General features: G+C 36.2%; 117 protein-coding genes, 2 pseudogenes and 1 riboswitch (1 of these 120 running past the window's edge). Of the genes and pseudogenes, 91 read left to right on the forward strand and 28 right to left on the reverse strand.

Annotated features, from left to right (window positions below; genetic code table 11):
* The first annotated feature begins 836 nt into the window (after nt 1–836).
* The 4 genes from BGM26_RS04470 to BGM26_RS04480 all read left to right on the forward strand — a co-directional run bounded on the left by BGM26_RS04470 (nt 837) and on the right by BGM26_RS04480 (nt 3,408).
* The gene (locus tag BGM26_RS04470; protein WP_254119010.1) at nt 837–1,196 is read left to right on the forward strand and encodes a dihydrofolate reductase family protein; all 360 of its coding nucleotides are present in this window, start codon (nt 837–839) and stop codon (nt 1,194–1,196) included.
* A 31-nt stretch (nt 1,197–1,227) separates the two neighbouring features.
* Nucleotides 1,228–1,362: a dihydrofolate reductase family protein gene (locus tag BGM26_RS21385; RefSeq protein WP_367949267.1), complete on the forward strand. Its 135-nt coding sequence runs from the start codon at nt 1,228–1,230 to the stop codon at nt 1,360–1,362.
* 424 nt (nt 1,363–1,786) lie between these two features.
* Nucleotides 1,787–2,080, forward strand: a complete 294-nt coding sequence (locus BGM26_RS04475) for an RNA polymerase alpha subunit C-terminal domain-containing protein (protein WP_217038518.1) — start codon at nt 1,787–1,789, stop codon at nt 2,078–2,080.
* Nucleotides 2,081–2,457: 377 nt separating this feature from the next.
* Nucleotides 2,458–3,408 (forward strand): ribose-phosphate diphosphokinase, encoded by a 951-nt coding sequence (locus BGM26_RS04480; RefSeq protein ID WP_217038519.1) that lies wholly within the window; start codon nt 2,458–2,460, stop codon nt 3,406–3,408.
* A 399-nt stretch (nt 3,409–3,807) separates the two neighbouring features.
* Here the strand turns inward: BGM26_RS04480 and uvsE are convergent, their stop codons facing one another.
* Nucleotides 3,808–4,761 carry a UV DNA damage repair endonuclease UvsE gene (gene uvsE, locus BGM26_RS04485; RefSeq protein ID WP_217038520.1) on the reverse strand — a complete coding sequence of 318 codons (954 nt, stop codon included), beginning with the start codon at nt 4,759–4,761 and terminating at the stop codon, nt 3,808–3,810.
* Between the two features lie 229 nt (nt 4,762–4,990).
* On the opposite strand from uvsE, the gene BGM26_RS21635 reads away from it, so the two are divergent.
* The 3 genes from BGM26_RS21635 (at nt 4,991) to BGM26_RS04495 (ending at nt 7,534) form a co-directional block, all read left to right on the forward strand.
* On the forward strand, nt 4,991–5,113 hold the full coding sequence (locus BGM26_RS21635; RefSeq protein ID WP_302053251.1) for a hypothetical protein: 123 nt from the start codon (nt 4,991–4,993) through the stop codon (nt 5,111–5,113).
* 56 nt (nt 5,114–5,169) lie between these two features.
* On the forward strand, nt 5,170–5,349 hold the full coding sequence (locus BGM26_RS04490; RefSeq protein ID WP_217038521.1) for a hypothetical protein: 180 nt from the start codon (nt 5,170–5,172) through the stop codon (nt 5,347–5,349).
* A 445-nt stretch (nt 5,350–5,794) separates the two neighbouring features.
* Nucleotides 5,795–7,534, forward strand: coding sequence for an L-lactate permease (locus BGM26_RS04495; protein WP_217038522.1), 1,740 nt, complete (start codon nt 5,795–5,797; stop codon nt 7,532–7,534).
* Nucleotides 7,535–7,679: 145 nt separating this feature from the next.
* Here BGM26_RS04495 and BGM26_RS04500 read toward each other — a convergent pair whose 3' ends face one another.
* Nucleotides 7,680–8,459, reverse strand: a complete 780-nt coding sequence (locus tag BGM26_RS04500) for an NERD domain-containing protein (protein WP_217038523.1) — start codon at nt 8,457–8,459, stop codon at nt 7,680–7,682.
* A gap of 282 nt (nt 8,460–8,741) precedes the next feature.
* Here BGM26_RS04500 and BGM26_RS04505 point away from each other — a divergent pair, with 282 nt between their 5' ends.
* From BGM26_RS04505 to BGM26_RS04580, 17 genes and pseudogenes are all read left to right on the forward strand, one after another.
* Nucleotides 8,742–9,059, forward strand: a complete 318-nt coding sequence (locus tag BGM26_RS04505) for a (deoxy)nucleoside triphosphate pyrophosphohydrolase (RefSeq protein WP_217038524.1) — start codon at nt 8,742–8,744, stop codon at nt 9,057–9,059.
* Nucleotides 8,954–9,175, forward strand: a pseudogene (locus BGM26_RS21390) (ATP-binding protein); the annotation flags it as partial. The gene BGM26_RS04505 and the pseudogene BGM26_RS21390, both read left to right, overlap by 106 nt.
* A gap of 7 nt (nt 9,176–9,182) precedes the next feature.
* Nucleotides 9,183–9,395, forward strand: coding sequence for a hypothetical protein (locus BGM26_RS04510; RefSeq protein WP_217038525.1), 213 nt, complete (start codon nt 9,183–9,185; stop codon nt 9,393–9,395).
* Nucleotides 9,396–9,787: 392 nt separating this feature from the next.
* On the forward strand, nt 9,788–10,153 hold the full coding sequence (locus BGM26_RS04515) for a hypothetical protein (RefSeq protein WP_254119012.1): 366 nt from the start codon (nt 9,788–9,790) through the stop codon (nt 10,151–10,153).
* A gap of 464 nt (nt 10,154–10,617) precedes the next feature.
* Nucleotides 10,618–10,869, forward strand: a complete 252-nt coding sequence (locus BGM26_RS04520) for a hypothetical protein (RefSeq protein ID WP_254119014.1) — start codon at nt 10,618–10,620, stop codon at nt 10,867–10,869.
* A gap of 204 nt (nt 10,870–11,073) precedes the next feature.
* Complete coding sequence (locus BGM26_RS04525; RefSeq protein WP_217038526.1) at nt 11,074–11,844, forward strand: toll/interleukin-1 receptor domain-containing protein; 771 nt, start codon at nt 11,074–11,076, stop codon at nt 11,842–11,844.
* 58 nt (nt 11,845–11,902) lie between these two features.
* Nucleotides 11,903–12,757: a macro domain-containing protein gene (locus tag BGM26_RS04530; protein WP_217038527.1), complete on the forward strand. Its 855-nt coding sequence runs from the start codon at nt 11,903–11,905 to the stop codon at nt 12,755–12,757.
* A complete protein-coding gene (locus BGM26_RS04535) occupies nt 12,747–13,307 on the forward strand; it encodes a TIR domain-containing protein (RefSeq protein WP_217038528.1) in 561 nt (186 codons plus the stop codon). The genes BGM26_RS04530 and BGM26_RS04535 overlap by 11 nt, the downstream gene beginning before the upstream one ends.
* 278 nt (nt 13,308–13,585) lie before the next feature.
* Nucleotides 13,586–14,257: a hypothetical protein gene (locus tag BGM26_RS04540; protein WP_217038529.1), complete on the forward strand. Its 672-nt coding sequence runs from the start codon at nt 13,586–13,588 to the stop codon at nt 14,255–14,257.
* Nucleotides 14,258–14,323: 66 nt separating this feature from the next.
* Nucleotides 14,324–15,106: a hypothetical protein gene (locus BGM26_RS04545; protein WP_217038530.1), complete on the forward strand. Its 783-nt coding sequence runs from the start codon at nt 14,324–14,326 to the stop codon at nt 15,104–15,106.
* Nucleotides 15,093–15,683, forward strand: a complete 591-nt coding sequence (locus BGM26_RS04550) for a hypothetical protein (protein ID WP_217038531.1) — start codon at nt 15,093–15,095, stop codon at nt 15,681–15,683. The genes BGM26_RS04545 and BGM26_RS04550 overlap by 14 nt, the downstream gene beginning before the upstream one ends.
* A 187-nt stretch (nt 15,684–15,870) precedes the next feature.
* Nucleotides 15,871–16,845, forward strand: a complete 975-nt coding sequence (locus BGM26_RS04555; protein WP_217038532.1) for a hypothetical protein — start codon at nt 15,871–15,873, stop codon at nt 16,843–16,845.
* Nucleotides 16,846–17,002: 157 nt separating this feature from the next.
* Entirely contained in the window at nt 17,003–17,797 is a 795-nt protein-coding gene (locus BGM26_RS04560) for a hypothetical protein (RefSeq protein WP_217038533.1), read from the forward strand.
* Between the two features lie 1,379 nt (nt 17,798–19,176).
* Entirely contained in the window at nt 19,177–20,406 is a 1,230-nt protein-coding gene (avs1a, locus tag BGM26_RS04565) for an AVAST type 1 anti-phage system MBL fold metallo-hydrolase Avs1a (protein ID WP_217038534.1), read from the forward strand.
* A 14-nt stretch (nt 20,407–20,420) separates the two neighbouring features.
* Nucleotides 20,421–21,509, forward strand: coding sequence for a hypothetical protein (locus BGM26_RS04570; protein WP_217038535.1), 1,089 nt, complete (start codon nt 20,421–20,423; stop codon nt 21,507–21,509).
* The gene (locus BGM26_RS04575; protein ID WP_217038536.1) at nt 21,502–21,984 is read left to right on the forward strand and encodes an ABC-three component system middle component 2; all 483 of its coding nucleotides are present in this window, start codon (nt 21,502–21,504) and stop codon (nt 21,982–21,984) included. Before BGM26_RS04570 ends, BGM26_RS04575 begins: the two co-directional genes overlap by 8 nt.
* The gene (locus tag BGM26_RS04580) at nt 21,984–23,930 is read left to right on the forward strand and encodes an AAA family ATPase (RefSeq protein WP_217038537.1); all 1,947 of its coding nucleotides are present in this window, start codon (nt 21,984–21,986) and stop codon (nt 23,928–23,930) included. Before BGM26_RS04575 ends, BGM26_RS04580 begins: the two co-directional genes overlap by 1 nt.
* 181 nt (nt 23,931–24,111) lie before the next feature.
* Here BGM26_RS04580 and BGM26_RS04585 read toward each other — a convergent pair whose 3' ends face one another.
* Complete coding sequence (locus tag BGM26_RS04585; RefSeq protein WP_217038538.1) at nt 24,112–24,408, reverse strand: hypothetical protein; 297 nt, start codon at nt 24,406–24,408, stop codon at nt 24,112–24,114.
* Nucleotides 24,409–24,502: 94 nt separating this feature from the next.
* On the opposite strand from BGM26_RS04585, the gene BGM26_RS04590 reads away from it, so the two are divergent.
* The 4 genes and pseudogenes from BGM26_RS04590 to BGM26_RS04605 all read left to right on the forward strand — a co-directional run bounded on the left by BGM26_RS04590 (nt 24,503) and on the right by BGM26_RS04605 (nt 27,389).
* Entirely contained in the window at nt 24,503–24,871 is a 369-nt protein-coding gene (locus BGM26_RS04590; RefSeq protein WP_254119016.1) for a hypothetical protein, read from the forward strand.
* A gap of 534 nt (nt 24,872–25,405) precedes the next feature.
* A pseudogene (locus tag BGM26_RS21795) lies at nt 25,406–25,561 on the forward strand (DUF4062 domain-containing protein); the annotation flags it as partial.
* 464 nt (nt 25,562–26,025) lie between these two features.
* Nucleotides 26,026–26,349, forward strand: coding sequence for a nucleoside triphosphate pyrophosphohydrolase (locus BGM26_RS04600; RefSeq protein ID WP_217038540.1), 324 nt, complete (start codon nt 26,026–26,028; stop codon nt 26,347–26,349).
* 35 nt (nt 26,350–26,384) lie between these two features.
* Nucleotides 26,385–27,389, forward strand: a complete 1,005-nt coding sequence (locus tag BGM26_RS04605) for an HNH endonuclease (protein ID WP_217038541.1) — start codon at nt 26,385–26,387, stop codon at nt 27,387–27,389.
* 293 nt (nt 27,390–27,682) lie between these two features.
* On the opposite strand, the gene BGM26_RS04610 is transcribed toward BGM26_RS04605, so the two are convergent.
* On the reverse strand, nt 27,683–28,465 hold the full coding sequence (locus BGM26_RS04610) for a hypothetical protein (RefSeq protein ID WP_217038542.1): 783 nt from the start codon (nt 28,463–28,465) through the stop codon (nt 27,683–27,685).
* 491 nt (nt 28,466–28,956) lie between these two features.
* On the opposite strand from BGM26_RS04610, the gene thrC reads away from it, so the two are divergent.
* The 3 genes from thrC to gerQ all read left to right on the forward strand — a co-directional run bounded on the left by thrC (nt 28,957) and on the right by gerQ (nt 31,873).
* Nucleotides 28,957–30,357 carry a threonine synthase gene (gene thrC / locus BGM26_RS04615; protein WP_217038543.1) on the forward strand — a complete coding sequence of 467 codons (1,401 nt, stop codon included), beginning with the start codon at nt 28,957–28,959 and terminating at the stop codon, nt 30,355–30,357.
* 608 nt (nt 30,358–30,965) lie between these two features.
* Nucleotides 30,966–31,388, forward strand: coding sequence for a cell wall hydrolase (locus BGM26_RS04620; protein ID WP_302053215.1), 423 nt, complete (start codon nt 30,966–30,968; stop codon nt 31,386–31,388).
* A gap of 23 nt (nt 31,389–31,411) precedes the next feature.
* Complete coding sequence (gerQ, locus tag BGM26_RS04625) at nt 31,412–31,873, forward strand: spore coat protein GerQ (protein WP_217038545.1); 462 nt, start codon at nt 31,412–31,414, stop codon at nt 31,871–31,873.
* Nucleotides 31,874–32,718: 845 nt separating this feature from the next.
* Here the strand turns inward: gerQ and BGM26_RS04630 are convergent.
* The 3 genes from BGM26_RS04630 to BGM26_RS04640 form a co-directional block, all read right to left on the reverse strand.
* Nucleotides 32,719–33,516: a carbon-nitrogen hydrolase family protein gene (locus BGM26_RS04630; protein WP_217038546.1), complete on the reverse strand. Its 798-nt coding sequence runs from the start codon at nt 33,514–33,516 to the stop codon at nt 32,719–32,721.
* Between the two features lie 3 nt (nt 33,517–33,519).
* Nucleotides 33,520–34,890, reverse strand: a complete 1,371-nt coding sequence (locus BGM26_RS04635) for a purine-cytosine permease family protein (protein ID WP_254119018.1) — start codon at nt 34,888–34,890, stop codon at nt 33,520–33,522.
* Between the two features lie 397 nt (nt 34,891–35,287).
* Complete coding sequence (locus BGM26_RS04640) at nt 35,288–35,824, reverse strand: ECF transporter S component (RefSeq protein ID WP_217038547.1); 537 nt, start codon at nt 35,822–35,824, stop codon at nt 35,288–35,290.
* A 259-nt stretch (nt 35,825–36,083) separates the two neighbouring features.
* On the opposite strand from BGM26_RS04640, the gene BGM26_RS04645 reads away from it, so the two are divergent.
* The 10 genes from BGM26_RS04645 to BGM26_RS04690 all read left to right on the forward strand — a co-directional run bounded on the left by BGM26_RS04645 (nt 36,084) and on the right by BGM26_RS04690 (nt 49,033).
* Nucleotides 36,084–37,808 (forward strand): sulfate adenylyltransferase, encoded by a 1,725-nt coding sequence (locus BGM26_RS04645; protein WP_217038548.1) that lies wholly within the window; start codon nt 36,084–36,086, stop codon nt 37,806–37,808.
* A gap of 414 nt (nt 37,809–38,222) precedes the next feature.
* The gene (locus BGM26_RS04650; protein ID WP_217038549.1) at nt 38,223–38,843 is read left to right on the forward strand and encodes a M15 family metallopeptidase; all 621 of its coding nucleotides are present in this window, start codon (nt 38,223–38,225) and stop codon (nt 38,841–38,843) included.
* A gap of 376 nt (nt 38,844–39,219) precedes the next feature.
* Complete coding sequence (locus tag BGM26_RS04655; protein ID WP_217038550.1) at nt 39,220–40,812, forward strand: ABC transporter substrate-binding protein; 1,593 nt, start codon at nt 39,220–39,222, stop codon at nt 40,810–40,812.
* 190 nt (nt 40,813–41,002) lie between these two features.
* A complete protein-coding gene (locus BGM26_RS04660; protein WP_217038551.1) occupies nt 41,003–42,007 on the forward strand; it encodes an ABC transporter permease in 1,005 nt (334 codons plus the stop codon).
* Between the two features lie 18 nt (nt 42,008–42,025).
* The gene (locus BGM26_RS04665) at nt 42,026–42,904 is read left to right on the forward strand and encodes an ABC transporter permease (RefSeq protein ID WP_217038552.1); all 879 of its coding nucleotides are present in this window, start codon (nt 42,026–42,028) and stop codon (nt 42,902–42,904) included.
* 12 nt (nt 42,905–42,916) lie between these two features.
* Nucleotides 42,917–43,873, forward strand: a complete 957-nt coding sequence (locus BGM26_RS04670) for an ABC transporter ATP-binding protein (protein ID WP_217038553.1) — start codon at nt 42,917–42,919, stop codon at nt 43,871–43,873.
* Nucleotides 43,874–43,877: 4 nt separating this feature from the next.
* The gene (locus tag BGM26_RS04675; RefSeq protein ID WP_217038554.1) at nt 43,878–44,810 is read left to right on the forward strand and encodes an oligopeptide/dipeptide ABC transporter ATP-binding protein; all 933 of its coding nucleotides are present in this window, start codon (nt 43,878–43,880) and stop codon (nt 44,808–44,810) included.
* Between the two features lie 512 nt (nt 44,811–45,322).
* Entirely contained in the window at nt 45,323–46,084 is a 762-nt protein-coding gene (locus tag BGM26_RS04680) for an SDR family NAD(P)-dependent oxidoreductase (protein ID WP_217038555.1), read from the forward strand.
* 89 nt (nt 46,085–46,173) lie between these two features.
* Entirely contained in the window at nt 46,174–46,809 is a 636-nt protein-coding gene (locus BGM26_RS04685; RefSeq protein WP_367949268.1) for a metal-dependent hydrolase, read from the forward strand.
* An 877-nt stretch (nt 46,810–47,686) separates the two neighbouring features.
* Entirely contained in the window at nt 47,687–49,033 is a 1,347-nt protein-coding gene (locus BGM26_RS04690) for a gluconate:H+ symporter (protein ID WP_217038557.1), read from the forward strand.
* A gap of 304 nt (nt 49,034–49,337) precedes the next feature.
* Here BGM26_RS04690 and BGM26_RS04695 read toward each other — a convergent pair whose 3' ends face one another.
* The gene (locus BGM26_RS04695) at nt 49,338–50,165 is read right to left on the reverse strand and encodes an HAD family hydrolase (protein WP_217038558.1); all 828 of its coding nucleotides are present in this window, start codon (nt 50,163–50,165) and stop codon (nt 49,338–49,340) included.
* A 320-nt stretch (nt 50,166–50,485) separates the two neighbouring features.
* Between BGM26_RS04695 and larE the strand changes: the two genes are divergently transcribed.
* From larE to BGM26_RS04735, 8 genes are all read left to right on the forward strand, one after another.
* Complete coding sequence (gene larE, locus BGM26_RS04700; RefSeq protein WP_217038559.1) at nt 50,486–51,295, forward strand: ATP-dependent sacrificial sulfur transferase LarE; 810 nt, start codon at nt 50,486–50,488, stop codon at nt 51,293–51,295.
* A gap of 84 nt (nt 51,296–51,379) precedes the next feature.
* A complete protein-coding gene (locus tag BGM26_RS04705; RefSeq protein ID WP_217038560.1) occupies nt 51,380–53,152 on the forward strand; it encodes a sigma-54-dependent Fis family transcriptional regulator in 1,773 nt (590 codons plus the stop codon).
* A gap of 287 nt (nt 53,153–53,439) precedes the next feature.
* Nucleotides 53,440–54,759, forward strand: a complete 1,320-nt coding sequence (locus tag BGM26_RS04710; RefSeq protein WP_217038561.1) for a four-carbon acid sugar kinase family protein — start codon at nt 53,440–53,442, stop codon at nt 54,757–54,759.
* A 120-nt stretch (nt 54,760–54,879) separates the two neighbouring features.
* Complete coding sequence (gene pdxA / locus BGM26_RS04715; protein WP_217038562.1) at nt 54,880–55,878, forward strand: 4-hydroxythreonine-4-phosphate dehydrogenase PdxA; 999 nt, start codon at nt 54,880–54,882, stop codon at nt 55,876–55,878.
* Between the two features lie 161 nt (nt 55,879–56,039).
* Nucleotides 56,040–57,290 (forward strand): nickel pincer cofactor-dependent isomerase, group 22, encoded by a 1,251-nt coding sequence (locus BGM26_RS04720; RefSeq protein WP_217038563.1) that lies wholly within the window; start codon nt 56,040–56,042, stop codon nt 57,288–57,290.
* Between the two features lie 479 nt (nt 57,291–57,769).
* Nucleotides 57,770–58,159, forward strand: coding sequence for a hypothetical protein (locus tag BGM26_RS04725; RefSeq protein WP_217038564.1), 390 nt, complete (start codon nt 57,770–57,772; stop codon nt 58,157–58,159).
* A 554-nt stretch (nt 58,160–58,713) separates the two neighbouring features.
* Nucleotides 58,714–59,217, forward strand: a complete 504-nt coding sequence (locus tag BGM26_RS04730; RefSeq protein ID WP_217038565.1) for a hypothetical protein — start codon at nt 58,714–58,716, stop codon at nt 59,215–59,217.
* A gap of 328 nt (nt 59,218–59,545) precedes the next feature.
* The gene (locus BGM26_RS04735) at nt 59,546–60,028 is read left to right on the forward strand and encodes an SRPBCC family protein (protein WP_217038566.1); all 483 of its coding nucleotides are present in this window, start codon (nt 59,546–59,548) and stop codon (nt 60,026–60,028) included.
* A gap of 144 nt (nt 60,029–60,172) precedes the next feature.
* Here the strand turns inward: BGM26_RS04735 and BGM26_RS04740 are convergent, their stop codons facing one another.
* Both BGM26_RS04740 and BGM26_RS04745 read right to left on the reverse strand, forming a co-directional pair.
* Nucleotides 60,173–60,838 carry a hypothetical protein gene (locus BGM26_RS04740; protein ID WP_217038567.1) on the reverse strand — a complete coding sequence of 222 codons (666 nt, stop codon included), beginning with the start codon at nt 60,836–60,838 and terminating at the stop codon, nt 60,173–60,175.
* Between the two features lie 144 nt (nt 60,839–60,982).
* Nucleotides 60,983–61,435, reverse strand: a complete 453-nt coding sequence (locus BGM26_RS04745; RefSeq protein WP_254119020.1) for a hypothetical protein — start codon at nt 61,433–61,435, stop codon at nt 60,983–60,985.
* 789 nt (nt 61,436–62,224) lie between these two features.
* Here BGM26_RS04745 and BGM26_RS04750 point away from each other — a divergent pair.
* Complete coding sequence (locus BGM26_RS04750) at nt 62,225–62,605, forward strand: coiled-coil domain-containing protein (protein ID WP_217038568.1); 381 nt, start codon at nt 62,225–62,227, stop codon at nt 62,603–62,605.
* Nucleotides 62,606–62,815: 210 nt separating this feature from the next.
* On the opposite strand, the gene BGM26_RS04755 is transcribed toward BGM26_RS04750, so the two are convergent.
* Nucleotides 62,816–63,022 (reverse strand): hypothetical protein, encoded by a 207-nt coding sequence (locus BGM26_RS04755; protein WP_217038569.1) that lies wholly within the window; start codon nt 63,020–63,022, stop codon nt 62,816–62,818.
* A gap of 215 nt (nt 63,023–63,237) precedes the next feature.
* Here BGM26_RS04755 and BGM26_RS04760 point away from each other — a divergent pair, with 215 nt between their 5' ends.
* The 3 genes from BGM26_RS04760 (at nt 63,238) to BGM26_RS04770 (ending at nt 65,892) form a co-directional block, all read left to right on the forward strand.
* Nucleotides 63,238–63,378: a hypothetical protein gene (locus tag BGM26_RS04760; RefSeq protein ID WP_217038570.1), complete on the forward strand. Its 141-nt coding sequence runs from the start codon at nt 63,238–63,240 to the stop codon at nt 63,376–63,378.
* A gap of 338 nt (nt 63,379–63,716) precedes the next feature.
* Nucleotides 63,717–64,694, forward strand: a complete 978-nt coding sequence (locus tag BGM26_RS04765; RefSeq protein ID WP_217040653.1) for a ring-cleaving dioxygenase — start codon at nt 63,717–63,719, stop codon at nt 64,692–64,694.
* A gap of 259 nt (nt 64,695–64,953) precedes the next feature.
* A complete protein-coding gene (locus BGM26_RS04770) occupies nt 64,954–65,892 on the forward strand; it encodes a DMT family transporter (protein WP_217038571.1) in 939 nt (312 codons plus the stop codon).
* Between the two features lie 192 nt (nt 65,893–66,084).
* On the opposite strand, the gene BGM26_RS04775 is transcribed toward BGM26_RS04770, so the two are convergent.
* The gene (locus BGM26_RS04775) at nt 66,085–66,261 is read right to left on the reverse strand and encodes a DUF3934 family protein (RefSeq protein ID WP_217038572.1); all 177 of its coding nucleotides are present in this window, start codon (nt 66,259–66,261) and stop codon (nt 66,085–66,087) included.
* Between the two features lie 220 nt (nt 66,262–66,481).
* On the opposite strand from BGM26_RS04775, the gene BGM26_RS04780 reads away from it, so the two are divergent.
* The 3 genes from BGM26_RS04780 (at nt 66,482) to BGM26_RS04790 (ending at nt 70,192) form a co-directional block, all read left to right on the forward strand.
* Nucleotides 66,482–67,495: a phosphotransferase enzyme family protein gene (locus BGM26_RS04780; RefSeq protein ID WP_217038573.1), complete on the forward strand. Its 1,014-nt coding sequence runs from the start codon at nt 66,482–66,484 to the stop codon at nt 67,493–67,495.
* Between the two features lie 408 nt (nt 67,496–67,903).
* Nucleotides 67,904–69,073: an MFS transporter gene (locus BGM26_RS04785; RefSeq protein ID WP_217038574.1), complete on the forward strand. Its 1,170-nt coding sequence runs from the start codon at nt 67,904–67,906 to the stop codon at nt 69,071–69,073.
* 429 nt (nt 69,074–69,502) lie between these two features.
* Complete coding sequence (locus BGM26_RS04790; RefSeq protein WP_217038575.1) at nt 69,503–70,192, forward strand: phosphoribosylaminoimidazolesuccinocarboxamide synthase; 690 nt, start codon at nt 69,503–69,505, stop codon at nt 70,190–70,192.
* 166 nt (nt 70,193–70,358) lie between these two features.
* Here the strand turns inward: BGM26_RS04790 and BGM26_RS04795 are convergent, their stop codons facing one another.
* The 3 genes from BGM26_RS04795 to BGM26_RS04805 form a co-directional block, all read right to left on the reverse strand.
* The gene (locus BGM26_RS04795) at nt 70,359–70,619 is read right to left on the reverse strand and encodes a zinc ribbon domain-containing protein (protein WP_217038576.1); all 261 of its coding nucleotides are present in this window, start codon (nt 70,617–70,619) and stop codon (nt 70,359–70,361) included.
* Nucleotides 70,620–70,689: 70 nt separating this feature from the next.
* Nucleotides 70,690–71,034, reverse strand: coding sequence for an ArsR/SmtB family transcription factor (locus tag BGM26_RS04800; protein ID WP_217038577.1), 345 nt, complete (start codon nt 71,032–71,034; stop codon nt 70,690–70,692).
* A 32-nt stretch (nt 71,035–71,066) separates the two neighbouring features.
* The gene (locus BGM26_RS04805) at nt 71,067–72,827 is read right to left on the reverse strand and encodes a SulP family inorganic anion transporter (protein ID WP_217038578.1); all 1,761 of its coding nucleotides are present in this window, start codon (nt 72,825–72,827) and stop codon (nt 71,067–71,069) included.
* Nucleotides 72,828–73,046: 219 nt separating this feature from the next.
* Between BGM26_RS04805 and BGM26_RS04810 the strand changes: the two genes are divergently transcribed.
* Together BGM26_RS04810 and BGM26_RS04815 are read left to right on the forward strand one after the other, a co-directional pair.
* The gene (locus tag BGM26_RS04810; protein WP_217038579.1) at nt 73,047–73,883 is read left to right on the forward strand and encodes a DMT family transporter; all 837 of its coding nucleotides are present in this window, start codon (nt 73,047–73,049) and stop codon (nt 73,881–73,883) included.
* 508 nt (nt 73,884–74,391) lie between these two features.
* Nucleotides 74,392–75,357: a nuclease-related domain-containing protein gene (locus BGM26_RS04815; RefSeq protein WP_217038580.1), complete on the forward strand. Its 966-nt coding sequence runs from the start codon at nt 74,392–74,394 to the stop codon at nt 75,355–75,357.
* Between the two features lie 194 nt (nt 75,358–75,551).
* Here BGM26_RS04815 and trhA read toward each other — a convergent pair whose 3' ends face one another.
* Nucleotides 75,552–76,199 carry a PAQR family membrane homeostasis protein TrhA gene (gene trhA, locus BGM26_RS04820; protein WP_217038581.1) on the reverse strand — a complete coding sequence of 216 codons (648 nt, stop codon included), beginning with the start codon at nt 76,197–76,199 and terminating at the stop codon, nt 75,552–75,554.
* Between the two features lie 142 nt (nt 76,200–76,341).
* Between trhA and BGM26_RS04825 the strand changes: the two genes are divergently transcribed.
* Nucleotides 76,342–76,920, forward strand: a complete 579-nt coding sequence (locus tag BGM26_RS04825; protein WP_217038582.1) for a DUF1836 domain-containing protein — start codon at nt 76,342–76,344, stop codon at nt 76,918–76,920.
* A gap of 80 nt (nt 76,921–77,000) precedes the next feature.
* Here the strand turns inward: BGM26_RS04825 and BGM26_RS04830 are convergent, their stop codons facing one another.
* Nucleotides 77,001–78,032: an LLM class flavin-dependent oxidoreductase gene (locus tag BGM26_RS04830; RefSeq protein WP_254119022.1), complete on the reverse strand. Its 1,032-nt coding sequence runs from the start codon at nt 78,030–78,032 to the stop codon at nt 77,001–77,003.
* A gap of 447 nt (nt 78,033–78,479) precedes the next feature.
* Complete coding sequence (locus BGM26_RS04835) at nt 78,480–79,316, reverse strand: undecaprenyl-diphosphate phosphatase (protein ID WP_217038584.1); 837 nt, start codon at nt 79,314–79,316, stop codon at nt 78,480–78,482.
* Nucleotides 79,317–79,690: 374 nt separating this feature from the next.
* Here BGM26_RS04835 and BGM26_RS04840 point away from each other — a divergent pair, with 374 nt between their 5' ends.
* The 10 genes from BGM26_RS04840 (at nt 79,691) to BGM26_RS04885 (ending at nt 88,741) form a co-directional block, all read left to right on the forward strand.
* Nucleotides 79,691–80,764, forward strand: a complete 1,074-nt coding sequence (locus tag BGM26_RS04840; protein WP_217038585.1) for a multicopper oxidase domain-containing protein — start codon at nt 79,691–79,693, stop codon at nt 80,762–80,764.
* A 137-nt stretch (nt 80,765–80,901) separates the two neighbouring features.
* On the forward strand, nt 80,902–82,263 hold the full coding sequence (locus BGM26_RS04845; protein ID WP_217038586.1) for a right-handed parallel beta-helix repeat-containing protein: 1,362 nt from the start codon (nt 80,902–80,904) through the stop codon (nt 82,261–82,263).
* Nucleotides 82,253–82,726 (forward strand): nitrous oxide reductase accessory protein NosL, encoded by a 474-nt coding sequence (locus tag BGM26_RS04850; RefSeq protein WP_217038587.1) that lies wholly within the window; start codon nt 82,253–82,255, stop codon nt 82,724–82,726. The genes BGM26_RS04845 and BGM26_RS04850 overlap by 11 nt, the downstream gene beginning before the upstream one ends.
* Nucleotides 82,727–82,963: 237 nt before the next feature.
* On the forward strand, nt 82,964–83,917 hold the full coding sequence (locus tag BGM26_RS04855; RefSeq protein ID WP_217038588.1) for an ABC transporter permease: 954 nt from the start codon (nt 82,964–82,966) through the stop codon (nt 83,915–83,917).
* 1 nt (nt 83,918) lies between these two features.
* Nucleotides 83,919–84,635 carry an ABC transporter ATP-binding protein gene (locus tag BGM26_RS04860; RefSeq protein WP_217038589.1) on the forward strand — a complete coding sequence of 239 codons (717 nt, stop codon included), beginning with the start codon at nt 83,919–83,921 and terminating at the stop codon, nt 84,633–84,635.
* Nucleotides 84,636–84,826: 191 nt separating this feature from the next.
* Nucleotides 84,827–84,992: riboswitch (M-box (ykoK) riboswitch) on the forward strand.
* Nucleotides 84,993–85,261: 269 nt separating this feature from the next.
* Nucleotides 85,262–85,894: a sporulation membrane protein YtaF gene (gene ytaF, locus BGM26_RS04865; protein WP_254119401.1), complete on the forward strand. Its 633-nt coding sequence runs from the start codon at nt 85,262–85,264 to the stop codon at nt 85,892–85,894.
* A 284-nt stretch (nt 85,895–86,178) separates the two neighbouring features.
* Nucleotides 86,179–86,838, forward strand: coding sequence for a DUF1232 domain-containing protein (locus BGM26_RS04870; protein WP_217038591.1), 660 nt, complete (start codon nt 86,179–86,181; stop codon nt 86,836–86,838).
* 111 nt (nt 86,839–86,949) lie between these two features.
* Nucleotides 86,950–87,906, forward strand: a complete 957-nt coding sequence (locus BGM26_RS04875) for an LCP family protein (RefSeq protein ID WP_217038592.1) — start codon at nt 86,950–86,952, stop codon at nt 87,904–87,906.
* Between the two features lie 350 nt (nt 87,907–88,256).
* Entirely contained in the window at nt 88,257–88,517 is a 261-nt protein-coding gene (locus tag BGM26_RS04880) for a CGCGG family putative rSAM-modified RiPP protein (protein ID WP_217038593.1), read from the forward strand.
* Nucleotides 88,502–88,741: a hypothetical protein gene (locus BGM26_RS04885; protein ID WP_217038594.1), complete on the forward strand. Its 240-nt coding sequence runs from the start codon at nt 88,502–88,504 to the stop codon at nt 88,739–88,741. The genes BGM26_RS04880 and BGM26_RS04885 overlap by 16 nt, the downstream gene beginning before the upstream one ends.
* 30 nt (nt 88,742–88,771) lie before the next feature.
* Here BGM26_RS04885 and BGM26_RS04890 read toward each other — a convergent pair whose 3' ends face one another.
* The 3 genes from BGM26_RS04890 to BGM26_RS04900 form a co-directional block, all read right to left on the reverse strand.
* On the reverse strand, nt 88,772–89,971 hold the full coding sequence (locus BGM26_RS04890; protein ID WP_217038595.1) for a CAP domain-containing protein: 1,200 nt from the start codon (nt 89,969–89,971) through the stop codon (nt 88,772–88,774).
* A 316-nt stretch (nt 89,972–90,287) separates the two neighbouring features.
* Complete coding sequence (locus BGM26_RS04895; protein WP_217038596.1) at nt 90,288–91,220, reverse strand: MerR family transcriptional regulator; 933 nt, start codon at nt 91,218–91,220, stop codon at nt 90,288–90,290.
* Nucleotides 91,221–91,812: 592 nt separating this feature from the next.
* Nucleotides 91,813–92,208: an Hsp20/alpha crystallin family protein gene (locus tag BGM26_RS04900; RefSeq protein ID WP_217038597.1), complete on the reverse strand. Its 396-nt coding sequence runs from the start codon at nt 92,206–92,208 to the stop codon at nt 91,813–91,815.
* A gap of 89 nt (nt 92,209–92,297) precedes the next feature.
* On the opposite strand from BGM26_RS04900, the gene selA reads away from it, so the two are divergent.
* A complete protein-coding gene (gene selA / locus BGM26_RS04905) occupies nt 92,298–93,701 on the forward strand; it encodes an L-seryl-tRNA(Sec) selenium transferase (protein ID WP_217038598.1) in 1,404 nt (467 codons plus the stop codon).
* A 45-nt stretch (nt 93,702–93,746) separates the two neighbouring features.
* Here selA and BGM26_RS04910 read toward each other — a convergent pair whose 3' ends face one another.
* Nucleotides 93,747–93,890 carry a small acid-soluble spore protein P gene (locus tag BGM26_RS04910; protein WP_217038599.1) on the reverse strand — a complete coding sequence of 48 codons (144 nt, stop codon included), beginning with the start codon at nt 93,888–93,890 and terminating at the stop codon, nt 93,747–93,749.
* A 109-nt stretch (nt 93,891–93,999) separates the two neighbouring features.
* On the opposite strand from BGM26_RS04910, the gene BGM26_RS04915 reads away from it, so the two are divergent.
* The gene (locus BGM26_RS04915; protein ID WP_217038600.1) at nt 94,000–94,260 is read left to right on the forward strand and encodes a hypothetical protein; all 261 of its coding nucleotides are present in this window, start codon (nt 94,000–94,002) and stop codon (nt 94,258–94,260) included.
* 80 nt (nt 94,261–94,340) lie between these two features.
* Here BGM26_RS04915 and sspO read toward each other — a convergent pair whose 3' ends face one another.
* Nucleotides 94,341–94,490 carry a small acid-soluble spore protein O gene (gene sspO / locus BGM26_RS04920; protein ID WP_217038601.1) on the reverse strand — a complete coding sequence of 50 codons (150 nt, stop codon included), beginning with the start codon at nt 94,488–94,490 and terminating at the stop codon, nt 94,341–94,343.
* Nucleotides 94,491–95,011: 521 nt separating this feature from the next.
* Here sspO and acnA point away from each other — a divergent pair.
* The 8 genes from acnA (at nt 95,012) to BGM26_RS04960 (ending at nt 100,672) form a co-directional block, all read left to right on the forward strand.
* Nucleotides 95,012–97,720 (forward strand): aconitate hydratase AcnA, encoded by a 2,709-nt coding sequence (acnA, locus tag BGM26_RS04925; RefSeq protein ID WP_217038602.1) that lies wholly within the window; start codon nt 95,012–95,014, stop codon nt 97,718–97,720.
* 241 nt (nt 97,721–97,961) lie between these two features.
* Entirely contained in the window at nt 97,962–98,378 is a 417-nt protein-coding gene (locus tag BGM26_RS04930; RefSeq protein WP_217038603.1) for a prolipoprotein diacylglyceryl transferase, read from the forward strand.
* Between the two features lie 40 nt (nt 98,379–98,418).
* Complete coding sequence (locus BGM26_RS04935) at nt 98,419–98,931, forward strand: peroxiredoxin family protein (protein ID WP_217038604.1); 513 nt, start codon at nt 98,419–98,421, stop codon at nt 98,929–98,931.
* Between the two features lie 198 nt (nt 98,932–99,129).
* Nucleotides 99,130–99,261, forward strand: coding sequence for an FbpB family small basic protein (locus tag BGM26_RS04940; protein WP_217038605.1), 132 nt, complete (start codon nt 99,130–99,132; stop codon nt 99,259–99,261).
* A gap of 74 nt (nt 99,262–99,335) precedes the next feature.
* Nucleotides 99,336–99,479: an acid-soluble spore protein N gene (locus BGM26_RS04945; RefSeq protein WP_217038606.1), complete on the forward strand. Its 144-nt coding sequence runs from the start codon at nt 99,336–99,338 to the stop codon at nt 99,477–99,479.
* A 178-nt stretch (nt 99,480–99,657) separates the two neighbouring features.
* Nucleotides 99,658–99,909 carry a small acid-soluble spore protein Tlp gene (gene tlp, locus BGM26_RS04950; RefSeq protein ID WP_217038607.1) on the forward strand — a complete coding sequence of 84 codons (252 nt, stop codon included), beginning with the start codon at nt 99,658–99,660 and terminating at the stop codon, nt 99,907–99,909.
* Nucleotides 99,910–100,192: 283 nt separating this feature from the next.
* The gene (locus tag BGM26_RS04955) at nt 100,193–100,339 is read left to right on the forward strand and encodes a hypothetical protein (protein WP_217038608.1); all 147 of its coding nucleotides are present in this window, start codon (nt 100,193–100,195) and stop codon (nt 100,337–100,339) included.
* The gene (locus BGM26_RS04960; RefSeq protein ID WP_217038609.1) at nt 100,340–100,672 is read left to right on the forward strand and encodes a DUF3889 domain-containing protein; all 333 of its coding nucleotides are present in this window, start codon (nt 100,340–100,342) and stop codon (nt 100,670–100,672) included.
* Between the two features lie 162 nt (nt 100,673–100,834).
* Here BGM26_RS04960 and BGM26_RS04965 read toward each other — a convergent pair whose 3' ends face one another.
* Both BGM26_RS04965 and sda read right to left on the reverse strand, forming a co-directional pair.
* The gene (locus BGM26_RS04965) at nt 100,835–101,014 is read right to left on the reverse strand and encodes an H-type small acid-soluble spore protein (RefSeq protein ID WP_217038610.1); all 180 of its coding nucleotides are present in this window, start codon (nt 101,012–101,014) and stop codon (nt 100,835–100,837) included.
* 256 nt (nt 101,015–101,270) lie between these two features.
* On the reverse strand, nt 101,271–101,402 hold the full coding sequence (gene sda / locus BGM26_RS04970) for a sporulation histidine kinase inhibitor Sda (protein ID WP_217038611.1): 132 nt from the start codon (nt 101,400–101,402) through the stop codon (nt 101,271–101,273).
* Between the two features lie 281 nt (nt 101,403–101,683).
* On the opposite strand from sda, the gene BGM26_RS04975 reads away from it, so the two are divergent.
* The gene (locus BGM26_RS04975) at nt 101,684–103,336 is read left to right on the forward strand and encodes an AMP-binding protein (protein WP_217038612.1); all 1,653 of its coding nucleotides are present in this window, start codon (nt 101,684–101,686) and stop codon (nt 103,334–103,336) included.
* Between the two features lie 438 nt (nt 103,337–103,774).
* Nucleotides 103,775–103,978 (forward strand): DUF6501 family protein, encoded by a 204-nt coding sequence (locus BGM26_RS04980; protein ID WP_217038613.1) that lies wholly within the window; start codon nt 103,775–103,777, stop codon nt 103,976–103,978.
* A gap of 170 nt (nt 103,979–104,148) precedes the next feature.
* Here the strand turns inward: BGM26_RS04980 and BGM26_RS04985 are convergent, their stop codons facing one another.
* A complete protein-coding gene (locus BGM26_RS04985; protein WP_217038614.1) occupies nt 104,149–104,832 on the reverse strand; it encodes a YhcN/YlaJ family sporulation lipoprotein in 684 nt (227 codons plus the stop codon).
* 148 nt (nt 104,833–104,980) lie between these two features.
* Here BGM26_RS04985 and crcB (BGM26_RS04990) point away from each other — a divergent pair, with 148 nt between their 5' ends.
* Complete coding sequence (crcB, locus tag BGM26_RS04990) at nt 104,981–105,361, forward strand: fluoride efflux transporter CrcB (RefSeq protein WP_217038615.1); 381 nt, start codon at nt 104,981–104,983, stop codon at nt 105,359–105,361.
* Complete coding sequence (crcB, locus tag BGM26_RS04995; RefSeq protein ID WP_217038616.1) at nt 105,358–105,714, forward strand: fluoride efflux transporter CrcB; 357 nt, start codon at nt 105,358–105,360, stop codon at nt 105,712–105,714. The genes crcB (BGM26_RS04990) and crcB (BGM26_RS04995) overlap by 4 nt, the downstream gene beginning before the upstream one ends.
* 42 nt (nt 105,715–105,756) lie before the next feature.
* Here the strand turns inward: crcB (BGM26_RS04995) and yidC are convergent, their stop codons facing one another.
* Together yidC and BGM26_RS05005 are read right to left on the reverse strand one after the other, a co-directional pair.
* Nucleotides 105,757–106,542 carry a membrane protein insertase YidC gene (gene yidC / locus BGM26_RS05000; protein ID WP_217038617.1) on the reverse strand — a complete coding sequence of 262 codons (786 nt, stop codon included), beginning with the start codon at nt 106,540–106,542 and terminating at the stop codon, nt 105,757–105,759.
* 24 nt (nt 106,543–106,566) lie between these two features.
* Nucleotides 106,567–106,932, reverse strand: coding sequence for a hypothetical protein (locus BGM26_RS05005; RefSeq protein ID WP_217038618.1), 366 nt, complete (start codon nt 106,930–106,932; stop codon nt 106,567–106,569).
* 295 nt (nt 106,933–107,227) lie between these two features.
* Here BGM26_RS05005 and BGM26_RS05010 point away from each other — a divergent pair, with 295 nt between their 5' ends.
* The 8 genes from BGM26_RS05010 to BGM26_RS05045 form a co-directional block, all read left to right on the forward strand.
* On the forward strand, nt 107,228–108,121 hold the full coding sequence (locus tag BGM26_RS05010; RefSeq protein ID WP_217038619.1) for a lysylphosphatidylglycerol synthase domain-containing protein: 894 nt from the start codon (nt 107,228–107,230) through the stop codon (nt 108,119–108,121).
* A gap of 258 nt (nt 108,122–108,379) precedes the next feature.
* On the forward strand, nt 108,380–109,861 hold the full coding sequence (locus BGM26_RS05015) for a nicotinate phosphoribosyltransferase (protein WP_217038620.1): 1,482 nt from the start codon (nt 108,380–108,382) through the stop codon (nt 109,859–109,861).
* A gap of 53 nt (nt 109,862–109,914) precedes the next feature.
* Complete coding sequence (gene nadE, locus BGM26_RS05020; RefSeq protein WP_217038621.1) at nt 109,915–110,739, forward strand: ammonia-dependent NAD(+) synthetase; 825 nt, start codon at nt 109,915–109,917, stop codon at nt 110,737–110,739.
* 471 nt (nt 110,740–111,210) lie between these two features.
* Nucleotides 111,211–112,191: an NADPH:quinone reductase gene (locus tag BGM26_RS05025; RefSeq protein WP_217038622.1), complete on the forward strand. Its 981-nt coding sequence runs from the start codon at nt 111,211–111,213 to the stop codon at nt 112,189–112,191.
* A 413-nt stretch (nt 112,192–112,604) separates the two neighbouring features.
* Nucleotides 112,605–113,066, forward strand: coding sequence for a cupin domain-containing protein (locus BGM26_RS05030; protein ID WP_217038623.1), 462 nt, complete (start codon nt 112,605–112,607; stop codon nt 113,064–113,066).
* A complete protein-coding gene (locus BGM26_RS05035) occupies nt 113,067–114,029 on the forward strand; it encodes a branched-chain amino acid transaminase (RefSeq protein WP_217038624.1) in 963 nt (320 codons plus the stop codon).
* A gap of 378 nt (nt 114,030–114,407) precedes the next feature.
* Complete coding sequence (locus tag BGM26_RS05040; protein WP_217038625.1) at nt 114,408–114,947, forward strand: sigma-70 family RNA polymerase sigma factor; 540 nt, start codon at nt 114,408–114,410, stop codon at nt 114,945–114,947.
* Nucleotides 114,947–115,343, forward strand: the 5' portion of a protein-coding gene (locus tag BGM26_RS05045; protein WP_217038626.1) for a PadR family transcriptional regulator. The gene runs 26 nt beyond the window's last position; 397 of the gene's 423 nt are visible here — the first part of the coding sequence; its start codon is at nt 114,947–114,949; the stop codon falls past the right edge of the window. Before BGM26_RS05040 ends, BGM26_RS05045 begins: the two co-directional genes overlap by 1 nt.

Below are 115,343 nucleotides of genomic sequence, written 5' to 3' on the forward strand. Positions count from 1 at the left end.
AGTGTTGCCAAGAGTGAATAAAATGACTCATCTTTTTTACACAATTATACGGACTTAATCCTCTATTGTACCGCTAGTGATAAAAAATCATGCTCAAAGGCAAATAGAACCGCTCAATTGGACCGCTAGTGTTGAAAAATCAAGTTCAAGGTCAAATAGAACCGCTCAATTGGACCGCTAGTGTTGAAAAATCAAGTTCAAGGTCCAATAGAACCGCTCAATTGGACCGATAGTGATGAAAAATCAAGTTCAAGGGCAACTAGAACCGCGCAATTGGACCACTAATGATGAAAAATTATGTTCAAAGTCAAATACAACCGCTCTATTGGACTGCTAGCTCTTTAAGTCTCCTAAATAAATTTAATAGCTCCATCCCAATTTCAATTTATTTAGTTATATCAAGTATCATTTCTATTTCATGTATCATTTTAGTAAAAGAAACAAAAGGTAAATCACTTACTTTTAAGAAAGAACAGTAAATATTTTCGTCAGCCATAGATATTCGTTTCAGTAAGGCTGATGCCAATCGGCAAATACCATAGCTTCATAAAAGTTGATATAAAAGTCCTTGAAAAATATATCAGTAATTATGAAGTAACAATACTTGTTTGTTATCATTAAAGCAGCCTTTCTTTTGGAGAGGCGCTTTTTTGTTTATAATGTGGAAGCAGCCCTGTGAAAAATGAAATTTAGTTAGGTATTGTCTTTTGTGATTTTTTACCAGAGTGAAGATATATCTGAATTCTCAAATACAAGTCATCTACTTTTATGCACCACTTGTGAAACAAAACATAAAACGAACAATCTACTAATTGTAAAGAGTGGTGGAAAATAAAATGAAGAGAAAAATAATATTAAATTTAGCAGTAAGTATTGATGGATATATAGCATCAGAAGATGGTGGATTTGACTGGATAGTTGGAGATGGTGATGAGAAACTAGATACTCAAAACAAATGGGACTATACTGAGTTTTTAAGTAATATTGATGTAGTGGTAATGGGCAGAAAATGTTATGATCAAAATTTTCATAATGATTTTAAGGATAAGAAAGTTTATGTAGCAACTTCAAAAGATTTAAAAGACCATGACAATATTCATTTTGTAACTGGTGACATATGCAAAGTAATAGAGGATGAAAGACTAAACGAGGGTAAAGACATATTTCCTATTTGGTGGGGGCGGCCTAGTCGATAATTTTATTAAAGCTGACATTGTTGATGAATATGTGATTGGCATAATTCCCACTATATTAGGAAAAGGAAGACCTTTATTCTTAGGAAATAATCCTAAAATAGATTTACATTTACAGGAATATGTTGCAGATAAGGGTATTATGGTATTAAGATATTCAAAAAGATAACTGTATTAAAAATGTTATTGAAATTAATATCATAAAAATAATAATAATTTTTTGAGACTATACGGAAAATGTATGTTTTGTATATTGAGAAAAGATCAGCCTTTTTGAAATTAATTACAAATTTATTGCGGAAGAAATCACTTTGATTGATCTTTTTTATCAAAATGATTTCTTTTAATTTGTCTTAAAATAAAGGCTTATGTAATATTCCAAAGCTACAATTGGCCATTCAAAGAAAATCCCAACAGCCAGGATGAGTGAAAAAAAAGCGTTAATCACCTTGGTATTCAAAAATTGCAATCCATTGAGGAGCTTAAAAAAGAATAATTCATCCCTAGATGTCACTTGGATTTGATATTTTGGAGGTATCACTTGGTAGAAATGTTGAGAGAAAATAATTACAAAAGAAAAGGAGAATTTTAAAATGACAACTTCAGAAAAAAATTTAAGGACATGCAACAAAGGACACAAGTATTATAAAAGTAGTGATTGTCCAACATGTCCGATTTGTGAGCAAGAACGCAAACCTGATCATGGATTTCTTTCACTACTATCGGCACCAGCAAGACGAGCATTGGAACACAATGGAATAAAATCTTTGCATCAGCTATCAACATATAGTGAAAAAGAGATTTTGCAATTTCACGGGATGGGGCCAGCTTCTTTACCTAAACTTAGGTCTGCTTTAAAGGAAAATGGGTTATCATTCAGAATCTAAACACCATGAATTAATACACTTACAGAAAAAGTGTGCTTATGATTACGTGAGTATGATTATATTTGAATATTTGTGTAAGTGATTTGGGGGTTAAGGAAATGGTGAATCTCGGAAAAATCATTCAAATCTTCACGCCAGATGATTCACCGACAAGTGTAAATCCTGCCTTTTAACCAAAAAAATAATCCTCCATGAGTAATGGCTCAGGTGGATTTTCCTGCCTAAATAGGCGATTCTTTTGTGTTAATCGTCTATTGCTGAATCGGACATGTTAGCAGCATGTCCGGTTTTTTTTATTTATGTTGTACTTTTTCTTTTTATAACTGATAATTGAGAAAAAGTTCAATTTCTTTATTATCGAGCATGGAGGAAAAAAGATGTCCTACAATCTAAAAGAAAATTTCAAACTGTTTACCCTAAATTCGAATCGACAGTTAGCCGAAGAGATGGCAAAGCTTTTAGGCTGTGAACTTGGGAAAAGCTCAGTTACACAATTCAGTGACGGAGAGATTCAAATTCGTATTGAAGAGAGCGTCCGAGGAAGTGAGGTTTTTTTAGTTCAATCGACTTCAGAGCCAACGAATGAACATATAATGGAGCTCCTCATTATGATTGATGCCTTAAAACGAGCTTCTGCTAAAATGATCAATGTTGTGATGCCTTACTATAGTTATGCTCGTCAAGATCGAAAAGCGCGGTCTCGGGAGCCGATTACAGCGAGACTCATTGCCAATCTTTTAGAGAGGGCTGGAGCAACAAGGATCCTGACAATCGACTTTCATTCCCCACAAGTACAAGGCTTTTTTGACATACCTGTGGACCATCTAACCGGGATTCCAATCCTCGCAGACTATTTTAAGAAAACAGAAATAGAGGATCTTGTCATTGTAGCACCGCATAATGGGGGAGTTGTTAGGGCAAGAAAGATGGCTAATTTACTGAATGTACCACTTGCCCTCATTGATCGCCGGCGTCCGGAACATGATGAAACTGAAATTATGCACATCATTGGGAATACTGAGGGGAAAAACGCTATTATTATTGATGATCTAATCGACACAGCCGGAACCATTACAACTGGTGCTAAAGCTTTAATGGAGAATGGGGCAAAAGCGGTATACGCCTGCTGCACCCACGCTGTTTTATCGGCTCGTGCTTTGGATCGAATCAAGTCTTCACCTATTAGAGAATTAGTGATAACGAATACAATTAAGGTCCCTGAAGAAAAAAGAATAGATACAATTACATTATTATCAGTTGCCCCATTACTTGTAGAAGCTATTGATCGCATTCACAATGAAAAAGCTGTGAGTCCATTATTTGAATAACGAAAATTAATGTAGATTACACCTATGATTTTGCAGATGATGAGGGTGTATTCACTTGCGGGAAACCTGCTTAAGCATTTGAAGAATGAATTACAGAAATTACAAAAGAATGTATTGATAAGGATGATTATGCCGTTTTTGTAATAGATGCCCATAGAAGGAAACCCATTTCATCCAGAAACGAACTTGTTTCCGCCCTATAATTTAGTGATACAAAAGGATAAAATAGGATATGCATTTATTTATCTGTAAAAACTGGCGAACAAAACCAAGGCTGTTCGCCAATTTTTACGAATTTCCAAAATAAATTAGTAATTTAAGATATTGACTATTGAGGTTTGTCTTCTAGCACTTTGTACAATGTGGGATGCATCCCCTTATTATATTTCGCAACTGAAATTACCATTCTATTGAAGAACTCGTAATACGTTTAATCCCCCTTAAAGCTGCTACTTCTTCTATTAGTCTTTGCATGGCAAGGTTTTTCTGTTTGGCTTCTATCATGATGTCAAAGTCCTGATTTAGCTCTTTTGCCATTTTCAGAAAGGGGAGTACAAAATGTAAGGAGACAAAATCGGCGTGTGAACGATAGGCTTGGTCCGATTTTGGTGAAGATAGGTGAACTTTAGGTACAGTATTAATAGTTTTCCATGTGTTAAATATTCGTTGTAAATAGAGTTCGAGATCGACCTGTCCTTTATTTGCCATGAAGTGATGATAATCGAGAATCATTGGGATGTTTTCCTTTTCACAAGTATTGAGTGTTTCTTGGACATCGTATGTTTTATCATCATTTTCCAGTGTCATTTGCTTCTTTATTTCCTCTGGTAATTTTTTTAGATTCTGATGGAATCGATTTAACGTCTTATTTTTATCGCCATAGCTTCCGCCAATATGAATATTTATTAAACCAGTTTTGAGAGCATTCATAGTATCCAGCATTTTATAATGATATTCCATATCCTTCACTGCATTTATGGTCACTTCGTCTCTTGGACTCGTGAAAAGGGTATATTGGGATGGATGAAAGCTTACTCGAAGTCTAAACTGATTTACTATATGTCCTAATTCTCCCCATTCTTTTTTAAATGGCGTGATAAAATCCCACATTACTTCCGGATGCGTTGCTAATGGAACGATTGCGCTTGAAAACCGATATAGCTCGATTTCGTGCGCAATATTATAATATAGAATTCTTTTTGTGTGATATAAATTTTGTGCAGTAATGGATTTAAGTTTTTCCAATCGTTCGTTTTTGGGTAATGCTGAATATCGTGCAAAAGTTAAAGTCTTTGAAGGGCTTGCATCCCATAATCCTACTGCATTTGCGACATAGCCGAAACGTATCTTCATCTTTTTTCCTTTAATATTGAGTATTTTGTAGAAAATCTATCAAATTCTTTATAATTACTATCATTATCATTAACAAAAAAATTTATGATATACAGAAAATTTCTGTTTTATTTCCATTTTAAAAGTATAAAAACATTCCTAATTAATCCAACCCTAGCCTAATATATGTAAAATCATTACGCCTTTTGTAGTATAATAGAAGAAAACCTCAGATTGTGGAGTGGTACAATTGGCTTTTACAATTCCTGAAACGATTCGTTCGACTGCGACGGCAGGTGAGAGGCTGCTTTTCCGAACGTTGAAGAGCTATTTGCCGGATGATTATATTGTGTATTATAGGTGGGTATATTAGAGTTAGCTAACGGTAGTTAAAAAAAGAACTCTTTAATTTACATCAGGGGTAAAATTATGAAGAAATATAGGTTGAAAAGTGAATTTAAAGGCAACAAAAAAGGAACTGGATTTTATGTTGTAGCAGAATCGGAGTTTATCGGTGTAAAAGAATTTGTATTAAGAACCCAAGATTTAAAACACAGGATCGTCATTACAGAAGATGAACTGAATAAGAATTTTATTTTAATAAAATAGTTCTGTTTTTTCGTCCTTTTGTTTTACTTTTTTTCATATTGAAGTCTTGATCAACATAGACAACATGTTTTTCATTAAATTGTCTTTGTGATGTCAAACCTGCAGTAGCAAGAAAACAATTCTAAGTTCGGCTCGATTCTGTGTGAGCTAATTCTGTTATTAAGATTCCATAGCAGAATCCCCAATAATCTTACTGACAAAATATTAATTCCTCCTGTTTCATCTCAGTGAAAAAAATGTATTAACGAAAATAGGTATAATTAACTGGTAATAAACTTTGTTCTAGAAAAGCCTACCGAATATAGTGCTGTTGATTTTGACGGAATGATCGGAAGATGAAATTCGGAAATGATAGGAACAGGGAGTTGAATATATTTTCATAATTTGTACTAACTACCTATTTCCCTCATATACTTTAAATAATTTGCTATAAGGGGGGATTAATATGGAATTTCATCAAGTGTATGACCCTATGGGGAATGCGTTTCTCTCAACTTTTTTGGCAGCCATTCCAATACTGACCTTGTTGTATTTTCTTGCTTTTCATCCTCATAGGGATAAGTTGGGTAAAACTCATTATGGTATTGCAGCGCCAAAGGCTGCGCTTATTGCTGGGGTAGTCACTATTATTACGGCCATTTGGCTTGTTGGTATGCCTGTTTCTAGTACGTTAGCTGCTTTTGGTTATGGTTCTTTCTTCGGCATGATGCCGATCGGCTGGATTGTTGTTGCAGCCATGTTTTTGTATACGATTACATTGGTTACTGGTCAATTTGAAATTGTAAAATCAACCGTTGTTTCGTTATCTTCTGACAGACGTATCCAAACACTTCTTATTGCTTTTTCCTTTGGCGCTTTTATCGAAGGTGCTGCGGGGTTTGGTACTCCAGTCGCGATCGCTGGAGCATTGATGGTCGGTCTTGGATTTCGACCAATGGCGGCAGCTGTGCTCTGTTTGATTGCTAATACGGCACCTGTTGCCTTTGGGGCAGTCGGGACGCCAATCATTACATTGGCTAATGTCACTGGACTTCCGGAGCTAGCTTTATCAGCAATGGCAGGGCGTCAACTTCCGTTTTTCTCCATTCTAGTGCCCTTTTGGCTTGTCGCGACGATGGTGTTCATGCATAAAGGAAAATGGAAACAGGTCATGGAAATCTGGCCGGCTATTTTGGTTACTGGTGCCACATTCGCATTAGCACAGTTTTATGTTTCCAACTTTATTGGTCCGATGTTAGTTGATATTTTGGCAGGAATTATTTCTATTATTGCCCTAATTTTACTTCTTAAAGTATGGCAACCAAAGAATAAATTCTATCTGCCTGGTGAAGAGGAATCAATGAAGTCCCTGGAGCAGCAGAAATCAAAGTATACAACAAGACAAGTAGTAAAGGCTTGGACGCCGTGGGCCTTTTTAACTCTTTTTGTTTTCATGTGGGGTCTGCCTCAATGGAAAGCCATTTTAAACTCATTAACCCTTTTTGGCATTAAATCATTATATGCGATTCCTGTTCCCTTTTTGGACCAGTTAGTTTTCCGTAGTCCACCTCTTGCAAAGGAGTTAGTACCCGAAGCAGCTATTTATTCCTTTAATTGGCTTTCAGCAGCAGGGACCGGAGTGTTTTTTGCCGCATTATTAAGCGGCTTGTTCCTAAAAATGAGCAAAGACCAATGGAAGCTTTCGTTCATACGAACTGCCCAAAGAATGAAAACGCCATTAATTACAATTGCTTTAGTACTAGGCTTAGGATATACAACGCGATATTCCGGATTGGATGCCATCCTTGGTCTTGCTTTTACCAAAACTGGGGTATTCTACCCATTCTTTGCAGCAATGATCGGCTGGCTTGGGGTCTTCTTAACAGGTAGTGATACATCATCCAATGCCCTTTTCGGGAGTATGCAGAAAATTACTGCAGGGCAGTTGGGCCTAGATCCGGTGCTTATTGCTGCATCGAACTCAACTGGGGGAGTCATGGGGAAAATGATTGATGCCCAAAGTATTGTCGTTGCGACTGCCGCATGTTATGAAAATCGTGTTGAAGGGGCTAATGCTGTCGGTCCAATATTCCGAGCGGTCATCTTCCATAGTATTGCCTTAGCCGCCTTGATGGGAATTTTAGTCATGTTGCAGGCATATGTCTTCCCGTGGATGATTCCAGCGTATACACTATTAATATTATAAAAAAATCTAGTAATATATTATGAGGGCAATGTCCCTTTAAAGCAAAAAGGTATAATACCTCATAAACTGAGGGGATTATACCTTTTTTGCTATATAAATTGAGGAAAACGATTTAAATTGTTCGAAAAAAGTAAATGATAAATGCTTAAGATTTAGTTAAAGCTGTAAACCTGCACTTCGGATAATTACTGCAGCCTTTAAATGTTCCATGTTTACCTTTTCTATCTACCAGTAAGTTTCCGCACCTAGGACATTCATTATTCTTTGCTTTTTGTCTCTTTCCCTTGAGTTGATCTTTGACTTGGGAAACGTGCTGCTTTGCCCTTTGTTTCTGTTCTTTCCTATCAGTCACTTCTAAGGTGGCTAGCTTTCTCTGTATCTGGATGATTTTAAAAGGATTTATATCATTTTCCTCTTTGTAGTTTTGTATGGTAGAGATAAGGTGCTTTCTATTGATTACAGATGCTTTATTAAAAGAATCTGTAAACTTTAGAGTAGCCTCATTACTAAATACAATTATGGACTGAAGCGAAATTTGTTCAGTAAGTTCTTCTCCTAAAAAATGCTTCAAGGCCTTGATATGCCCGTAGTTTTGCCAAATCGGATTATACAATCTTTCCTGCCGTTTATAAATGACTTGTTTCCAATACTGACTGTTTTCTTTTCCAATAATCCAACCGGTATAGTTTTTCGTTTCGATGACAAAGATTCCTTTAGGGGAAAGAACAAGATGATCAATTTGTGAAGTTTTCCCATTCTCAGTAGGAATATATAGATCATTTAATATGGTATATGTAGCTGGATCTAAAGCACTAAGCGTTTTAATAACCTGTTTTTCTCCCGCGAGTCCTTTCAAACTGGCAAAGTTCAACCTAAACCACACTAATAGACTAACCATTAACAATACTAAAAATATTGAAAGCAAAGTTTTCCCTTCTTTCATCTAATATTGAATAAATTAGGAAAGTGAAATATAGGGATATTATACCAGAAGAAATCGAATAATTTAGTTAATAGTAGTAAAAAAGTTATATTTTGTTAAAATTAATAAATGAGGGAATATTAGAAGTGGAATTTTAAAAGATCGAAGTGTTGGTAACAAATCTAATAATAAAGATGTTAATTGAAAAACTTGAAATAATGGACTATTAGTATCTACTAAGTATAAAAATCGGGTATCAAATAATTTCCATTTGTGGAGGAAACCATGAAAAAGGCAATTTATGTAGTTGGAGCAGTGATCATTCAAAACGATAAAATCTTATGTGCTCAAAGAGGTCAATCGAAAGTATTACCCCTTAAATGGGAATTTCCAGGTGGGAAAATAGAACAAGGAGAAACACCCCAAGAAGCACTACGACGAGAAATTAATGAAGAATTGCATTGTAAAATTGATATTGGTGAGCAAATTGATTATACATATCAACAGATGAAGCAGCAATTCTACTGGAAATTACAGAAGCTCGTCACAAAGTTGGTTCGACTATTTTTTGTTCACAGATCGATCCTAATGGGTGGCATATAAAACTAGGAAATGAAACTATTGCGGAGGCTATTTTAGACCGCATTATTCATGACTCCTACCAGATTCTACTAGACGGAGATGTTTCTATGCGTGAGCGTCACGGGTTAGGGAGTTAATTATAATATGACCACATTGACAAGAAAGGAAATTCGGAAAGTTGAAGAATACTATTATTGGATAGGTTACAAAAGCTGGTATCCTTTTCCCGAGGAACTAAAAGAAAAGCTTATGAGTGTTTATGGGGTGGAGCCTTTTCCCCATATCTGGACTGAGCAAGATATTTATGAAGGATCTAGAAAATTAATCTTCAATTATTTCAGTAACAAATCTATGTAATTATAAAAATTAAAAGTCCTACAAGATTGATAAAATCTTAATCTGTAGGACTTTTTTTACATTGGTAAACATATTGGCGTAGCTTGGTAAACCCCTTGTCAAACAGTGGTAAAAAACATGGCAAGGGTGGTAAAATCTAATGGCCGTAATCACCATTAAAAGTAACTACTCATAAGGACTATAATTGGATTAAAAATTTAATTATCTAATACTTTGAACTTAATATGACTGGATTAAGATGAAATTCATAATCTTAAAGTAGAAAAATCAATTCAAAATCGGAATTAATTTGGATATTAGTTGTAACCAATTCCATTAAATTTTCTCTTAAAGACCATTAGAATTCATCATGCCCGAAGATATAATGATTTAAAAAATCGAAGGAAAACATGATGAAACTATACGAAGTAATGGAAGAATTAAACACAGGAAAAACAATTGGTGAGTTAGCAACCAATTTGGGTATTCGAGAAAGTGATTTAGAAAGAAAATTAAGAAATGCGGCTATAGTGTTTGATGAAGATAAAAAGGTTTGGGTATATATGGGGGGTTCAGCAGAAAAATCGTTAAGTAGAAATGTAAATAAGAAAATTCGTACTTTAGAGGCCGATAAACCTTATGTTAATTATGAAAAAGATCAGGAACCGAAGGAAACCGTCGTTATCGAAAAAGATTATGAATACAAATTGTACAAAGATTATTTAAATGTTGATCCTTCATTCTTAATGGAGAAAAAGACATTCTTCTTATCGAATTGAGATATACAAAACAATAAAACGTGAAAGTACAAAAAAATCACTTAAAATTAATGTATTGTTAAATATATTGCTCTTAAAAGGATTGGAACATTATAATATAGACTTTGTTGATAATAATGAAAAAGAAGATATGAGTGACTAAAAAGGAAGAAGATTTTTGATTTCTAAGTGTTTGAAAAAGTAAGATGATGCTTTTGCAGACCCATTTGGGTTTTTCATAAGTTTAGTAGACTTTTAAATTTTAGGGGAAAATTTAATAAAATGGGTTAAAAAGAGTTAATGTGTTAGATAGAATAATAATAGATGATAAATTTTATTTACTTTTTCTTTCACAAAATAATTTAATAGAAGGACCTTTTGGTCGAATAATCAGTGAAAAATCATCGGTAGGATGTGTGACGAAAATAAACGTGACATTCTTATCGATGTTTTTTTTTATAAAGAATCTAGATGGAGGGAAACTAATGAATCAAATGGAAATGTATTATGTAGTAAGAAGAACAAATGAGAAGAACGAACAATTTACAGTGATAAATGCAATATCACTGGATGAAGCAAATGCAATCTTTGAAATTCGCCATAAAGCCGATATGGAAGCAATGAAAGAAGGAGAGGCATATTTTATCTTTGAAGCTGATGAAGCTCTGAAGTTTGATGAATATAATCAGGCGGTATTCCCATCCGGCAGAATGGCTATCATTCATAAAATATGTTAATAATGAAAATGACTCTTGATAGTTATTCTATCAGGAGTCATTTTTATTTATTTCGATTTACAATAATTTAAATTTAAAATATTTAGTTATTGGATTTTGTTTACAATTATCAAATATTAGATTATGTTATAAGTGTGATAGATTTACTAGTAGTATTTGGGTACTATGTATTATTTTGTTACATTATTAATGGAGGTGTCAAGCATGTATGCTGGCTTTAATTTGAATATAAATGATGAGTTAGTTCATTATAAATCAATTGGAAATACGATATACAATACTCAAAAGCAAACAGTTAAAGATGGGATAAGTAAATTTATCCTTGATGATGGTACTATAAACGGAACTGACATGCAAAACAGCTGGTTTCCACAAATTCAGGCGGATATTTTTATTTCTCACTCTCATAACGATAAAGAAAAAGCAATTGCACTGGCTGGCTGGTTAAAACATACGTTTGACTTAGATGTCTTTATTGATTCTTCGGTATGGGGAAGTGCGGATGAACTTTTAAAAAAAATAGATGATCAATATTGTAAAAATAATGATAGTTCAACATATAGCTATGAAAAACGAAACTTTTCTACAAGTCATGTTCACACTATGTTATCTACAGCGTTGATGATGATGATTGATCAAACAGAGTGCCTGCTTTTTTTAAACACCCCAGAATCTATTAATACTTCTTCTGTAGTTAATAATACAAAATCTCCGTGGATTTATTATGAAATTGGCGTTTCAAAGTTTGTTAGAAAGCGTGAACCGAATAGACCAAAGGGCATGATTAAAAAAGGAATATTTGAAAATGCTCAAGACCTTACTATCCAGTATAAATTAGATATAGACCATCTATACGATTTAAACCAAGCTAACCTTCTTGATTGGCAGAGACTATTCGCACAACATAAGGGAAACCATCCGTTAGATTTACTGTATGGTATGAAAAGGCTACTGCTAGAATATTCAGTGTCTTAATGTGAAGGGTTCTTTCTAGAACCCCTTTGGTGATATTGGGAGTATAGGAGATTAAAAGATGAGATTTTATAAGAAGGTAAAGGTCCGCTTTTTTGACAGGACTTTATTAAAAGATTGGTTAGCAGTTCTATCGCCAATAAGTGTTATCATAACATGTATTTCAATAGCGATAAGTATTCCTGATAACTACAAATCATGGGTTTTTATCTCAATCCTCGTTCTTTTCGCCTTGATTTACGTAATCCTATGGGTTAGAGCAAATTTATTAACTGAAACGAAACTAAACATAAATAATTCTACCGTAACGATTAAAGTGGGAGACATTTTTGAGGAGTCTGGATTAAAAGTAATAGCTTTTAATGAATACTTTGATACACAAGTTGATAATCAAATTATCTCTGATAAAACTTTAAATGGCATCTATCTAAGACGTAAGGTAAAAGATATACAGGCTTTGGATCGATTAATAGAACAAGATGAACGTTTAAATTCAGATGGAATTAAAATAGACAGTAATAAAACTAGAAGACGAGGAAAGAAGGATAGATATAAGTTAGGTACTATTTTTCAACATGAGGAATACTTACTAACCGCTTTTTCAAAGTTTGATAATGAAAATAGAGCTAACTTGCATATGAATGATTATATAAACCTTTTATTAAACTTTTGGAATGAAATAGATATTGTTTATAATGGTAGATCCATTGTTATCCCGCTATTAGGGTCAGGATTAACAAGGTTTAAAAATTATGAAATGATTACAGATCAAGAGCTTTTAGAATTGTTAATTTGGTCTTTCAAAGTAAGCAAAATAAAATTCACTTATCCGTCTACAGTATCCATTATCATTCATGAATCTAAAAAGGATAAGATTAATTTCTATAAATTAAAGGAGCAAGCAAATGGCTTATAGAAATGGAACTTATGTTGCATTTGACGGAAATGGAACAACAAATCCAACTAAAGGTGATATGAAATATTTCGGACTTTTACGAAGTTGGAATACTTCTAGTAAAACGGATTTCACTTTCAGTGATAGTCACAAAAAGACATTCCAAGTTAAGGATACTAGTTTAAAAAGAACGTTGCAGGCAAGACTTTTAGAACGAATGAGAAATTCTAAAAACATGTTATTAATAATATCAGAAGACACAAACTGGGATCGTGGAATGTTGAATTTTGAGATTGAAAAAGCTATTGATTTTTATAAAATTCCAATCATTGTTGCGTATACAGGGTATGAATACATTTTGAATCCTCAAGCTCTATCTCAAAAGTGGCCAAAAGCACTTCATGAAAGAATAATAAATCGAACAGCAAAAAGCATTCATATTCCTTTTAAACAAAAATGCATTGCATCTGCTATTTCTCAGTTCAGTGTAAATAATAAAGTGGATCAATTAACTTCACCACTTGATTATTATAGTGAGGAAGCCTATAAGCAATGGGGTTATATTTATTGAAGTCCCCTTAATTCATAAAAGTTTATAAAATCATTGCTGCGGAGTCTCGCTTATGAGTTCTGCAGCTTTTTATTTTAAATCAAACTAATTACTAAGGAAAAAGCATAAATTTCGGTACATATTGTAATTCAGAATTATATATTTTTCTTTTTTTAGGGGTTATTAAACTATATAAGACATTTTGTGTTGTTCCTTTTGACTAAAGGATTGGTTATAAAGGGGAAAGTGTATTAAATTTTTGGTGAATGTGAATTGCAAAAGAAAAGGAGCGATAACAATTGCAAATACCATACCTTGTTGAAATGGACTATAAAGAGTTAATAAAAGAAATAATTGAAAAAAGCTACAATATACTTTTAGCACAGATTTCCAAAGGAAGAATTATCATTGATAATGAAGCATCGTTTCAACTACAGTTTTCTTATATTTTAAAAGTCATAGGTGAATTGCATCAATTTTCTCCTGATGATTTATTTTCCATAAGATTAGAAACTCCTTTCTTATCGGAAGTTGAGCTGGCTAAGAGTAAGTCAAAAAGGGCAAAAATCGATATAACTGTAACAATGGAGAATCGTTTACAAAAAGAGACCAAAGTATCTTGTACGATAGAGTTAAAATACTTTCAATGGGCAAATCATCGAGAACCCAATAATCGCTACGACGCTTTTAATGATCTTCTAAATCTAGAGGAATATGTTTACTCCAATCAATATAATTTTGGGGTTTTTATTATAGGTACCGATCACTTACATTATGTAAATCAAGATAACTACTCTGAGAATACTAGGGACTTTGATATGAGAGATGGCAAGACCTATAAGGCTGGTTCGTTACTAGAATATAAAACTATGAACCCCTATGGTCCCGCAATACAATTAAAGAATGACTATGTATTTAGTTGGGAAAACATAAATCAAAAATACTTTTTAAAGCTACTAATTGAACAGTGAACATCAAAAATTTTAGGAACAAAAATTCGTTGAATAAATTATCTGCTTTATGTTAGGGGAATTCAAATGATAGCTGATATACGAGGGAAAATCAGTCGTTTAGGTTCAAATTTAACGGAACGGTTAGAGGATAATTTGACTGGAAATGTGTTTGGTGTATTAAGATACATGCCCTTTTCTCCAATAATGGGTGAAATACTTGTTAATGCGGTGTATCCAAAATCTATTGGTGAAGATATTCGAGATATCCAATATGGATTTTGGGCTGACAAGGTGCAATTTTGGCCCTATGATCGTGAAGGGGAAATAGATGCACTGATTGAATTTGAAAATATGATTATAGGGATTGAAGTGAAATATACAAGTGGACTATCCTCTGATGATGATATTTCAAATAACGAAGATGTCGAATTCAAGAATAAAGAAGAGATGAAGAAAAGTATCAATCAAATTGCTAGAGAATCTCGCATTATTTCACAAAAAGGGAACAACAAAAAGAAGGTTCTTCTTTTTGTTGCTGATCGCGAATCTTGCAAAGAAGTTTATACGGATATTCTAAAACGAAACATTATAGAGAGTGAAGTAGCATTTGGGTACATCTCTTGGCAAGACTTTTTACTTCAGTTAAAAAAGTTAAAGGTAACAGATCCATATCACCAAGTTATTATTAATGATGTAATTGCACTGCTTACGCGAAAAGGGTTTGAAGACTTTACTAATATGAATATTGAGGTTCCACAGCCAATCAATGTTGAACAGTATTTCCAATTTAATATAAAGAGTAAATTAAAAATTAGTTTTCAAACAGATATATCAATTAAGGGGGGATTATATTATGAGTTCAGCTGAAAATATACGCAATGCTTTCCATGTCGTTTATAAATCATATGAAAATATTCAAAAGTTAATAGATTACTGTAAAACAATCGGTCTGGAAAAGAGTAATTACATTAGTATGGTGGATAAATTTTTACGTTATAAATCAGATAATAATCTATCAGGATGGTTTATTCACAATTTTATAATGTTATTTCAAGATAAAAATGATGCTGAGTTAGACAATGGCTGGCGAAATGGACCAATTTATGTAATGGAGATTGAACTGTATAATCCGGAATCCGAATTTGAAAATATAGTAGATCTTCCTTGTATTCGTCTTTCAAAATTTGAATATGATAATTTAGAAAAATGGGAGTCAGGTTGCTCTCCATCTAATCATTGGAGATTTTATTATCCACTTCGCAGAAATGACATTATGAATATTCAAGAAAATGGGGACTATTTACACATCACTACCAGAGATCAGGAAGCGAGTAATCGTCATTATTGGGGTGTGAAGAAAATAACTAGTAAACGTATTCCACTTATTGAGATCACCGCAGATAATGTTGTAGAAAAGGTATTTGGAACGTTTGATAATTTATAAAATTTGGATAGAATTATCGGTGCTGCTAAAATGGAGTTCAATCATAAGAAGTTACGATTTGGGGAATTGAAGATTAAATTTTAAAAATATATTATCATTGTCAATTTACCTGAGACCGAGACGTTATTGTAAATGGCAAAAGAAACAATTGATGGATTAAAAAGAGGAAGACTAATTCGGAGGATATATGGATAAAAATCGGTATGTTTTTAACTATTATAGTCAAAAGGAAAATAATATTACGAAGGCGTTTCTAAATGTTTTAGAACATTCCGTACCGAAATTGACAGAAAAGTTTATAAGAACCTTACTGCATTTTGATACTAACACGTTTGAATTTAAATATAAATACCAAGTAGTAAGTGGTGAATATAACCTTCATAATAAAGAAGCGAAAAATTTCATTATAGGAATATCAGATACTGAAGAAATTAAAACTATAGAAGAAAATGCCTTATCTAGTGTCCCCGATGGAGGTATTTTTCCAAAAGGAAAAGGCGATTTTAACATAATAATCGAATCTAAAGTAGGGAAAAATTCTTTTTTAACTGAAGGACAGTTGCAGAGACATATAAATTTAGTAAGACACTCAGAAGACATAAATCTAGAATTTTTACTTTGGGATCATATAAGAGAATTTTTTAAAATGTTTAAAGAGACTACTACCGATAGATTAACCATATTTTTAATAGACCATTTTGAAAATCTTTGTATTACTAATGATATAGGTACTAATACTGTTGATAACGATTATTGGTTTTATCAATTTGGTGACTTAGAATATATTGCTAGACAACTAGATCATACTATTATGAATGAAATAAATTATAAAGTATATTATCAGAATACTAGAAACAATGGCATAGGTTATCACCAACATTATAATCGTAGTAAAGAGGGATTTGCAAAACTTCATGTTGGTGGCGATGTCAAATGCCTAATATTAAGATATGGTAGTGGTAAAGATGATTTTGGTATTAAGCTACAGGAAAGAGTTTATAAAGCATACAATTTAAAAGACAGGAGAAACAAATCAAACAGTATTGCCCAACCAAATGAGTTATGGATGCATTTTGATTGGATTGCCCATAATCAAATTGAGTATAGAAAATTGATAGAACTAATTGAGCTGTCTTATGAGAGAAAATATAAGATAAAATAATAACCCGGAATTAAACATGTTATTTGTTAGAGACAAACGCAATTTAAGTGATGGAAGTTATTTGTCATTAAGATGTTACAACATAAATCTTATGGGCTGTAAGTTATAATAACGCCCTAATTCGATTTCAAATTATTAGATAATGGAGGGGAATTTATTGGCTTGGGAACCCGATTGGAATGAAGAAAATATTGGATATCCGAAACCAGAAGAATTTGAAAATATGACTCAAGAAGAATTTGAAGAACATTGCGAATTACTGGACCTTGCCCCTACGCAATATGAATATGCTCGTCTAGACGCTTTGTCTAATAATTTTAACTACATAAGTACAGTTTTAGAGAAGATAGATATGGAAGGTTGGCCAACAGTTGCGGTAGACAGGGATTTAGAGTTAGGTTGGTTAGAATGGGGTAAACCATTAAAGATGCAGAGGAAAGATTATGAAACTCTATATAAAAGCTGTACTCATTGGTCAAACATGTGTGAAAGTCCAATTGAGTGTATGCTATACGATGAAGTAAAGAAAATTGACCTAAATCCGGAAATTAATTTAACTCTAGGGGATTTGCTTTTTAAATGCAAAAGAGATATTGCAGGAAGGTTTACTGAAGGTGCAGGGGAGCGTTATGATCAGATTTACATGATTATGGATGGAAACCACCTAGTTCCTATTCTAATTGTAGAGTGTGATGGGGAAGCAAATCACACGAAAGTGGAAGATATAAAGAAGGATGCAATGAAAGAACATAACCTTTGCAGTCACTTTCCACACGTGCCTGTTCTTCGATTCACGGGTACAGAAATTAAAAGTTCTGGAAAAAAGTGTGCCTCTTTAATTAAGAGTACTTTTGAATTTCTTTGTTCAATATATCCACAATTAAAAGCCAATCCTGACATGGTTAAACAAATTAGGGATAATGCAGTACAAAGATTGGTTAAAATAATATAATGCATTTTTTTAGGAATCCATTGTTGAACTACTGTGTTAGAATGATATTTTCTTCACTTACTGTGGTGAAGCATGGCTGCATGAATAGCTATAGTGTGCGTTTAGTTCAATAAATATTAGGCTATTTAGAATTCTATGTAACTTGAAATCAATCACTTGCATTCAAGGTTTTGCTTTTCTAATGCCTCGGATCAAATTGCAAAATTTTTTAAGGCATTTTTTCTTCTATGGTTTGTTACATAAAGACTTCACGCATGTTGTGTGTAGAAACAAAAGAAGCAGGTTAAAGTAATCACCTGCAAATTATTTTACACGAATTTTACACATAGCTATTGCCAAACCTTATCAAATCAATACTTTAAAGGATAAATCGACCCCGGCCACCGGTATCAGAAAGCTTATAAAGAAAGGCTTCAACAGAAATGTTGAAGTCTTTTTTGTGTTTTTTCAACACGACATAAATAATCGAAAATCGTGTGCGGTGAATCGTGTGCGTAGGAGGCTGTTTATGAAAGACGTGGAGAACTAACGGAGGATGAATTAAGAATTATTAAGAAGAAAATTTCTGATGATGAAGCTTTTGAAAAGTTTTATAAGGACTGCTATCTAAGAAATTTACGACCTGCTACCATCAATTACTATAAAAATGTATTTCATGCAGCAAGACTAAAGATTAATAAGCAGTTAGTAGATTGTGAACAGAAAGATATTGAAGATTTAATTTTGCAGAGTAAAGAATTAATGAAGATTACAACGATTAATACTCGTTTACGCGTATTTCGAGCGTTTTACAACTTCCTATTGATAGAAAGGGGATGGTGATATGCAAAGAAATGAAAAGTTAAACTATTTAATGTTACTAAGAAATGATATTGGCGAAGAACAATTTAAGTTTGCAGCAGCAAACAATTCTTGCTAAAGAATATTCAGAGTTGCTTCAATGGAGTAGCATCAAGAGAAGTAGAATGAATGTGTTAGATCGTATTAATCTAATGTTAAGAAGCATGGGGTGTGACGAGGTAAGCTATGGTTTTATTCGTCAATTCATCTAAGACTTAGTTGATGATGAATGAAGTTATTGTTGAAGTAGTAAGTTTTTGTTGAAGTAGATGAAGGTGAAGTGAGAGTGGTGGTGAGTGGGTTTGTCTCGGACTGTCTCGTCTTCGTCCGGGTTTCGCCCTACCTTTTTTGAAAAAAAGCAAACGAGCTTAGAAATAACGTGGGAGGATACACTTTTAGTGGCGGTACCAAAACTCCAAATGAGAGTTGAAATCCTGCAAAAGAATCTATAAAAGAATAAAATATTTTGTTTTTTCTTTTAATCTATGTATACAGAATTTACCTTATGCTAGAATAAGGGTAAAAAGTAGGGAAGAACATTGTCGGAAATTAGAATTGAAAGTTTTCCAGCCCAAGAAGGTGACTGCTTTTTGGTGAGTATAGGAAAGGAAAAAAATAAAACCCATATACTAATTGATGGAGGATATTCCGAGACTTACCATGATTATCTTAAATCAAGGCTCGAAGAACTGAATAAAGTTGGGGAATATTTAAATTTAGTGGTTGTTACTCATATAGATTCAGACCATATAGAAGGGATAATTGAATTATTAACTGAAAATAAATCAGCCGAAAGTCCCCAAGTTATTAGAATAGATGAAATTTGGCACAACAGTTATAGACATCTCAATTTTGAAAAGAATCAGACTGTATTAAACCCAGATGAAAAATCAATACTTTTTGATATGATAAATAGAGGTAAAATAAGCCATCGAGATAATAAGGCTGACCAGCAAAATCAAAGTAAGGAAATAAGTGCAAGAGATGGTTCTACTCTAGCAGGATTAATATATCATGGAAAATATAATTGGAATAGTTCGATGGGTTCTTCAGCAATCAAATGTAATACACCCGATATTATAAGTTTAACTCCTGACATAAAAGTTCGAATTCTCTCGCCAAGTTTGGAGAGTTTAAATAAGTTAAAAAAGATGTGGGTTAAGGAACTAAAGAAAGACAAATACGATTTTAAGTTAAATGATGATGGACTATTTGATGATGCTTATGAATTTTTTTTATTGAATAAAGATATTTATGAAGATATTGAAGAGGATAAAGACGTCTCACACAAAAATCAGAACCTCAAATTAGAGTCTCTTTTAAAGATAAAAACAAAAAAAGACACATCAGTGGCCAATGGGTCCTCAATTTCTTTTATAGTCGAATATAAAAATAAAAAGTTACTATTCCTAGCAGATTCCCACCCTCAAGATATATATAAGGAAATCGAGAGGTTAAAAAAAGAGTGTAAATATAATACTTACTTTGATTTTATTAAGGTTTCCCATCACGGGAGTAATAGAAACACTAGTCCTGAATTACTTACTCTGATTGATTCACCTATTTATTTTTTTTCAACAAATGGCCAGAAACACAATCATCCTCATCCTGAAACAATTGCCAGGATTATTTCCAGAAGTGGACAGAAAAGGTGCCTAATGTTCAACTACCCTTTGGAGAGTGAGCTATTTATTGATGATTTAAAGAAAGAATATTCTTTTGAGGTTGATTTTGGTAATGGCGAAACATTTAAAGCAATAGACTTATAGAGGTGTAACAAATAATGGCTAATTTTGTAAGGTTAGAAAAGGCAGTATGTAAATTAACATGTGGGGAAATAAAAGATTGTGAAAAAGCAACCGCTTTTCTTATCTCGCCTAATAAGGCAATAACAGCAAGACATGCTATTGAAGATTACTACGATGAAAATAAACAAATTTTTCTTGAATTTTGTAACATTACTAGTAAACCCATTTTCCGAAAAGCGAAGCCTCTTGATATACCTCCAAATATAAATAGTCCTATTGTTATTCTGGAGCTTGACGAATGCGTAGAAACCGATGTTTATTTATCCTTTTGTGACTACGAGATAGAAAAAGATGATAGATATGAAACATTTGGCTATCCGGTTGTTAAATGGCAAATGGGTCAATGGATAAACAGTGAAGTTTCTAGACGGGTTACCCAACAAATGGCAAGACCATTTGATTGGGATATAGATCTAAACCATTCATCAAATATAAAAGATTTTGGAGGTTTATCCGGAGCCCCTTTATTTATAAAAAAACAGTTAGTAGGAGTTTTACTTACAGAATCTAAAGCTGGGGGAAAGGCTATATCTTTAGGTTGTATTAGTATTGAAAGGCTAAAAGACGTTTTACAACATTTCGATATTCCAATTAAGGAGTTTAGTCATGACTTCATAATGGATGAAATATATGAGTTGGACGATGATAGTAACTTTTCTGAGTCAATTTTTATAGCTAAGTTGGAATCGGCTCAAATCTTTGATCACGAAGATTATCAACAAGAATTTTTCAATGCTGAGATTGCAAAGACTTCAATAGAAAGTAGAAACATATCTACTGAAGTAAAAAGTTTTTCTATGTTGCAGAATAATATTAAAAGTATTTGGCGAACTCAACATCTATCCTATAATGATGATTTTGATGGAAGAGAATTGTTAACGAAAGTCTATACAAGAGTTGAAGACTTAAATGAAGGTACACTTAAAAGTACTCCCGAATTACCCCTTTTGGTAAAAAAAGGGATCCTCCATCAACTTTCGGATGAATGTAAAGTTGGATGGACTAAAAACTATAAAGATAGGTTGAAAAGCTATCTAGAAGAGAGGGAGCGTATAGATGGGTGAGTTGAATTTAGTTAATAGGGATTTAATATTAAATTCAACTAGAATATTAATATTAATTTCAAAATTTGAAACAAAAAAAACATTTAAATTAAATTTATATAAAATTATGCTTTACGATTTTTATATGAAATTCCCTCAAACAATGCTATCTAAAGAAGTAAGAAATAATAACTCAAAAGATTTTAATGAGTTTTATTCCTATTTTCATTGGCAGCCAGATAGAGATGAATATAATTTATATCTTCGTTATTTAATTGGTAAAAAGTTAATTGATAAAATTATCATTGGTACTGACTTATGTTACCGAATTAATGAAAAAGGTATTAATGTATTAAAAAGGTTAGAAAGTAGTTATTCTTATGAATTAAAGAGTATTGCAGATTATATAAAGAAAGAAATTTCAAAATTAAGTGATTCAATAATAGAAAGTCAGATTGTTAATGAATCGTTAAAAAGTAATAAGGATGATTACTGATGAGTAAAAGAATATTTTTGGAAAAACTTATACTAATAGGATTTAGGAAAAACTATGAAATAGAATTTAAAAGGGGTTTAAATTTTATTTCTGGGCCTATGTCAACTGGGAAATCATCAATTGCTGAAATGATTAATTATGCTTTTGGAAGTGAGAAACATAATGCCTATATTGAGATAAGGAACAGCTGTAAGGAAGTAGAGTTACAATTTGTTATTGGGGATCGTAAATTTAAAATAGTTAGGCCATTATTTGATTTTAATAGACCTGTTAAATTATTTAGATGGATAGAAGAAAAAAGTTCTTTCAGTGAAGATTTTGAGCTTTTGCCAATAGATAGCCCAGCAAATGAAGCTTCACTATCAGCTTTCTTGTTAAATGAAATTGGTCTTGCTGATATTACAGTTGCAAATCAAACTTTCAGTTATAGAGACTTGTTCAAGTATTGTTATGTAAGACAATCAACTATAGACTCTGAAAATTTATTGAAGGAAAAGGACTGGGGTTCAAGCATAAAGAGACGCCCTACATTTGAAATAATATTTAATATTTATAATGATTTGTTAGGTAATCTTAGACAAAAGTTAAAAGAAAAGGGTCAGTATATTAATATTCTAGTTAAAAAAAGAGATGGTGTTTATGAATTTTTAAAAGAGATAAAAATATCGGATGTAGATGAAATCTTAAAGGAAAAGGAAAGGCTTAACCAACTTCTAGGTGAAAAGAATAAAAAATTAGTTGAGATAAAAGCTTCAGGAAAGTACGATGATGAACTTACTTTAAGTTTAGAAGAAGGAATAGCAAAACTTAAGGAAAAAATTATCAACTATGAATTGGAAATACAAGATAAAATTAAATATATAGAAAAACTAATATTACTTAGAAATCAATACTCGAGTGAAGTTCAAAAAATTGAATTTATCTTAGAAGGTGCTCTGGTACTGAATAAAATTGACTTTGAGATTTGCCCTTCGTGTCTTAATGCAATCGAAGAAAAAAAAGGTTGCAACTTATGTGGTAGTGAACTAAGGGATCTTTCGGAATCAGAGATTAGGATATATAAAAGTGAACTTTTTAGAATAAAGAGAAAATTTAATGCTTTAACTAGTTTTATTGAATCACAGGAATTCTCCTTAAGTGATCTAAAAAAGATTAGAAGGGAAAAGAATGAAGAATTACATAGAAAGCAAAGAGAACTCGACAGATTAAGGAATAACTATATTAGTCCATTTATTGAACAAATTGAACAAATAAATTTTGAAATCGGTAATATTTACAAAAGCTTGGAACAATTAGAGAATGATTTAAAAGTAAAAAGTCATTTTTCTAAACTAAACGAAAAAATATTAGAGGAAGAGAATTTATTCGATGGATTAAAAAAGGAAATTGAAAACTTACAACTTGAAACTATCACTAAAGACGAAGTTATCAAAGATCTGTCTGTTTTATTAAGTAACATTCTAAAGGAGTTCAATTTTCCAAAATTAAGTGAAGCCTATATTAAAGATTCTAACTATTTACCTTATGTTCGTGGTGTGAAGTATGATGAGTTAGGTAGTGGTGGAGCAATTACAATGACAACAATGGCTTACTTTCTTTCTATTGCCTTATTAAAGACAAATAGCAAAAATCATCCTGGATTTTTAATTATTGACTCCCCAAGAAAGAATCTTGGTGCAGATGCTAAGAATAATGATGAATTTAAAGATGAGGAAATATTTAATTCAATAATTAAGTATTTTATTTCAATAACAAATAATTCTACTAATAGTGGTGGTAAAGATAAAGAAGAAGACGTAGTAGAAATAATTAATGATTTGCAGTTGATCGTTATAAACAATGGTTATCCAGATTTCTTAAATCAAAACGACCTCATTAAAATATTTGATGGAAAAGGAACAAAGGATCTTCCTTATGGATTAATAGATGATATTGAAAATCCATAAAATGCTCTTTAAAGTTTGGAATATAATAAAATATCAATTTTATTTCACAAAAAATCACCTCGATTTAGGAATCGAGGTGATTTTTATTATTCTGTATTGCGACGAGTAATAGGAATATATTACTGGCATAAGTTAATTTTCTCTGAGAGCCCCTCAGAAACATAGCTTTTCCTCATTATGTTTATTCCCAGTCTTCTTCTACTCTCGGAAGATTTTGATTGTTGTAAAATTCATAAAACATCTCCGTCAAGAATTTATGCCTTTCATCATTAGACATCCATTTATCAAGATTTTTCACGATCTCCATCATTTCTTCGGCAGTATGCTTTTGTTCATGAAGCTGCTCTTCCTTCGCTTCCATTTCTTTATTGATATGATTTAAGTACATATCATGTAATCCAATTTTTCTAGATAGAAATTGAAGGTCCTTTTTTATATTCAAAATTTCTTGTTCTAAGATTTCCTCAGCAGTTTGCATTTTAAAAACTCCTTTCTTTTGTCTTCTTTAAAAATATTTTACCACACCTTTTTACAAATGATTTAGAGCAGATACAAAGAATAAAGAGGTGATTATGGTGCTACCAAATAAAAAACAATTAGTTCAACATTTATCTGATAAAATGACCAATCAAGATATAGCTAAGATTTATGGGACTACTTTTCAGAAAATAATTCAACTTATAAAAAAATATCATATAAACCCAAATGAACTTAGAAAAGTAAACAACTATATTGTATATGAGCATTGGAATAAAGGTGAAGTTGTTTATGTCGGAAGTGGAGTCTGGTATCGTTGCAGAAGATATACAAATAGAAGAAACTCTGAACATAGAAGATTGATGCAAGAAGGGAAGATCCTTTATAAAATTTTGGCTGAGTTTGAAATTGAGGAAGAAGCAAGACAATATGAAGCTAACTTGATAAAAAATATAAACAAATAGGTCAAGCAAAATTCAATAAACAAACTAGTTAATGCTTGACGATAATACAAACCAAAGGCATAATTGTCAGTAATCGTGTTAATCGGAAAAATAAAAAAATTCATCAACTGTTGTTGTTCCTAACATAATAAGCAGATAGGATATTTTTGGGACTCAAAATCGTGTTCCTTTATGAAAAATAATATGATCTATTAACAGACAGGAAAAGTATTTATCCTGTCTGTTTTTTGCCTCTTAAATACGGTGAGGCGTATCATAAATAGAAAAAAGTTTTGAAAAAGTTTAATTGCAAATTATTGTTTATAAGGAAAAAAACGCAAATGTTTAAATGCTAAAATATTACTAGATAAGTTAAGTAATAAGGTTTTGGATAAAAGGGGGAAGAAAGTATTGGCTAGTCCAAAGGTATTTATTAGTTCTACTTGCTATGATTTATAATATATATTGGAAAATATAAAATACTTTGTAAGAACACTAGGATATGAGCCTATTCTAAGTGAAGATGGAGATGTGTATTAAAATCCACAATCACACACTCATGATACTTGTTTGGATGAAGTCCCAAATTGTCAAATATTTGTTTTAATAATTGGTGGGCGGTATGGAGGTAAATTTAATGGTGCCCAAAATTCAATAACAAATGCAGAATATAAGGAAGCCATAAAACAGAAAAAAATTCAATTACTTTAGTAGAACAGGGTGAAATCAGCTCATAATTGTTTATTATTGAAATGAGGAGAAAGTTATTTTCCTCTTTTAAGATTTATCTAATTAGATGACTGATTCTGTTACTTTAAAGGGAAAATGGCCAAAATAGAAACAGTATATAATGTATAATATGGTAATATCAGAAATAAATAGTTTTGAAGAGAGATACGTTGGTGTCCCTTATTAATATGGGAAATAGGAGAGCTTGTATAATTAATTTTTTTAATATTAAAGTAGATTATTTTCAGCAGGACTAAATTGATTTTGCTATATAAGATTGACATGGTAGAGGTCACTCAAAATATTTTTTTCTAAAGTCCTAAAATCTTCTCGTGATTTCAGGACTTTTTTACATTTAATGTCGTATTCAGATAATTAATATTTATTAATTATTAACCAACCTAATTTGCTATAATGGTTTTATTAATATCTGGAGGGTTATTTGTATGCCTGTTTACAACAAACTAGTCCGCGACCGCATCCCAGAAATTATCGAGAACACCGGAAAGCAATTTTCTACCAGAATCCTAGACGGCAACGAATACATAAATGAACTGAAGAATAAGAGTTTTGAAGAGCTAAAAGAATACATGAACACAACAAGCAACGAAGATGCCATTGAAGAATTGGCAGATGTATTAGAAATTATTCATGCACTTGCCAATTATCACGGTGCATCCTTTGATAAAGTAGAGGAAGTTCGAAAGGAGAAGGCGGAGAAGCGAGGGCAATTTCGTGAAAAAATATTTCTGATTGAGGTTGAAGATTAATATGAGGTTTTACTTGCTTAGAGAACAGGTGAGCTATGAGTCATAAACTGCAGGTTGGGGAAATGAAGGCTGCATATTTAACAGATAAAGAAATATGGGGGCATTTTAATTTTATTTTTTCTGCTAAATCACGAAATTCAACGACATACAAATTCGTTCTGATTAAATCGTTGATTGAGAACCTCTATAATGTGAATGAAAAGCTTGAATTGAATTACGATATTCTGTTCAATAGCTTTTCTCAGATATATTGGAATCTAGTTGTTCATCATGATCTCCATCAGATTAATATGGTCGGTAAGAAAGCAGAAGTTCAGAGAATTCTTTTGGATGCGCAATCAAAGTATCAAATTCCGGATACATTTGTGTTTGATAAACTTTCAGATGAATTGCAAATATTTTTAGTCAATAAGGTAAAAAGGAAATGTAAGCTTAATGTGATGGGAGCCATTTACGGTGATACAGCTGGCACCATATATGATTTTGATAATGAACGGGAATATATTCGCTTTAATTCTGCTTTTTACTCTTTTATGCAGCGGTTTCAGCGTGTGCTAAGGTATATGTCAAATTATCATTTAGCCTTATTTTTGGAAAAGTTCAATGAACAGGGAGATACTACAAAGCTTTTATTGAAAGTTGAGAATGTATCGAAGCGTTCTTCTTTAGATCCATTTTATCAGGTCTTGTCATCTTTTTATGATGGAACATGCTTTTATTGTAAAAAAAGTATTAAAAAGAAGGACCAGGCACATGTCGATCATTTTATTCCATGGAGTTTTGTTCAAGCAGATCAGCTCTGGAATTTAGTCATTGCGTGTTCTACTTGCAATCTTTCAAAAAACGACAAACTAGCGATGGATTTCTTTTTAGAAGCGTTAATGGATCGCAATAGTAGTTTCCTAGCATCACCTTCACTGAAAAATAGAGAGGACATGAAGGTTTACACTAGTAAAAAGTTACAGGACCTTTATGAATATTCAATAGACAATGGTTATACAGATATATGGAAACCTAGGAAAAAAATCTGCCACCCTTAAATTGATGAAATATCGGTAGAAATGCCATATTGTGCAGGCAAAACATTACTGGTATAGATAAAAATTAAAGATAGCTCGGTCCATACGTCCTGGATCGAGTTTTTTCATGGTTGAAATATTACTTCAATCAATGTTCATACACAAAACATTAACGTAATTCCTCAAGGAAATTCGCTAATTGGGTCATACGCTGTTAGCTATGGAAAAGTAGTGAAATAATCTGATTTTTGATAAAAAGGGCTCAATTATTTGGCTTAATAGGCTGATAATACGCAATTCCCCTTATTTACCAATCATAGTTCATTCCTAATAAACCCCATCTCAAATAGCTCCTCAAAGTAAAGCTCTTCAAATTTTTTCTCCAAAATGCCATAAAAATAGGCGATCGCATTTTTAGGTGCGTTTTTTGTTTTTATTTTGCGAATCAATTGCTTAAATGACCGGATGGAAATGGCGAGGGTCTGATCCGTTTCTTTTTCCCGGTTATTTCTATATGCCGCTACTTTCGTCATTCTCCAAAATTCTTCAATCGTTTTTGCTTCCGAAAAAAAGCACTTTACGATTTCAACAAAGGGTTGGGGTACTCGATCATTTGTAAATGTGTAATCAAGGTCCGCTTCTTTACGTTTAATATTCTTTTTAATTTTAGTTTTAGAAAGATTGATAGTTTTATTAGGGTGGTTCAATTGTTCCTTTTTAGGTGGTTCACATTTAGGAAAACGATTGAATACATAAAGATTGCTAGATTGAGAACCGTTTTTTCTTTCTGTTTCATGGACAGTAAAAATCCCAAGTGCTGCTGCTTTCACGATCATTCTTTTAAAAGTAGAGCGGGAAATGCCATTGTTATCGTATTCTTCATGAATCGCTTTTAAGATAGTGCCAATTTTCGCATTACAGACTCCGGGTATTTTGGCAGAAAAACGGACCAGCCGTTTCAAACCGACTAGCTCACCTTTTGAAAATTCATGCTTATATACCGCCATCCACATCTCCATATGGCGATTAAACTCTTGAAGATCTGCAAACGAAGAAAAGTGTTCAAATTGATCAATCCTGCCTGATTTTAAATTCATTTAATTGCACCACCCTTTCACACTTCATATAGTGATGAAGGGCTGAAAAGGACAGTATGAAAAGCCGATATTGGTTACAGAATTGTGACACGCAAAACAGAATGGAAATTCAAAGGAATATACTTCTTAAATGAGCTCATTCAACCAGTGAATAATCTAAAATCATACCAATAAGTCGAATTAAAGACGATTGATAATTTCATGGCCTATTTAGTTATGGAAATATAGTGAAAATTAGGTGAATATAGTAAAATAGTAAAATAGTAAAATAGTAAAATAGTAAAATCCCTTAGGAACTACTGAGGTACACTATGAAGCAATGGACCGCTGTTAACATCCTAAAACAAGAGATTCCAAAAGACGTTTTTTCCGTACTTTGAAGCACAGTCATAAAAAAAATTGAATATTTCAGCAAATACTTCGATTCCATATTGACTCACAGCTAATTCTAGGTAACGATAGTAATAAATCTTTATTTTCTGGAGGATATGATGAAATATATTAGTACACGCGGGAATGTAAGTAAAATTGGTTTTATTGAAACAGTCTTAATGGGACTGGCAACAGATGGAGGTCTTTTAGTTCCGGAAAAAATCCCGCAAGTTACTGCGGAAAAGCTGCAGGCAATGGCACAGATGACTTATCAGGAATTGGCATACGAAATCATTTCCTATTATGTTGATGGGGAAATTCCGGAAAATGAACTTAAGGAATTAATCGGGAAAAGCTATGGAACCTTCCGCCACCCTGAGGTAACGCCTGTTCAAAAGGTAAAGGATAACCTTTATGTATTAGAACTGTTCCATGGTCCTACTTTTGCTTTTAAAGATGTGGCTCTACAGTTTTTAGGGAATTTGTATTCCTATATCGCAAAGAAGACAGGTGTCACGATCAATATTGTTGGGGCTACTTCAGGGGATACAGGGGCATCCGCCATTGAGGGCGTAAGAGGAAAAGAAGGGATCCGAATTTGTATTTTGCACCCTCATGGGAAAGTAAGTAAGGTACAAGAGCTGCAAATGACGACAGTTCATGACGAAAGCGTTTTGAATTTAGCGATAAAAGGAACATTTGATGATGGCCAGAGAATTATTAAGGAATTATTCGCTGATTTGGAATTCAAAGAGAAATATCATTTGCGTGCGATTAACTCGATTAACTTTGCCCGGATTTTAGCTCAAACTGTTTATTATTTCTATGCGTATTTCCAGGTGGCAAAAGACAAAGACATTAAGAGCCTGAACTTTAGTGTGCCGACTGGAAATTTTGGGGACATCTTTGCCGGTTATTTGGCGAAGAGAATGGGTCTTCCTGTCGGGAAGCTCATTGTCGCAACAAATGAAAATAATATTTTAGAACATTTTATCAAGGATGGCGTGTACCAGCTTGGTGAGTTCTGCAGCACATATAGTCCGTCCATGGATATTCAAGTAGCCAGTAACTTCGAGCGATATCTGTACTACTTGCTTGATGAAAATCCAAGCGCAGTATCTGTTTTAATGGATCAATTCAAGTCAGAAGGAAAAATGGTTGTGAATGCTGAGCTGCTTCGACAGGTAAAAGCAGATTTTTCGGCACACGGGGTGCAGGGAGAAGAATGCCTGCAAACCATCAGCAAATATTATGCTGAAACCAATTATTTACTTGATCCGCATACTTCCTGCGGAGTCGCTGCATCTGAAGCATGTAATGACCCAAATGAGGTATGTGTCACACTTGCAACCGCACATCCGGTAAAATTCAATGAATCCATTGCACTTTGTCATATTGAGCAGCCATTCCCAGAACAGATTCGTCAATTGTTTGAAAAGCCACAATATCTGGAAGTCATCGAGGCCGAAAATAATGAAATCGTTCGTAAATTAGAGAAGCATTTTAGTTCTTCCGTTTAATTAAATGTGAAATAAACCCTTTAACAGACTAAATACCTAATGTAAGAGAAATCAATTGTAGGAAACCTTAAGATTACAGGACTTTTACATGAAATGAAACTCCAAGATTATTCAACCGCACGGTGATTCCTCACTTGTGCGGCTTTTTCGTTATACGGAGACAATTGTAAATCCGCTTTCGAAATTTATGCTAAGCAGAATAGATAATTCAGGGGTTATTTCTATTCATATGTTTAGGTTTATCTTATGTTTTGAAAAATATTTTTTTTATGTTCATGAATCAACGTAGCTAGTCTTTCTTATGGTTTATATTTCAGCAAGAGTGCTAATGGCCTCTAAAATAATTTTTTTTAGAACAAGTCATTAAGATAGAAAACTGTAGTAAATCGAGATTCATAATCTATGGATTTATAAACATTTTTATATTTTGAGCGGCTGCTTTTGTATTTGTAGTTAGAACAGCGGATGGAAATAAAATAATTGGGCTGATAGGCAAGGTACCAAAACCAGCTTCAGGCAATAAGTTACTTGTAGAAGCCGAAAGTGGTGAGAAAATGGGTAGACCAATAAAACATACTTCACGTGACGTGGAGGAGTTATCGAGGCTCATGCTAGCGGAAGCGCTCAGCGAAGGCGTTCAAGGGATGAACATGGTAGGAACGGTTGTGGCCAATCGAGTCGAGGCTGACTGTCCTCCTGACTTCAAAGGGTTGCGTAATATCAGACATGCGATCTATCAAACCATACCTGGAACTGGTATTCCTCACTTCGAGCCTGTCTTAAATGGAACATTGTATACACAACGTCCCAAAGAAGCTGACCTCCAGAGGGCTAGGAGTTTGTTACAGGGTTATAGGGAACCTCGTTCAAGAATGAGTTTGTGGTTTTTTAACCCTAGTCCGGGGAAAAAGTACCGAGCTCCTTGTACCGAAACGATGCCAAGATCCCCTATGACGAAGTTCGATTTTGCGCACAGGAACCATTGCTTCTATGTCGCGGTTCAAGGCTATTGCCCAGAGTTTTATAGATAAATTAAAGAGGAGCTGATCTTCTCATGACTTACGAAGACTCTACTTATTATCCAACGAATTATTATCATGGTTATTATCCAGCTTACATGATGCGGAGCAACGGCGCACAACCTGCTGGCTCTCTGATGGCTATGCATTCTGGACCCTCGTATGCCGTTCCGACGGTACCAATGGGGACTGCACAGCAACTTCTGGGAGGCGCGATCGAAGAATCATTTATCGAAAATATTTTACGCATCAACAAAGGTAAGGTTGGTACATTCTACTTTACTTACCAAGGTAACAACAGATGGAATGCGATGGTATACCACGGCCGCGTAGAAACGGCTGGTCGTGACCACATCATCATCAGCGACCCGTCCAGCGGCAAACGCTACTTACTGATGATGGCAAATCTCGACTGGGTAGAATTCGAGGAGAAAATTAACTATCCTTACCCGAAAATCAGTCCGGATGTCCAGGCGTCCCTGACAACATCGGACTGAGTTAGTAGAACACTTAAAACCCGCTTACTTCTTTTTGGAAAATGAGCGGTTTTTTTAGTTCGGACCAATATAGATTGCAAATTCGGCAATAAATTGAAGCGAACTGTTTCGCTGGTGCTATTAACACATTTGAAGATAATACATATGATAAATTCGGTCATGCTTGGTTTCACGAGAAGAGTCAGAGAATCTCTACCGGTATAAAAACAGCTTCACTAAAGGGGGGGAAAGACTCAAATCCTCCTTATGGCTACTTTTTTAAGGAAAATAAATTAGATTCAAGAAATGATGCAACAATAGAACCTGTGAGGAAAATTTTTTCATTATATATGCAAGGAGTCGGATTTGGAACCATCGTAAGAAAAATGGATGAAGGTCATTAGAGTTTACAACTACAGACTTATTGGTAGGGTATAGAATCTTATCTTCTAGAGATGGCTCAATGTTAAACTTCAATTCAGGAATAGGAAGTATGAAAATATCTCCGAAAGATAAAACTTTATTCTCATCAGAATTAAGAAAGCGCATGCCCAATGTAAATATCAAAGAAAGCTATTATGCTAAACCGTAAATGTTCAGCGTTTTTTTCGTTACTAATATATTAACAAGGAAGAAGGGACTAAAACTAATACGGTTTTATAGTCTCTTCTTCTTTGCTGGTATTTTTGAAGAGAATCACCATAATAAACATTACTGCCCATTAGCTTTATAACATTTTTTTAGAGGAACGAGGCATAAAGACATTAAAGTCTCGCTATGAATTCATCTAATCACCCGACAAAAGTGCAAGAGACCGAATAAGGACTGGAGACTTCTTTATCATTAAATATCATTTGCCCTTAATTTTAATAAACATCTGTCCGTCTTTCCTGAAGCATTGTATAAAATGTATCCTTTAATTCTTTTCGCCACGCATCATTCAAATCTGCAGCAATTATCACCTCTGCACCATCTTTAGCTGAGGCAATGACTGTTCCATCAGGAGCATAGATAGCTGACTCCCCAAAGAATGAGAGATTTTCCGATGGACCTATGTGATTAGTGGCAGCTACATAGACTGTATTATCTATTGCCCTTGCCATGCCGAATGTCGTAAATGAAGAGGAAAACGGGTTTTCCCACGCACTTGGTGCTACAAGGATATTTGCACCTTGTAAGGCTAATTGACGGGCAAGTTCCGGGAAGGCGAGATCCCAGCAAATCATTAACCCAATTTTCCCAATTTCCGTATCGGCTAAAATTATTTCTGAACCCGGACTGAAGATATCTCTTTCAAGTGGTGTAAGATGAATTTTACGATAGTTTGCAAGCGCAATTCCGTTTGGATCGATCAGTTTAATGGAGTTGTAGATTTGACCAGATTGATCGAGTTCCACATAGCCATACACGACATATAGATTATTCTCTCCGGCAACTTTACTCATAAACTGAAAAATAGACCCATTCATATCCTCAGCCATCTCTTTTAACGATGAAGTGAGAAAGTAACCTGTTGCAGAAAGTTCAGGGAATACGATCAGCCTGGCTGATGGATTCTCCTTTTTACACTGTTTGATCATATTTTCCATACGGCTTAAGTTATAAGGGATATCCCCATTCTTAAAAGATGCTTGAGCAACACTGATTTGAATATTTTTCTCCATTATTTATGCCTCCAGTTTTGTGGTTTCCCGTCCCGTATTCTGTTCTACCGATGCTTGCTTTGAAAACACCATCAAAACCCAATAAGAAACGCCTGAAATAACAAAAGTAAGAATTGTAGAACCGATGCTTATTGGATGAACATAAGTGAAATAATAGGCAAAGATTGCTCCTGCAAAAAAAGAAATAAAGGCAGCGTAGTTTACGCCATTTCGATATTGATATATCCCTTTAGTATCGAATGCGATGTCATCAGCATCGTAATGCCCTTTTTTAATAATAAAGTAATCTACGAGGACAATCGCAAATACAGGTATAAATAATGTTGCGACTAATAAAACAAAGTTAAAAAAGTTATTCATTAAGGCTTCTTTTAACAAGGCGCCAGTTGTACACAAAATGCCCAAAATAAGAGTCGGCTTCCAAAATCCAAGCTTAGGGAAAACATTCATAAATGACATTGTCGCACTATAAAGAGCCATTACATTTGTTGTTACTACTGAGAAAAACACGACAATTGAAGCAATAAAACCAAATCCGTACGATGACAATAAAATAATGATGTCATATGTGCGTTCCATATTTGACAGAATACTAAATCCACTTACAACAGCACCAAGTCCCATTGCTATAAGTGCAGCTGTAAGGTACCCAAGGTAAGTTCCCCACATGCCGCTTTTTTCAGATTTACAATTTCGATTATAGTCACAAACGGATGACATCCATGAAAAGGCAGTTGCAACGACAATATCAAATGCAATAATACCTGTAATGGCAGGGTTTTCACTTGCCTTCATATTGATCAAGGAGGCGGCGTCACCTGTTGTGAATAGCTTGATAAAAACAATGGCTGAAAGAATAAGCATCACTATCGAGAACAAACTTTCAATTCTTTCAACACCACGGTGCCCATAGATGGTAATGGAAACGACTAGCACTTCTGTTATGATGACGAAGAGATTGATATTGCTATAGCCGGTCATATAATTTACCGCGTAATTAAGACTTAAACCAGCCATATAAGCTTGGATCCAACTCCAGCCAATTAGAATGATTGTATTAACAATAGCGGGGAGAACAGCTCCCTTTTGGCCGAATGCCCCCCTTGTAATGACCATTGTTGAAAGACCTGTCCGTATACCGATATTTCCTGTTAGCGCGAGAGGAATACCTCCGATAGCGGAGCCAATAAGTATGGCTAATATGGTAGCTTTGAATGAAATATCCGGAACAAACATCATTCCTGTCATTACTGTTGTAATGACGACATTCGCTGAAAGCCATAAAGCAAAAGTCGTAAAAAAAGTCATACTCCTATTATTTCTTGCCGTTGGAGAAATATTATCATGCCCAAAATGATTTACAAGTTCACTCAATGAACACCACTCCTTAATTTTAATAATATTCAGTCTATTTTACTGATAGCAAGGTAACGAATCTTTTGGTTGATACATAATGAACCTCCTAATTTTTTTTACAATATTTATATTAAAAGCAAGATTTGTGCCACCTTATAAATAAAGAATATTCAAACAAATTAAGGCTTAGTTAATTCATAAATGAATTAAACAGACTAGGATTGATTTATATTTGAATTGTGATTCATTATTGCATTAATTCAATGCTTTTTATAAAATAAGCTGTACGCCCATTATTTGAATAAAGTCTAGTTCAACATATTTCGTAATGAAAAAGAGCTGCATAGACGCAGCTCTTTACTGTATATTCTATGTATTTCCTTTTGGAGTATCGCTTTATCCGGAACTATCCCTGCTACAATTGATTGAATTGCCCAGTTCTTTTTAAGCGTCCCACTATTGGCACTACAATTATCCCTGCAATTACTACCTGCATAACGTTTCCAGGGATAGAGCCGAATGGAAGTATCCAGTTACTGTAAATAATCACTTCGGCAAAATAGTAGCCCACGATTTTTATTATTAATGCAACAATAACTGCCAGTGTGTTTACAACTACCCTTTTGCCGGGTACCTTTTCGGATATGAGGCCGGCTAAAAAGCCCATTGTACCTACGATAATGAATGTAAACGGTGCCCAGGCAGCCCAACCAGAGAGAAGATCGAAGAAGCCCATTCCGAAGGCTCCTGCTACGGCCCCGGTCTTTTTGCCGTAAACCAAGGCTGCAATAAATAGAGGCACGTTCCCCAGATGGATTAGGCCTCCATTGCCCATTATTGGGAGCTTTATGTTGATGAACATTGTAGCTACAAGGGTAAGTGCAATGAAAAGTGCATTGATTACTAATGTTTTTGTTTTCGTTGATTCTGTCTGTAAGACTGTTGAATTCATAGGATTGCCTCTTTCATTTTTTATATATTATCATACTGCTAATTGGATATTTAATAAATAGATATCTTACTATTTAATAAAAGAGAAGTATGGAAATATAGCATGTGACGGAGGTGTAGGTCTATAGTCTTGCTTGGAATATGGAATCTGTCCGAACTAATTCCATCACTTTCCCTATTAATTATCTAAATTTTACAAAAATAGAAGGATATTAGGAATATCTATAGAATAGTAAGATATATTTAGGGAGGGATATATGATGAATCAAAATATTGATGTATTGGATGAGAAGAAAATAGCGAGTTACCCACAACAACCGCATGGTGGGAAATTAGTTAATCGTGTTCTTGCGGGTAAAGAACGTGATGAAGCGATGGAAAGGGCGAAGCAGTTACCTATGATTATGGTTGATTTGGAGGCGGTCATTACACTTGAAATGATAGCAACAGGGGTATTATCTCCTAATGAAGGTTTTATGGTTGAGGAGGATTACAAGTCTGTTCTTTTGGATGGCCGATTAAAAAATGGATTGGTTTGGCCAGTGCCGCTCAGTTTTGCACCAATTGGCGACATGAATAAACAGATTATTCAGTCATTGTCAATTGGGGATGAAGTAGCCCTTGTGGATGGAACGAGAGAGCCAGTCGCCATTCTTAAATTGGATGATATCTTTCATTACGATCGGGACTTCCGTGCAACGCAACTTTTCGGTACGAATGACCGCAACCATCCTGGTGTAGATTCCATTTATCGACGGATGGGTGATACTGCATTAGGTGGCCCAATCCAATTGCTTCGCCGGGTACATTGGGGGCCATTTGAAAAAATAAGAATGGAGCCAAAAGAAACGTGGAAACTATTTTACGAGGAGAAGAAGTTTAAATCAGTTGGAGGATTTATCACTGGAGCAAACCCTTTACACCGTGGACATGAGTATATACATAGAAATGCATTAGAAGAGTTGGATGGTTTGTTTGTTCAGCCACTAGTAGAACTTGCAAAACGTGAATATACTCGTCATGAGTTTCGTATGTTGTCCTACCGTAGTGTTTTGGATACATATTACCCGAAAGAAAGAACAATTCTTGCACCATTAAGGGTTACATATATCTTCGCTGGCCCTCGTGAAGCGGTACTTCATGCCTTAATTATGAAAAACTATGGTTGTACTCATGCGCTAATTGGACGAGATCATGCGGGTGTTGGTGACTATTATGATAAATATGCTAGTCATACCATTTTTGATGAGTTTACAGCAGATGAACTAGGAATTGATATCCGACTTTTCCATGAAGTATTTTATTGTACTCGATGTGATAGTCTTGCAAGCGACCAAACGTGTCCTCATGATGTGAAGTATCGAATTAATATTTCTGGTACAGGTATTAGGGAATTATTGCGTTACGGTGTATTGCCTCCGAAGGAAATTGTTAGACCAGAATCAGCCCGGATTGCGATGCAAGGGGTTCAGCCAAAGGGTGTAGACGAGAATAACCAAGCCATAGCTCCAGTTGGCAAAACGATTAAAAGTATCTTCCCATATTATTTAAATAGATCTAGAATAGGCGGACCAAAGCGAAAAACGCCTCTTGAGTTAGAACAACTAACAATCGAAGATCTGGAAGCAGCTATTATGGATGTTCGATCGAATGCTGATCAGATTTATGATGGAATATTTAAAGAGTTTAGTTTTGTTTCTGACACACTTCGTTCCGCCCAGCCTGATTGGGTAGCTGCTGCTCGTGAATCTATCTATAAACAACAAGAAATGGTTGTTGAGTATTTAGAAGAAAAAGTGGATAAAGCACCAGACGAAGCATCAGATGAATTTATGTATCAAGATAAGGGTGAAGCAGAGCGCGAATTAGAAGTTGCACGGAAAATATTCGACGATATTCCGTCTTCACTCCGTGCTGAGGAGCTGCAATACCGAATTTGGAACCCACTACCATATAAACGCTATCGAGGAAGTGACGAAGAGTAGTATAAAAAAGGCTAGGATAAGGACTTGCCAAATTTTTTGCGAGAAGCTTTTTCATGGTTTGTGCCGTTTGGGTGTTTGACATAGGACACGTTTCACGGGAATCTATAAAAATGATCTCATTTTAACCGCTCATAAATGTTGTTTGTTCAACGTTTCTGAGTGGTTTTTTTGTTAGAGCAGAGTACTTTCTCTACGTCCAATCAACTTCATAAAAAACATTTTTTAAAATAACAATCTTTTAGAACCTTAAATAAAGACTATTTTTCTAGATTTTCTGTAAAAAAGGAAATTTAACCAATAAATCGGACATATATATGATGTGATATTTAAAATATTTAAATTAATTTTCATATTTGGAAAGTAGGGATGTAAAATTATAACTTTATCAATGAAATAATTCTGAGGTGAAAAAAATTGTTAGTTCCAGTTTCAAAGGCAACTGAGAAAATACATATCTATCCTTATTATTATCTTCAGGGTTTTCCAGTTACCAAAAATGAGTGTTATTTAAGAGAAACGGTATTGGATAAGTTGATTGAAGCGACTAAACTTTTACCGGAAGGGCTCTCTTTTGTCATTATTGATGGTTGGCGTTCATATGAGACACAGCTTGCGATTTATGAGCAAACGAAGTGTGACCTGGAGAAACAAGGCTTCCATGGATTGAAATTAAAACAGGAATTATCAAAATATGTTGCTACACCTACAAAAGATATAACACAACCATCCCCGCATTTAACCGGTGGAGCCGTCGATCTAACAATTGCAGATCAAAACGGCTGGATTCCGATGGGAAGTGAATTTGACGAATTTAATGAAAGGTCCCAACTGGATTGGTTTGAAAAAAAGGCTGATTTGTCATTTGAAGAGACGGAATTTTTAAATAATAGGAGAATGTTAAAAAAGATCATGTTGGAAGTTGGCTTCATTTCAAACGCTGACGAGTGGTGGCATTATGAATTTGGGACAAAAACATGGGCACAGAGCAGGGGAGAAAATAATTATTTCAACGGTATTCTTAAATTAGGGCTATAAGTGATTATTGTATATGCCGTAAGTGTGCATGTGAACGGGTTTTTTCGGGACGATTAACTAAGTGAACGTGTTTGCATAAGGCGGAATTAATATCCACAATTTTATTTAAAAAGGCTATTTACGTAAAGTTTGTTGCTTTAATAATGTGATTTTTATTTAATAATCTGAGTTGATTGGAGCGGAGGGCACTTGACTCCAGCGGGAGATAGAGGGAACGGGAGACCCCACAGGCGGTAACGCCGAGGAGGCTCCCGTCCCTCCCCGCGGAAAGCAAGTGCCCGCAGCGGAAATCAACGGGCAAACTTTATAGGCTAAAACAACAATATATGCGAAAACAGCCTTTAAAAAAGACTAAATTAAAAAGTGAGGGATAAGAATGAAGAAAAAGTTAATGTTCCTTATATTTAGTGTACTTTTAGTTTTGGCAGGTTGTGTCCAAAACTCAAATGCACCCTCCACAGCAGAAAAAGAAGGTTCGGAATCAATTAAAGAAAGCAGCACAGAAAAACAAGTTTTAACGGTTGCCATGACTGCTGACCAAGGTACATTGGACCCTGCAGTTACAATGGACAATTCAGCCTGGAAAATTACGTATCCAACCTATGAGAGATTAGTAGAGTATGACGGTGGGTCAACAGAAGTAAAACCAGGTTTAGCAAAGGAATGGAATGTAAGTGAAGACGGACTAACGTGGACATTCACATTAAATGAAGGTCATAAATTTTCCGATGGAAAAGAGGTTAATGCAGAAGCAGTAAAAGCAAGCTTTGAACGGACATTAAAAATTGGAAATGGTCCTGCCGAAGTTTATGGTGTCATTTCAGAGATCAAGGTAGAGTCCCCTTATGTTGTAACCTTTGTGTTAAAAGAAAATTTTCCACCTTTTTTATCAACATTAGCAGCAAACTATGGAGGAATTGTTAATCCTAAAGTAACAGAACATGAAAAAGATGGAGATTTAGGCCAAAATTATTTAGCAACCCATACAATGGGAAGTGGCTCCTATGAATTAACTGAGTGGAAACAAGGGGAGTATATTAAACTTTCAGTTAATAAAGAGGCGAAGGTTCAACCTAGTATTGAGGAAGTGTATTTTAGAATTGTAGCAGATGGCGCAACACAGCGTTTGCAATTGGAAAAAGGAGAGATTGACATCGCTGAGGGAATTCCAACTGAACAAATTGAATCTGTACGTTCAATGGATCATGTTGAGTTATTACAAAACCCAAGCTTGCTCGTAGACTATGTATATGTAAATTCTACTAAAGGAAATGAAGCATTGAAAGATCCTAGAGTAAGACGGGCATTGAGCTACGGAATTGATTACGAATCGATGATTGACGTTGTTCACCAAGGGTTTGCCACTCCTATGAGAGGACCAGTTCCAGATGGTTTATGGGGGCATAATCCGAATGCCTTCCAATACAAACTAGATAACGAAAAAGCAAAGCAATTATTGGCAGAAGCGGGAGCAGCAGATTTAACATTGACTTTATTGTATTCAGATAATAAAACATGGTGGGAAACTGAAGCTTTAACGATTCAGGCAAACTTAAAAGAAATAGGTATAATCGTTGAATTAAACAAGGTTGCTTATGCTACTTCTCGGGAGATGATGGATAAGGGTGAATTTGATTTAGCACTTGGCGTGTGGAGCCCTGACTTTGGGGATCCATATATGTTTATGAATTATTGGTATGACTCTGTAAACTTCGGTCTAGCTGGAAACCGTGCTTTTTATAAAAATGAAGAGGTTGATCAATTATTAAAGCAAGCAGCAACATCTAATGACCAAAAAGAAAGAGAATCGCTTTATTTTGAAATCCAAGATATTGTGATTGAGGAAGCACCGTACATTTTGCTGTTTCAAAAGGATTTTGTCCTGCCGGTAAGCAAATCGGTACAAGGCTTTGTATACAATCCAATGCTAGAAGGGATATATAATTTGGCAGAAATGAGTAAGCAATAATTGAAAAAACATTCTCGTAAAAGCTAACGCTTTTTCTCGTGTGATGACTATTACAGATGACTTACTTGTCCTGACCGTCATTGAGCCTGTATGGGCAGTTGATCTCCCCACTTCCTCTTTATTGTTTCATTCGTACTTCAAAGTGGGAATCATACTGCCCGTTATTTTGCAATAAGACCGGGGGATTGCCATGGCAAAGATGATTTTTAAAAGGTTATTGTTACTTGTTTTTGTTGTATTTGGTGTAACATTTATAACCTTTATACTTTCAAATATTATTCCTGGAGATCCGGCTAGTATGATGGCTGGGCAGCGGGCTAATGAAGAAACTTTAGAGCAAGTAAGAAAGCAATTAGGCTTGGATCAGCCCATTCTGACTCAATATACGAAATACATGCAAGGATTGCTAAGCGGGGATCTGGGTACATCGATACGTACGCAAAAGCCAGTATTGGATGATTTACTAGTATTTTTCCCAGCTACATTGGAATTAGCAATATTGGCCTTTATCACTGCAATCTTAATTGGGATTCCTTTAGGGATTTTAGCTGCGGTTAAGAGGAATACCTTCTGGGATCATTCAAGCAGAATTTTTACTATCAGTGGCATTTCAACACCCGTTTTCTGGAGCGGTTTAGTTGTAATCTTCGTCTTCTATGGATTATTAGGCTGGTTTCCAGCAAACGGCAGAATTGATATGAATATTAATCCGCCTACACATGTTACAGGTTTTTATCTGTTAGATAGTTTATTAAGTGGGGATTGGGTTGCGTTTCAAAGCAGCCTTCGCCATATTATTCTTCCAGCACTTGTCCTGTCTTTTGCCCAATTGGCTATTATTACACGTCAGGTTAGGGCAAGTATGTTAGAGGTAATAGAAAAGGAATATTTCCGCACAGCCATTGCAAATGGAATTAATGGGCCTTATCTCTTTATTAAGTATGGTTTACGAAACGCCTTAATCCCAACAATCACAATAATCGGAGTCTCGTTTGGTGCATTACTTGGAGGGGCGGTCGTTACGGAAACTATATTTGGCTGGCCTGGAATGGGGAGATATGTGGTTCAATCCATTTCTTATTTAGACTTTCCGGCAATGATGGGATTTACTGTATTTATCTCGATTGGTTATGTGCTTATAAACCTAATTGTTGATATTTCTTATTATTTTCTGAACCCTCAAATAAAAGAATGATAGAAAGGAGGAAGTGAGTTGGAACCAGAACCGCAAACGAATGTACAACCATTACCTTTTGCAAAAAGAAGTGCCCTTTTATACAAGTTACAGAAAAACAAGCTGACGCTAGTAGGCGGGATTCTTTTAGGTGTAATCATTCTTTCAGCTATATTAGCACCATTATTAACTTCATACAATCCGAATGTAATAGATGCAGCGAATAAGTTTCAAGCCCCATCATGGTCCCATTGGTTTGGCACAGATGAAGTGGGAAGAGATATTTTTACTAGAATTTTATTTGGAGCTAGAATATCGCTCGGATTAGGTATACTGGCCATTTTAATAGCTGCTTTAATTGGATTGATAATTGGAACGATTTCTGGCTATTTTGGCGGGGTCATTGATCAAGCCATTATGAGGATGATGGATATGATATTGGCTTTTCCTACCCTCATTCTTGCAATGGCCTTAGCATCTGCATTAGGACCAAGTATTCAAAATGCCATGATTGCTATTGCAATAATTAAAATTCCTGTCTATGTACGTTTGGCCAGAAGTGAAACATTAAGTTTACGGGAGTCATTGTTTGTAAAATCTGCGCAAACATTTGGAATCCATCCGTTTCGGATCATTCGGAAACATATTATGCCAAATTCAGTTTCTCCTGTTATCATTCAAGGGACATTGGATGTAGGCGATGCCATTTTATTAATTGCGACTTTAGGTTTTTTAGGTTTAGGAGCACAGCCACCTGCACCTGAATGGGGAGCAATGATAAGCATCGGCTGGAAGTACTTGCTTGATTTTTGGTGGTATCCAACTTTTCCGTGTTTATTCCTTTTTTTATCTGCAGGAGCATTAAATTTAATTGGGGATGGGATCCGAGATGTATTGGATCCGAAATCAAGCAGATAGGAGGGCGGTGTCATGTTAGAAATAAAAAACTTGCATGTGAACTTTCAAACCTTTAGAGGGACAATTGAAGCATTAAAAAATATAAATCTTTCTGTTGAGGAAAAGGAAATTGTTGGCATAGTGGGAGAATCCGGGTCAGGAAAATCAATCACTGCTCTATCTATTTTAGGTCTGCTAGAAAATAACGCACAAATATCAGATGGAGAAATCTCCTATCGGGGAAAAAATCTATTAACCTTATCAAAAAAAGAGTTTCAAAAGATAAGAGGGAAAAAGATTGCAATGGTGTTCCAAGAGCCTATGACAGCACTTCATCCAACGATGAAGGTTGGACAGCAATTATCTGAGGTTATCCGAAGACATAGAAAAGTGAGCAAAAAAGAGTCGGTACAATTAATGATAAATGCCTTAAAAGATGTACATATTCACAATTCCGAGCATGTAGCTAAACAGTATCCCTTTGAATTAAGTGGAGGAATGCGTCAAAGAATTGTTATTGCCTTAGCAATGGCAGCTCCTCCTGATTTGCTAATCGCAGATGAACCGACAACAGCCTTAGATGTAACAATTCAGCATGAAATTTTGCAGCTTATGAAAGAATTAAATAACAAAAAGGGGACATCGATTCTGTTTATTACGCATGATTTAGGTGTAGTTTCCCAAATATGTGATCGAACGGTTGTCATGTATGCGGGAGAAGTAATTGAGTCCGGCAAGACTAAGGAGGTTTTATTCTCACCACAACATCCATATACAAAGGCCCTTATTGAGGCTTTACCGGATGGAAAGGATGCGTATGAACCATTAAGAGCGATTCATGGGGAGGTGCCAAACTTAATGGAACGGCCGATAGGATGTGCGTTTGCTTCTAGATGTCAGTATGTAATGGATATTTGTCGGTCAAAGCAGCCAGAATTAACATATTGGCAAAATCAACGTGACGTAGCTTGTTGGCTAGAAAGGGATTGATTCTATGCAAGCAATTATCGAAATGACACATGTGCAAAAGCATTATCATAAAGGTAAATTAACTGTAAAAGCACTGGATAATATGTCCATTTCTATATTTGAAGGAGAAGTGTTAGGCCTTGTAGGTGAATCTGGATCTGGTAAAAGTACGTTTGGTAAGTTGATCATTGGACTTGAATCTCCTACAGCGGGAGAAATCCTTTATCATGGCAATCCTTTATGGAAAAGAAATAAATATATACGCCGAAAGCCTGGGGAATTACAAACCGTTTTTCAAGACCCGCAATCCTCACTAGACCCTAGAATGACGATAAAAGAAATCATTCTTGAACCACTCTATGCACTAGATAAAATTGAAAGAAAGAAGAAAGGGTCATATGATAATTTATTGAATTTAATAAAACGAGTAGGGTTAAAGGAAGAGTATCTAGACCGATATCCACATGAATTTAGCGGCGGCCAGCGTCAAAGAATTGCGATTGCCAGAGCCCTCATAACAGATCCGTCATTTATTGTACTGGACGAACCCACTTCAGCCTTAGACGTATCTGTTCAGGCGCAGGTTCTCAATCTATTAAAAGAATTAAAGGAAGAACGAGGCTTAACCTACTTATTTATTTCACACAACATGTCCGTCATTAAATTTATGTGCAGCCAAGTGGCTGTACTTTATAAAGGTAATATTGTAGAAATGGGTCAAACTGATCAACTATTTAATAATCCACGTCACCCCTATACAAAAATTCTATTATCATCATTGCCCAGTCTCTTTGAAAATCATCAACAAAGCATGGAGGGCTTCGCTGAATCCATACAGCCAGAAAATCAAACAAGCTGCGTGTTTTATGAAAAATGTCCAAAGCGAACAGAAAAATGCTTAATAAGCCCTGTTTTCGAGGTAAAGGATCAAAATCATCTAGCTGCATGTCATTATTAAAGGGTAAATACAGAGATGATAAAAGACCATCAGTGGGGGATGATAAACTTACTACAATTGTGTAAAGATGAGAATGGATTTTTTGGAATGTATAATAGAAGAGGGGAAAGTTGAAACAGAAAATGGAAGGCGGAATGTGTGCAGGAGGTTGAATCCCAAATTTTCGTATTGTTTCGTTTGCCGGGCGGATGAGATTCTTACGTTTGGCTAATCACTTGCGGCTTAGAAAAACAGAGAAATTGTTTCAAATTGTAGATGCTTTGAAAAAAGATTGAAATTTAGTTCACTTAGAAGGCAAGTACCAATTTCAGCTGAAATTTCCATATATTTATCTTACAATAAAACATACGTTCTTGATTGTGTGTTAATATGGTAAACTAAAAGAGCAATAGGACGGTCATCGTTCTTGGATGAACTAGGGAAGTTGAAATAATCGGAAATCATGTGTTTCATTGCTTGAAGTCGATGTGTAATGGATGAACATACCATTTTTCCGTAGGAGGAGTTTTTTTATGGATTTACAATTACAAGGGAAAAATGTACTTATTACAGGTGGTTCTAAAGGGATAGGGAAAGCAATTGCAAAAGCATTCATTTCAGAGGGAGCGAATGTTTCTATTGCTGCCCGTAGTATCGAATTTTTAGAAAAGGCTAAAGAAGAACTTGGCGGCAATGTATCTATTTTCCAGGCTGATATTTTAAAAGCGGTTGAACGGGAAAAATTGATCCAATCTGTTATTGAACAACAAGGATCGATTGATGTCCTAATCAATAATGCAGGCGGTAGCAATGGAGGAGCTGCAACAGAAACGGAGATGGATCTATTTTATGAAGCAATGGATCTAAATTATTTTTCGGCTGTTCATTTAAGTAAATTAGCTGTAGACCACATGAAGCAATCCCGCTGCGGCTCGATTATTAATATAACGTCTATTTTCGGAAGAGAAAGCGGCGGGAAAGTTACATATAATAATGCCAAATCAGCTCTTATTAGTTTCACAAAGTCTTTGGCAGACGAAGTGATCCCTTATGGCATTCGCGTTAACAGCATTGCTCCCGGAAGTATTTTGCATAAAACAGGAAATTGGAAAAAACGCCTCGAGGAGGACCCTGAAGGCATAAAAGCGTTTGTTAAAAATGAAATTCCGGCAGGGCGTTTCGGTACACCTGAAGAAGTGGCCAATGTCGTTTCTTTCCTGGCTTCTGATAAAGCATCTTGGGTTGTGGGAGCTAGTATTAATGTAGATGGCGGACAATCTAGGATGAATTTTTAACGTGGATTTGAAACAATTATAGGTTCAACTAACAGATCGTCTAAGAAATTTTAGCAGGAAAATATGAAATGTTATAAATTTAGAAACAGGTGAAAGATTTGAACGGAACATCACATACAGTCATCGGAGCAACAGCAGGATTCATTACAGCAAATATCTTTCAATCTGATCCAACTGCAACAATTTTTCTAGTAGGGGCAGGAGCAATTTCAGGTCTAATGCCTGATTTAGATATTGATGGGAAGCTTAGAAACAAAATCACAGTTTCTCATAAAATTATTCGAGGCGTTGCCCGGTTTATTGCGGTTTTAATGATTTTGTATAGCTTTTTTACTGGAACAGGAATGGATAAATGGATAGGTATTGGAGCAGGAGTTACCATCATTTTCATTTCGTCTTTAATCACTCAAAAACGAATGCTAACTGTTACAGGTATAGGGGTCCTTATCGGAGGTCTATCATTAGCCGAAAATTGGTTATGGTTGTTGGGTATTTATATTATTGTAGCTTCATTTGTTCCTCATAGAAGCTATACACATTCCCTATTAGGGACTCTTTTTTTCGCAATCATAGCGTTTCAATTAGAAGAATCACTTGGGCTTGATGGAGTATTTATTACTTGTATATTGGGCTATTTGAGCCATTTAGTTGCAGACATGAAGTTGCTGCCAGTTAACAAACGGGGAATAAAATTCTTCTTGCCACTTTCGAAAAAGGAATTTTAAATGATTAATAGAAAATGATAGTATCCCAATAAAATAAATCTCTCTTATTTCTTTTCCTTCGGTTAAGTGATTGGCTATTTAATATCGTATCACCAGTTTTAGACGTATAAGTGGTACATTATGCATGAGAACGAGTAATTTTTGGTATTTGACTTTTTATTTTTCATAGTGGATACACCATGCCTGCCCTCGGTGCGTTACCAGTTAACGCACCGGGGGCAGGCGTTTTTTAATTCACCATTATTTTCAACAGAATTTTTCTTTTTTAAGTAGAATTGTCATTTAAATTCCAGTTTTATCAAATTATCATCCAATGTGGCTTATGTCTTTTAAATTGGTTTAAATTCCCATCTACTAGTGATAAATATAACAGTGCGTGTGGTAAATGATGGTAAAAAAGCTACTTATCGAAAAATGAAATGAAATAGAATCATATGATTTGCAAATAATATGTAACAAAGGTTGAAAAAACAAACGAAAATAAAACAAATTGTCCACTTGACAAGATTTAACGAAGGGTATAAAATTTTTAAAGTTCACATGTGATGCGATTATCAACAGTTATAAGAGAAATATTTATTTTAGGTATTAAAAAGAAAGGGTATGTTGCAATATTATCCAATTACCATGATTAAGGACGTATTACCGCAAAGAAAATAGACTTTCATTGATATAGTTCTATTAAAAATGAAGTTAAAAGGGAAATAATGGATTAATGGCTATTATAATTTTTTTTGTAAGCACTTGCAGGTGTGATGGAAGAGTTAACAGTTTTAGTCAATTGTAAGGTTGCAGGTATATACATCATGTGTAAGAGAAGCAAATTGCAACATTTAAATATATATAAACTATCAGGCTTTACATGAGGAGGACTATTATGCCGTTATTAATTATTGCAATAGGGGTAGTATTATTACTTATATTGATTATGGGCTTGAAATTAAACACATTTATTTCCTTAATCATTGTGTCAATCGTTGTAGCTTTATCACTAGGGCTGCCAATGAGTGATGTTGTAAAATCTATTGAAAGCGGTTTAGGTGGAACACTTGGTCATATTGGTTTAATTTTTGGATTAGGTGCCATGCTCGGTAGGTTAATTGCTGATGCAGGTGGAGCCAATCGTATTGCTACAACCTTAATTGATAAATTTGGGGCAAAAAGAATTGAATGGGCTATTTTATTTGCTTCATTTATTGTAGGGATCGCATTATTCCTTGAAGTAACAATTGTATTATTAGTTCCAATTATTTTCTCAATCGCAAAAGAATTAAAAGTTTCTATTGTAAAATTAGGTCTGCCAATGGTTACTGCTGCCTTAGCGGCACATGCTTTCTTGCCTCCACATCCGGGCCCAATAGCTGTCGCTGCAGAATATCATGCAAATGTTGGTTTAGTTTTAATTTATGGAATTATTGTCGCAATCCCGACTGTTATTATTGCTGGTATTTGGTATCCTAAGCTTGCCCGAAAAATTGTGCCAAGTGCATTTACAAGAGAAGGCAGTGAATCTTTCGGTATCCAGAAGAAATTCAAATTAGAAGAAACACCTAGCTTTGGTATCAGCGTATTTACAGCATTATTTCCTGTTATTTTAATGGCTTTAGGTGCAATTGTTGATATGACTCAACCGGCTTTAGGATTTAAAGACAGTTGGTTTACCGTATTTATTCGTTTTATCGGGAACTCTTCGATAGCTATGCTGCTTTCCGTATTGCTTGCAATTTACACAATGGGATTAAGAAGAAAAATTCCTGTGAAGAATTTGATGGAATCGTGTTCTTCAGCAGTTAATGCATTGGGAATGCTACTTTTAATTATTGGTGGCGGCGGTGCGTTAAAACAAGTACTTATTGATGGTGGCGTTGGTGATTATGTTTCTAAAATATTTGAAGGTACTTCGATGTCACCAATTCTATTTGCTTGGATTGTCGCAGCATTATTACGTGTCTGCTTAGGATCTGGAACTGTTGCAACGTTAACAACACCAGGGCTAGTTCTTCCGTTACTTTCAACCATGCACGGTGTTAACTTAGAACTAGTCGTACTTGCAACTGGAGCTGGAAGTGCAATTGCATCACATGTTAATGATGCTGGATTCTGGATGGTTAAAGAGTCTTTAGGTATGAGCTTGAAAGAAGCATTTGGAACATATACCGTACTTTCCACTATTGTTTCTGTATCTGGATTAGTATTTATTCTATTATTAAATGCAATTCTTTAATATATTTCAGTCTGCAAAAGAAACCATTTTATATGCTCTATAAAATGGTTTCTTTTTTTGTTGTTTACAAATTGTTATGGTGAATCGTATTACAAGGTAAATTACTCCACTTCATTATTTAGATTCAGTGTTTTTCAATGATTTCATTATATTCTCTGTAATATCAATAACAATCTTTTGGGTTATGAGCGCATCAACTGCCACTAAAAATATAACGTAGTGGAGTAACCCTGTTCTCCTACGTACAATTTTGGGAATACAAAAAGAGCCCATCGTATCCAGAGGGCTCTCATATATACATTCTTTAATTGTGGGACACAGCCTCTTTTTCACCTGTTAATTTTAGTTGCTGCCGCATGGCATAGGAAAACCCATCTTCATCATTTGTCTTTGTGACAATATCTGCATGTTTTTGAATAGCGAGAGGGGCATTTCCCATTGCAATCGATGTGGTTGCTACCTCGAATTGGGCGAGATCATTCCCTCCATCTCCTATCGCAATAATCTCTTCGAATGGTAAATTCATCATTTGCTGGTATCGCAATAAAGCTTTCCCTTTATGGGCTTCACTAGAAGTAATTTCTAGATTATTAGGAAAAGAAGAAGCCATGGAAATTTCAAACTTATTTGCTAAGGCCAATTTTACTTGCTCGATTTTTTCCAATTGATCGTGATAAACCAATGCAATTAATTTATAGATTTTCAGATTGTCTTGGCCTAGAATTTCATCATAATTGTACTCATTAAAAAGGGAAGTGAGTTCATCTTTGCTTTTATCATGCAGTGGTGGCAAAGTTGAAGGAAAGCCGCCGTAATTGGTATAGACAAGTATGCCTACACCCAATTCTTTTAAAATCGAGAATATTTTCTTGTAAGTAGGAACAGAAATCGTTGCTTCATAAAGAACCTCTCTTGTTTTAGAATATAAAACAGAGCCGTTAATACAAAAAATTGGAAGCTCCATTTTTTGTATCGCTTTTAGTTTGATCACATCTGCAAACGCACGACCTGTGTTCAAAATAATACAGTGTCCTTGTACTTGCAATTCCTTTAAGGTTTTTGAGTTTTCTTCAGATATCTCTTGTTGAGAGTTTAATAACGTCCCATCTAAATCAATCGAAATACATTTCATTGGATTCTTATATTTCCTTTCAATGTTTTAAGGTTCGTTGAAACAAAACTTAATGTAATTTTAGCTGATTCGTTTACATACTACTATATTTATAGAAATTAAAACACAATTTAACGATAATATATTTTGAAATCGCTTTAATAACTACTTTTACTTTCATATAAATTCGCTTATAATTGATTGGTGTTGCAAAATGCACAAATGCCTTTTCGGTTTTCGGATCGAAAAAAACTCTATAATAATCGGTTGCTCTTGCGACAGTATAAATTAATGAATAATTCATGAAAAATATTGAAAATATAGTGATAGGTGGAATTAAGATGAATGAAAAGTATGAACGGCTGAAAGAAATCTTGAAAGAGATGGAAAATGTAGTTGTTGCTTTTTCAGGCGGTGTCGATAGTACGTTGCTATTAAAGGTTGCGGTTGATATTTTAGGGGTAGAAAATGTCTTAGCTGTTACGGCAGATTCCGAAACGTATCCTTCAAGTGAGTTAGAAGAAGCTAAGAAGTTAGCTAAAATGATTGGAGCAACACACCAAGTGATTGAAACCTCTGAATTGAATATACCAGGCTATGCAGAAAATGACCAGAACCGTTGTTATTTCTGTAAAAATGGGTTGTTTGAACAAATCGTTCCGATCATGCATCAGAAGGAATTTCAAAACGTTGTATATGGTTTGATTGCTGATGACATGAGTGAACATCGTCCTGGTGTACGTGCAGCAAAAGAACATGGTGTCCGGGGGCCGCTTCAAGAAGCGAATCTTTATAAAGAAGAAATTCGTGAGCTTTCAAAACAATTAAACTTGCCTACTTGGGAAAAGCCATCGTTCGCTTGTTTATCTTCACGCATCGCTTATGGTGAAAAAATTACGCAAGAAAAATTAACAAAGGTTGAAAAGTCTGAGGCATATTTAAAGGGGCTAGGCATTAAACAAGTGCGCGTTCGAACTCATCAAGAGATTGCTAGGATCGAAGTAGAGCAAGAAGATATGCAGCTAATTTTAACAAACCATAAAGATATTATGGAAAACCTTCAACGATTTGGATATAAATATGTCACCCTTGATCTTCATGGCTATATGAGCGGCAGCATGAATAAAGTGTTGCCAACAAGTGTTAACTAAAGGTAAGTTGTATATATATTAAATGGATAAGTTATTACTAATAATAAGTCGTGTTGATTTTTGCAACAGAGGGTGAAGGGGAAAATGATTAAAGCATTGGTAATTGTTCCTTATGAGGGACTATATGAAATGATGAAAGAGATCGATCAAGAAGTTGAAGATATTCAATTACACATCGAAATAGGTAATTTACATGAAGGAGTAGCTATTGCAAAGAATGCTGAAAATAACGGCTATCATGTCATAATCAGCCGTGGTGGTACAGCCTCATTGATTCAGGAGGCTGTATCTATTCCGGTGATTGACATTCCGGTGTCTGGCTATGATGTATTGCGTATTTTAACACTAGTTAAAGGATTTTCAAGTAAAGCTGCTATCGTTGGATTCTCGAATATTACACAAGGTGCTGCCACGATATGTAAGCTTCTTGATTTTGACATTAAAACATTAACGATTACAAAAGAGATTGAGGTTAAAGAAAAATTAACGAATTTAAAAAAACTTGGCTATGAAGTGGTCATTGGAGATGTAGTTACAGTTCAAGCTGCGAAGCAATTAGGTCTAACAGGAGTCCTAATTACATCTGGAAGGGAAGCTATTCTTGATGCATTAGAAGAAACGAGAAGGTCATATCGTTTATTCTCGCGCTTGCAACAGAATGTTTCTTTATTTCAATCTATTCTCGATTGTAACGAACAAGCAATCGTTGTTTTTAATAGAGAAGAGAAAATTGTTTATGAGAATGAACGTTTCAATAAAGAATTTCATTGGATGAACTTAGAGAATTCGACTGATGTAATAAACTTGATTCAAGAAACAGCCTTAACAGGTGAAAAGCAAACAAAAACGCTTCACATCAATGAGTCATTTTGGAAAATAACCGCATGTCCGATAGAAGATGCTATTGTTTTATACGTTGAAAACAGCCTTCCTAATCAAGTTCTTGTACAGGATGGGAACATGAACTTGAATGCAATTGAATTTCATACAGTTACTTCTTATATCCCTATTTCAGGAAAAAGTGAACAGATTCAGAAGGTACTAAAGGAAATAGATCAATTTAGTAAAAGTGAAGAACCTGTGTGGATTATGGGGGAAGAGGGCAATGGAAAAGAACTAGCGGCCCACTCTATATATTTTAAAAGGAAAACAATGAGTGAAACATTGATCACATTGCATTGTGACTTATTAAGTGAAGAACAACTGAAAGGTTTAATGAACGAAGCCTTTTTTCAAAAATACGCCAATGGGGTTATTTACTTAAAAAACATTGATAAATTAAACTCCTATCTGCAAAATGAATTATATCATATACTCAAGAATGAAAATGAAAAAAAGGTGCAATGGTTGGTGTCTTCTAATGAAACCATTGAAGAAAAGGTTAAAAATGGCACATTTCATCGAGATTTATTTCATACATTAGCGCAATTGAAAATTCATATCCCACCATTGAGAGAACGTAGAAATGATATTGAGGATTTGGTTCATGTATTTATTTCTGAATTACATCCAAAATACGGAAATGAAGTAGTTGGGATTCGACAGGATGCACTAGAGGAACTAACCAATTATGATTGGCCAGGAAATGTAGAACAACTTAAACAAGTAATCGAGCAATTATTTTTACAATCACATTCTTATTTTATCGAGAAGAAAGAAGTTGAAACAGTTTTTTATCAATTAGAGCAGCAAGAGAAGAAGAATGATGCATTAATACCAATCGATATAACTGGCACATTAGAAGAAATCGAAAAACAAGTAATAACAAAAGTCCTTGAAGAGGAAGGATTGAATCAATCAAAAGCAGCTAAACGGTTAGGGATAAACCGCTCTACATTGTGGCGCAAGCTAAAATAACAGCTTGCGTTTTTTTGTGCACAAAACGGTATGGATTGATGCAAATAGAAACATAATAATAATTTATTAAAAAATCTTTATAAATATATTGCTAAATGCAACGCTTTTGTATTATGATTATTGCTGTAAGCGTTTGTAGTGTTCGGAAGTAAAACGATATATAAATGTTGCAGAATTAACATCAAATACAAAAACTTATTATGCAATATAGAATAGGCGATATAAGCCGAATTAAAAAGACGCAATCAATATAAACTATTATTACGTTAAAGGGGGTCGGGGGTTAGGTGAAACTAGCAATTATAGCAGATGATTTAACAGGCGCAAGTGATTCCGCTGTCCAATTTGCGAAACAAGGGTTAAATACGACAGTGCTATTTTCAAATACACAATTACAGTCAACGCATTTAAGTGCAGATGTCATTGTCTTAAATTCCGATAGCCGTGCATTAAATTCTGAAAAGGCCTACGAAGTAGTTTTTAATATATCAAACCAACTGAACAACTTAAACATTTCAAATGTGTTTAAGAAGGTAGATTCAACGATGCGGGGAAATATTGGCCCGGAAATTGATGCGGTAATGGATGTATTTAAGATTAATACATCGTTTGTTGTACCGGCTTTTCCGAAAAGCAATAGAACGACAATAAATGGAATACATTATGTCGATGGTGTGCCTCTTGAGGAAACCGAAATTGCACATGATCCCGCCTGCCCAGTAAAAGAAAGTCATCTACCTACCTTGTTGCAAGAGCAAAGTAAGCGGAAAGTTGAATTAATTTCAATTTCTGATGTGCAAAAAGGAAAAAGCCATTTATATGAAAAAATGAACACGTTGGCTTCAACTGCACAATCAAAAATTATTATCATTGATGCAACAACTGATAAAGAACTAAAAACAATCGTCGAAGCTGCTCAATTATTAAATGAGAAGTTCCTTTGGGTTGGCTCAGCTGGAATTGCATCACATCTTTCCAGCACAGGCAATTCTGAAGAATCGTTACGTAAGGTGCAGGTAGGTGAAAGACTTCCGGTGTTAGTTGTAGCTGGAAGTGTAAAGTCCATCACTCATCGACAAATTCAAGAGCTTAAAGAAAAACATAACGCTGAAGAAATTGTTATTTCCCCAGAAGAATTCTTTTATGAAGATAGAAGAAAACTTGAAATGGAACGCATTGTTAAAGCAGGTCAAGCCTTACTTGAAAAAGGTGATTTAGTGGTATCTACCAATCGTGAGCAAGAGACGATAAATAGAGTTAAGGATCTCCAACAATCTCTAGGTTTATCGAACTTTGATGTAGGCCATACAATTGCTGAAGCGATGGGAGAAATCGCTGGTCAATTAATTGAAAGTAAGCGTATTTGCGGTGCTGTTTTAACAGGTGGAGATATTGCAGCTGCAACATGTAAAGTATTAAACGGTGAAGGAATACAAGTCATTGGTGAAGTCGAAGCGGGTATTCCTTATGGGAAATTGTTCGGCGGTTTATATGATGGTTTACCGCTTGTTACGAAAGCCGGTGCATTTGGAACTGAACAAGCACTTGCAAAAGCGCTTCAAACAATTACTGAACTAAATGCCCACGAAAATACTTGTAATTCATAAAATGAACTGAAATTGAAGCTTTTATACTAATATGAGCTGTAGAAAATGGTACGACCGCTTTTACAGAATAAGTGTTAAATTAAGCGGACAAAATAAGATGTGAAACGGGAGGAAATAATTATGGCTATCAAAAAACCAATAATTGCTATTACAATGGGGGATCCCTCAGGAGTCGGCCCTGAAATTATTGTTAAATCTTTGAATGATAAAAACATTTATGAAAATTGCCGTCCATTTGTCATTGGCGACCTTAAAATTCTTAAAAGAGCTTTAGAAGTAACAAATATAGATCTTCAACTAAATGGCATTTCAAATCCTGAAGATGCAAAGTGCCAATATGGAACAATCGATATTATCGATTTAGATCTAGTTCCAGAAGATTTACCGTGGGGCCAAGTTTCTCCTGTAGCTGGTAATGCAGCATTTCGCTATTTAGAAAAGGCAATTAACTATGCCAATGAAGAAAAAATCCAAGGAATTTGTACAGCTCCTTTAAATAAAGAAGCGCTCCATAAAGCAGGCCATATTTACCCTGGACACACTGAAATATTAGCAGAATTAACAAATACAAAAGATTTTGCGATGATGTTATCAGCTCCTGGTTTAAGAGTTATCCATGTGACCACACATATTGGTATTATTGATGCAATTAAGAAAATCAACGTTGATCGTCAATATACAGTTATTAAACTTGCACATGAGACATTACAAAAAGCAGGAATTAAATCTCCTCGAATCGCAGTTTGTGGGATTAACCCTCATGCTGGAGAAAATGGTCTTTTTGGAAATGGTGAAGAAGAAGAAAAAATTATTCCTGCTGTAGAAAAAGCTCAGGCAGAAGGAATTAATGTACAAGGGCCACTTCCAGCAGATACATTATTCTTTAGAGCAAAACGTGGTGACTTTGACATTGTTGTTGCACAATATCATGATCAAGGACATGGACCAATTAAAGTTTTAGGTCTTGAAGCTGGTGTTAATATTACTGTCGGCCTTCCAACGATTCGTACAAGCGTTGACCATGGAACTGCTTTTGATATCGCTGGGAAAAATATTGCGGACGAGCTATCTTTAAAAGAAGCGATTCGTATGGCGATTGAATTAGCTCCTGAGAAATAAACTGAAACATCCATCAGTGGAGAATTCTACCCGTTAATGCGGGAAAAAATAATGATATCTAAGCAAGGGATCAATGAAAGATCTCTTGCTGCCTTTTTATATTAAGTTTTATTTAAAAAAATCAAACCTTTATTTGTATAGTTTGAATGGAGTGTAGGATGATGACTTTTCCGAAGTTTGCAAAAATAAGACAAAAATTTCAAGTAAACAGTTTAGAAAATATCCCTGCTACGATTACAGACCAATTTCAGCATGTGAATGCAGATGAAAAAATTAAGCCTGGAATGGAAATTGCGATCACCGTTGGAAGCCGGGGGATTGCTAATATTCCATTAATCGTCAAAAGTGTTGCTGATGAAATCAAAAAAAGAGGCGCAATCCCATTTATAATCCCAGCAATGGGAAGTCACGGTGGAGCGACAGCAGAAGGGCAAATTGAAGTATTAGAAGGTTTAGGAGTTACAGAGGAATCAACAGGGTGTGAAATCCGTTCATCTATGGATGTTGTTGAGATTGGTAAAACATCAGCGGGTATTCCTGTTTATCTTGATAAACATGCTTATCATGCAGATGGAATTATCATTATGGGCCGCGTTAAACCTCACACTGATTTTAAGAAGGAAATCGAGAGCGGTGTTTTGAAGATGGCATCCATTGGAATCGGGAAGCATAAACAAGCACTTGCATTACATACATATGGGATTGAAGGAATCCGTGATATGATGCCTGATGTAGGAAAAGTAGTGTTTAAGCAACCAAATACATTGTTTGGAGTAGCTATTGTTGAAAACGCACATGAAGAAACTGCAATCATTGAAGCTATCGAATCAGATCGAGTTGAGGAACGTGAAAAAGAATTATTGGTAGAAGCATTTAAATTGATGCCTAGCTTACCGATAGATGAACTGGATATTTTAGTAGTGGATGAAATCGGCAAGAATTTCAGTGGCACAGGGATGGATACGAATATTATTGGTCGTATTCGTGTATTAGGAGTAAAAGAACCGAAAAAACCAAATGTGAAATATATTATTGCGTCGAATTTAAGTGAAGCTTGCCATGGTAATGCGCTCGGAATTGGCTTGGCTGATTTAACAACTAAGCGTCTCTTTGACAAAATTGATTATAAAGCAATGAATGAAAATGTTGTCACAAGTACATTTTTAGATCGAGCTAAAATTCCGATTGTTCTTGATAATGACCAGGAAGCACTGAAAGCAGCTCTACGTGCTAATTGGGGTGTTGCTTCCGAAGAGGCAAGAATTGCCAGGATTCCAAATACTCTTCATATTGGGGAATTATTTGTATCTGAAGTCATTTTTAATGAGTTGAAAGATAAAGAAAATATCGAAGTAATAGAGGATCTGCACGAAATGAAGTTTGATGAAGACGGTTATTTTTGGCCGATGTAACAGGCACCTTTTTGAGGATAATCTTTTAAGATATAGCAAACATTAAAAAACGGCTAACGGTTTCCGATAAGAGAGAGAAACAATACAATTAGGGTATCAATTAACAGACTAATTCGCATAGCGAGGTAGTCTGTTTTTTTATTGTTATATCAATTCAACAAGGACAATAGTTGTTGTCCGCCATAAAATTGATATGCTAAAATTACTGCTAAATCATATGTTAAAATGTTGGATATTTGACTTTTGAAATAAAGGACATTTTGTATTAGAGGAAATTTAAGTGAGTAAATTTCACAATGTATTTAACTAGACCAAAAAACGAATAAAATAATATTTTGTTATCGCTATTATTCCGATTAAATCGGATAATTAGATATATATAAAGATATTGTTCGTTTTTTAATTCAAAAAAGCCTTTATGAAATTCATTCAAGTAACAAATAATTGAACAAGTACGTCTTATTATATGGGGTATCAAAATGAATAACCTCATATTAAGCCTAATGCTGATGGTATCTTTGTTCTATTTATCAGGTTGTGTTGATTCGGAAACCAAAACCTCGGCTTCGAGACATCCAGACGCAGAAGAAGTATTGCGTCTGGATGAAAATGCAAATATTTTTCAATGGGAAGGGTTAATTTATAAAACTGATATTGATTGGGTAAACGAATTAGAACTTTCCAAGAAAGAATTGGTTGGCGCGATTACAGAATTATTTACAAATCAAGACACTAAATCATTTAAAAATGGTATGGCGAACAAATTACCAATAGGTACAAAAATTTATTCTACAAACGAAAGTGAAGGCATTTTTATTGTTGAATACAAGGGTGAAGAAAAGTATTATTTATCCCTAGTTGAGGGGTAAAAGGGGTAAAAGGGGTTAAGGTTAGTATAAAAACACCACCCCATAATTCCGATGCTGTTTTTGATATTTAGTGTACCTATTAAATTTACTGCTATTTACCTTGTTATTTTAACTAATTTTATTGATTTTCTCTCCCAATAATCCATTCGGTACGTTGTTGCTGTAGCCCATTATGATAATTCTTACTGCTGCATTGATATCTGTTTTACTAATCACCTTTACATATAAGTCTTTTAAGAATCATCAGGTTTAGGCAAATGAGACTGAATAAATTATAATGATCAAAACAATGGGTATTAGATTGTCGTATGGAATATCTCAAGTTAGATATCCTAGCTCACGGGATAATTAAACGCTCCTATTGGACCGAGATGAGTCGATTTCCTGGTTCGTGGGCCTATTAAGCGATTCTATTGGACCGAGATGAGGGGATTTCCAAGCTCGTAGGCCTATAAAACGCTTCTATTGGACCAATATAAGTTTCAATGAGTAAAAAGGGGAATAGTTATATTTTCGATATGTTTAAATGGCGATAAGCATCTGGAGGGAGTTGGATGAAAGAATTAAGTTTGTTATTGACAGAGTTATTTTGTCTACTATTATTAACAGCCTGTAATAATAAAGAGCCACTAATAGAAATTGAAATGAAAGTTTCTCCGATAAGTGATGAGGCATACGGTGTAGTTGGTGGCACTAAAGTTTTGATTGAACCAAAGCAAGAGGACTTTAAAATACTTGACTTTAAGTTTAATATGGAACACACAGATGTTGTGACAAATCGGCAAATTGAGATGTTTGAGGATTGGAAAAAAACGCTTGATAGCATAGATGAAATTCAGCGTTATTGGAATGGAAGTGCTTCAGAAAAAGATAATGCATCTGAAAATTTTGCGGAATATAAACAAGAAATTGTTTTTTACGCAAAAGGATTATCTGACGAGGATATAAAAAAAGCGTTTAAAGATGCTAAGATTACAGTGGCATGGACAGACAATAATAATGAACAAAAAGAAAAGCAATACAATATAACTGATTTAATAGAGTTTGGTTCCGAATAAATGGGTTTTTATTCCATTACTGAGTTGTTTTACTTCAATAAAGAGTAAAGCCTTTTTCTTCTTCAAGTGATGAAGCAGGTTAATCAAAAAAGGTGAAAACGGAATTGGGAGCGAAATGTAAATGAAGGATGGGGAGAAAACCATCACTTTTTGGTTAATTGCACCTGTTTTCTAATTAGCAATTCTAAGCGGTTAGTGATATATACATTGGATCGTATCCCTATGTATAGACAAACTCTTGCACAGTATGTTATTAAATTGGAAATAGCCTATTATGTATTAGAAAAAGCTAGTGCCTAATTCATTTATTTTAAAGGAGGAAAACATCATGATAGCAAAGATTGAAAAAGTTGAAAGCGGCTATAAAGCAACCTTTGAGCGTCTTTTTATGCACCCCGTTGAAAAAGTATGGAAGATGCTTACAGACAATGAACAATTAGCAAAATGGTTTTCCGAACTACGGGTCGATGAACTTCGTAAAGGCGGTTTTATTAAGTTTGATATGCAGGATGGCACCTTTGTGGATATGGAAATTATCGATCTCAACGTATTTTCAGTATTGGAATATACATGGGGTGAAGATATTGTTCGTTTTGAGCTAGAACAAGAATCAGATGGCTGTAAATTAATTTTGATAGAAAAGATCAAGGAAATGACAAATCATACCCCAAAAGACCTTGCAGGATGGCATGTATGTCTTGATGTCATTAATAAACTACTTGACGGCAAGACTATAGGTTCACGAGAAGAAGAGTGGAAAAAATGGTACGAGCAATATGTGCCCGCTGTTAAAAAAGCATCTGAAAATTAATTAACGGGTTCGGTTGATGGGGAGAAAAGTGCTAAAAACAATGTATTTAACAACATAATTAGCATATGTTTTAACAGTGAATTAGCAATATAAATAGCAAGTAAAAACGCTCAGAACTATTCTGAGCGTTTTTTCCATAATATTTTACCAACCTACTAATTTAGAATAACCATTCACAAGTAGTGGGGTCCATACGAGGAAATACAAGGCAGTTCCCAGTAGCCCTAGTATTACGATGGATGTCAACATAGTGAACACATTTATTCGTCGTTCGTTAATCACAAATTTAATCAGCAATAACGCAAGAAGAGATATAGTAATAATAAAGAGGATACCATCCATCAAGCCTTTACTCAGGCTATCGATGGTTTCTGGAATTGACCAAGCGAACGGTATAGCAAGGCTTAGGTCACCCAACAATCCACGCTTATGTGATAGGGCAGCAATTGTACCAATGATTGGGCTGGCTGGTATGGTGAGAAAAAGCCAAGGTGCAGCGTTATTCCATCCATCAGCTAAAGTTACGGATTCACGGACTACAAACAAAAGATAGTACGACACAATCCACGCAACTAGGTAGGTTAATATGCTCACCGTAGCGATAAGTATGGTTTTACGTAATGTATGAACCCCGCGTGATGTTGAGAAGGAAAGCAAAAATCCAACGAATACCCACGGTGCAGTCGAAGCCCCTAAATACATCAGGGCTCCAGGAATTTGTCTGAGGAACTGTGCCAAGATGCCAAAAACAACCCCTACGATGCAGGCTTTTAACCACACCCCGTTACTTGATTTGAATATATTCAGCACGCTAACCCCCTGTGAAATACTGAGATTCATTTTTAAGAACATTTTTTAAAATCCATATATTTATTTTAACATAAAAATTCCAATCTCCTTCAAAAAATAAGTTCGCTTCGTATTAAGCGAACTATCTCAGATAAATTATATCTTTTAAATCAAACTTTTTATCTGTAATTCCCAATCGTTGTGTGGGAGTTTCCATGTTCCGTTAGATTTAAAGGCGAAACAAAAGTTGTAATAAGTTCGCAGGATGGTGATAGCCATTTGAGCATACTTAGGGTTAAAGTTTGAATAGATATAGCTTTTTCCATCTCCTCTTGCCGTAGTTAGAGGTCTTTCCAGAATAGAAAGCCTTCTCCGAATTTGTTGGATAAAGGTAATCGTTGCATTGTCGTTGACATTCATTATTAAAGCAGCGACATCTTTTGGTTCCAACGAAGAAAGGTTTGTCGTACAATCTACGGAACGCAACCCTCTATCAATTGTAGTAAGAGGATGCAAGATAGGGTTATCGGCATATTCAAAGTGTGTTCCTAAAGAAGTGGAAACTTCCTTGTGGAAATGATGATGCTCAAACAATTCCTGTAATTGCAGAAATGCCAATTTTCTTAGAGACCCCGTTCCATATCCTCGCATTGTTCCCCAATTATTTAAATCAACCCTTGCCTAAACAAATTCCTCACGAGCTTGTTTTCTAGTTTTCGTCTTATCTGTTTGACACAAGAAATGATGGGCATCAGATAGTCGTATTTCCTTTGAAAACACTCGATTGATGGATGTCATAAGAGAGTTATCTTCATCGGTCACGAAACATTGATATTACAACAAAAAAGGAGACACCAATTCATATATGAATTGTGTCCCCAATTAAACTGTTATTTAATGTTTTCTCCCCACGAACTGAACCCGTTAAAAATTAATAATTGCTTCTTATAAATAGGGGATGCATATATTTTTATTTCGAAAAGAGGTTGGCACTGTTTGCTACTTTTTGAAGAGTTTTGCATGAAAGGTTGGCACTTACTATCCATAGAAGGTTAGATTCATATGAATCCTACCATTCAAATCAATTTTGAAAATGACTTTGCCTATAGTGTCTTGTCATTATCCGAAATGTTCGTTCAATGCTATCTCCAAAATTAATATCATTTCTGAAAAGCTAAACAAATTGGAAGATGTTTTTATGTTAATAACACTTGGAATAGTGTAGCAGGTGCATAGCTTGTTAGACCGTACTTAAGACAAAAGAAGTACCCACCAATTCCGAAGCATTTGGTGGGTGAGGTTTACAAAAAGACAGTTCATTAACGAGTTCAGCGATTCAAAACCTATCGACAAATATCAACAAAAACCTGCTATAATAAATGTAGCAAATGAAGGAGGTGAGAATAGATGGAAAAAACGCTCAAGTTGATATTAGACAAAATTGATTCCTTAGACCAAAAGGTAACCAGCCTTGATCAAAAAGTAAATTCCTTAGATCAAAAAGTAACCGCAATGGATCAAAGAATGACTGACATGGATGAAAGGTTAACTAGCGAACAAAAAAGACAAGAGGGCTTATTACATCAATTAATTAATACAGTAGCTGCCACGAATGTAAAAGTTTCTGAAACCAATGATAGAATAGATGTCCTTGAAAGGAAAATGGACACTATTATTGAAGATGTTAAAGACATTAAAGATTCTATGGCCACAAAAAATGACCTTGAATATTATGACCAAATGATTTCTGAACACTCTAGAGAAATTTACAAGTTAAAAAATAGTTAATATCTCCATCAAGAATCCTCAATAAATACTTCATTCAATAAATTAAATTCTCCGATCCTTTTTTATTAATGATGCGGGGGTATCTGGAACAAGTACTTACTTCTAATGCTCTATACTCTGATAAGAGCAATGTGTCCGCAATTGAAAAATAAATGGGATACTGGCAAAAGAGCCGGAAGTTTTTAAAACGGCTCCTTTTGCCAATTATTATTAATCCTCAAAATAGTCTCTGAATGCCTTTAAATCCGTATTCCTATCATTTTGAAAATAAGGATTATCCACAGTTGAGTCTTTAGGGTCTAAATTAGTTTTAATTTCTAAAGTCGGCCCGGATGTCCTTCGTTCAGCTATTAACCGGTCATTCAATTCTTCAAAGTCCGGAAGATCTTTGTTTCCGGGTTGTCTCGGTTCTGTCATTGCTACACCTCCTATATAATTAGATTGCTGTTCTTAATGGAAATTATGTAAACATCAGGTGTTGAAGATAACAGCATTTGATTTCATATTTCCTAAAAACTTAAATTTGAAATTATCATTTACTTTGCGACAAGAGGATTTGAATTAAATGATTATATTTTATAAATATAAGCAAAATAAGAGGGTGAAATCGATAATTCAAAGGAGGATATTAAGTGTCGAAGAATAAGCAAACACCATCGGAAGAAGTAGATCAAAAGAAATTATTAAACGACAAAGTCGAAGCACTTCGAAAAAACAACTTCGAAAATAACCATGTCCGAAGAGTCACTTCTAATGGTGCAGATGGTCAATAAAAAGAATAACTACATTAATTGAATGCTTAATACCACTAAGCAGGTAAAGTGAAATTAAAAGGAGTTGTTAAGACAGCTCCTTTTTTAGAGAATAGGTGAATGTTTAAAGATTTTTAGGAGTGTCGCCATTATTAACCGTACTAATTGACAGCAATCAAAATTTATGATATTTTTAACTTGCATTAAAAATATCTCGAATTAAAGATATTTTAATAAAGGGTAAAAACAAATTAAACTGCTTTATTAGATAAAGAAAGTTAATCAACAGGGAAAATCGAAAAAATAGATAAGTACCTTAATTTAGGAGCGCATTTATGGCTCAAGTGGAGGGATTATTAATGAACGAATTAAAAGGAATACATCACGTAACCGCTATTACAAGCAGTGCAGAAAAGAATTATGAATTTTTCACTTATGTTTTAGGTATGCGTTTAGTAAAGAAAACAGTTAACCAAGATGATATTAAAACGTATCATTTGTTTTTTGCAGATGACAAAGGCAGTGCAGGTACAGATATGACGTTTTTCGACTTTCCAGGCATTCCGAAAGGCGTACATGGGACGAACGAGATTTCAAAAACCTCTTTCCGTGTGCCAAATGATGCAGCATTAGATTATTGGGTAAAACGTTTTGATCGATTAGAAGTAACACATACAGGAATTAAAGAACAGTTTGGGAAAAAGACGCTTTCCTTTGTGGATTTTGATGACCAGCAATATCAATTGATTTCAGATGAAAACAATGAAGGGGTTGCTCCCGGAACACCGTGGCAAAAAGGGCCAATTCCTTTAGAATACGCGATCACTGGATTAGGACCAATCTTTGTTCGCATCGCAGAATTTGATTATTTTAAAGAAATGATGGAAAAAGTTCTATTATTTAAAGAAATAGGTCAAGAAGGATCGTTCCATTTATTCGAAGTTGGAGAAGGCGGAAATGGTGCGCAAGTAGTAGTTGAACATAATGCTATGCTTCCTCAAGGGCAACAAGGCTTTGGTACCGTTCACCATGCTGCATTCCGGGTGGAAGACCGTTCTGTTTTAGAAGAATGGGATAAACGTATTAAAAGCTTTCGATTCCCTACTTCAGGGTTTGTAGACCGCTTCTTTTTCGGATCGTTATACGCTCGAGTTGCTCCACAAATTTTATTTGAATTTGCTACTGATGGTCCAGGGTTTATGGGAGATGAGCCTTATGAAACACTTGGAGAAAAACTATCTTTACCCCCATTCTTGGAACCAAAACGTGACCAGATTGAAAAATTAGTGCGGCCGATTGATACAGTAAGAAGCACAAAAGAATTCATTAAAGAATAAAGAGGCTTCTGATATATAAGAAACAACACCCTTACACTGTAAAGAAATGTAGGGGTGTTGTTTTTATTTTGCAATGTTTAGGCGGAAAATCGAGCTAGGAAAGACCACTTTATGATAGAATATATCAATAATTAACAATTCCCATATAACTACTTTTTCAAACATCAAAAGAAACTTATCACTGGAGGTATTCAGTTTTTCACCTCTCAATTAAACTAGAAGGCAAGGCTCCAATTCAAGGGCTGTAGGAGGATTATTGATGATCATCATAAGTTACATCATCGTATGTATTGTTTTTGGAACGACTTTTTTAGCGATAACTTTAGGAGTGGAAGCAGGCGCGCCTCCTTTTATGTCAGCGGGGCTTCGCTTTTTTCTTGCGGGCTTCATCCTATTTTTCTTTATGGTGTTAAGGAGAAAGGCGGAAATTTCTCTGCTTTTTCGAAAGGAAATGATTTTGACAGGTATCTGTATGACTTTTGGCACCTATGCGACCTTATATTGGGGGGAGCAATATGTAAGTTCGGGGATTGCGTCTGTTTTATCTGCAACGGGTCCTATGATAATGATCGTCATTCAAACGTTTATCTTAGGTGAAAAGTTTCGCGGCAAGTCGCTGATTGGATGTTTGATTGGACTAGGAGGAGTTATTTTATTATTATCATCTAGTGTTACCTTTGAGGTAAGTTCCCTTTGGATGATAGGGTGTTTCGTTATTTTAATTGGAGTGATCAGTTATAATAGTGGGGCATTATATTCCAAACGTGTGATTGGAACATTTAAGGAAACCTCTCCAATCGCGTTGAATGCTGCGCAGATGATGTATGGGGGAGGACTTCTCATTTTCCTGTCGTTGTTTACGGAAAAGCTCGATGTTCAGTCCTTATTATCCATGAAGGCGATGGGTTCTCTCCTATATTTAATTTTTATTGGATCAATGGTGGGGCACAGTTTATTTTATTGGCTTATTGCCAAGACAAACCCAGTTTTCCCATCGACGGCCCTATATATCACACCCCTAATTGCCATAAGCATAGGTGCTATTTTTAATAATGAGCCTCTTACTTGGTTAATGGGGATAGGTGTGATAACGACAATTGCGGGGACTGTAATCGTGAATTTTGATTCTTTAAAAGAATTAATATTAAATTCTCAATCTTTTATCAATAAAAGAAATAAAGAAAAGCTCAGTATATAATGAAAAATGCTAGACATTAATTTGAAGTCCATATATTCTTTTCTAGCGGATAAGGAAGAATCAAAGGAGTTGTTATTGCAGCTCCTTTTTAAATTGGCTAACGAGTCGTAAAACAAGGATTGGTGTTAAGATTAAATAAAAGCATCCTTCAGTTCGTTACACAAATGGTGGTTATTCAGTATTAATCAGTTCCTATTTATCGGAAGTGCCGTCATTATAATTGCTAGTCTTTGTGACATCACGATTTTTTACACTTTTGCTTTTATAAGGTTTTGCACTTTTTGCTTTGTTTGCAGCGGCTTGCCAACGATTCCAGCCTTTTTTACCTGTTCCTTGGCCTGTTCCACCCTTACCCTTTGCTTTACTCATTGAATCAACTCCATTATTCTTGTATATTTAGAAATCTACCATAGGTTAGGACTTGTTTATTATACTAAGGTAAAACCCAAACATAAAGAAAAAAATAAAAATCTGAAGAAAAGGCTGATATAGAGGAATTTAAGAATTCGTTATTTAAGAAAACTCAAATTGATGTATTAATTGGCTTTCAAAATGGAAATAAATTCAGAAATTTGAAAGAGGTAAATCGATGAGCCATTCAGCCGCAGAACTTTTGAAAGCTTCACTGGAGAAATATAACAAGATTGCAAATTATGCAATCAGTTCCTATTCCTTTATATCCCTGCCTACGATTGAGCTATTAAGTTATTCTGAAAATGCGATCTATTTGGTAAGGGATTCTGTGTCTAGTGAGAAATACATATTGCGTGTAAATCGCCCTGGGTACCATACAAAACCAGAAATCGAAAGTGAACTTTATTGGTTGAATGCGATCGATGAACTTTCCGTGATTAACGTTTCGTTACCTTTTTTAGGGGATAATTCTGAATTTATTCAAGCAATTAAGCTAGGTAACGATAAGTATTACTGTACCCTATTCACATTTTTAGAAGGTCATGCACCTGATGAAGATAACGAGAGTAAGCTAATTAGCCAATTTGAGAATCTTGGTAACATTACAGCTCAGTTACATGTAATGAGTGAAAATCACAGTCGGAGATTTGATATGATTACCCGTCTGTCTTGGAACGTCGAAACGATTTTAGGTGAAAAACCAAAGTGGGGAAGATGGCAAGATGGTTTAGCTATTACACCTGAAAGAGCGGAACGGTTTCAAAAAGTAGCGGAAACGATAAAAAACAGATTGGATCGTTTTGGTAAAGAAGCTAATCAATTTGGATTAATTCATGCGGATTTGCGTCTAGCTAACTTAATAGTAGAACACGATCAAATAAAAGTGATTGATTTTGACGATTGTGGATTTGGTTGGTATCTATTTGATCTAGCCGCCTCATTGAGTTTTATCGAGCATAAAAAATATGTTCCCGATTTAATTCAATCTTGGTTAAAAGGGTATCGCAAGATTCGCTATCTTTCAAAAGAGGAGGAAAACGAAATTCCTACCTTTATTATGTTGCGAAGACTACAGCTAATTTCTTGGATCGGCAATCGTGAAAATGAGACGACACAGAAAATGGGAGGTGAATTTACAATAAAAACGGACTCTTTGGCGGAAAAATATTTGGAGAAATATATATATTAAAGAAAATTAATCTCACTAATATAGGACGAAATCCTTTTTGGTATTTTATATTTCTTTTTCTGTAGATATTAAATTTTTGGTCGAAGGAATAAAGAGCGCAGTGAGTGGAGGCCGACCGATATTTACATATGAAGCTCATGAGTGTTTTCGATCTTCATCGAAGGTCTCAATGTAAAGAGAATGGAAAAAGGAATAACTTGTTTTCTGTTCGTAAAAAAGCTAACATTGTTAAGTACCTTTTTTGAAAAGGGGACGGAGCACCGTTAAAAAAGCACAAGAAACAGAAGCTAATATGTTTTATATGGTGGACTAAAGTTTAGCTTTGTTCACACCGCCTAATTGTGCGAGATTCCGTACAGAATTTCTTTTGGCTGTGCTAGTGTCTGTAATAGGAGAGGAAGTTAAAGGTTGGATAAACGTGTTTATTTATTAGCGATTATCTCGTTTATAGTTGGAATGGTCGAGTTAATCATAGGTGGATTATTGGATTTAGTTGCAGGTGATTTAGGCGTGAGTCTCGGACAAGCGGGATTTCTCATGACCGTATTTTCACTTGCGTTCGCAATAGCAGCGCCCATTTTATTAACATTAACGATTAAAGTGGAACGGAAGCGATTGACATTACTTAGTTTGCTCGTATTCTTTATCGGAAATGTGATTGCTGTTTTCAGTTCATATTATAGTATATTACTAGTCGGGCGCATTATAGCAGCAGCAAGTGGGTCATTGCTGATTGCATTATGCTTAACGATGGTGCCAAGCATTGTCGCTGAAAAATATCGTGCCCGTGCAATTGGTGTTGTCTTTATGGGTGTTAGTGCATCTCTTGTTTTGGGAGTACCAATTGGATTGATGCTTGGAAATGCTTTTGGCTGGCGGGCACCTTTTGTCATGATCGCGGTCTTAACCTTAATCTCAATGGCGGGTGTGCATTTCTTTATGGAGAAAATGGCACCTAAACCTCAGATTCCAATCAGTATCCAGTTACGTTCACTGAAAAACCGAAAAATATTTCTAGCCCAATTGACTACATTTTTGCTTTTAACTGGTCATTTAACGTTATATGGATACTTAACTCCATTCTTAAAAATGAAAATGGGGCTTGATGGAACATGGGTTAGTTTTGTTTATTTGATTTTTGGTGTTGCAGCTGTAGCCGGTGGCGGACTCGGCGGGATATTTGCTGACCGGTTCGGCACAAAACCTACCATTATTTCTATAATTATTGTCTTTGGGCTGACCATGTTTGCGATTCCGTATTCAACGATCGCTTTCCCGCTTTTCTTAGTCTTGATGGTGATATGGAGCATGCTCAGCTGGGCGGTTACACCTGCGATGCAAAGCTATCTGATCGAGCTGTCTCCTGAAACTTCGGATATCCAGCAAACGTTAAATAATTCGGCGGTTCATATGGGCATCGCCTTTGGTTCATTAGTTGGCGGTATTGTCATTGAGCAGGCTTCCGTTGAACTAAATGCAACAGCAGGTGGTGTATTTATTATTATTGCCTTAGGCGTAGCGTTACTTTCAATGGCTAAAAGGAGCAGGGAAGTGCTGTCGTCCCAAGGAATTAAATGAATTTGTAGAACATTCAGTTGAATAGTAATGAAAAAAGTCAGTGCGAGAATATGCACTGACTTTTTTCATTAATTAATATATGCTGTTTTCGTAAACTTTTTTTAGTGAGATTTTATATAAAAATCTGAGTTGATTGGAGCGGAGCGCACTTGACTCCTACGGGAAATAGAGGGAACGGGAGACCCCACAGGCGGTAACGCCTAGGAGTCTCCCGTCCCTCCCCGAGGAAAGCAAGTGCCCGCAGTGGAAATCAACGGGCAACTTTCAAGGCTAAAATGAACAATATGTGCGAAAAGAGCCTTTATATTAGAGAAGATCAACAATAAGTGGGAAATAGGCAACAATTATTCAAAAATTTATCTATCCTTTAGTTTGCGTGATATAATAAATTTATATTTTTTCATAATAAATCGAGAGAGGGAATGGCGAGTGAAGCTTACGTATACCGGAAAGACGAAAGATGTTTATGCTTTAGATAACGGAAATTATTTGTTGAAATTTAAAGATGATGTGACAGGGGCGGATGGTGTTTTCGATCCCGGTGCGAATACTGTTGGTTTGACAATTGAGGGAGCGGGTCGTGCAGGCCTAAGTTTAACAAAATACTTTTTTGAAATACTAAAAGAAAAAGGATTACCGACGCATTATATTGAGGCAAATATTGAAGAAGCAACAATGACTGTAAAGCCGGCTACAGTATTTGGCAATGGTCTTGAAGTTATTTGCCGTTACCGAGCCGTCGGAAGTTTTTTGCGTCGCTATGGGATGTATGCAAAAGAAGGTCAGCCACTTGATGCATTCGTCGAAGTGACACTAAAAGACGACGAGCGAGAGGACCCGCCAATTAGTGAGGACGCTCTTCATATGCTAGAAGTTCTATCAAGGGACGAATACAAAGTGTTAAAAGATCTTACCCAACAGATTGGACAAGTTGTTAAAGAGGAACTGTCGAAAAAGGGAATTGATCTCTTCGATATTAAATTCGAATTTGGCCGTGTGGGTGAATCGAAGGAAATAGTTCTAATAGATGAAATTTCCGGTGGGAATATGAGAGCATACAAGGATGGGAATTATATCGAACCTTTACAGCTAGAGAAATTGATGTTAGAAACTAACTAAATCCGTATTTTGAGACGGATTTGTAAAAGGGACTGAGCCAAAAGAAAAACAGCGTTTTGCGCTCAGTCCCATTTTATTAATATGAATTGAATTTTCAAATCAACAATTTTTCCTTAAACAGCCTTCGTCCAAAAGTGTTTACGGCAATTTGTATGATCGATCTAGCCTATCTTTTCCACCGTTCAAGTTTAGGAATATTTCGTGTAAATAATCCAGCAATAAATGTGGGAGCGCCGAACTCAACGATTTTTCCTTTCACGAGCGCTTTCATTTCATCTACCGTTATATTCGGGTGGGTGAATTCTCCATTCATATAGCAGTGGCTACAAAACATCCCACTTTTTGTACCGTCTCTTTCAGTACCGCCACCCAATTCATCTTTTGCTAAAGGCATGCCGCAGCTTTGACAGTTTTTATAGGTCCTCACCGATATTACCTCACAATTCTATAATTACTTGCAAAAATTATAAGACAATTGCCGAAAAATAATAATTAGATTATATATCAGTCTCATTATCGCTCCCATTAAATTTATCTAACATAGTGATTGTATCAACAAGGTGATTATTAAAGATTTGGCGGGCGACTTGAAGCAATTCGATGATCATCGGATCTCTTAGTGAATAGATGACGCGATTGCCATCCTTCGTTCCTGTTACGATGTTTTTCGCCCTTAATACGGTTAATTGCTGCGAGACAGCAGAGCCCTCACTTCCGACTAGCCCCTGAATTTCATTGACATTTTTATCACCTTCGGCTAATAGTTCCAGTATCCTGATTCTTAATGGGTGGGCAAGGGCTTTAAAGAAGTCAGCTTTAAATTGTTGTATTTCAGGGTTCATTTAATTTTACCTCTCTTTTAAAAAAACATTAATTATGATGTCGATAATACTTTTTCTTTTTCTTCGATGTGATCTAATGTACGCGATAGAGCTGCACATTCCTTAAATGCATAGTGTTTGCAACCAAGACATTTATCTTTATTTAAATAGTTAAGTGCATCAGTTATAGCCTCTCCCGTATGCTCAAAGAAATGTTCTTCCCCAATAACGTCATATAAACCTGTTTTTTTCAAAACCTCTCTTGGCTGTGTATTTATTCCAGATATAATAATGGTCCCTTGTTTTGAGAAATGCTCAACAATGCTAGAAAAAGACGATTCGCCAGTAGTATCCATAAAAGGAACTTTTCCCATTCTTAAAAGTAAAACTTTAGGATGATAATGGATCGTTTTCATAATTGACTGCGAAAACGACGCGGCAGCCCCGAAGAATAAGGGACCTTCCACATTATAAATGCTGATTTGCGGACAGTCGCGATTTTTTGTAACAATTTGTGTTTGAATTTTTTTATTCTTATGCTCCGGGTTAGGCAAAGCCTTTGCTGTTACCATACTATCACTCATCCGTTTTGTAAATAATAAGACAGCTAATAATAGGCCGATTTCAACCGCAATTGTTAGATTTACAAGGATTGTCAATAAAAACGTAACGATTAGAACAATGGAATCCCCTGTTTTTGTTTTTAACAAATGATAGAATACATGCCTTTCACTCATATTCCAAGCAACAACCATTAATATTGGTGCCATACTAGCTAATGGAATCATTGATGCGTAAGGAGCAAAGAGGAGCAGGACTAACAATACAACGATTCCATGAATAATTCCGGAAAAGGGCGATACTGCCCCGTTTTTAATATTCGTAGCTGTTCTTGCGATAGCCCCTGTTGCAGGGATTCCGCCGAATAATGGAGTGACAATATTGGCGATTCCTTGGCCAACAAGTTCCTTGTTGCTATTATGTTTACTATTCGTCATACCATCGGCAACGACAGCAGATAATAACGATTCGATGCTTCCAAGGACCGCAATCACGAAAGCTGGCCCAATTAATTGCTGAATTTTCCCGAAAGTGACCTCTGGAATTTTAAACTGAGGTAAAGTACTTGGGATATTTCCGAACGTCGTGCCAATTGTCGCGACTTCATTTGGATAGAAAAAGCTAGCTATTACAGTAGATACAAGTAAACCAACGAGAGGTCCGGGTATCTTCGGAAAAATCTTTGGTGTCAGAAGGATAATGGTCAGACATAATCCCGCTGTCAAAACACTATAAAAATTAATTGTATGAAAATGAATTGCGATTTCTTTCATGTTTTGAAGGAAATATTCATGTTTCTCAACATTTTTAAGACCTAAAAAATTGGCAATTTGTCCTGTAAAAATAATCATCGCAATCCCAGCTGTAAATCCAATTGTCACTGGTTTCGGAATAAATTTTATCAAAGACCCAAGGCGGAAAATTCCCATTAATAATAGGATCACACCCGCTAAAAAACCGGCGATTAAAAGGTTTTCATATCCATGGGTCATTACTATACCAAATAAAATCGGAATGAATGCACCTGTTGGGCCGCCAATTTGAAATTTCGAACCGCCAAACAACGATATTAAAATTCCCGCAATAATGGTCGTGTAAATTCCGTATTCTGGCTTAACGCCTGATGCAATGGCAAACGCCATCCCAAGTGGAATTGCTATGACACCAACGACTAGACCAGATAAAAGATCCTTTTGAAAGCTTTGGAACGAGTATCCTAAATATCTTCCACTAAAAAGCGATTTACAGCTCATGACCAACCCTTCTTCTTTTTAATATTCATATTTTACTATATCTGATTATTTGAATATACTATAATACAAATCTATATCGTTTTCAAACAAATGTCAAAAGAAAATTTTTGTGTGAAAACGATGGAGGAAAAAACTTTTTAATACGAGTAAAATGCATTGCGAATAGTCTAAAAGAAAAATAGAATAGAAAAGGAATACGACATAGAGAGAAGGATCACAATGTGGATTGCTGCTGCATTAGTCACAACACTCAGCTTTGGGACGAATAATGCGATTTTTAAATGGAGTACTGCAAAAGGGCTATCGAAGGTACATATTCAATTTTTCTTTTACTTAGTTGCGTTTTTATTAACATTTAGCTATGGAATTGCCAAAGGATTAGTTCAATTTAACATGCTGACGATTATTTTGGGATCGTTCATTGGGATATTAAATGCGAACGGGAATATTCAGATGTCGAAGGCTTTTGAAAAGGGACCTGCCAGTTTGACATCACCATTAATCGCGATAAATGCGATCTTTCCCATTCTAGGGGCGGGACTTATTTTTCATGAGCAAATTTCATCCATCCAGTGGACAGGCATTATTATTATGCTAGCGTCCGCGGTTTTAATTCAATATGGTCCAAATTCGAAGGGGAATATTCATTATTTACCATGGATATACCGGGTGCTGTTGGCCGTAATCTCGTTCGGCGGGCTCGGAGTATTAATGAAAACCTCCGCCCATTTGAATATTAATTCATTAAGTATTCTTATTTGTATGTATGGAGGTGGATCGCTTTATTTGGCTATTTGCAGCACTAAAATAAAGGAAAAGTGGCTCAAACAAGAGGTCAATATAGGAATGTTTACCGGCCTGATAAGCATCGTCGGCTACAGCAGTTATTTCTTTGCTTTAAATACCGGGATTGCCAGCATTGTTTTTCCTATTGTCAGCTTAAATTGTATAGTTGTAGTCCTTGTTGGCTATTGGCTATTTAAGGAAAGACTAAAATTCTATCAAGTAATTGGAGTCCTTACCGCGTTGGTCGGAGTAGTCTTTACAAAAATTTAATAGTTTAAAAAACAGCTTCATTGTGAGGCTGTTTTTGTTTGTAGCGTATTTATTTAATACAATGACACTAGAACTGCAACACTGTATAGACAGCTAGAGCTTACAATTAGAGTTGTAAATCTTGCGAATAGATGATTCAAATTGCAAATAGAATTTCGGATCTCACGAATAGACAGTCAAAATATGCAAATAAAGTTCCGAATCTCGCGAATAGACAGTCAAAATATGCAAATAAAGTTCCGAATCTTGCGAATAGATGATCAAAAATAGTAAAAATCTGATTAAAGCTGCAAAAAGACAGCCGTTCCCTTTGAATAAAGATTTAGAAACTTATATCGCGAGGCGAAAAATTCAAAAAAAGTGCCCTATTTGAAATTAACGGTTTTTATTTGAGGTATGTTTATTAAATTCAAAAATTATTAACTTTTTATTATTTCCTTGTCTAAAAAAGAAGGCAGAACAGCAACCAATCTAGAAATAGTAATAAAAATAGTAAGGAGTGATATTTTTGATTGTTAAGAAACGCGAAATGCCAGTAATAATTCAAATGCTTGAGGCCTTATTAAGGCGACTTCCAAAAAATCATCCTAAACGCGAGAAAATTATAGATGATTTAATGAAAAGGATGGCAGGATACAATGGTGAGAAAAGGCTGGATTATTATTTAAGTTTTCTAGATGAAAAGGAATTTAAGATTTTTCAAGATCTCCGTTTAGCTAGCGGGAAGTACTATTTCCAAATAGATACGATATTGATCACAACTAAATTTGCACTGATTCTAGAATGTAAAAATTGGGCAGGAACGATTTATTTCGACCAAACCTTCCATCAGGTGCTCCGTACAAACAATGAGAAAGAAGAAGGGTTCCAAGATCCACTTTCGCAAGCTGAGCACCAATGCCGGCAATTGAAAGGATGGTTGAATGCCCACGGTTTTCCCCCAGTCCCTATCGAATATGCAGTTGTAATCAGCCACTCTTCGACGATTATTAAAACCTCACCGGGCCAATCCCAAATATTTAATAAAGTCTGCCACGCCCACCGTCTGTTAAATAAAATCGATTCGTTAGAAAAATTTTATCAAGCTGATTACCTGAATGTAAAGGAGATCGGAAAAATTAGCCGTACTTTTTTAAAAAAGCATGTACCTCTCGAAATTAATATTCTCAAGAAATATGACATTGAACCTACAGAAATTCTCTCCGGTGTCCCATGTCCCAAATGTTCCGACCTTCCAATGATATACGAGTGGGGAAAATGGCATTGCTCCTCATGCAAAATATCTTCAGCTACTGCCCACATTCAGGCGGTTCATGATTACTTTCTCCTGATCAAGCCTAAAATAACAAACTCTGACTTTCGTTCATTTTTACAAATATCTTCCATTCACTCTGCAGCAAGACTTCTTTCTTCCATGAAGCTCCCATACACGGGTAATAAAAGATATAGGGTGTATGAGAAACCACAAGTATAGCAGGGAAAATACTCTATTTACTCTGTAATTGTGATCATTACAAATAGATGGTTGAAACTTGCTAATAGAAGTCTAAATTTCGCGAATAGAGGTCTAAAACTTGCAAATAGATGGCCGAACATTGCAAATTGGCGGGTAAAGCATAGCAAATAATGGTCAATATTCGAAAAAAAGGTGGATTGCAAGCCACCTTTTTAGATCACATATAAAAACACGCACAGGAAATGAGCCAAGCTCCCGAACATAATAAAGATATGGAAAATTTCGTGGAAACCAAGATGCTTAAATTCTAGAAATTTCGGTTTAATCGCGTAAATGACCCCGCCGATTGTGTAAAAGATACCGCCTAGCATTAAGAGAAACAGGCCTGTAGAGCTCAATGTGTCTGAGAGGGGTGAGAGTGCAAAGACGATGATCCAGCCCATCGCAATATAAAGGGCTGTGGAAAGCCAGCGTGGGCAGTTGAACCAGATCATTTTGAACAAAATGCCAGAAACTGCAACAACGGTAACAATAGCAAATAACATCCATCCCGTCGCCCCATTCAAGCTAATTAAACAGAAAGGTGTATAAGAGCCGGCAATTAGGACAAAAATCATCGAATGGTCAAGCCTTCTTAAAAAAGCGATGACCTGAGCCTTGGCAATAACCATATGGTATGTCGCGGAAGCAGAATAAAGTAGAATCATGCTGACTCCAAAGATAATGACAGCCGTGATAGCAAGTGCGGATGATGTGGTGATCGATGCCTTAATGACCATAGCAAGCAGTCCAACAAAGGACAGGATCGCTCCAGCCAGGTGGGTGAGGCCGTTAATCGGCTCGCGAATATAAGATGTCATAGGTAATCCCCCTAATATGATTATATGTAGTTACTATAACTACATATAATCATATACCTATTACGATAAGTAGTCAATGTTTACATAACATCATTTTTCAAGTAAAATTAAAGTAACTAATATGAAGTAAGAGGTTTCATAAATGGAAAATTTCAATCAAATTATCGAAAAGCTTGGCCTAGAAAGCCAAATTACATTAGAGGAGATCCCACAAATTGATTTGTATATGGATCAGGTTATTCAGTTGTTCGAAAATAAATTCAGTAGCTCTAGACGGAATGAAGACGAAAAAATCCTAACAAAGACGATGATAAATAATTACGCAAAAGGAAAGTTATTTATCCCTATTAAAAATAAAAAATATTCAAAAGAACATCTAATCTTAATCAGCTTAATTTATCAATTAAAAGGGGCGCTCTCTATTAGTGATATTAAGGAAACGCTATCAACAGTAAACGAAAAAATTACTGACGATGACTTTGAGCTAGAGCGTTTTTATAATAGTTTCCTTCATATTGCCAGTAAAAACGTTACAAGTTTTAAAGCGGATGTAGAATCAAAGGCGATAGCCGTGAAAAATGAAGTGGAAAAGCTTGAAGATTGGAATTCGAAGGATCTTGAAAACATTCTCATGATTTCTTCACTCGTAAACATGAGTAATTTTTATAAAAGAGCGGCGGAAAAACTTGTCGATGAGATCGTAAAAGAACAAAAAAATTAAGAAACGCCACAAAGGGCGTTTCTATTAATAGTAGCAAATTTTTTCGGGTTCTCGCTCTATTAAAAATTGATTTGCCAAGGTCAAATCTTGCCTGTCATAATTCCCGCAACAATCTCAAATGAGCGAAGGCGATCGTTATGATCGAAAATTTGTGCATTGACCATGATTTCATCTGCCTTTGTTTCATTTAAGAATGCTTGCAATTTTTCTTTGACGCGTTCTGGCCCGCCAATGATGGAGGAACCGAGCTGTTTGTGGAGAATCGCTTTTTCATAATCGCTCCAAAGTTCATCCATATTATCGACAGGCGGGTTAAGCTGACCAGGCGTGTTTCGAATCAGATTCAAGAACTGCTGCTGCATAGAGGTGGCAAGCCTTTTTGCTTTTTCATCACTGTCCGCTGCAATCACATTCGTACCAACCATTGCATATGGTTCATCAAGCACACTGGAAGGGCGAAAGCTTCGGCGATATAAGTCGAGTGCAGGTATTGTATTTTCAGGCGAAAAATGGCTCGCAAAGGCAAATGGAAGCCCGAGCTGACCCGCCAGTTGCGCACTGAAACCGCTTGAGCCGAGCAACCAGATCGGAATGTTTAAACCTTCACCCGGAACAGCCCGGACGTGCATTGGTTCTGTTGTTCTTGATGGATCGAAATAGGTACGCAATTCATCGAGTTGCTGGGGAAAATCATGCCCATCACTTCGCCGATCACGCCTTAATGCGCTTGCAGTAAGCTGATCCGTACCTGGAGCCCGTCCAAGCCCAAGGTCAATTCGACCAGGAAAAAGAGATTCAAGTGTGCCAAATTGCTCAGCAATTACAAGTGGTGCATGATTCGGGAGCATGATCCCGCCGGAACCAACTCGAATCGTCCTAGTCCCTGCAGCCACATGACCGATTACGACCGAAGTTGCTGAGCTGGCAATACCTTGCATATTATGATGCTCAGCAAGCCAGTAGCGATGATAACCCCAATTCTCGGTATGGCGAGCAAGATCTAACGTATTTTGCAGCGAATCAGCTGCAGTTCCGCCGACAACAATCGGGGATAGATCCAATACAGAAAAGCGAATATCGCTTAGCGATTTATGTAAAGCCTGATTAGGCATTGAAATCATCCTCTTTCTAAATCTTTTTTTTTGGCTCTTTGAATATGAAAACGGGCACGCATAGCTCTTATAAGTTCCCGAAAAATGGTCTTTTGACCGAAAACGGGCATAAATAGCCCTTATTAGTTCCCGAAAGATGGCTTTTTGACCGAAAACGGGCACAAATAGCTTTATAAGTTCCTGTAAAAAGGTTTTTTGACCGAAAACAGGCACGCATAGTTTTTTTGCATTCGCATGCTCTAAAGATGTTCGATTTTAGACTTTAAACTGAATAGGAAGTCAATAAAAAATAAAGGCTGGAAAACAGCAATTAATAAACACAAATTATAAAACTAGTGCAGATAGTTTACCCTATAGTATCAATAATGTATTGGCTGACATAATGAAACGACTTGATCAAAAATAAAGGCTGGCAAAAACCAAATGGGTTTTGCCAGCCTTTTATTGTTAAAAGTATACGATATAAATGATCAATGCCAAAAAGATTCGGTAAATGGCAAATGGGATGAGTTTTATTTTATTAATCAGTTTTAGAAAAAAGCGGATTGAAAGCAAGGCAAAAATAAATGCGCTAATAAAGCCGGCAATGAAAAATGGCAAGGCTTCTGGCGTGATGTATTGCCAGTTTTTCAATAATGATAGAAAGCTTGCACCCGCCATGATCGGAACGGCCATAATGAACGTGAAATCAGCTGCAGCACGGTGACTTAGTCCAAGCAAAACGCCTCCAGAGATAGTTGAGCCTGATCGTGAGAAGCCAGGCCATAGAGCAAAGCATTGCATAAGCCCAATCGAAAAGGCCTGTTTATATGTGATTTGATCAACTGTCTGGATTTTTGTGTTTTTTCCTCCAAATAGATCAGCAAGGATCATAAAAATAGCTCCGATCACTAATCCAATTAATACAGTTTGAGTTGAGAATAAATACTCATCAATATAATCATTAAATAGCACGCCAAGTACACCAGCTGGGACTAATCCAACAATCACATGTGTTAACTTTAATCGACTGCCATGGGAATCGGCAGACTTTTTTCGACCGCCCAGTCCTAACATTTCAATAAAGCGATCTTTAAAGATAAACACAGCAGCTAAAATCGACCCTAACTGAATCACGACTTTAAAAGTATTGGCTGTATACTTTGAAAATATCTCCTCTGAATGAAGCCACATATCATCTACAATAATCATATGACCTGTTGATGATACAGGGGCAAATTCCGTCAACCCCTCCACAATTCCTAAAATAATTGCTTTTACAATCGTTAATAAATCTAATTCCATTTGTTTATTTTCTCCTTTTAATACAAGTTTGATTGTGAAGTATAGTTCATCCGTAATTCAAAAAGCAGACAAATTTTTATCCTATCATTGACGCCAAAAAAATTAGTGATTGCTAGAGTTGGCTTTTGAAAAGATAAGTACTTCACACACATTGAGTATACTTGAAACGGTAAAAAAAGTGATAAGATTTCTAAAGTTTAAATGTAAAATTTACGAGAACTTAACAATCTCCCAGAACTAATTAATGAAAAAACACGAGTTCACAGACTCTTCACAATTCCGTGTCGTCTTGTGAGGTATATCACCCAAACGATGACCTTAAATGAAATATTATTAAATTAAGAAATAAAGCAAATAAAGAGGAGTGAAACAATATGGAAAGAAGATTCAAATATCTACTTACTTCTATGATTGGGTTAGGGTTAATGACAGCATGCAGTCAGCAAAGCTTAGAAACGGTTCAGAAACAAGAACCGCATGTACTGGCAGCGGAGACGAAAGCAGAGGATTCTAAGGAAGGGGAAATTATTCAGCCGCATCAAGGACTTAACCAGGCGCCTATTCCAGTTAAAATAGAAAGAATTGGTCCAAACGAAGTGAATGTTGAAATGACATCCCAGATTACAGATATTGAGATTGACAAAGGAAAAATTTATAAAGCATGGACATTTAATGGCGAAGTTCCAGGCCCATTAGTAGTTGTTAACGAAGGCGATACAATCAATTTCACGATGAAAAATCTTGATCCTGCGATCCCGCATAGTATGGACTTTCACGCAGTGCATTCAGCTCCATCGAAGGACTTTGCAAACGTAAATCCAGATGAATCAGGAACATTTAGCTATCCAGCAAATAAACCGGGCGTTTTCATGTATCATTGCGGAACAGCACCAGTTCTTTCCCATATTGCGAATGGGATGCACGGGACGATTATTGTTAAACCAAAAGATGGCTATCCGAATGATAAAGAAATCAATCGCGAATATGTAATGATTCAAAACGAATGGTATAAATATAATGATTTAAATGATTTTACAAACGGTGTACCAAGCCATGTAGTCTTTTCAACGAAGGCGTTGAAAGAAGGAGATCCAAATACAAATGGTGATACGTTCACACTGAAAGAAAAGCCTTTACTTGCTAAAGTAGGCGATAGAGTAAGGATTTATATCAATAATGTTGGACCGAATGAAGTTAGTTCATTCCATGTAGTCGGAACGATATTTGATGATGTTTATATGGACGGCAATCCATTTAACCACTTCAAAGGACTTCAAACGGTCATGCTGCCGGCAAGCGGCGGTGCAGTTGTTGAATTTACGGTTACACGAGTTGGAAGCTACCCAATCGTTACTCATCAATTCAACCATGCACAAAAAGGTGCTGTCGCCATCCTAAAAGTTACTGAAACAGGCGAAGACGACGATAAGGCTACTATGAGCCACTAGAAAAATCAACCAATTTAAATTATACACGATAAAAAGAGAAATGTGAACCCTTAACAGCTTCTTTCTCCTTTTTTAAGGGAGAAAGGAGCTGTTCGAATGATATGCGGTAATGGACGATCAAGGCAGGTGGATAGGATATGTATTATCGGAGTGGACTTTTCTTCCTATTTTTTTGGGTGTTACTAGCCGGGAAAGTGTATGCTGAAGAATTGACCGTATCTAATACTGAAGAATTATTTCAAGCACTGTCGTATGACAGGGAAATAACCGCCATTAAATTAAAACCAGGTGAATATGTTGGGAATTTCATCGTGAGTGAGCCTGTCCATATCTTTGGGGAAAAAGGTGCTAAGCTAATTGGTCCGAATAATGGTTACGTTCTGACGGTTGAATCAAGTGATGTAATTGTCGAAGGCCTCCAAGTCGAAGGCGGAGGCTCCCAAAATGCGGGTATTTATGTAAAAGGTGACCGTGCTTATATTCATCATAATGAAATCAAAAATGTTTTTCATGGAATTTATGCACGGGATAGTTATGGACATCGGTTTGAGAACAATGTCATCACAAGCTTTCCTGGAGATCGAAATTATAAAGGCTATGGAATTTATTTCGTTAGCGCCCCGAACAGCTTGGCGGTTGGCAACTATATTCATGATACGCAAGATGGCATATACGTTTCATTTTCGGACTTTTGTGAAGTGCGGGAAAATCAAATGATACGGGCACGCTATGGGGTCCATACGATGGATTCAAAAAATATTCTCATTTCACAAAACGAAGTAAGAGAGAGCATCAATGGACTAATGATTATGCAAAGTTACGAGGTATTTATCATTGAAAATTTCTTTTATCTAAACACCGCAAAAAATGGAACGGGGATGTTTATTTATGATACCTTTGATTCCAAAATTTCATCCAATATGATCAAAGGCAACTTTAAAGGCATTTTAATGGAAAATGCGCAAAGAAATCGACTGGAGTTTAATACGATCCTTGAGAACGATACAGGGTTGGAGTTAAGAAAAAAATCAAACGGAAATACAATCTCTTTCAACAATTTCCTCGAAAACACAAACCAAATCATTACAGATAAAGATAATGTCAATCAATTTAATAAAGATAATTTTGGCAACTTTTATAGTGATCATGGATCACTCAATTTAAATAATGATGATCTTGTGGATTTCGCCTATAAAAGCGGGAATATTTTTTATAACATCGCAAAACAGGAACCATTATTACAAGTTTTTCATCAAAGTCCGGCCGTCAATCTTTGGAATATGGTCGAACAATATACACCGATGCCATCAGACTCATTTATTGTCGATGAGTTTCCACTGGCCAAACCCGCTCCCGTAAACTGGAAATCGGTAAGTTCTAAAGGGGAAGTTGGCGAAGGTAGGGATTTTCAAGGATTACAAATCTTCATATTCATGTGTGTTCTTTTAGGAAGTACGCTCATTTTATTCACATTGAGGAGGGCAAGATATGAAGCTTAAATGGTTAGCTCTCATTGCTGCTGTTGTATTTTCATTAACAGGTTGTTCTGCTGCGGCATCGGGTCCTGTTGATATTCAAAAAAACCAAGAGAATTGTGATTCATGCAATATGGGAATTATGGATTTGGATTCTGCTGCCCAAATCGTTTTGAAGAACGGAAAGCCGCTGCTTTTTGATGATATCGGGTGCATGATTGAGTATCTCCAGGAAAACAATCCGCAATATGAAGGTGCCTTTGTCCATGATTTTGATACGAAAAAGTGGATTGATCTAGATTCAAGCGTATTTATTCAGGATCAAAAAATCGAAAGTCCAATGAGCTATGGCATCGCCGCTTTTTCAACAAGTGAAGGTGCAAAAGAGTTCCAAAATGAACATGGGGGACATTTGTATTCTAAAAAAGACATGCTTGAAGTCGATTTAAAGAATTTTAAACAATCGGGATCGGATCATTCTCATTAACTTTATTCAGCTGTAGTCTCCCGCTTCTATAAGTGGCAAGATGAATGCAAATAGGTATCCAATTCAGTGGGGGTTCAAACTCCGGCTGAATACAGTTAAGCCTCCGGCGGATGCCTCAGATTTTTTAAAGGAATTTATCGAGCAAGCTCGATAAATTCTGGGCGCAAATATGCCAAGGCGAATTTGATTTGAATGATCAAAGGCAATGAGGGATTCCCCTGAAAAGGAGGAAGTGCGATGAAGCTTAGATTAATATACGCCATGACTGTACATGAACTGCGTTTATTGCTGCGCAGCAAATGGTTATTAAATTTTATGATTCTGTTCATTTTTTTGTCGGCATTGTTATACATTTATGGCTTGCATTCTGTAGAGTCAGATCCTGTAAAAACGACTTATGGATTGGAATCGGTCAATACGAATATTGAAACAATGGGAGTCAACCCTGAGTGGTATGGACTAAAGGAAATAAAAACGAAAGACGACTCCCCCCAAGAAATTAAGCAATCCGCTTTTAACCGTTCGATTGCGATGTTAATTAATTTGTCCTTATGGCTTATCCCGATTATTTGTTTAATTCTAGGAGCTAATTCGATTATTGCCGATAAGGAGAGCGGAAGATTCTCTTTATATAAAACATATCAAACATCTAATTGGCATTATCTATGCAGTAAATTTTTCTCGTTGGTGTTTTCATTGTTTATTGTAATGGGCGTTTCCTACGGATTGTTTGGGTTTGTTTTTGCGATAATCGGGAGGTCCTTTCAGGCATCAGTCTATCAAGTATTCATGATTGTCAACTTACTATTAATTATTGTATTTTCAGCCGCTTCTATTTTGATAGGGGCGATTAGCAAAACAAGAATGCAAGGGCTGTCTTTCGCTCTGTTTTTCTGGAGTATCGTTGTTTTTGTGTATGAGTTCGTTCTTTTTTCAGTCATTGAATGGGTTCCATATTCGATGAAACTAGCTAGTTTATTCTTCTTTATCTTACTAAATCCCGTGGAATCCATTAGGGTATGGTCCATTTCGAAATTAAACGCTAATTATGTATTCGGCCCTGAATATTTAATGATTGATCGATGGGAAGCAAATGGGATGCTTACAACCTCTCTTTTGTTATCAATTACGCTTCTAATTTTCATCTCGATTGCTATTTCTACTCAATTATTAAAGAAAAGGGGAATGTAGCATGATGATCGAATTAAATAACCTCTCCAAAACATATAAAAATAAAACGGCTTTGGAACCAGTGGATATTACGATCCAAGCAGGAGAATGTGTGGTTCTATGTGGAGGAAACGGGGCCGGTAAAAGCACGTTAATAAAGATGTTGACCGGGATTGAAAAAGCATCCACTGGCAAATTAGTATTTCATTCAAAAAATAAAAAACCGTTTGCCTATATGCCTGATCAAATGAATTTCCCTCCGGAACTAACACCATTCGAGATCCTACGATATTATGGAAATTTTTTGAATGTCGGAACAGAGGAATTACGTGATGCATTAAAAGAGGTTGGGCTATGGGAACAGCGGAATCAGAGAGTTGGTGGGTTTTCAAAGGGAATGTCACAGCGGTTGAATCTTGCTCAATGCTTACTAATAGATACGGATATTTATATATTCGATGAACCAACAAACGGCCTTGACCCTTATTGGGTCATCAAATTCAAACAAATTATTCAGCAATTAAGGCATCGTAAAAAAACAATTATCGTCAGCAGTCATATTATGAGAGACGCGATCGAAATTGCCGATAAAGTCCTTATTTTATTTAACGGAAAACTAAAATCATTTGATACATTAAACAATATTTATAAAGAACATCATTGCCGCACCCTTGAGGATGTTTTTTTAGCCATTCATATGAATGAACAAATGGGGGCTGATACTTCACAAGCGATTTAGGTGAGGGGATCACTTTGAGAAGCCGGGCCATTTTTCATCATAAATCAAATAACCTTCGGACATTCGCCTATCATCTGGGAGATAAAGTATTTTATTTTTTGGAAAGATGTTGATTTTATTGCAATATTGCTAATTACTGTATTGACATTTTGACAATGGTGCCCTATATTGAATTTAGTTGAATATTACTTTAAGTATTCTGTTAGGTGAGGCTCCTGTATAGAGAAACGCTGCTGCCCAAAAATGTCGAGAGACGCCAATGGGTCAACAGGAAAGATCGGGATAAGGTCTTTTTTAATGTAGCTGGTAATAAGTACCTATGCTTTACAGTGCTAAAACTCAACGAGGGAAACTGGTAGACACGATATTAAGCTGTGTTTGTTTTTTGTATTGAACAGCTAATACGGTTTTTTTGATGCGCAAATCAAGCCTTTATTTCCTCTTGTAGGGAAATAAAGGCTTTTTCTTTGTTATAACAATCATTTGCGCAACCATTTAATTTCCTGGAGGTGATGAAGTGGATGAAGAACCGAGTTGTTGAAATATTATCAATATCTTCGATTGAGACATGCAATATTTGTCAATTTGATCAATACAATGTAAAAAAATATAAGGAGTGTTTTACATTGACTTGGCTAATCATTTTGGCTTTTGCCGTTTCAGCAAGTATAGATAATTTAGGCGTAGGTATTTCTTACGGGATTCGAAAGATACAAATTGGGTTAGGGTCCAATTTTTTAATTGCGATCATTTGCTTTCTTATGAGTATGGCGGGAATTACATTTGGACTTTGGCTTTCTAGCATACTTCCTGGTATGCTTCCTATGATTATCGGAGCGTTCTTACTTTTTGTTATCGGTATTCGAATTATCTTATTGGCGACCCCTCGTAAAACAGGGAATCCAGCAAAGATGAATGAGAAGGAAAAGCAAACTAAAAGTATTAAAGGTATTCTGAGAAATCCGGAGATAGCCGATGTCGATAAGTCTGGAGAAATTGGTTGGGGAGAAGCAGTTATTCTCGGCGTTGCCTTATCAGCAAATGCTCTTACGAATGGGCTAGGTGCAGGTTTACTCGGTCTTTCTCCTCTAGCTATTTCTTTAACAGCTGCAATAGGCAGTTTCATCAGTGTTTGGGCAGGTGTAAAGTTAGGTTCGAAATTAGCAGATGTAAGAATTGGTTCATTTACATTGGGTCAATTTGGAACAGTTTTGAGTGGAGTGATCATATTAGTAATTGCTTTTACAGCATTCTTCTAGAGTAGGAGATTTGTCAAAAAGGATGTAAAAAGTGGGCTGTGATGTTTAGGGAACCAAATGTTTTTAATGCATATTCATATTAAGATAACTTTAATATAATATTGTAAGAATAATAACATATTGACAACGCTTATGCTTATTGTTGACAAAATATCAATGCAGATATATATTAATACCATCTAATTTCTATTTACAAATTCAATTTTTGATTATCGAAGGGAATTGTGTTCATTTCTAGCCTGACAACTATTACAACCTGAATAATTTAGAAAGGAAAATAGAATATGTCTAAAGGAAAAGAAATTAGTAATCTAGGTTCGATGTTAAAAGAATTAATGAATAATCGAGCATTGTCAATGCGGAAACTTAGTGAGCTTACTGAAATTGATACAGCTACGATCTCACGGATTGTTAACGGGAAACGAAAAGCAAATCTCCATCACTTACAAAAGTTCTCAGACAGTCTTGGCGTTCCCATCGCGGATTTATTTGTCGCCGCTGGTTATCCGGTAGAGCAGAAACAGGAAAAGCTGCAATCAGATATTCATACATCTGTGGAAAGTATACAGAATTTCCTCGAATCCTCTAATTTATATGATAAAAAATTCACGCTAGAAAATGTTGAACAGCAATTAGCTAATTATGAACAATTTACGCAAACAGAAGAGGGGAAAGAAACTATTCTTAAGGGCTTTGATGAAAAGCTTCGGAAGGTAGGAAGCGTTGGTCCATTCATTAGTCATTTGAAGGATATGTTTGAGAAATTTCGCCTAAATACGGGTACTTCAGTCGAACTCGCGATTATCGGAAGTGCGCTGCTCTATTTCATTTTACCAGTAGATGTGATTCCTGATTATCTATTTCCGATTGGCTATTTAGACGATGCGGTTGCTGTACAACTTGCAAAAAATTTACTAACGAATCAAAAGATGGACCTAACATAAAGAATATTTAAATATATCAAAATAACAATTAGTTTAATTATGAATTCGACCATATAAATTGGTTTATTTTCGGTCTGACTTTTATTTTAAGTTTATAGGTGATGTTATTACATGAAAAAAAGAAAGAAAAATAATAAATTGACAAGAAATCTTATCTTAATCATTACACTATTATTATTCATATTAATAGTGGCCATTTATTGTATTTATCAATATAATAAAGGACTTACTATGGCGAGCGATGGGATGTATAAGGATGACGGTACAACCTTTGATCCGTTTGAAGGTTCTGAGCCGGAATTTGGAGAAATTAATATTCTCCTAATCGGAAGTGATACTAGAGGTGATGAGCGTGGACAATCTGATACTCTAATGATTGCTCATTATAATCAAAAATCTCAACGTTTGAAAATTGCATCCATTATGAGAGATACGTATGTTGATATCCCGGAATATGGAAAACACAAAGTAAATGCTGCTTTTGCAATAGGTGGGCCAGAACTGGTCAGGAAAACGATAAAGCAAAATTTTGATGTTGACATAAATTACTATGCAGTTGTTGATTTTGATGGATTTTCAAAAATTGTTGATATTATTGCCCCAAACGGGATCGAGGTTGAGATTCCATATGAAATGTCACATGGAATTGGAATGACATTACATCCAGGGAATCAAGTTTTGCATGGGGATCAATTACTTGGATATGTTCGGTTTCGCCACGACCGTCTAAGTGACTTTGGACGGGTTGAACGACAACAAGAAGTAATAACAAAGATTAAGGAACAAGGTGTCAATATTCAAAATTTAGTTAACCTTCCTAAATTACTTGGAGTTGCCGATCCATACATTGATTCAAATTTGGATACTCGAACCATTCTTACAATCGGAAAAGGTTTAATTGCTGGAAAATCCAAACAAATGGACACATTAAGAATACCTATTAAAGATTCTTATGTTGACGAACGGGTTAACGTGGGGGCAGTCCTAAATATAGATTTCGAGAAAAACAAACAAGCTTTAAATGAGTTCTTGTCACTGGACGATGAAAGAATTGTGGCCCAAGAATAATAGGAACGAAATGCATTGATGGTAAAAATAGTTTAATTTGAATTTCTTCGGCTTTCCTTCATTTAGTGTTCGTTAATGGTCACAATGCGATGCAGAATAAAATAGCAGAAATCAAAGGAAATGCCCTCGCCCATGCAAAGGACATAGCATGTAAGTTTTAAGTTCTAAAAAAAAGAATATCGCTTTTTCTATAAAACGCCTAGGATACCAATCTAGGCGTTTTTATTTCAGAAAGAGCATGTCAATATGGTTTTTTTGCGCAAAATTAGCGCCTTCTTTTTGTCATATGATACCATATGTGTGACTGAAAAAATGATCGCAATCAATAAGCCTTATCTAGGGGAATTAAGGTGGAGAAGAATTGGTCAATGGATCTTGAACATAACGACTATGAGAATAATGTTGAGCTTATCATTGAAGACGGGGTTAAAGCAGTCGAAGAAACCGCAGCGGGCTATTATGTGAATTTAGTGACTTCCGGGCGTTTTGGCGATCCGAATGAATATCTTGTTCCATTATTAAATGAAATGTTTCGTGACACGATCAAAACAAAATTAATTGATCAATGCGGATGTGGGGGTTATGTTTTACGCGTATGGAAACAAAGTTAGAAAACATCCAACTTTTGCTTCATTTTAAAAATCAGCAAGTCATTCTAAAATTCTATGAAAATGACGAACTAATTCAAAGAGAGGGCATTGAATTTGAATCGGTTTCTATTATCGGCAGCCAATCGCAATTCAAAAAGGGGGATAAAATCCAATATTCCCTCCAGCTAAATAACTATTTTTCATTAGAAAATAGTGTATTGAAAGTGGATTTATATTTCCCATAATGGGCTGAATATTTTATTCAGCCCATTTATTTACTGTTTGAAAAAGTTTTCTGTATAATAAGGCTGTGACGTTGTGTTAAACGCTACACCAACCCCCAAAAACTGATACTCAGAACGAAGGATGTTCTCTCTGTGTCCAAGAGAGTTCATAAGCCCTTCGTGGGCAAAAATACTGCTGAATTGACCAGTTGCAAGATTTTCTCCGGCAGCAGTGAAAGAAATATGATCGTCACCCATGCGGTCGAAAGGGGACTGTCCTACGAGATTTGTATGGGAAAAGTAATTGTGTTCAGCCATATCGTCACTATGTTTTCGGGCCGTCTCTTTTACTTGATCATTCCATTTTAATATTGGCAGATGATGATTGACACGATCTGCATTCGTCAGGTCGAATAACTGGTACTCAAAGCCTTCTTTCAATTGATCACTCGCCTGTGTATAAAAATCTTTCTTGTTTTGTTCAAGCTGTTTATTAATTATTTGAATCGCAGTAACGGTATTATTCTCGTGTTTATCGTAAAAAATCGTCACGTAGCTATCATCGAGCAAAAATACATCATAATCCCGATTTTCTTGGAATTGAAAAAAGGTCATTCCCTTAAGAATCCGAGTTAATGGCTTTCCTAAATTCTGGAGTACTGCATCCTTAGGGCTGCCGCGCTTTAAGCCGTTTACGGATGCGATTAAATCTTGGTTTGTGTACAGTCCAGCTACATGATTCTTTTCATCGTAAGCGACCATTAGAAAGTTTTGATAGTTTTCATGATACGTTTGCCATTCGGTACCGTATTCATTATAGGAGGAGCGCTTAGCGGAACCAACTTGGCTTTCTACTTCTTCTTTCTTATCCCCTATTTCAATATTATGGATGGAAAAAACTTGATCAGCAGGGGTGGCTAAATTTGGTTTCTTTACTTGTTTTTTCTCTAGTTGATCTTGATTTTGCTGAAGTAATTCACCAGCACTATCCAGCTTTCCCGCAAACTCAAAAATATTTTGGTAAATCGTATCGATTGCTGCTAACACATGGGGATTTTCTTTCATCGCATTGATTTTTGATTTTGTATTTTCAAGCACAGGGTAAAAATCTGTCTTCTCTAATTGTTTCTCGATAAAAGGCCATGAGATAAATAAAATAAAGATTAATAGTAAAGTCCGAAAAAACTTTCTCAGATAGCTCACCGTCCTTTCTGGAAGGGAATAGCTGATGGCCACGAATGCTCCATTCATTCATTTGAATCTATATCCAATTATTATATGTTTTATTAATCATTTATTAAAATCATAAGCACTTTCCTATTTTTGGTGGATTTGAATTTTAGAAAGATTCCCATCTACAATGAGGGCGCGTTTTTTCGTGAGACAAAAATTTACATAATTAAGGATAGAAAAATATTAAAAATAGCACCTACAGATGGGTAAGTGCTGTTTTAAAATGCTTTATTTTTTCTAATTTATAAAAGATTTGATAGATTCATTTTTAAATTCATCCAGTACTCAATCAAGCCCTGAATTGCTTGTTTTTTTCGTAATTGAAACGTAAGAGCTATTTCCAGAATTTCCACCAAGGCCTGCTAATTTCTTCGCTTGCTGCAGCATTTCGAAAGCTTATTATTAGGTCTTGAAATGTTGCTTCTCTCTGATTCACCTCTTGCCAATACTGTTCTCGTTCCCTGTTTATCGTTTCGATATAGATTTCTCGGTCCGTATTTAATGTTTCGATCAGGGCGCTAATTTCGGAGTGTGTAACTTCGGCAGAGCTGGAAATATAATGAATCATTGTTTTAAATTCCTCAGCTGCAGCTTCTGAAGAGTCTGCAATACGATGGGTTAAGGTCCGGATTTGTTCGGAAGTTCCTTTCGAAGCTTTCGCAATCCTCCGAGAAAGGGTTCCGAAAGACTCGGAAGTATGTTCCGAAGCTTTATGTATATGGCTTGAAAGCTCTTCAATATCTGCTTTCGTTTTTTCGTTTGATTTATAAATCGAATCGGACAGACTTTTGACAGTGTGCACCGATCCTTTTGAGATTTCTTTTTTCACTTCATCTAACACCTCTTTTCGAATGCTCGTACGAATTTCTGCTTTTACATGATCGATTAATTGCTCCTTTAACGTTTCCATAGCAGATAAAAATTGTTCCATTTCTTGCATGTTTCTATCAGTTTGAAGGCTCTTATTACTCGGAACGGGTAATAAAGGAGTTTCGAATGGTTCGGAGTCATCTTCTGATTGTATATCAAGATGCTTCTGCAATAATCCACGAATTATTTCTTTGCTTAAATTTTTATCTCTCATCTGTTTGATCGTTTCTAGAAGGCTTATTTCATCGTCAGTATAGTACCGTGCTCCATTTTTTGAACGAGGAATGACAAGCAGCCCGTCTAAATCCTTTTCCCATTGTCTAATCGTTCCACTTGGGACATTGATTTTTTTTGATACTTCATTAATTGTGTATGCCTCCATTAATTGACTTTTCATATTTACTTCATCCTTTCTGGTACAAGATGTTTCGAACGATTCGGAAATAGGTTCCAAAGAAAATTGATTAAGTGAAATATTCCGCACAGACTCCCTCTTATTCCTGCCACTTGACAAAAGCTATCAAAAGAAGACGGATTTCAGCAGAAATAGGCAAGTTTGCAATTTTTCGACAGCGATGGGAAGGAATTTTGAAAAAACTTAGTAGGCGTAATGGGTGATGTAGTTTCGTTGATGTAACTTAAGCGAAGAATATTGGTCATATCATAAGGCTGTTTTCGCATATATTGTTGTTTTAGCCTATAAAGTTTGCCCGTTGATTTCCACTGTGGGCACTTGCTTTCCGCGGGGAGGGACGGGAGCCTCCTCGGCGTTACCCCCTGCGGGGTCTCCCGCTTCCCTCTATTCCCGCAGGATACTGAATTTACATCCTTGAATCTGCCCACGCACGAAGGAAAAGCGATAGCATTTTCGAGGAGTCAAGTGCCCTCCGCTCCAATCAACTCAGATTATTAAATAAAAATCACATCTTAAAAGCAACAAACTTTACGAAACAGCCTATCATAATGACATAAAAACAAAAAATCTGCCATTAAGGCAGAGACACAGATCTATTCTTTCCAATACCCTTTTTGTTTTTTGAGATCAGAATCTCAAGGATTCCATTTTCAAACAGGGCTTTGACTTCTTTCTGGATGATAAGGAAGGGAAAATCGACTTTTCTTATTTTAAAAGGGCTTTCATCAGTTAAGTGTACTTTTTTTAAGGCTTTTATGATTAATTGGTCTTCTTTCAAGTATATGGTTATATCTGCAGGGTAAAAGTCGGTAAGCAGCGCCTCTACGATAATTTCGTTTTCAGTCTCATAAAGGTCGATCCGAAACATCATTTGGTCCAGGTATGAAGTCAAAGGATCAAGGAAAAAGCTTTCCATCCATTTCTCCATATCAGTCAAATGATCGTTATTTGCATCTTCATTTTTACTCATCAGAACCCCCCCTTGCTTTATTATATTATTCAAACAATAACATTAGGTGAAAAATGGTATAATATACAGGCATGATTGGAGGAATTTTAATGAAACACTTGTTAAGATATATACCGCCTATTCACGAATTACAAAGGGACGAGCGTTTCACCCTTTTGATGGAAAGAAAAGGGATCGACTCTATACATATGACAAACTTGATCAAGCAAGTGATTGAAATTGTACGAGCAGAATTAATGAATGGGGAATGGACGGGACCTGAGCCAGGAAATAAAGCATTTATTGATTTCCTTTTCCGGTATTTTGAATGTTCTGTCAATAAGCGATATAGTTACACATTAAAAAGGGTGGTCAATGCGACAGGGACGATTCTCCATACGAATCTTGGCCGGGCCCGTATGAGTGAGCGTGCGGCACGGCATATGCTTGAAACGGCACTTCATTATTCCAATTTGGAGTATAAGCTCGAAGAAGGCGAGAGGGGTTCGAGACATAGCCATGTGGAGGCGCTATTAACTGAATTAACTGGCGCTGAAGCGGCGATGGTCGTCAATAATAATGCTGCAGCTGTTTATCTTATTCTAAAGTCGTTAGCTGAGGATCGGGAAGTGATTGTTTCAAGAGGACAGCTCGTCGAAATTGGCGGATCATTCAGAATTTCTTCAATTATGGAGGAAAGCGGGGCCCATCTTGTCGAAGTAGGAACGACAAACAAAACGCATCTTGCTGATTATGAAAAGGCCATTTCCGAACAAACCGCCATGATCTTAAAGGTACATACAAGTAATTTTAAAGTGATCGGATTTACGCAAACGGTTGATACGACTGAATTAGCATCGTTAGCGAATGATCGAAATGTTATTTTTTATGAGGATCTCGGCAGCGGTGCCCTTTATGATTACCAACGTCATGGAATTGGAGACGAGCCTGTCGTTAAAGACGTGTTAAAAATGGGAACGGATCTCGTCTCGTTTAGTGGAGACAAGCTTCTCGGCGGTCCGCAGGCAGGGATTATTGCAGGGAAAAAAGAACTTATTGACCGATTAAAAAAACATCAGCTTGCCCGTGTATTGCGGGTGGACAAAATGACACTTGCTGCCTTAGAAGGGACATTGCTGGATTATCTAAAAGGCGATATAGGGATAAAAAATATTCCTGTCATTAGGGATCTGTTAATGACGAAGGAAGAATTAAAGGAGAGGACCGAAACCTTTCTTAGTAAGCTTGCCGACCATACAGATAAGTACAAAACTACTTTAAGAGAGAGCTTAGGTCAGGTCGGTGGCGGAACAATGCCGGACGTTGAACTCCCTTCCTATGTTGCAGTTATTATCCATAAATATTTACCTGCATTTCAGGTAGCGAAGAAATTAAGAACGGAATTTACACCAGGAATTGTTGTCCGAATTCAGAAAGAAGAAGTCCTGATTGATTTACGGACAGTCACAATGGAAGAGGAAACACATGTTTTAAAATCGTTATCAACTCTTTGAAAAAACAGCTGTGGCTTCCTAAGAAGCAACAGCTGTTTCTTTATACTACATATCATGACTTGAATTATGCTTTTGCCTGGAATGGTTACGATTTTTCACTTTTTTAGATCCACTTAGCGGTTCGGGTTGGCCGGGATTATCTCCCTTAGGTGCGTTTTTTCGCATATCTTTTCCATCATTTTTATTCATGTTCATCCCTCCTATCAATAGGATGGAGGGTTACTGAAAATTTATGCGGAATATTTTTTTAGAAGACTGCGCAATTTAATTGTACAAATTGACTTAGGGGTGAGATATTTTGCCATATAATAAAAACAAACAGCAAGCATTCCAGGCTGCCCAGCAGGGAGTGGAGGATGCACAGGAATTATATTTTGAAATTGTGAGAGACTCTGCTAATTACGGACACCAACTCAAACATTTGAAGCAAGAAGTTAATGAAGCTTATGAGTCAATTCAAAACGCGTTAGAAGTGGCGTCAGAAACGCAGCGAATCCAATTGGAAAAATTCCAGCACGATTTAAGCACGATGGTGCACGAGGTAAACCAATACGAATAAAATGGAAGATACTTTAGTGGTGCGGTCAATTTTGAAAATGATTTGGAAGCGAAAGGATTGAACTTTCGCTTCCAATTTTGCTATTGATTTTTTTTCCGCTTTTTATTGTTTTGTTTTTGAGCCTCTGTTAACGGTTCATTTGCAAATTCTTCGTTATACCCAGCCCCAATGCCTTGGCCTTTAGCCGCATTCATGCCTTCAACCACATGATTTGCTTTTCTTTTTGCCATCCAAATCACCTCCATTAATATATTGCTTTAAATTTTGTAAAAATATGTAGATGTATGCTACGCTCGTAAAATGAACGCTAGTAAAAAGTTTTATCAACATAATATAAGGCTATTTTCTAAATAAATTGCTGTTATTAAGTAGATTATTTATGAAGTTGATTGGAGCGGAAGGTGCGAGACTCCTTCGGGAGAAGCGGGACAGGTGAGACCCCACAGGAGCAGAGCGACGAGGAGGCTCACCGCCCGCCCCGCGGAAAGCGAGCAACCTGGAGCGGAAATCAACTAGACCACATTTTGATTATATAGCAACATAGTTTACGAAAACTGCCTAATATTAAATAGGGAAGGAACTAAATTTAATAAGATAAACTTATCGGAAACAATAACTTTCTTGTTATTTACTTATAAAGAATGTTGTATTAAGATAAGAATTGTGAGAATAGTTAGGATTGAGGGAGATTCCATCTTTTTGCAATTCTCTAAATCTCAGAACTTGATTATTTAATAAGGGGGATATTCCCATGGCAAATCATGATGTATTTAATGCCCGTAAGTCATTTGAATTAGACGGGAAACGTTACAACTTTTATCATTTAGGTGCTTTAGAAGAAGCAGGCGTAGGTCAAGTATCGAAATTGCCCTACTCCATTAAAGTATTATTGGAATCTGTACTACGTCAATTAGACGGTCGTGTAATTAAAAAAGAACATGTTGAAAACTTAGCAAAATGGGGAACAGATGAAGTAAAAGAGGTTGACGTACCTTTTAAACCATCACGAGTAATTCTTCAAGACTTTACAGGTGTACCTGCAGTCGTTGACTTGGCTTCTCTTCGTAAAGCTATGGCAGATATGGGTGGAGATCCAGACAAAATCAATCCGCTAAAACCGGTAGATCTTGTTATCGACCACTCTGTACAAGTTGATAAATTCGGTACTGCCGAAGCGCTAGGATTGAACATGGAGCTTGAATTTGAACGTAATGCAGAGCGTTACCAGTTCCTTAGCTGGGCACAAAAAGCATTCGATAACTATCGTGCCGTTCCTCCTGCAACAGGAATCGTTCACCAAGTAAACCTAGAGTTCTTGGCAAATGTAGTTCACGCACTTGAAAATGAGAATGGAGAATTTGAAGCATTCCCTGACACATTAGTTGGAACAGATTCCCATACAACAATGATCAATGGAATCGGTGTTCTAGGCTGGGGAGTAGGTGGAATTGAAGCGGAAGCAGGTATGCTTGGACAGCCTTCATATTTCCCAGTTCCTGAAGTTGTCGGGGTTAAATTAACTGGCGAACTTCCAGACGGTGCTACCGCTACTGACCTTGCTTTAAAAGTAACGCAAGTACTTCGTGCTCACGGTGTTGTTGGCAAATTTGTAGAGTTCTATGGTCCTGGTGTGCCAGCATTGCCACTTGCTGACCGTGCAACAATTGCGAATATGGCTCCTGAATATGGCGCAACATGCGGATTCTTCCCGGTTGATGAAGAGGCTTTAAATTATATGCGCCTAACAGGCCGTTCTGAAGAACAAATTAAAGTAGTTGAAACATATAGCAAAGAAAATGGCTTGTTCTTTGATCCGACTCTTGAGCCTGTATATACAAATGTTGTTGAAATCAATCTTGCTGAAATTGAAGCAAATCTTTCAGGTCCGAAGCGTCCGCAAGATTTAATTCCACTTTCTGCGATGAAGAAGGAATTCAACAAAGCGATTACGGCTCCACAAGGAAACCAAGGTTTTGGTTTAGGTGAGAAAGAAATCGAAAAAGAAATTACAGTTAACTTTAATAATGGCGATTCAACGAAAATGAAAACGGGTGCTGTTGCAATTGCGGCGATTACAAGCTGTACGAACACATCTAACCCATATGTTTTAGTAGGTGCTGGTTTAGTAGCGAAAAAAGCGGCTGAACTAGGAATGGAAGTACCTAAATTTGTAAAAACATCGCTAGCTCCAGGTTCTAAGGTTGTTACAGGATATCTACGTGATTCCGGACTTCTTCCGTACCTAGAGCAGCTTGGATTTAACCTTGTTGGCTACGGATGTACAACATGTATCGGTAACTCCGGTCCATTAAAAGAAGAAATCGAAAAAGCCGTGGCAGAAAATGATCTTCTTGTTACATCTGTTCTTTCAGGTAACCGTAACTTTGAAGGACGTATTCATCCGCTTGTAAAAGCGAATTATTTAGCTTCACCACCGCTTGTAGTCGCTTATGCACTTGCTGGAACAGTTGATATTGATCTTCAAAATGAAGCAATTGGTAAGGATAAAGACGGAAATGACGTCTTCTTTAAAGATATTTGGCCAACAACGGCTGAAGTGAACGATGTGGTAAAGCAAACAGTTACACCTGAATTGTTCCGTAAAGAATACGATAATGTATTTGGTGACAATGCGCTTTGGAATCAAATCCAAACAAGCAATGAACCGCTTTATTCTTTTGACGAAACTTCAACATATATCCAAAACCCACCGTTCTTCGAAGGCTTAAAGCCTGATCCAGACGAAGTAAAACCATTAAATGGTTTACGTGTTGTCGGTAAGTTCGGTGACTCTGTAACAACTGACCATATTTCTCCTGCTGGTGCAATCGGAAAAGATACACCTGCTGGAAAATATCTGCGCGAAAACGGTGTAGAAGTTCGCGACTTTAACTCATATGGATCTCGTCGTGGAAACCATGAAGTGATGATGCGCGGAACTTTCGCTAACATCCGTATCCGTAACCAAGTTGCCCCTGGCACAGAAGGCGGATTCACAACTTACTGGCCAACTGGCGAAGTTACATCCATTTACGATGCTTGCATGAAGTACAAAGAAGACGGAACAGGTCTTGTTGTCCTTGCAGGGAAAGACTATGGAATGGGATCTTCCCGTGACTGGGCAGCAAAAGGGACAAACCTACTAGGAATCAAAACAGTTATCGCCGAAAGCTACGAGCGTATTCACCGCTCAAACCTTGTATTGATGGGCGTTCTTCCTCTGCAATTCAAGGATGGCGAAAGTGCTGAAACACTTGGCCTAACAGGTAAAGAAACAATCGATGTTCAAATCGACGAAAACGTAAGACCACGTGACCTTGTACAAGTAACGGCAACGGACGAGGCTGGAAACAAGAAAACATTTGAAGTACTTGTCCGTTTCGACTCAGAAGTTGAAATTGACTACTACCGTCACGGCGGAATCCTGCAAATGGTTCTTCGTGAGAAATTAGCGAACTAAATATATAATAAACACCATGTGAATATTCACATGGTGTTTTTCAACTTTATTTAGCAGAAGTCTCCCATCTCTATAAGTGGCGAGATGAATGCAAATAGTTATCCAATTCAGTGGGGGTTCAAACCTCGGCTGAATAAAGTTATGCCTCAGATTTATTAAAAGAATTTATCGATCAAGCTAAGGTAAAAATCTGGGCACAAATACGCCAAGGCGAATTTGAATCTAGAACGGGAGGCAATCCATGGGAGCATTTTTACTTGGACCTTTTATTATTAAATACGAGTGGTTTATCTTATTAGTTGCGGCGCTTGTTTCATACTTCATCCTGAGATGGGCAACAAAAGCTGAACGTTCATTTCAGGTCACTTTTATGAATATCATTGGTAACGCTGTAATGATTGCTATATTAACATTCAAGTTTAGTTACGTCTTATTTCATCCTACTGTATTTTTAACAAACCCAAAGGCTATTTTATATTTTGCAGGAGGTTTAAAGGGAGCTTTTCTAGGTGCTTTTCTTGCATTTATTTATTTGTCATGGAATTATAAAAAGGGAAGCTGGCCGTTGAAACAATGGATCGCTCCGATTGTTTACGGGATTGTCACATTTTTTATTGCTTTCTGGCTGTTGAGAACCTTATTTTTTATCCTCACCTAGGTTACAATACGGGTAACAGATTGAAAAGGGGTTGGGCAGCATGATCAAGAAGATAATTGCAGCAGTGGTTTTAATTGCACTAATGTCAGTAGCTATTGTCCAAGCAATGGAAAAAGAAGAGCCAAAGCCTAATAATCTTCCAGGACTGGGAATCGGTTTAAAAGCCCCCGATTTTGAATTGAAAAATCTGGCTGGTGAAACGGTGAAACTCTCAGATTTTAAAGGGAAAAAGGTCATGTTAAATTTCTGGGCGACTTGGTGTCCGCCTTGTAAGGCTGAAATGCCTGATATGCAAAAGTTCTATACGGAATCTGGTGATAAAATCGCTATTTTGGCCGTTAATATTGACCCGAAAAATGATGTTTCTGGATTTGCCGATAAAATGGGTGTGAATTTTCCAATCCTTCTAGATGAAAATGACCAAGTGAGCAAAACTTATCAAATATTGACGATTCCAACCACTTTCTTTATTGATGAAAAAGGAATCATCAGAAACAAGCATTTAAGTATTATGACAGTTGATCTTATGAAAAAATATACGAACAATATGTAAAAAATAAGACATCAGCTTTGAGGCTGGTGTTTTTTTATTTGTGAACAATTTATGAATCTTCAGAAAATAAGGACCAATTTGTTTTAAAAAGTGTATGATTAAAGGGAAGTTAATAAATTTTCGAAAAGTTGTAATAATTACAACGATAATTGTCCATAATAAATGTTATTATAGGGTTAAAGGAAGGTGAAATAACAAATGAGAAAACCACGAAAACGTTCATTCGCCGAACTTGTTTCAGAAAATAAACGTCAAATTTTAAAAGATCGAGCTGCAATGGAGAAAATCGAAGAACGATTAGAAGAGAAGCGGCTTCATAAAGCAGAATAACATTTATTACTATAAATAAAACGTAAATAAAACCCTCCTCAAAAGTACATACTTTAACTGAGGAGGGATTTTTTATGAGCAATCCGAAAAGAAGCCCAAATGATTTTAAACCTGATCATATCGGAACCCAGTCACGTGCATTTGGTGGCAATAAAGGAAAGAAAATGCAGGATCAAACAAGCCCCAACCCCCAAGTTATTCAAACAAAAGGTGAATAATTTTTGCCCGCCGCATCATTCCCCCGATGTGGCGGTTTTTTTAATTGATCGTAATAAATGATACTGAATTACCTCATTTTCAGTACTAAAAACAACCACTCTTTTCCGTTGATAATTTTTCGCGAAATTCACAAACTAATTTTGTATCATCAGTCACATCTAAAGGAGGAACAATAAAATGGCATACAACAATAAGCCGAACCCAGATGATCGTAGCGATAATGTTGAAAAGCTGCAAACAATGATCGACAATACAATTGAAAATATAAATAAAGCAGAAGAAACTTTAAGTTTTTCTAATGGGGAAGAACGAGCAAGAATTGAGGCGAAAAACGAACGCCGAAAAGAAAGTATTGAGGGAATGCGTGCTGAAATAAAAGATGAAAGCCAAGCCCGACAAAATGGATATAATGAAAATAAAACTCATTAACTTGAAATTTCGAAAAGTCCTGACCGATTTGTGGTCAGGACTTTGTTTATGGCCCAGCTTTTAGGTGCAGATTCTAAAGGACCACGTCCCAAAGCGGTTAAGGTAGTATTATCTTAGATTATGACATGATATGAGGTGAATAAGTATGAACTAGTTAACAAATCCTAAAAAGAAATGAACATAGAGAATCGTAAACCTAGCGGGATCAAAGATTTTTCAGCGCAATATGTTTAGATGCAACCTCTGTATAATAGCCCAAGTAAGATTGGAGGAATTTGTAAACATGAACAAGCAACAAGTAATTATATGTGAGGATGATAAAGATATGATGCATCATTTAATGGCGGAGCAAATTGCTTATATTTGTGTTGAAGAAGAGGAGGAACGGATGAAAGCGGAATTGGCAAATCACAAAGGGCACGTAACGTAAATGAAAGAGAAATTAAATCGAACAATAATCAGTCTTGTTTTCCTTTTATGTCTTCTATATCCAGAGCATATTCCCTCATATGCAGATCCAGCTGAACTGTCTTATGCAAAATGGGGGCAATTAGCAATGAAGACAGCAAAAGAAAAGTATCCAACAGCTGCGATTGTCGATTATCTCCATATCGGAAGAGAAAATAAAAATCATACATCCATTGAAAAATTTAAACTCTTGCTCAAGGAAAACGAGAAGGAGTTTGCATTATATATCACAATTGAGTTTAACCCCAAAAACGATGCTATTATTCAAATAAACATTAAAAAAGCTTCTAACTAGACGGAATATAAAATACTAGCGGCGAGATTTTGTCGACACTACCTCCTAAATATGCCCACTTTTTGAAGTGGTGTCGGCATCATCATCAGAGTGATTATAATAATATTATGTAAACCAAATGACTAAAGGACTTCCCACAACGGGAAGCCTTATTTAAATTTATTACTCTTCAATTAATTGAAGGATAGGAACACTCATTTCATTCTCAGGGTCAGTCTTTGAATAAATCCTAGCGATTTTCGTTTTTTCGTCAACGTGTTGGATAATTACTGCATTACCCTCAAAAGTAACTTGAATCATATCAGCGGAATCCATTATTTCTTTTGCTCGGCCTACATTCAATTGTACATTCCTCCTTGAATAATAATTTGGCTTATTTAAAGAATTTTATTCGGAAACTGAGAGGATTGCCCATTTATCCACTGTGTAAGCGTTAAAGATATTTTACATGGGATATAGCGCTAGTATAAGGTTCATGATGCCCGTAACCTTCCAGCAAAGAGAAAAGCGGTCACCATAAGTGCCTATAATAATCTTTTACGAATGTGATTACATTAAAAAGAACGAGTGGCAATGCCTCTCGTTCTGCAACTTAAAATTATTTCTTAATTGCTTTTAACCCACGTTTTTTAATTTCCATTTTTAATATCCGAATCCAATCTTTTTCCGAACCAGACTTCAATGCATCACGATACGAGACGACTAACTGTTCATTACTCATAATCTTCATTCTGCATAACCTCCTAAGGGAATGGATTGAATATTCTTGCTATTAATCCATTTTAAACGTTTTGTTCTAATTTGAAAACCCAAAAAACATAGAAATTCGAAAAAGGGACTTTCGAACCTGAAAAATAATTATTTACAATGGGTGACGCAATCTATATCTCTTTTTTTAAATATGGATATTCGAAAATATTGAATATTCAGCTATATGTGGTAACATAAATTGTAAGCGTTTTTTTACAAACATGCAATTACATGGAGAGAGAGGATAAAAGGGGGTATTCGATGACAGAATTATTACATATGACAGTCGGTAAGCTTCTGGAGAAAAAAGCACAACTTCATCCTGAACATGAAGCGGTTGTTTATGCTGATAGAGGATTGCGGATGACGTACAAGCAATTTGATCAATATTGCCGAAAAACGGCAAAGGGACTGATGAAACTTGGTCTTGAAAAGGGGGAACATATTGCTGTTTGGGGGACAAACACACCCGAATGGCTAACAAGCCAGTTTGCTACAGGAAAAATGGGGGCTATTCTTGTTACCGTAAATACGAATTATCGCACAACCGAGCTTGAATATTTATTAAAACAATCAGATGCAACTACGATTATTTTAATGGATCAATTTCGTGATGCTTCATACATAGATATGCTATATGAAATCGCCCCAGAGTTAAAGACAAGTGAACCTGGCCACCTGCAAAGTGCACGCCTGCCTTTTTTGAAAAATGTGATTGTGCTTAGCGATAAGCGTTATCCAGGCACCTTTAGCTGGAGTGATATTTTAACAATGGGGGAGGATGTTTCCGAAAAAGAGCTTGATGAACGGATGAATAATCTTGATCCTAACGATGTCATTAATATGCAATACACCTCTGGAACGACCGGTTTTCCGAAAGGTGTCATGCTTACGCATAATAATATTGTCAACAATGGACTAAATATCGCTAATTGTATGCGTTTAACAAAAGAAGATCGACTTTGTATTCCCGTTCCCTTTTTTCATTGTTTTGGCTGCGTGCTTGGCACTCTTGCATGTGTATCGGTCGGTGCGACTATTGTGCCAGTACAGGAATTCAGTCCAAAGGCTGTTCTGCAAACGGTGCAAGATGAGAAGTGTACAGGCCTGCATGGTGTACCAACAATGTTCATTGCCAAATTAAACGATCCGGATTTCAGCAAATATGATTTATCATCATTAAGAACCGGGATAATGGCGGGCTCCAATTGCCCAATAGAAGTGATGAAGGCAGTCATCGAAAAAATGGGGGCCAGTGAAATTACGATTGCCTATGGTCAAACGGAATCTTCCCCAGTAATTACCCAGACAAGAACGGATGATCCGATTGAACTTCGCGTCGAATCTGTCGGCAAAGCTTTGCCAAACGTGGAAGTTAAAATCGTTGAACCTGGTACAAATCGAGAAGTGCCAAGGGGAGTGCAAGGAGAGTTATGCACAAGAGGTTATCACGTAATGAAAGGCTACTACAAGAATCTTGAAGCGACGAAAGAAGCCATCGATGCTGACGGCTGGCTTCACACGGGAGATTTAGCTGTTATGAATGAAAACGGCTATTGTAAAATTACCGGACGTTTAAAAGATATGATTATTCGAGGTGGGGAAAATATTTATCCGCGTGAAATTGAAGAATTCCTTTATTCCCACCCTAGCATCCTTGATGTTCAAGTGGTTGGTGTTCCGGATGCAGTGTATGGGGAAGAAGTTGTCGCATGGATCATCTTAAAAGAGGGTGAGATTGTTTCAAGTGAAGAGATTCGTGAATATTGCAAGGGAAAAATTTCACGTCATAAAATTCCTCGTTATATCGAATTTACGAATGCCTACCCGATGACCGCATCAGGGAAAATTCAAAAGTTCCTCCTACGCGAGCAGGCGATGGAAGCGTTTGAAAAAGAAACATCAAACAAATAATAAGTATTTTCTCCGTCTTTTCTCAAACTAAAGCCGTATTTATAACTCGTTCATACGACGAATGTGAGTAATCCGGTTTGGGGATAAAATGAATTTAAAGTTGAGAAAAGATGGGAGAGATAGAAATGTTTGACCAAATTTATGTTCTAGAAATGCTACAAAAACAGAAACAAGAAGAAATAAGGCAAAAACCATATTTCGCTTATCAAAAAATGGCCAATAAATCCAAGCATAGGTTTTGTAGCCTACCCGTTGTTAGAATGCTTCCACCATGCCAATGTGACAAATGAAAAGGAATAACGCACAAAAAATAAGACCGCGCTAATAGTCGCGGTCTTATTTGATCATTATTAATGGAAAAATAATTAGATTCATGTTGCAGCGAGCCGGTTATATTCTTTATACTAAACAAATAAGAAAGAATAAGGAGTGGCTCAAATGATTCATCAAAGCTGGAATAAACAGGAGACATTGAAAAAAGTAAAATGTATACACACGGATGCGGCCAAATACATAGTTAACAGAACTTTAACAGTTGGGAATATATACGACGTTAAAAATGAGACAGAAGAGTTTTACTTTATTATCGATAATTCAGGAAAAATCGGAGGCTTTTATAAAGATTATTTTCAGGACGCATAAGATTTATGATAGGGCCTCATTAAAGACTGGATTAGATCAGGTGGGCATGTTCGTGACACCGTATATTTCTGCATTTTAAAAGACGAGTGTCCGGATGTAAAGGAATGGATTATTGCATAAATATTAAGAGGATCTAACCTTCCTTTGGCTAGATCCCCTTTTTGTTTATTTTACCATCTATAGTTAGGGAAAACACTGCGGGCTGTCGTATGGAATTCATTATAGAAACCTGAAATTGGGTGGCCCATTCGAATACGATTTACATAACCACTCATTCGACCATAAAAATCGGGACTAACTGACACATATACATTCATAACGGCAGGATCAGCCATTTTTACTTGATTTATGATTTTACTTTCGAGTGTACTCGTTAATTCATTTGTGCCAGGAATAAATTTAGCAGCAACAAAGGCATTACGATTTGAAACGATCGCATTTGCTTGATCAATTTCTGGCAACGCAAGAACCGCTTGTGCCACACGGTCTGCTACATACATATTTGGTGTTGCATTTAACGGATTAAATCCAGTTCCAACTGGTCCAGTCATATTACCAGTCATATTGCCAGTGTAATTATTATTGTAGCCAGTGTTGTAATTGTAATTATCCCGATAGTTATCCCGGTAATTAACTCGGTCATTAACCCGATAGTTATCCCGGAAATTATCCCGGTCATTAACCCGATAGTTATCCCGGAAATTATCCCCGGTAATCGGATTGCTCACGCGGGTCGGTCCTGTTACACCGTCCTGATTTCTGAGTGCTGTATCATTCACACCATGCCTATTGACACCACATGCGGAAAGAATAACAGCTGTTAATGCTACTGCGATTAAAGCTTGACGTTTCATCAAATCACTCCTTTTTATTTGTGGTTCTATGTTATATTTCCTTCTTTATTTCTTCATTATTCAACTGGATTTAATTGCCGGAATTTGCGTTTGATAAAAGCAAAAGAATGGTAAAATAAAGAGAATAAAAAGCATGGGGGGAAATTATTTGACGTATGTTTTTATCGGGGTTGGCGGTATAGTGGGGAGCTTGCTTAGGTATTTTACCTCAGTTTTATCAGTTCAGCTGTGGGGCAATCAATTCCCTTTCGGAACACTTTTCGTAAACATTCTCGGCGCCTTTCTGCTCGGCATTTTTACATGCAGAGTAAGTCAAAAAGGTAACCTTAGCCCTAATCTCGTACTAGCCATTGGCACGGGAGCGATCGGTTCTTTTACCACTTTGTCGACTTTAAGCATAGAAACCGTTTCTTTAATCGAAAGTGGTGCTTTCTTTAGTGCCTTTTTATACTTACTATTAAGTATGGCAGGCGGGATCTCGGCAGCATTTATTGGGTATCGGTGGAAAAGGGAGAAAAAGTACGGATGATAAATATATTACTAATCGGAATTGGCGGTTTTTTAGGTGCAATAGCTCGTTACATAACAGTTAATTACATAAAAAGGAGATCACGGATAAAATTACCGATCGGAACCTTGACAGTCAATTTATTAGGTTCTTTTTTATTAGGATATCTATTAGGTATGGATGGAAAAGGGAGTTTGTTTTTATTTTTGGGAACCGGGTTTATGGGGGCTTTTACAACATTTTCGACGTTTAAATTAGAGGCGATCCAACTTGTGGATGCAAAGGAAAAACGGTCTGCTTTTAGTTATATCATTCTGACCTATGCGGGTGGAATTACACTGGCTTTTTTAGGAATGATTTTGGCGAGAATGTAAAAAAATAAGCACGGCAAAAGCCATGCTCATTTCCAAATGAAATTAATTAATTGGTGCTTCTTCAGTTTTTCCCACTTTTGGCGATTGGTATAGCTTTCTTCCTAGCAGTGTTTGTAATGTTAGGAAAATCCCGCCTACTGTCCAGTAAAGTGGAAGGGCAGCAGGGGCATTTAAGGAAACCATAACAATCATTAAAGGTGAAAGGAGACCCATGAATTTCATTTGCTTTTGCTGCTGCAGAGGGATGTTCGATTGCGAAACCTTAAATTGTAGATAATAAACGATCCCTGCCGCCGCTGTTATCCAAATATCCGAATGACCAAGATTAAACCATAAAAAGGTATGGGCAGCAATTTCTTCATTTCCTCTGATGGCATAGTAAAATCCCATTAAAATGGGCATCTGAATCAGCATAGGCAAACAGCCGACGTTAAGTGGATTCACTCCATGTTTCTTGTAGAGACCAAACATTTCTTGCTGTAATTTTTGCTGTTCCTTCTGATCCTTTGTTGCTTTTATTTTCGCTTGAATCTCGTCCAATTCTGGCTTAAAGAGATCCATTTTTCCTTTCATCTGCTGCTGGTTTTTATATTGCTTTAGCATTAAAGGCATTAAAAGCAGCCTAATCGCTAGTGTGATTAAAATAATCGCAATTCCAAAGTTACCATGGAAAAAAGTGGCAACTGTATGGATCGAAGCTGCAAATGGTTCTACAAAAAGGCTGTGAAAAAAGCCGCTATTCTGCCCCGTCTGTGTCTGGCATGCTGACAAAAGCAGGGAAACAATTGTAAGCATCATAAAAATGATAAGATTTTTTTTGTTTTTCATCTGTCAAACTCCTCCTATTGTTTTTTAATACGTCAATAGTAAGGAGCTTATAACTTCCGGATCATCACCGGGACCTTCTTTTTTACGAATACATTTTGTTATCCAGTTAAGCAAAATGCTACTTGCTAAATAGTGTTTTATTTGCTGTTTAGGAATATTTGCTTTGGAAACTTCATGCGGGTCATTTAAAGAATCTATAAAATGATATTCAATATTCCACACCCACAGAAACTTAATGATTAAGCCGATCATAAAGGTTCCATAAATGGTATATTCAGCGGGAATATTCGAGATATCCATGAGAAAATCCAACATCTTTTTCACCTCGAAATTAAGGTCAATAGAATAATTATAATTCAAAATGGCTTCCTTCGCAATCGAATCTGGCAAACATGATCCTCTCTTTTATTACGAAAAAAAGTGAAAAAAGTTTCCTTCTTATTACGATTATTTCGGAATATAGTAGATTACGGTAGATTTAAGGGAGAACACAAGGTCTGTGTGACTTGTTGGCCGTCAGCTAGCCATCAGTGTGTAAGAACACATTTTATCAGTAAAAGACCCGGGAATTTAGTCATTTGTTATTGTACACTCTATCAGGAAGTTATAGAATATTACTTGGACTTATTAACTGATTGAACGGTGGGGTATCTTGTCTTTCCAAAAGCGAAAAGTGTTTTTTTTGATGGCTAAAATATTGATTCCTGTTTTAATATTATTCTTGCTGAGCTATGAGGCGAAGGGATTATTTAAAGATTTCAATTGGGATTTACTTAACTTATACTTGGACAGGCTTTCTTTTCAAAAAGTCATTATGATTCTTATCCTGGGTTTGATATCACTATTTCCAATGTTTTTTTACGATGTTATTCTATTGCGGATATTTCATATCCATATCCCGAAAAGAAAACTTGTTTTTTATTCATTGTCTGCGAATGCCTTTTCCAATCTTGTTGGGTTCGGAGGAGTGGCAGGAGCAACATTACGATCCTATTATTATCGGAGATATTTGCCAGATAGCGTACCGTATATTCGGATTATCGCGAAACTGTCTTTATTTTACTTAACAGGTCTTTCGCTGTTAGCATGGCCAGTTATTTTCTCCGATTTACATGTTTATTCAGATATAAAGTTAATAAAAATGGCCGTCTGGGTGATTGTCGCCTACACACCATTATTAATTACCGTCTTCTTTTTTAGAAAAACGTTTTGGAATTTGCAGTATCTAAACCGGGGCTATATTGCTGAGCTGATGATCATCTCCATTTTCGAATGGTTTTTTGTGATTGTTTGTATTTGGGGAATAACTAATTTTTTAGGGGTCTCTGCGCCACTGCACATTCTTTTTCCAATAGTGATCATTTCCGCATGTGCGGGAATTGTTAGCATGATCCCGGGTGGGATTGGCTCGTTTGATCTCGTTTTTTTAATCGGGATGGAGTCACACGGGATTCCAACAGAACTCAGCCTGTTAATCATCATGTTTTACCGTCTCAGCTATTACATCTTTCCGGTTATACTTGGCACGCCATTTGTCCTGCACCAACTATGGGTGAAAAGAAAACCGCAGAAAAAATGAAGGGCTGCCATTATGGGACAGCCCTTTATTTTCTAGCGTTAATGACTAATCAATATCATTGAGGGAAAAATGAACACTATATAGACGAAATGGGTGCGGGTTTTATCGAAAGGCTGTTTTCTAAATGATTGTTTTTTAAAAATAGGAATTGTATGACGTTGATTGGAGCGGAAATCAACTACACCTCTTTTTATTTAAATATCAACAAAGTTTACGAATATAACTTTTCGAAAAGAAAAATAAGTAGGAGGTATAAAATTGGTTAGACATTTTGCAGATGATAGTCTTACTCTCCATACAGATCTTTACCAAATTAATATGGCTGAAACATACTGGGAAGATAGAATCCATGATAAGAATGCGGTATTTGAAGTGTATTTCCGGAAAATCCCATTTGGGAATGGGTATGCCATTTTTGCCGGCCTGGAAAGAGTCATTGAGTATATTCAGCAGTTTCGTTTTACAGAAAGTGATATTTCCTATTTGAGAGACGAGCTCGGTTATCAAGAAGATTTCCTTGATTACCTTTATACCTTAACATTTACAGGAACGATTCGTTCAATGGCAGAAGGTGAGCTTGTTTTCGGGAACGAACCGATTATGAGAATAGAAGCACCGCTTGCACAGGCACAATTAGTTGAAACAGCGATATTAAATATCATTAATTATCAAACATTGATCGCTACGAAGGCGATGCGGATTAAAGAAGTGATAGGGGATGCAACAGCCATGGAATTCGGCTCGAGGAGGGCGCATGAAATGGATGCTGCTATCTGGGGTGCAAGAGCGACAATTATTGGGGGCTTTCAGGCGACTTCAAACGTACGGGCAGGCAAGAAATTCGGCATCCCGGTTTCAGGAACACATGCGCATTCGCTCGTTCAAGCATATAAAGATGAATACATTGCCTTTCATAAATATGCCCGCAGACATAAAGATTGTGTGTTTCTTGTTGATACATATGATACGTTAAAGTCAGGTGTGCCTAATGCCATTAAAGTAGCGCAGGAGCTAGGTGACAAAATCAATTTTATTGGCATTCGATTAGACAGCGGGGATCTTGCTTATCTTTCGAAAGAAGCGAGGAAAATGCTTGATGAGGCTGGTTTTCCAAATGCAAAAATTGTTGCATCAAACGACCTGGATGAATATACGATCATGAACTTAAAGGGTCAAGGGGCAAAAATTGATGTGTGGGGCATTGGCACAAAATTGATTACAGCCTATGACCAGGCAGCCCTTGGCGCCGTTTACAAGCTCGTTTCAATCGAAGACGAATCAGGTAAGATGGTTGACACGATCAAGATTAGCGGGAACCCTGAAAAGGTAACGACGCCAGGTTTGAAAAAGGTTTACCGAATCATCAATCGAAGCAATCAAAAATCCGAAGGGGATTATATCGCATTAGAAGAGGAAAGTCCGCAAAATGAAAAAAGCTTGAAAATGTTTCACCCGATACATACATATATAACGAAATATATTACCGATTTTGAAGCAAAAGAGCTGCATCAAGATATTTTTGTGAATGGCGAGCTTGTCTATACGTTGCCAAGCCTGATGGATATTCAACATTTTGCGAAAGAAAACTTGAATGTCCTTTGGGAGGAAACTAGGAGATCACTAAATCCGGAAGAATATCCGGTCGACTTGAGCCAGCGATGCTGGGATAATAAAATGGAATATATTAAAACAGTAAAAGAAAAGGTAGAGAAATCATTATCACACAAGAACGAGCAGTAAAATTCTCACTGCTGAAGAACCATTTTTAAAGAGATTTATCGGGGGGGAGAAAGATGACTTTGCAGAAAGAAATCATGCAGAAATTATATGTTAATCCAAATGTAGATCCAAAAACAGAAATCAGAAAACGAATTGATTTTTTAAAGGATTATCTCATTAAAACAAAAGCAAAAGGGTATGTACTGGGAATTAGCGGCGGACAGGATTCTACACTTGCCGGACGGCTTGCCCAGTTAGCAGTGGAAGAGCTTCGGAATGAGGGGCATGCTGAGGCGTTATTTGTCGCGGTGCGTCTTCCATACGGTGTCCAAGGGGATGAAGATGATGCTTTACTTGCCCTATCATTTATCAAAGCAGATCGTGAATATCTGTTTAATATCAAAGCAGCAGTCGATGACGTTCAAAAAGAATACGATGCGATTGTTCAAGGCAATCCATTAAGTGATTATCAGAAGGGAAATGTAAAGGCAAGAATGAGAATGATCGCACAATATACTTTCGGAGGAGAAAAAGGCTTGTTAGTTATTGGAACGGACCATGCGGCAGAAGCAATAACAGGCTTTTATACGAAATTCGGCGATGGGGGCGCAGATGTCATGCCTTTAACCGGATTAACGAAAAGACAGGGAAGAGCGCTTTTAATGGAATTAGCAGCAGATGAAAGACTATATTTGAAAATTCCAACCGCAGACCTCCTCGATCAAAAACCCGGGCAAGCAGATGAAACAGAGCTAGGTATCTCCTATGACGAGCTCGATGATTACCTCGAAGGCAAAACAGTGAGCCAAGAAGCAGCCGAAAAAATCGAAAAACGCTATCTTCTCTCCGAACATAAAAGAAGAATGCCCGCGTCCATGCATGATGACTGGTGGAGATAAAAAGGCATTCCGTTGAATAAAAATAGCATTCCAGTAGAAAGCGTTTGGCTAAGTTACATGCCAAGCGTTTTTTTTATGTAGGGGCATTGTTTTGTTGGGTAGGACCCCAAATATAGATTGTTTATTATATCAGCGATAAGATAAGTACAAACGGACATACGTTAAGCCGAATGCCGATAGCGCCGGTTACGTTTTTCTGCTTGAACCCTGAACCGTCCAATAGTGCGGATTGTATATATTTATAGAATATTGAAATTAATTCTTTTTTGTAATATACTAAAAACAATATGGATACGAACCGTAGTTCCGTATTGCGGCTCGAAAGAACATTTTGAACAAGAAGAGTATAAAAGGGATACTGATAACAGAATAAACTCAGTTGTACCTTGCAACAGCTATGAATAATAAATAATAACTTTATTGGAGGATTGGGTTTTCATAAACTCAATTCTTTCAGTGTAAGGAGGAAATATGAAAGCTATTCAAATGTCTAGATTTGGTGATCCAGAAGTACTAGAATACAAGGACATTGAAGAACCTATTCCAGTCGCAAATGAAGTTCGTGTCCGTCTGTATGCTGCTGGTGTAAATCCGAATGAAGCATACATCCGTACTGGTACATATTCTTTTTTTATTCCTGAGCTGCCGTTTACTCCAGGCTTTGACGGGGCTGGGGTTGTGGATGCAGTTGGTGATGATGTAAGTCACCTAAAGGTTGGAGATAGAGTTTTTGTAGCTGCGTTACTTGCCAAGAAGAACACTGGAACATATGCCCAAAAAGTAGTTTGTGATGCAGAGGCTGTGCATATATTACCCGAATCAGTTTCATACCAGGAAGGAGCATCTCTCGGCATTCCGGCATTGGCTGCATATAGAGCCCTCTTTCACAGAGCAAAGATTAGAGCAGGAGAGACGGTCTTAATCCATGGTGCAAGTGGTGGCGTTGGATTGTTGGCAGTTCAAATGGCGAGTGGGATTGGAGCTACAGTTATCGGGACAGCGAGTACAGAAGAGGGGAAATCTTTAGTTAAAGCATCGGGAGCTACCCATGTACTCGACCACATTAAGGAAGATTCCTTTGATAAGATATATTCTTTGACAAATAGTAAAGGACCAGACGTTATTATCGAGTTATTGGCCAATGATAATTTGGAGAATGATATGAAGATAATTGCCCCATTTGGACGGATTGTTGTGGTTGGTAACCGGGGCAGCATTGAAATCAATCCAAGATTAATGATGATAAAAGAATCGGATATCCTTGGCATGGCTCTTTGGAATGCACCACCAAAAGAATATAATGAGAGCTTAAATGGTGTTGCAGCTTTTTTGCAATCTGGAATTTTGCATCCAAACGTTGGAGATGAACTGCCTCTTAGTGATGCTGAAAAAGCACACGCTCAAATATTGAGTAAAAAAGCAAAAGGAAAGATGGTTCTAAACATCGACTAGTGGCCAATGGTTATTTTCTTGCTTTTAGCTAAAACCTTGTTTCCGACAAATTGAATCTAGTAAAACACACAGATTAGACGATTTCTGATAATTATATTAGGCTATTTTCGTAAAGTTCGTTGCTTATATAATGTGATTTTCATCTAATAATCTGAGTTGATTGGAGCGGAGGGCACTTGACTCCTCGAAAATGCTATCGCTTTTCCTTCGTGCGTGGGCAGATTCAAGGATGTAAATTCAGTATCCAGCGGGAGATAGAGGGAACGGGAGACCCCACAGGCGGTAACGCCGAGGAGGCTCCCGTCCCTCCCCGCGGAAAGCAAGTGCCCGTAGCGGAAATCAACGGGCAAACGTTGTAGGCTAAAAACAACAATAGATGAGAAAACAGTCTTATATTAAAAGGAGAGAGTATTATGAGTGAAAATAAAAAGGGGATTGGCACAGGTGGCTACTTCGCGCCTTCTGAAAATGTTATCGAAGTAAAAGGGGATTTTCAACCGCAACACTTAAATATCGAGGATATTCCTTTGCTCAAGGTTGTTGAAGGTCTTGGACTTAAACCGGTTTTTGGCGATAAGATTCAGCTTAGTTTCGTATATATGGAGCCAAACAGTGTTGCCCCTGTTCACTCTCATCCAGAGGAACAAATTGGGACAATGATTGAGGGAGAATACGAATTTGAGTTGAATGGTGTAAAGAAAATGATCCGAAAAGGTGATGTTTACATCGTTCCTCCTAATGTTCCACACGGTGCTGTGACTTATGATAAAGGATGCATTGCTCTTGATATTTTTTCTCCGCCAAGGACGGGTTATAAAGAGATGATGGGTGAGGCCCTTAAAAACTTGGAAACAGAAGTCCAGGAGGAAAAATAAATGACGTCGCAAGAGAGCGCCGCAAAAGGGCCATCACCAAAAGAGGAAATTTCCGGAGGATATTGTTTTTTTAAAGGCGATTTAATGCCTCTTGATGACGCTAATGTCAATATATCAACACACGCGCTTAATTACGGCACGGGTTGCTTTGAAGGGATTAGAGCTTATTGGAATCCAGATAATAATCAGTTGTATATTCTTAAAGCCTTAGAGCACTTTCAAAGATTAATTAGGTCTTGCCATATTCTTCGAATTGAATGTCCGTATACTGCGGAGGAGCTTGTTGACTGGACAGTGAAGGTTCTCAAAAAAAATGAATATAAGGGAAATGTTTATATCCGCCCAATTGCCTTTAAAGGGTCTAGGGTTATTAAAGTGACGCTTAGCGGGTTACGTGATGAGCTTGCTATCTTCACTGTTCCAATGGGTGATTATGTGAAGACACAAGATCTAAAGCTAGTCGTCTCGAACTGGCAACGGATTTCGGATAACATGATCCCGTCGCGTGCTAAGGTTGCTGGCGCGTATATTAATCCAGCACTTGCAAACGACGCCGCAACAGCTGACGGTTATGACGAAGCCATCATGCTCTCTTCAGATGGACAAGTATCCGAAGCAAGTTCGTCAAACTTATTCATCGTTAGAGATCATACGGTTATCACAACACCGGTTACAGCTGATATTTTAGAAGGGATCACTCGCCATGCTGTTTTACAGGTTGCAGACGATTTGGGCATTCCTTATGAGGTACGCCCAATCGATAGGACGGAATTGTATGTGGCTGATGAAATGTTTTTAGCAGGAACGGGTGTCCAAGTTGCTTCAGTTTCTTCAATTGATCGCCGGACAATAGGCAATGGGAAGGTTGGTCCAATTACCGAAAAATTACAGGGTGTTTATTATAAGGCGGTACGCGGTTTAGATGAGCGTTACCTCGATTGGTTAACGCCGGTTTATAAATAATCTAGGAAGGACTGAAACAATAATCTTTTTAGAAAAGAGGTAATCTAATACACTGTTTCCTAATTGGGAACAGTGTCTATTTTTGTTAGTTTCTTTTGAACTTCTAGATTAATTTCTATCTAGTAATCGGTAGGCTAGCTCTACTTTTTCTTGCTTGGTGGCTCGATTTTTTTAAAAGGGTACTCAAGTCCCAATGCCTCCCACTTATATACTCCGAGCTTGTGCTAGGGGAGAACTTACTATAATGGTTTTGTGAAATACTTTTTCTGTTATATAAATGAAATCGAGTATATTAAAATAGTTATTGAAAATCCAAACCAGAACCATGTCGGGATCGTCTATAAGCTTTGAAAAGGTTTTTTTAGGGGTGAAGCGTTATTGGAAAACTTAATTGCTGAAGGATTTTCTGTCCATGAAAAGGAAGAGATTTTAAATGAGATGATGGACCAATACGGCCAGGAGCTGCTTCAGCTTGTTTATTCCTATGTGAAAAATTATGCAATAGCTGAGGAATTAACACAGGAAGTGTTTGTGAAAATCTATGAGCGTTTACATACATTCAAGCAACAGTCCTCATTAAGAACATGGCTCTGGAGAATCACTATCAATCATTGCAAAGATTATTTGAAAAGCTGGAATTACCGGAAAGTACTCATTTCAGACAAATTAGCAGGCGAATCGAAGACGAGAAAAGAAGCTGTTGAAAAAGAAGTGATCCAAAAAAGTGAGGAAGAACTTCTTTCAAAAGCGGTCTTAAATTTGCCTGTTAAATATCGAGAGGTTATTTATTTTCATTTTTTTGAAGAGTTTTCAATTCGGGAAATTGAAACGCTGACGGGGGTTAATCAAAACACCGTAAAAACAAGGATAAAAAGGGCAAAAGATCTCCTAAAGAAAGAATTGGAGGGGAAATTATAATGGATCAGCGTTTAAAAAATCTTAAAAAGGCAATGAAATCAACTGTTTTTAATGAGCTGCCATTCACTGAAAAACATCGTGCTGAAATTAAGCGACAAACAAAAAGACACGGTGATCTGCAAAGTAGCTCAGTCAATGATATATTAACCGTTTTGAATTCGAAAAAAACAGGTTTTGAAATTGCAAAGTTTCTTATTGCGAGGGGTGTAAAAGCCTTTCTTAAAAATGAGGGGTTGTTATATGCTCAGCTCCACAAACTCGAACAGGAAGGACTTATCGATTCACAATGGGAATTTAGCAATGATCAAAAGCAAAAATATTATTTTATAACCGATAAAGGAAAAAAGTTGCTGGCGAAGTCGGAACGATCTTCTGACATTTTAAAAACGATAATGA

Source organism: Bacillus sp. FJAT-29790, from assembly GCF_019039215.1.
Taxonomy (GTDB): domain Bacteria; phylum Bacillota; class Bacilli; order Bacillales; family Cytobacillaceae; genus Cytobacillus.

What these genes read in the sequence shown, in the direction of transcription:
- BGM26_RS04675 (WP_217038554.1), top strand. Translation starts at nt 43,878, where the DNA reads ATGCAAGCAATTATCGAAATGACACATGTGCAAAAGCATTATCATAAA.
- BGM26_RS04490 (WP_217038521.1), top strand. Translation starts at nt 5,170, where the DNA reads ATGAAGAAATATAGGTTGAAAAGTGAATTTAAAGGCAACAAAAAAGGA.
- BGM26_RS04960 (WP_217038609.1), top strand. Translation starts at nt 100,340, where the DNA reads ATGAAAGAGAAATTAAATCGAACAATAATCAGTCTTGTTTTCCTTTTA.
- BGM26_RS04520 (WP_254119014.1), top strand. Translation starts at nt 10,618, where the DNA reads ATGAATCAAATGGAAATGTATTATGTAGTAAGAAGAACAAATGAGAAG.
- BGM26_RS04830 (WP_254119022.1), bottom strand. Translation starts at nt 78,032, where the DNA reads ATGCCTAATCAGGCTTTACATAAATCGCTAAGCGATATTCGCTTTTCT.
- crcB (WP_217038616.1), top strand. Translation starts at nt 105,358, where the DNA reads ATGATAAATATATTACTAATCGGAATTGGCGGTTTTTTAGGTGCAATA.
- BGM26_RS04620 (WP_302053215.1), top strand. Translation starts at nt 30,966, where the DNA reads ATGCTAGCGGAAGCGCTCAGCGAAGGCGTTCAAGGGATGAACATGGTA.
- BGM26_RS04660 (WP_217038551.1), top strand. Translation starts at nt 41,003, where the DNA reads ATGGCAAAGATGATTTTTAAAAGGTTATTGTTACTTGTTTTTGTTGTA.
- BGM26_RS04895 (WP_217038596.1), bottom strand. Translation starts at nt 91,220, where the DNA reads ATGAAAAGTCAATTAATGGAGGCATACACAATTAATGAAGTATCAAAA.
- BGM26_RS04870 (WP_217038591.1), top strand. Translation starts at nt 86,179, where the DNA reads ATGTCTAAAGGAAAAGAAATTAGTAATCTAGGTTCGATGTTAAAAGAA.
- BGM26_RS04470 (WP_254119010.1), top strand. Translation starts at nt 837, where the DNA reads ATGAAGAGAAAAATAATATTAAATTTAGCAGTAAGTATTGATGGATAT.
- BGM26_RS04640 (WP_217038547.1), bottom strand. Translation starts at nt 35,824, where the DNA reads ATGAATTCAACAGTCTTACAGACAGAATCAACGAAAACAAAAACATTA.
- BGM26_RS04655 (WP_217038550.1), top strand. Translation starts at nt 39,220, where the DNA reads ATGAAGAAAAAGTTAATGTTCCTTATATTTAGTGTACTTTTAGTTTTG.
- BGM26_RS04515 (WP_254119012.1), top strand. Translation starts at nt 9,788, where the DNA reads ATGAAACTATACGAAGTAATGGAAGAATTAAACACAGGAAAAACAATT.
- BGM26_RS05035 (WP_217038624.1), top strand. Translation starts at nt 113,067, where the DNA reads ATGACGTCGCAAGAGAGCGCCGCAAAAGGGCCATCACCAAAAGAGGAA.
- BGM26_RS04980 (WP_217038613.1), top strand. Translation starts at nt 103,775, where the DNA reads ATGATTCATCAAAGCTGGAATAAACAGGAGACATTGAAAAAAGTAAAA.
- BGM26_RS04585 (WP_217038538.1), bottom strand. Translation starts at nt 24,408, where the DNA reads ATGCAAACTGCTGAGGAAATCTTAGAACAAGAAATTTTGAATATAAAA.
- BGM26_RS04525 (WP_217038526.1), top strand. Translation starts at nt 11,074, where the DNA reads ATGTATGCTGGCTTTAATTTGAATATAAATGATGAGTTAGTTCATTAT.
- pdxA (WP_217038562.1), top strand. Translation starts at nt 54,880, where the DNA reads ATGGCTATCAAAAAACCAATAATTGCTATTACAATGGGGGATCCCTCA.
- BGM26_RS04890 (WP_217038595.1), bottom strand. Translation starts at nt 89,971, where the DNA reads ATGAATGGAGCATTCGTGGCCATCAGCTATTCCCTTCCAGAAAGGACG.
- BGM26_RS04850 (WP_217038587.1), top strand. Translation starts at nt 82,253, where the DNA reads ATGAAGCTTAAATGGTTAGCTCTCATTGCTGCTGTTGTATTTTCATTA.
- BGM26_RS04605 (WP_217038541.1), top strand. Translation starts at nt 26,385, where the DNA reads ATGAGTCATAAACTGCAGGTTGGGGAAATGAAGGCTGCATATTTAACA.
- larE (WP_217038559.1), top strand. Translation starts at nt 50,486, where the DNA reads ATGAATGAAAAGTATGAACGGCTGAAAGAAATCTTGAAAGAGATGGAA.
- BGM26_RS04900 (WP_217038597.1), bottom strand. Translation starts at nt 92,208, where the DNA reads ATGAGTAAAAATGAAGATGCAAATAACGATCATTTGACTGATATGGAG.
- selA (WP_217038598.1), top strand. Translation starts at nt 92,298, where the DNA reads ATGAAACACTTGTTAAGATATATACCGCCTATTCACGAATTACAAAGG.
- tlp (WP_217038607.1), top strand. Translation starts at nt 99,658, where the DNA reads ATGGCATACAACAATAAGCCGAACCCAGATGATCGTAGCGATAATGTT.
- BGM26_RS04530 (WP_217038527.1), top strand. Translation starts at nt 11,903, where the DNA reads ATGAGATTTTATAAGAAGGTAAAGGTCCGCTTTTTTGACAGGACTTTA.
- sspO (WP_217038601.1), bottom strand. Translation starts at nt 94,490, where the DNA reads ATGGCAAAAAGAAAAGCAAATCATGTGGTTGAAGGCATGAATGCGGCT.
- BGM26_RS04975 (WP_217038612.1), top strand. Translation starts at nt 101,684, where the DNA reads ATGACAGAATTATTACATATGACAGTCGGTAAGCTTCTGGAGAAAAAA.
- BGM26_RS04725 (WP_217038564.1), top strand. Translation starts at nt 57,770, where the DNA reads ATGAATAACCTCATATTAAGCCTAATGCTGATGGTATCTTTGTTCTAT.
- BGM26_RS04805 (WP_217038578.1), bottom strand. Translation starts at nt 72,827, where the DNA reads ATGAGCTGTAAATCGCTTTTTAGTGGAAGATATTTAGGATACTCGTTC.
- BGM26_RS04510 (WP_217038525.1), top strand. Translation starts at nt 9,183, where the DNA reads ATGACCACATTGACAAGAAAGGAAATTCGGAAAGTTGAAGAATACTAT.
- BGM26_RS04845 (WP_217038586.1), top strand. Translation starts at nt 80,902, where the DNA reads ATGTATTATCGGAGTGGACTTTTCTTCCTATTTTTTTGGGTGTTACTA.
- yidC (WP_217038617.1), bottom strand. Translation starts at nt 106,542, where the DNA reads ATGAAAAACAAAAAAAATCTTATCATTTTTATGATGCTTACAATTGTT.
- BGM26_RS04670 (WP_217038553.1), top strand. Translation starts at nt 42,917, where the DNA reads ATGTTAGAAATAAAAAACTTGCATGTGAACTTTCAAACCTTTAGAGGG.
- thrC (WP_217038543.1), top strand. Translation starts at nt 28,957, where the DNA reads ATGAAATATATTAGTACACGCGGGAATGTAAGTAAAATTGGTTTTATT.
- BGM26_RS04695 (WP_217038558.1), bottom strand. Translation starts at nt 50,165, where the DNA reads ATGAAATGTATTTCGATTGATTTAGATGGGACGTTATTAAACTCTCAA.
- BGM26_RS05010 (WP_217038619.1), top strand. Translation starts at nt 107,228, where the DNA reads ATGGCTAAAATATTGATTCCTGTTTTAATATTATTCTTGCTGAGCTAT.
- BGM26_RS04735 (WP_217038566.1), top strand. Translation starts at nt 59,546, where the DNA reads ATGATAGCAAAGATTGAAAAAGTTGAAAGCGGCTATAAAGCAACCTTT.
- BGM26_RS04590 (WP_254119016.1), top strand. Translation starts at nt 24,503, where the DNA reads ATGGTGCTACCAAATAAAAAACAATTAGTTCAACATTTATCTGATAAA.
- trhA (WP_217038581.1), bottom strand. Translation starts at nt 76,199, where the DNA reads ATGACATCTTATATTCGCGAGCCGATTAACGGCCTCACCCACCTGGCT.
- nadE (WP_217038621.1), top strand. Translation starts at nt 109,915, where the DNA reads ATGACTTTGCAGAAAGAAATCATGCAGAAATTATATGTTAATCCAAAT.
- BGM26_RS04555 (WP_217038532.1), top strand. Translation starts at nt 15,871, where the DNA reads ATGGATAAAAATCGGTATGTTTTTAACTATTATAGTCAAAAGGAAAAT.
- BGM26_RS04645 (WP_217038548.1), top strand. Translation starts at nt 36,084, where the DNA reads ATGAATCAAAATATTGATGTATTGGATGAGAAGAAAATAGCGAGTTAC.
- BGM26_RS04750 (WP_217038568.1), top strand. Translation starts at nt 62,225, where the DNA reads ATGGAAAAAACGCTCAAGTTGATATTAGACAAAATTGATTCCTTAGAC.
- BGM26_RS04930 (WP_217038603.1), top strand. Translation starts at nt 97,962, where the DNA reads ATGGGAGCATTTTTACTTGGACCTTTTATTATTAAATACGAGTGGTTT.
- uvsE (WP_217038520.1), bottom strand. Translation starts at nt 4,761, where the DNA reads ATGAAGATACGTTTCGGCTATGTCGCAAATGCAGTAGGATTATGGGAT.
- BGM26_RS04570 (WP_217038535.1), top strand. Translation starts at nt 20,421, where the DNA reads ATGGCTAATTTTGTAAGGTTAGAAAAGGCAGTATGTAAATTAACATGT.
- BGM26_RS04855 (WP_217038588.1), top strand. Translation starts at nt 82,964, where the DNA reads ATGAAGCTTAGATTAATATACGCCATGACTGTACATGAACTGCGTTTA.
- BGM26_RS04945 (WP_217038606.1), top strand. Translation starts at nt 99,336, where the DNA reads ATGAGCAATCCGAAAAGAAGCCCAAATGATTTTAAACCTGATCATATC.
- BGM26_RS04940 (WP_217038605.1), top strand. Translation starts at nt 99,130, where the DNA reads ATGAGAAAACCACGAAAACGTTCATTCGCCGAACTTGTTTCAGAAAAT.
- BGM26_RS04755 (WP_217038569.1), bottom strand. Translation starts at nt 63,022, where the DNA reads ATGACAGAACCGAGACAACCCGGAAACAAAGATCTTCCGGACTTTGAA.
- BGM26_RS04875 (WP_217038592.1), top strand. Translation starts at nt 86,950, where the DNA reads ATGAAAAAAAGAAAGAAAAATAATAAATTGACAAGAAATCTTATCTTA.
- BGM26_RS04955 (WP_217038608.1), top strand. Translation starts at nt 100,193, where the DNA reads ATGAACAAGCAACAAGTAATTATATGTGAGGATGATAAAGATATGATG.
- BGM26_RS04780 (WP_217038573.1), top strand. Translation starts at nt 66,482, where the DNA reads ATGAGCCATTCAGCCGCAGAACTTTTGAAAGCTTCACTGGAGAAATAT.
- BGM26_RS04765 (WP_217040653.1), top strand. Translation starts at nt 63,717, where the DNA reads ATGAACGAATTAAAAGGAATACATCACGTAACCGCTATTACAAGCAGT.
- BGM26_RS05030 (WP_217038623.1), top strand. Translation starts at nt 112,605, where the DNA reads ATGAGTGAAAATAAAAAGGGGATTGGCACAGGTGGCTACTTCGCGCCT.
- BGM26_RS04775 (WP_217038572.1), bottom strand. Translation starts at nt 66,261, where the DNA reads ATGAGTAAAGCAAAGGGTAAGGGTGGAACAGGCCAAGGAACAGGTAAA.
- BGM26_RS04690 (WP_217038557.1), top strand. Translation starts at nt 47,687, where the DNA reads ATGCCGTTATTAATTATTGCAATAGGGGTAGTATTATTACTTATATTG.
- BGM26_RS04770 (WP_217038571.1), top strand. Translation starts at nt 64,954, where the DNA reads ATGATCATCATAAGTTACATCATCGTATGTATTGTTTTTGGAACGACT.
- BGM26_RS04705 (WP_217038560.1), top strand. Translation starts at nt 51,380, where the DNA reads ATGATTAAAGCATTGGTAATTGTTCCTTATGAGGGACTATATGAAATG.
- BGM26_RS04550 (WP_217038531.1), top strand. Translation starts at nt 15,093, where the DNA reads ATGAGTTCAGCTGAAAATATACGCAATGCTTTCCATGTCGTTTATAAA.
- BGM26_RS04480 (WP_217038519.1), top strand. Translation starts at nt 2,458, where the DNA reads ATGTCCTACAATCTAAAAGAAAATTTCAAACTGTTTACCCTAAATTCG.
- BGM26_RS04680 (WP_217038555.1), top strand. Translation starts at nt 45,323, where the DNA reads ATGGATTTACAATTACAAGGGAAAAATGTACTTATTACAGGTGGTTCT.
- sda (WP_217038611.1), bottom strand. Translation starts at nt 101,402, where the DNA reads ATGAAGATTATGAGTAATGAACAGTTAGTCGTCTCGTATCGTGATGCA.
- BGM26_RS05025 (WP_217038622.1), top strand. Translation starts at nt 111,211, where the DNA reads ATGAAAGCTATTCAAATGTCTAGATTTGGTGATCCAGAAGTACTAGAA.
- BGM26_RS04600 (WP_217038540.1), top strand. Translation starts at nt 26,026, where the DNA reads ATGCCTGTTTACAACAAACTAGTCCGCGACCGCATCCCAGAAATTATC.
- BGM26_RS04840 (WP_217038585.1), top strand. Translation starts at nt 79,691, where the DNA reads ATGGAAAGAAGATTCAAATATCTACTTACTTCTATGATTGGGTTAGGG.
- BGM26_RS04505 (WP_217038524.1), top strand. Translation starts at nt 8,742, where the DNA reads ATGAAAAAGGCAATTTATGTAGTTGGAGCAGTGATCATTCAAAACGAT.
- BGM26_RS04810 (WP_217038579.1), top strand. Translation starts at nt 73,047, where the DNA reads ATGTGGATTGCTGCTGCATTAGTCACAACACTCAGCTTTGGGACGAAT.
- BGM26_RS04535 (WP_217038528.1), top strand. Translation starts at nt 12,747, where the DNA reads ATGGCTTATAGAAATGGAACTTATGTTGCATTTGACGGAAATGGAACA.
- BGM26_RS04985 (WP_217038614.1), bottom strand. Translation starts at nt 104,832, where the DNA reads ATGAAACGTCAAGCTTTAATCGCAGTAGCATTAACAGCTGTTATTCTT.
- BGM26_RS04910 (WP_217038599.1), bottom strand. Translation starts at nt 93,890, where the DNA reads ATGAATAAAAATGATGGAAAAGATATGCGAAAAAACGCACCTAAGGGA.
- BGM26_RS04720 (WP_217038563.1), top strand. Translation starts at nt 56,040, where the DNA reads ATGACTTTTCCGAAGTTTGCAAAAATAAGACAAAAATTTCAAGTAAAC.
- BGM26_RS04800 (WP_217038577.1), bottom strand. Translation starts at nt 71,034, where the DNA reads ATGAACCCTGAAATACAACAATTTAAAGCTGACTTCTTTAAAGCCCTT.
- BGM26_RS04475 (WP_217038518.1), top strand. Translation starts at nt 1,787, where the DNA reads ATGACAACTTCAGAAAAAAATTTAAGGACATGCAACAAAGGACACAAG.
- BGM26_RS04575 (WP_217038536.1), top strand. Translation starts at nt 21,502, where the DNA reads ATGGGTGAGTTGAATTTAGTTAATAGGGATTTAATATTAAATTCAACT.
- BGM26_RS04630 (WP_217038546.1), bottom strand. Translation starts at nt 33,516, where the DNA reads ATGGAGAAAAATATTCAAATCAGTGTTGCTCAAGCATCTTTTAAGAAT.
- BGM26_RS04935 (WP_217038604.1), top strand. Translation starts at nt 98,419, where the DNA reads ATGATCAAGAAGATAATTGCAGCAGTGGTTTTAATTGCACTAATGTCA.
- BGM26_RS04825 (WP_217038582.1), top strand. Translation starts at nt 76,342, where the DNA reads ATGGAAAATTTCAATCAAATTATCGAAAAGCTTGGCCTAGAAAGCCAA.
- gerQ (WP_217038545.1), top strand. Translation starts at nt 31,412, where the DNA reads ATGACTTACGAAGACTCTACTTATTATCCAACGAATTATTATCATGGT.
- BGM26_RS04885 (WP_217038594.1), top strand. Translation starts at nt 88,502, where the DNA reads ATGGAAACAAAGTTAGAAAACATCCAACTTTTGCTTCATTTTAAAAAT.
- BGM26_RS04730 (WP_217038565.1), top strand. Translation starts at nt 58,714, where the DNA reads ATGAAAGAATTAAGTTTGTTATTGACAGAGTTATTTTGTCTACTATTA.
- BGM26_RS04610 (WP_217038542.1), bottom strand. Translation starts at nt 28,465, where the DNA reads ATGAATTTAAAATCAGGCAGGATTGATCAATTTGAACACTTTTCTTCG.
- BGM26_RS04580 (WP_217038537.1), top strand. Translation starts at nt 21,984, where the DNA reads ATGAGTAAAAGAATATTTTTGGAAAAACTTATACTAATAGGATTTAGG.
- BGM26_RS04835 (WP_217038584.1), bottom strand. Translation starts at nt 79,316, where the DNA reads ATGGAATTAGATTTATTAACGATTGTAAAAGCAATTATTTTAGGAATT.
- BGM26_RS04495 (WP_217038522.1), top strand. Translation starts at nt 5,795, where the DNA reads ATGGAATTTCATCAAGTGTATGACCCTATGGGGAATGCGTTTCTCTCA.
- acnA (WP_217038602.1), top strand. Translation starts at nt 95,012, where the DNA reads ATGGCAAATCATGATGTATTTAATGCCCGTAAGTCATTTGAATTAGAC.
- BGM26_RS04860 (WP_217038589.1), top strand. Translation starts at nt 83,919, where the DNA reads ATGATGATCGAATTAAATAACCTCTCCAAAACATATAAAAATAAAACG.
- BGM26_RS04545 (WP_217038530.1), top strand. Translation starts at nt 14,324, where the DNA reads ATGATAGCTGATATACGAGGGAAAATCAGTCGTTTAGGTTCAAATTTA.